84 protein-coding genes, 1 tRNA gene and 3 rRNA genes (2 of these 88 cut by a window edge) are annotated in these 115,343 nt (G+C 44.6%); 9 read left to right on the forward strand and 79 right to left on the reverse strand.

Annotated elements, in window-relative coordinates:
* The 10 genes from radA to NST33_RS27770 form a co-directional block, all read right to left on the reverse strand.
* Positions 1–1,077: the 5' portion of a DNA repair protein RadA gene (radA, locus tag NST33_RS27725; protein WP_036671578.1), read on the reverse strand. Its footprint begins 291 nt before the window's first position; the window shows 1,077 of its 1,368 coding nt (coding positions 1–1,077); its start codon is at positions 1,075–1,077; its stop codon lies off the left edge, out of view.
* 272 nt (positions 1,078–1,349) lie between these two features.
* Complete coding sequence (locus NST33_RS27730) at positions 1,350–3,812, reverse strand: ATP-dependent Clp protease ATP-binding subunit (RefSeq protein WP_221825270.1); 2,463 nt, start codon at positions 3,810–3,812, stop codon at positions 1,350–1,352.
* A 186-nt stretch (positions 3,813–3,998) separates the two neighbouring features.
* On the reverse strand, positions 3,999–5,069 hold the full coding sequence (locus NST33_RS27735; RefSeq protein WP_221825261.1) for a protein arginine kinase: 1,071 nt from the start codon (positions 5,067–5,069) through the stop codon (positions 3,999–4,001).
* Positions 5,070–5,097: 28 nt separating this feature from the next.
* Complete coding sequence (locus tag NST33_RS27740; RefSeq protein WP_237178603.1) at positions 5,098–5,622, reverse strand: UvrB/UvrC motif-containing protein; 525 nt, start codon at positions 5,620–5,622, stop codon at positions 5,098–5,100.
* Positions 5,623–5,653: 31 nt separating this feature from the next.
* Positions 5,654–6,115, reverse strand: coding sequence for a CtsR family transcriptional regulator (locus NST33_RS27745; protein WP_036607135.1), 462 nt, complete (start codon positions 6,113–6,115; stop codon positions 5,654–5,656).
* Positions 6,116–6,576: 461 nt separating this feature from the next.
* Positions 6,577–7,752 carry a GNAT family N-acetyltransferase gene (locus NST33_RS27750; RefSeq protein ID WP_339305788.1) on the reverse strand — a complete coding sequence of 392 codons (1,176 nt, stop codon included), beginning with the start codon at positions 7,750–7,752 and terminating at the stop codon, positions 6,577–6,579.
* A gap of 179 nt (positions 7,753–7,931) precedes the next feature.
* Positions 7,932–8,048, reverse strand: a 5S ribosomal RNA gene (rrf, locus tag NST33_RS27755).
* Between the two features lie 143 nt (positions 8,049–8,191).
* Positions 8,192–11,119 (reverse strand): 23S ribosomal RNA (locus NST33_RS27760).
* A gap of 210 nt (positions 11,120–11,329) precedes the next feature.
* Positions 11,330–11,405: transfer RNA gene (locus NST33_RS27765), tRNA-Ala, on the reverse strand.
* 108 nt (positions 11,406–11,513) lie between these two features.
* Positions 11,514–13,066 (reverse strand): 16S ribosomal RNA (locus NST33_RS27770).
* Together the 16S, 23S and 5S rRNA genes with 1 tRNA gene alongside form the textbook arrangement of a ribosomal RNA operon.
* A 711-nt stretch (positions 13,067–13,777) precedes the next feature.
* Between NST33_RS27770 and NST33_RS27775 the strand changes: the two genes are divergently transcribed.
* The gene (locus tag NST33_RS27775; protein WP_339305790.1) at positions 13,778–15,157 is read left to right on the forward strand and encodes a molybdopterin-dependent oxidoreductase; all 1,380 of its coding nucleotides are present in this window, start codon (positions 13,778–13,780) and stop codon (positions 15,155–15,157) included.
* A gap of 135 nt (positions 15,158–15,292) precedes the next feature.
* On the opposite strand, the gene ligA is transcribed toward NST33_RS27775, so the two are convergent.
* From ligA to NST33_RS27895, 24 genes are all read right to left on the reverse strand, one after another.
* A complete protein-coding gene (gene ligA / locus NST33_RS27780; protein ID WP_339308783.1) occupies positions 15,293–17,308 on the reverse strand; it encodes an NAD-dependent DNA ligase LigA in 2,016 nt (671 codons plus the stop codon).
* A gap of 289 nt (positions 17,309–17,597) precedes the next feature.
* On the reverse strand, positions 17,598–19,952 hold the full coding sequence (pcrA, locus tag NST33_RS27785) for a DNA helicase PcrA (protein ID WP_339305792.1): 2,355 nt from the start codon (positions 19,950–19,952) through the stop codon (positions 17,598–17,600).
* A 357-nt stretch (positions 19,953–20,309) separates the two neighbouring features.
* Positions 20,310–21,005: a heptaprenylglyceryl phosphate synthase gene (locus NST33_RS27790; protein ID WP_339305794.1), complete on the reverse strand. Its 696-nt coding sequence runs from the start codon at positions 21,003–21,005 to the stop codon at positions 20,310–20,312.
* Positions 21,006–21,183: 178 nt separating this feature from the next.
* Positions 21,184–22,059, reverse strand: a complete 876-nt coding sequence (locus NST33_RS27795; protein ID WP_339305796.1) for a phosphatidylinositol-specific phospholipase C/glycerophosphodiester phosphodiesterase family protein — start codon at positions 22,057–22,059, stop codon at positions 21,184–21,186.
* Positions 22,060–22,189: 130 nt separating this feature from the next.
* Positions 22,190–23,590 carry an undecaprenyl-phosphate glucose phosphotransferase gene (locus tag NST33_RS27800; RefSeq protein WP_339305798.1) on the reverse strand — a complete coding sequence of 467 codons (1,401 nt, stop codon included), beginning with the start codon at positions 23,588–23,590 and terminating at the stop codon, positions 22,190–22,192.
* Entirely contained in the window at positions 23,587–24,576 is a 990-nt protein-coding gene (locus NST33_RS27805) for a glycosyltransferase family 2 protein (protein WP_339305800.1), read from the reverse strand. The genes NST33_RS27800 and NST33_RS27805 overlap by 4 nt, the downstream gene beginning before the upstream one ends.
* 93 nt (positions 24,577–24,669) lie before the next feature.
* Positions 24,670–25,614 (reverse strand): glycosyltransferase family 2 protein, encoded by a 945-nt coding sequence (locus NST33_RS27810; protein ID WP_339305802.1) that lies wholly within the window; start codon positions 25,612–25,614, stop codon positions 24,670–24,672.
* Positions 25,615–25,717: 103 nt separating this feature from the next.
* Positions 25,718–26,578, reverse strand: a complete 861-nt coding sequence (gene rfbD / locus NST33_RS27815; RefSeq protein WP_339305804.1) for a dTDP-4-dehydrorhamnose reductase — start codon at positions 26,576–26,578, stop codon at positions 25,718–25,720.
* The gene (gene rfbB, locus NST33_RS27820; protein ID WP_339305806.1) at positions 26,575–27,600 is read right to left on the reverse strand and encodes a dTDP-glucose 4,6-dehydratase; all 1,026 of its coding nucleotides are present in this window, start codon (positions 27,598–27,600) and stop codon (positions 26,575–26,577) included. Before rfbB ends, rfbD begins: the two co-directional genes overlap by 4 nt.
* A gap of 17 nt (positions 27,601–27,617) precedes the next feature.
* Positions 27,618–28,178 (reverse strand): dTDP-4-dehydrorhamnose 3,5-epimerase, encoded by a 561-nt coding sequence (rfbC, locus tag NST33_RS27825; RefSeq protein WP_339308784.1) that lies wholly within the window; start codon positions 28,176–28,178, stop codon positions 27,618–27,620.
* A 22-nt stretch (positions 28,179–28,200) separates the two neighbouring features.
* Positions 28,201–28,944 (reverse strand): sugar phosphate nucleotidyltransferase, encoded by a 744-nt coding sequence (locus NST33_RS27830; protein WP_339305808.1) that lies wholly within the window; start codon positions 28,942–28,944, stop codon positions 28,201–28,203.
* A gap of 96 nt (positions 28,945–29,040) precedes the next feature.
* A complete protein-coding gene (locus tag NST33_RS27835; protein WP_339305810.1) occupies positions 29,041–29,904 on the reverse strand; it encodes a glycosyltransferase in 864 nt (287 codons plus the stop codon).
* A complete protein-coding gene (locus tag NST33_RS27840) occupies positions 29,871–31,127 on the reverse strand; it encodes a glycosyltransferase family 4 protein (RefSeq protein WP_339305812.1) in 1,257 nt (418 codons plus the stop codon). Before NST33_RS27840 ends, NST33_RS27835 begins: the two co-directional genes overlap by 34 nt.
* 12 nt (positions 31,128–31,139) lie before the next feature.
* Entirely contained in the window at positions 31,140–31,481 is a 342-nt protein-coding gene (locus NST33_RS27845; RefSeq protein ID WP_339305814.1) for a hypothetical protein, read from the reverse strand.
* Positions 31,481–32,788 (reverse strand): glycosyltransferase, encoded by a 1,308-nt coding sequence (locus NST33_RS27850; RefSeq protein ID WP_339305816.1) that lies wholly within the window; start codon positions 32,786–32,788, stop codon positions 31,481–31,483. The genes NST33_RS27845 and NST33_RS27850 overlap by 1 nt, the downstream gene beginning before the upstream one ends.
* 203 nt (positions 32,789–32,991) lie before the next feature.
* The gene (locus NST33_RS27855; RefSeq protein WP_339305818.1) at positions 32,992–35,088 is read right to left on the reverse strand and encodes a methyltransferase domain-containing protein; all 2,097 of its coding nucleotides are present in this window, start codon (positions 35,086–35,088) and stop codon (positions 32,992–32,994) included.
* 45 nt (positions 35,089–35,133) lie between these two features.
* Entirely contained in the window at positions 35,134–37,008 is a 1,875-nt protein-coding gene (locus NST33_RS27860; protein WP_339305820.1) for a glycosyltransferase, read from the reverse strand.
* Positions 37,009–37,031: 23 nt separating this feature from the next.
* Positions 37,032–37,712, reverse strand: a complete 681-nt coding sequence (locus NST33_RS27865; protein ID WP_339305822.1) for an NTP transferase domain-containing protein — start codon at positions 37,710–37,712, stop codon at positions 37,032–37,034.
* Complete coding sequence (locus NST33_RS27870) at positions 37,709–39,064, reverse strand: ABC transporter ATP-binding protein (RefSeq protein ID WP_339305825.1); 1,356 nt, start codon at positions 39,062–39,064, stop codon at positions 37,709–37,711. The genes NST33_RS27865 and NST33_RS27870 overlap by 4 nt, the downstream gene beginning before the upstream one ends.
* 117 nt (positions 39,065–39,181) lie before the next feature.
* Positions 39,182–39,976, reverse strand: a complete 795-nt coding sequence (locus tag NST33_RS27875; RefSeq protein ID WP_339308786.1) for an ABC transporter permease — start codon at positions 39,974–39,976, stop codon at positions 39,182–39,184.
* A 61-nt stretch (positions 39,977–40,037) separates the two neighbouring features.
* Complete coding sequence (locus NST33_RS27880; protein ID WP_339305827.1) at positions 40,038–40,979, reverse strand: GDP-mannose 4,6-dehydratase; 942 nt, start codon at positions 40,977–40,979, stop codon at positions 40,038–40,040.
* Positions 40,979–41,962, reverse strand: coding sequence for a GDP-mannose 4,6-dehydratase (gene gmd, locus NST33_RS27885; protein ID WP_339305829.1), 984 nt, complete (start codon positions 41,960–41,962; stop codon positions 40,979–40,981). The genes NST33_RS27880 and gmd overlap by 1 nt, the downstream gene beginning before the upstream one ends.
* Before the next feature lie 53 nt (positions 41,963–42,015).
* A complete protein-coding gene (locus NST33_RS27890; protein WP_339305831.1) occupies positions 42,016–43,092 on the reverse strand; it encodes a mannose-1-phosphate guanylyltransferase in 1,077 nt (358 codons plus the stop codon).
* Position 43,093: 1 nt separating this feature from the next.
* Positions 43,094–44,377 carry a glycosyltransferase gene (locus NST33_RS27895; RefSeq protein ID WP_339305832.1) on the reverse strand — a complete coding sequence of 428 codons (1,284 nt, stop codon included), beginning with the start codon at positions 44,375–44,377 and terminating at the stop codon, positions 43,094–43,096.
* 129 nt (positions 44,378–44,506) lie between these two features.
* Between NST33_RS27895 and NST33_RS27900 the strand changes: the two genes are divergently transcribed.
* On the forward strand, positions 44,507–46,972 hold the full coding sequence (locus NST33_RS27900) for an O-antigen ligase family protein (protein WP_339305834.1): 2,466 nt from the start codon (positions 44,507–44,509) through the stop codon (positions 46,970–46,972).
* Between the two features lie 91 nt (positions 46,973–47,063).
* Here NST33_RS27900 and NST33_RS27905 read toward each other — a convergent pair.
* From NST33_RS27905 to uvrB, 9 genes are all read right to left on the reverse strand, one after another.
* Positions 47,064–48,397 (reverse strand): IS3 family transposase gene (locus tag NST33_RS27905; protein WP_339183318.1). Its coding sequence is split into 2 segments (ribosomal slippage): positions 47,064–47,995 and positions 47,995–48,397, totalling 1,335 coding nucleotides; the frame shifts between segments, so codons are not numbered across the junction.
* Between the two features lie 141 nt (positions 48,398–48,538).
* Positions 48,539–49,417, reverse strand: a complete 879-nt coding sequence (galU, locus tag NST33_RS27910; protein WP_339305837.1) for a UTP--glucose-1-phosphate uridylyltransferase GalU — start codon at positions 49,415–49,417, stop codon at positions 48,539–48,541.
* Positions 49,418–49,492: 75 nt separating this feature from the next.
* On the reverse strand, positions 49,493–53,143 hold the full coding sequence (locus tag NST33_RS27915; protein WP_339305839.1) for a DEAD/DEAH box helicase: 3,651 nt from the start codon (positions 53,141–53,143) through the stop codon (positions 49,493–49,495).
* A gap of 110 nt (positions 53,144–53,253) precedes the next feature.
* Positions 53,254–55,767 (reverse strand): U32 family peptidase, encoded by a 2,514-nt coding sequence (locus tag NST33_RS27920; RefSeq protein ID WP_237177474.1) that lies wholly within the window; start codon positions 55,765–55,767, stop codon positions 53,254–53,256.
* A 327-nt stretch (positions 55,768–56,094) separates the two neighbouring features.
* On the reverse strand, positions 56,095–57,990 hold the full coding sequence (locus tag NST33_RS27925) for a stalk domain-containing protein (protein ID WP_339305841.1): 1,896 nt from the start codon (positions 57,988–57,990) through the stop codon (positions 56,095–56,097).
* Positions 57,991–58,033: 43 nt separating this feature from the next.
* Complete coding sequence (locus NST33_RS27930) at positions 58,034–59,203, reverse strand: trypsin-like peptidase domain-containing protein (protein WP_339305843.1); 1,170 nt, start codon at positions 59,201–59,203, stop codon at positions 58,034–58,036.
* Positions 59,204–59,480: 277 nt separating this feature from the next.
* Complete coding sequence (locus NST33_RS27935; RefSeq protein ID WP_017692026.1) at positions 59,481–59,693, reverse strand: hypothetical protein; 213 nt, start codon at positions 59,691–59,693, stop codon at positions 59,481–59,483.
* A gap of 338 nt (positions 59,694–60,031) precedes the next feature.
* Positions 60,032–62,890, reverse strand: coding sequence for an excinuclease ABC subunit UvrA (gene uvrA, locus NST33_RS27940; RefSeq protein ID WP_339305845.1), 2,859 nt, complete (start codon positions 62,888–62,890; stop codon positions 60,032–60,034).
* 880 nt (positions 62,891–63,770) lie between these two features.
* Positions 63,771–65,762, reverse strand: a complete 1,992-nt coding sequence (uvrB, locus tag NST33_RS27945) for an excinuclease ABC subunit UvrB (protein ID WP_091013102.1) — start codon at positions 65,760–65,762, stop codon at positions 63,771–63,773.
* Between the two features lie 169 nt (positions 65,763–65,931).
* Between uvrB and NST33_RS27950 the strand changes: the two genes are divergently transcribed.
* The gene (locus NST33_RS27950; protein ID WP_017692023.1) at positions 65,932–66,729 is read left to right on the forward strand and encodes a flagellar motor protein; all 798 of its coding nucleotides are present in this window, start codon (positions 65,932–65,934) and stop codon (positions 66,727–66,729) included.
* Positions 66,713–67,537: a flagellar motor protein MotB gene (locus tag NST33_RS27955; protein ID WP_221824030.1), complete on the forward strand. Its 825-nt coding sequence runs from the start codon at positions 66,713–66,715 to the stop codon at positions 67,535–67,537. Before NST33_RS27950 ends, NST33_RS27955 begins: the two co-directional genes overlap by 17 nt.
* Before the next feature lie 105 nt (positions 67,538–67,642).
* Here the strand turns inward: NST33_RS27955 and NST33_RS27960 are convergent, their stop codons facing one another.
* From NST33_RS27960 to NST33_RS27970, 3 genes are read right to left on the reverse strand one after another with little or no spacing between them, the layout of a single operon-like run.
* Positions 67,643–68,821, reverse strand: coding sequence for an ABC transporter permease (locus tag NST33_RS27960; RefSeq protein WP_221824028.1), 1,179 nt, complete (start codon positions 68,819–68,821; stop codon positions 67,643–67,645).
* Positions 68,814–70,010: an ABC transporter permease gene (locus NST33_RS27965; RefSeq protein WP_221824027.1), complete on the reverse strand. Its 1,197-nt coding sequence runs from the start codon at positions 70,008–70,010 to the stop codon at positions 68,814–68,816. Before NST33_RS27965 ends, NST33_RS27960 begins: the two co-directional genes overlap by 8 nt.
* A 12-nt stretch (positions 70,011–70,022) precedes the next feature.
* Positions 70,023–70,958 carry an ABC transporter ATP-binding protein gene (locus NST33_RS27970; protein ID WP_036667718.1) on the reverse strand — a complete coding sequence of 312 codons (936 nt, stop codon included), beginning with the start codon at positions 70,956–70,958 and terminating at the stop codon, positions 70,023–70,025.
* 211 nt (positions 70,959–71,169) lie between these two features.
* Between NST33_RS27970 and NST33_RS27975 the strand changes: the two genes are divergently transcribed.
* The gene (locus NST33_RS27975) at positions 71,170–72,381 is read left to right on the forward strand and encodes a sensor histidine kinase (protein WP_339305849.1); all 1,212 of its coding nucleotides are present in this window, start codon (positions 71,170–71,172) and stop codon (positions 72,379–72,381) included.
* A gap of 21 nt (positions 72,382–72,402) precedes the next feature.
* The gene (locus NST33_RS27980; protein WP_339305851.1) at positions 72,403–73,092 is read left to right on the forward strand and encodes a response regulator transcription factor; all 690 of its coding nucleotides are present in this window, start codon (positions 72,403–72,405) and stop codon (positions 73,090–73,092) included.
* Positions 73,093–73,184: 92 nt separating this feature from the next.
* Here NST33_RS27980 and NST33_RS27985 read toward each other — a convergent pair whose 3' ends face one another.
* From NST33_RS27985 to ftsE, 5 genes are all read right to left on the reverse strand, one after another.
* The gene (locus tag NST33_RS27985) at positions 73,185–74,513 is read right to left on the reverse strand and encodes a PDZ domain-containing protein (protein WP_339305853.1); all 1,329 of its coding nucleotides are present in this window, start codon (positions 74,511–74,513) and stop codon (positions 73,185–73,187) included.
* A gap of 64 nt (positions 74,514–74,577) precedes the next feature.
* Positions 74,578–76,050 carry a S41 family peptidase gene (locus tag NST33_RS27990; protein WP_237177463.1) on the reverse strand — a complete coding sequence of 491 codons (1,473 nt, stop codon included), beginning with the start codon at positions 76,048–76,050 and terminating at the stop codon, positions 74,578–74,580.
* Positions 76,051–76,185: 135 nt separating this feature from the next.
* The gene (locus NST33_RS27995) at positions 76,186–77,466 is read right to left on the reverse strand and encodes a M23 family metallopeptidase (RefSeq protein WP_221824019.1); all 1,281 of its coding nucleotides are present in this window, start codon (positions 77,464–77,466) and stop codon (positions 76,186–76,188) included.
* 187 nt (positions 77,467–77,653) lie between these two features.
* The gene (ftsX, locus tag NST33_RS28000) at positions 77,654–78,571 is read right to left on the reverse strand and encodes a permease-like cell division protein FtsX (RefSeq protein WP_339305855.1); all 918 of its coding nucleotides are present in this window, start codon (positions 78,569–78,571) and stop codon (positions 77,654–77,656) included.
* Complete coding sequence (gene ftsE / locus NST33_RS28005; protein WP_076209894.1) at positions 78,561–79,247, reverse strand: cell division ATP-binding protein FtsE; 687 nt, start codon at positions 79,245–79,247, stop codon at positions 78,561–78,563. Before ftsE ends, ftsX begins: the two co-directional genes overlap by 11 nt.
* Before the next feature lie 254 nt (positions 79,248–79,501).
* Here ftsE and NST33_RS28010 point away from each other — a divergent pair, with 254 nt between their 5' ends.
* Positions 79,502–80,935 carry a VanW family protein gene (locus NST33_RS28010; RefSeq protein ID WP_339305857.1) on the forward strand — a complete coding sequence of 478 codons (1,434 nt, stop codon included), beginning with the start codon at positions 79,502–79,504 and terminating at the stop codon, positions 80,933–80,935.
* Positions 80,936–81,148: 213 nt separating this feature from the next.
* Here the strand turns inward: NST33_RS28010 and NST33_RS28015 are convergent, their stop codons facing one another.
* The 4 genes from NST33_RS28015 to NST33_RS28030 form a co-directional block, all read right to left on the reverse strand.
* Positions 81,149–82,702, reverse strand: a complete 1,554-nt coding sequence (locus NST33_RS28015) for an MDR family MFS transporter (RefSeq protein ID WP_339305859.1) — start codon at positions 82,700–82,702, stop codon at positions 81,149–81,151.
* Positions 82,703–82,774: 72 nt separating this feature from the next.
* Positions 82,775–83,458: a hypothetical protein gene (locus NST33_RS28020; RefSeq protein WP_237177457.1), complete on the reverse strand. Its 684-nt coding sequence runs from the start codon at positions 83,456–83,458 to the stop codon at positions 82,775–82,777.
* Between the two features lie 34 nt (positions 83,459–83,492).
* Positions 83,493–84,221: a polymer-forming cytoskeletal protein gene (locus NST33_RS28025; protein WP_339305862.1), complete on the reverse strand. Its 729-nt coding sequence runs from the start codon at positions 84,219–84,221 to the stop codon at positions 83,493–83,495.
* A gap of 14 nt (positions 84,222–84,235) precedes the next feature.
* The gene (locus NST33_RS28030; protein ID WP_074096600.1) at positions 84,236–84,859 is read right to left on the reverse strand and encodes a YhbD family protein; all 624 of its coding nucleotides are present in this window, start codon (positions 84,857–84,859) and stop codon (positions 84,236–84,238) included.
* Between the two features lie 273 nt (positions 84,860–85,132).
* On the opposite strand from NST33_RS28030, the gene NST33_RS28035 reads away from it, so the two are divergent.
* The gene (locus tag NST33_RS28035) at positions 85,133–85,921 is read left to right on the forward strand and encodes an alpha/beta hydrolase family protein (protein ID WP_221824006.1); all 789 of its coding nucleotides are present in this window, start codon (positions 85,133–85,135) and stop codon (positions 85,919–85,921) included.
* Positions 85,922–86,127: 206 nt separating this feature from the next.
* Here NST33_RS28035 and argH read toward each other — a convergent pair whose 3' ends face one another.
* The 7 genes from argH to argC form a co-directional block, all read right to left on the reverse strand.
* Positions 86,128–87,531, reverse strand: coding sequence for an argininosuccinate lyase (argH, locus tag NST33_RS28040; protein ID WP_036612430.1), 1,404 nt, complete (start codon positions 87,529–87,531; stop codon positions 86,128–86,130).
* Positions 87,532–87,641: 110 nt separating this feature from the next.
* Positions 87,642–88,877, reverse strand: a complete 1,236-nt coding sequence (locus NST33_RS28045) for an argininosuccinate synthase (protein WP_017692004.1) — start codon at positions 88,875–88,877, stop codon at positions 87,642–87,644.
* Between the two features lie 93 nt (positions 88,878–88,970).
* Complete coding sequence (argF, locus tag NST33_RS28050; RefSeq protein ID WP_221824004.1) at positions 88,971–89,936, reverse strand: ornithine carbamoyltransferase; 966 nt, start codon at positions 89,934–89,936, stop codon at positions 88,971–88,973.
* Between the two features lie 197 nt (positions 89,937–90,133).
* Complete coding sequence (locus NST33_RS28055) at positions 90,134–91,387, reverse strand: aspartate aminotransferase family protein (RefSeq protein WP_169479733.1); 1,254 nt, start codon at positions 91,385–91,387, stop codon at positions 90,134–90,136.
* Positions 91,388–91,741: 354 nt separating this feature from the next.
* On the reverse strand, positions 91,742–92,581 hold the full coding sequence (gene argB / locus NST33_RS28060; protein WP_221824002.1) for an acetylglutamate kinase: 840 nt from the start codon (positions 92,579–92,581) through the stop codon (positions 91,742–91,744).
* A gap of 336 nt (positions 92,582–92,917) precedes the next feature.
* Positions 92,918–94,156, reverse strand: coding sequence for a bifunctional glutamate N-acetyltransferase/amino-acid acetyltransferase ArgJ (gene argJ, locus NST33_RS28065; RefSeq protein ID WP_339305865.1), 1,239 nt, complete (start codon positions 94,154–94,156; stop codon positions 92,918–92,920).
* Between the two features lie 131 nt (positions 94,157–94,287).
* Positions 94,288–95,337: an N-acetyl-gamma-glutamyl-phosphate reductase gene (gene argC, locus NST33_RS28070; protein ID WP_339305866.1), complete on the reverse strand. Its 1,050-nt coding sequence runs from the start codon at positions 95,335–95,337 to the stop codon at positions 94,288–94,290.
* A gap of 331 nt (positions 95,338–95,668) precedes the next feature.
* On the opposite strand from argC, the gene cls reads away from it, so the two are divergent.
* Complete coding sequence (gene cls / locus NST33_RS28075) at positions 95,669–97,117, forward strand: cardiolipin synthase (RefSeq protein ID WP_047840656.1); 1,449 nt, start codon at positions 95,669–95,671, stop codon at positions 97,115–97,117.
* A 280-nt stretch (positions 97,118–97,397) separates the two neighbouring features.
* Here the strand turns inward: cls and NST33_RS28080 are convergent, their stop codons facing one another.
* From NST33_RS28080 to NST33_RS28160, 17 genes are all read right to left on the reverse strand, one after another.
* A complete protein-coding gene (locus tag NST33_RS28080; RefSeq protein WP_076209832.1) occupies positions 97,398–98,306 on the reverse strand; it encodes a YitT family protein in 909 nt (302 codons plus the stop codon).
* A gap of 132 nt (positions 98,307–98,438) precedes the next feature.
* Positions 98,439–99,552, reverse strand: a protein-coding gene (gene prfB / locus NST33_RS28085; RefSeq protein ID WP_101313559.1) for a peptide chain release factor 2 whose coding sequence is annotated in 2 segments (ribosomal slippage) — positions 98,439–99,479 and positions 99,481–99,552 — 1,113 coding nt in all. Because the reading frame shifts where the segments join, the coding sequence is not laid out codon by codon here.
* 442 nt (positions 99,553–99,994) lie between these two features.
* On the reverse strand, positions 99,995–102,499 hold the full coding sequence (gene secA / locus NST33_RS28090) for a preprotein translocase subunit SecA (protein ID WP_036667733.1): 2,505 nt from the start codon (positions 102,497–102,499) through the stop codon (positions 99,995–99,997).
* Positions 102,500–103,287: 788 nt separating this feature from the next.
* Positions 103,288–103,851 carry a ribosome-associated translation inhibitor RaiA gene (raiA, locus tag NST33_RS28095; RefSeq protein WP_047840659.1) on the reverse strand — a complete coding sequence of 188 codons (564 nt, stop codon included), beginning with the start codon at positions 103,849–103,851 and terminating at the stop codon, positions 103,288–103,290.
* 421 nt (positions 103,852–104,272) lie between these two features.
* Complete coding sequence (locus tag NST33_RS28100; RefSeq protein ID WP_024631599.1) at positions 104,273–104,470, reverse strand: cold shock domain-containing protein; 198 nt, start codon at positions 104,468–104,470, stop codon at positions 104,273–104,275.
* Positions 104,471–104,761: 291 nt separating this feature from the next.
* On the reverse strand, positions 104,762–105,121 hold the full coding sequence (locus tag NST33_RS28105) for a hypothetical protein (protein ID WP_221823992.1): 360 nt from the start codon (positions 105,119–105,121) through the stop codon (positions 104,762–104,764).
* The gene (gene fliS / locus NST33_RS28110; RefSeq protein WP_221823990.1) at positions 105,114–105,500 is read right to left on the reverse strand and encodes a flagellar export chaperone FliS; all 387 of its coding nucleotides are present in this window, start codon (positions 105,498–105,500) and stop codon (positions 105,114–105,116) included. The genes NST33_RS28105 and fliS overlap by 8 nt, the downstream gene beginning before the upstream one ends.
* Positions 105,501–105,523: 23 nt before the next feature.
* Positions 105,524–107,005, reverse strand: a complete 1,482-nt coding sequence (fliD, locus tag NST33_RS28115) for a flagellar filament capping protein FliD (RefSeq protein ID WP_243391393.1) — start codon at positions 107,003–107,005, stop codon at positions 105,524–105,526.
* Positions 107,006–107,019: 14 nt separating this feature from the next.
* On the reverse strand, positions 107,020–107,409 hold the full coding sequence (locus tag NST33_RS28120) for a flagellar protein FlaG (protein WP_221823988.1): 390 nt from the start codon (positions 107,407–107,409) through the stop codon (positions 107,020–107,022).
* 130 nt (positions 107,410–107,539) lie between these two features.
* Complete coding sequence (locus NST33_RS28125; protein WP_221823986.1) at positions 107,540–108,733, reverse strand: class I SAM-dependent methyltransferase; 1,194 nt, start codon at positions 108,731–108,733, stop codon at positions 107,540–107,542.
* A complete protein-coding gene (locus NST33_RS28130) occupies positions 108,733–109,656 on the reverse strand; it encodes an NAD(P)-dependent oxidoreductase (protein WP_221823984.1) in 924 nt (307 codons plus the stop codon). The genes NST33_RS28125 and NST33_RS28130 overlap by 1 nt, the downstream gene beginning before the upstream one ends.
* The gene (gene rfbC / locus NST33_RS28135) at positions 109,653–110,186 is read right to left on the reverse strand and encodes a dTDP-4-dehydrorhamnose 3,5-epimerase (RefSeq protein WP_339305870.1); all 534 of its coding nucleotides are present in this window, start codon (positions 110,184–110,186) and stop codon (positions 109,653–109,655) included. Before rfbC (NST33_RS28135) ends, NST33_RS28130 begins: the two co-directional genes overlap by 4 nt.
* A gap of 25 nt (positions 110,187–110,211) precedes the next feature.
* Entirely contained in the window at positions 110,212–110,946 is a 735-nt protein-coding gene (locus tag NST33_RS28140) for a CmcI family methyltransferase (RefSeq protein ID WP_221823979.1), read from the reverse strand.
* 20 nt (positions 110,947–110,966) lie between these two features.
* Positions 110,967–112,196, reverse strand: a complete 1,230-nt coding sequence (locus NST33_RS28145) for a class I SAM-dependent methyltransferase (RefSeq protein ID WP_221823977.1) — start codon at positions 112,194–112,196, stop codon at positions 110,967–110,969.
* Positions 112,197–112,215: 19 nt separating this feature from the next.
* Positions 112,216–113,292 (reverse strand): CDP-glucose 4,6-dehydratase, encoded by a 1,077-nt coding sequence (gene rfbG / locus NST33_RS28150; protein WP_221823975.1) that lies wholly within the window; start codon positions 113,290–113,292, stop codon positions 112,216–112,218.
* Positions 113,293–114,066, reverse strand: a complete 774-nt coding sequence (gene rfbF, locus NST33_RS28155; protein ID WP_100528430.1) for a glucose-1-phosphate cytidylyltransferase — start codon at positions 114,064–114,066, stop codon at positions 113,293–113,295.
* 45 nt (positions 114,067–114,111) lie between these two features.
* On the reverse strand, positions 114,112–115,343 hold the 3' portion of the coding sequence (locus tag NST33_RS28160; RefSeq protein ID WP_221823973.1) for a glycosyltransferase. 2,086 nt of this gene lie beyond the right edge of the window; only the last 1,232 of its 3,318 coding nucleotides appear in the window; its start codon lies beyond the right edge, outside the window; it ends in the stop codon at positions 114,112–114,114.

The raw sequence follows: 115,343 nt of genomic DNA on the forward strand, positions 1-115,343 counted from the left end.
ACCAGCCACATTCAGATACGCATCCTGGGTCTGTAAAAACATCCCCATTCGTTTCTCCAGCACTGCAATGATCAGATTTAATCGATGCAGATCTACCCCTGTTGCCATACGGCGGGGAGAAGGGAAATGTGTGGTCGAGATCAACGCCTGCAATTCCACGAGCAGAGGGCGTGTACCCTCCATACTGGCAACTACCGTTGAACCTGCTACACCCAGTGGACGTTCCGACAAAAAGAGTTCGGACGGATTGCCCACCTCACGAAGTCCATCCTCGCCCATTTCAAAAATGCCAATCTCATTGGTTGAACCAAAACGGTTCTTCACCGCACGCAGCAGGCGATACGTATGATGCCGTTCTCCTTCAAAATAAAGGACGCAATCCACCATATGTTCTAACATACGTGGACCGGCAATGGCACCTTCTTTGGTAACATGCCCCACAAGAACAGTTGCAATGCCTCTGCCTTTGGCAATCCGCATGAACCTTGACGTACATTCCCTTACCTGCGCTACACTACCTGGCGCACTGGTAACTTCGGGAAGATATACCGTCTGAATGGAGTCGATGACAAGAAAATGCGGCTGGATCTGATCCACCGCTTCCTCTACACGTTCCATATTGGTTTCACACAGTACATACAACTCGGCAGAGAGTGCCCCGAGGCGGTCTGCCCTCAATTTGGTTTGCTTGACTGATTCCTCACCGGAAACATATAACACACGCAAACCCGAATGCGTCAAAGCATGGGACGTCTGCAACATCAACGTTGATTTACCGATACCCGGATCTCCGCCCACCAGAACGAGTGAACCCGGAACGATTCCGCCACCCAATACTCGGTTCAACTCTCCGATTCCAGTCTGTACACGCGGTTCCTGACCGCTATCTATATCTATGATAGGAAGCGGTTTATCTTTACTGTCAAACAGAGGAGAATTTCTCCCCTGTGTTTTGACCACCGTCTCTGTTTCTTCCACCATTGAATTCCATGACTGACAACCCGGACACTTACCGTACCACTTGGGGGCTTCATAGCCGCATTCCGTACATTGAAACTTGGTTTTAACTTTGGCCACTTCAGCACTCCTATAATTTAGTTTTATAACAGCATTTTGCATTATTCGACGAATTTCACCCAAACTCCCTGACGTGCAGGGTTACTAAAAGTTTACCATTGTTTGAGATTTTTCGTAAAGGATTATCGCAAACTTTACACATGTTCCTGACATAATCATGTCCGTCTTCTGTCCAAAGTGCAAAAAATCCTCCCCGGCCGAAGCCGAGAAGGATTTGATTAAGGATTATGGATCAATACAAGCTGAAGTTTAACTCCAAAGCTTGCTAAATATTATTTAGTTTCGATTTCCTCATTGGACGAAACGACTACGTCTTTTTTCGTAACAGACAGTGCACCGTTCTCTTCGTCGATGAGCAATGAATCCCCTTTGGTTACGTTACCTGTGAGCAACTCTTCGGACAATTTGTCCTCGATATGCTTCTGGATCGCCCGACGAAGCGGACGCGCACCGTAAGCTGGATCAAAGCCTGACTTCGCAAGGAAAGACTTGGCATTATCAGTGAGTTCGAAATCGACCTCATGTTCGAGCAGTCGTTTACGAAGTTCTTCACTCATAAGCGTAACAATTTCAGCGATGTGTTTTTCTTCAAGTGAGTGGAACACGATAATTTCATCAATCCGGTTAAGGAACTCTGGACGGAAGCTTTTCTTCAGCTCATCCATCACTTTCCCCTTCATGTTGTCATAATCTGCTCCTGCATCTACAACTGCAGTGAAGCCCAGTGTAGAGTTACGTTTGATCGCTTCGGCACCCACGTTGGATGTCAAGATAATCAGCGTATTGCGGAAGTCAACGACGCGACCTTTGGAATCCGTCAGTCGACCATCCTCAAGCACTTGTAACAAGATATTGAATACTTCTGGATGTGCTTTCTCGATTTCATCGAGCAGGACTACGGAATATGGTTTGCGACGAACTTTCTCTGTCAGCTGGCCACCTTCTTCGTACCCAACATATCCTGGAGGCGCTCCGACAAGTCGGGAAGTCGAGTGCTTCTCACCATACTCGGACATATCAATCCGGATTACTGCATTTTCATCGCCGAACATCGCTTCAGCCAGAGCACGAGCAAGTTCTGTTTTACCTACCCCTGTAGGGCCGAGGAAAATGAATGAACCCATCGGACGTTTTGGATCTTTAAGTCCCGCACGAGCACGACGAACCGCACGGCTGACAGACTTCACTGCCTCATCCTGACCGATGACACGTTCATGTAGAATAGACTCCAGATTCATCAGACGCTGTGTCTCTTCTTCTTTCAGTTGGTTCACAGGGATTCCTGTCCAGCTGGCTACCACTTGTGCGATATCCTCAGGAGTAACCTCAGAATCGGTGCGACCTTGTTTCTCTTTCCACTGGTTCTTCGTTACATCCAGCTCTTCACGGATTTTTTGTTCCGTATCACGCAGAGCTGCTGCTTTTTCGAACTCCTGACTTTGAACTGCAGCGTCTTTTTCCTTACGGATATCTTCCAGACGGCTTTCCAGTTGTTTCAGGTTTGGTGGGATCGTGTAAGAGTTCAATCTTACTTTGGAACCCGCTTCATCAATCAGGTCAATCGCTTTGTCTGGCAGGAAACGGTCTGTAATGTAACGGTCAGACAGTTTAACCGCCTGCACAATTGCTTCGTCCGTAATTTTCACGCGGTGATGCGCCTCATAACGGTCACGCAAACCGTGCAAGATTTGAATCGCTTCTTCCGGAGAAGGCTGATCTACAGTAATCGGTTGGAAACGACGCTCAAGCGCTGCATCCTTCTCGATGTATTTACGATATTCATCCAGTGTTGTCGCACCGATACATTGCAATTCTCCACGGGCCAGAGCCGGTTTCAAAATGTTAGAAGCATCGATGGCGCCTTCAGCTCCGCCTGCGCCAATCAAGGTATGCAATTCGTCGATAAACAGGACAATGTTACCTGCTTGGCGGATCTCATCCATGATTTTTTTCAGACGATCTTCAAACTCACCACGATATTTGGTTCCAGCGACTACAGAACCCATATCCAGGGTCATTACACGTTTGTCGCGTAATGTTTCCGGAATCTCATTTGCGATGATTTTTTGTGCAAGGCCTTCAGCAATCGCTGTTTTACCTACACCTGGCTCACCGATCAATACTGGGTTGTTCTTCGTACGACGGCTGAGTACCTGGATGACACGTTCAATTTCTTTACTACGCCCAATGACGGGGTCCAGGTTGTTCTCTCTCGCATAAGCCGTGAGGTCACGTGCCAGACTGTCCAGCGTTGGTGTGCTTACATTGGCAGGTGTTCCATTATGACTGGATACAGCTTCACTGCTGCCAAGCAATTGCAGCACTTGTTGGCGTGCTTTGTTCAGGCTAATACCCAGGTTATTGAGCACACGTGCTGCAACACCCTCGCCTTCACGAATCAATCCGAGCAGGATATGCTCTGTGCCTACATAAGTGTGGCCCAATTTACGAGCTTCATCCATAGACAGTTCAATTACTTTTTTCGCACGTGGCGTATATGCAATGTTGGTAGGTTGCTCTTGGCCACGGCCAATCAGCGTTTCTACTTCATCCTGAATTTTTTCCAATCCGAGTCCCAGGCCGATCAGTGCTTTGGCTGCGATGCCTTCGCCTTCACGAATGAGGCCGAGCAAAATATGCTCAGTACCGATGTTATTATGACCGAGACGGACAGCTTCTTCCTGCGCGAGTGCGAGCACCTTTTGGGCCCGTTCCGTAAATCTTCCAAACATCATATCTCCTGCACCTCCATGGTTTTGGATAAAACGAGGGTCATGTAATGAAATAACCGTCGTATTCTTCATATCATTTTTGTTTGCAGCCGTGCTGCGAATAAAGTCATTCGGCAATTCGTACATGCCTTATTATATAAAAGCCGCAATGCGGCATGAAACCATAATTCAATACTATATCAGGCTAAACTAGGACTGCTTCGCTGCATTGATCGTATCACGAATCAACTGAGCACGGTAGATGTCACGCTCATCTGTGCGCATATCTTCCCCGAACGTTTTCTGCAAGAATCCCGGCTGTGTCATCACATTCAACTCATTCATTACCGTAATGGACAGTCCATCCAACAAACCGAGATCCACGCCAAGGCGTACATCCGATAAGCGCTGTGCAGCTTCCTTGGAATCAACAATAGCTGCATGAGACAATATGCCGTAAGAGCGCATGACACGATCCGTAATCCGAAGTCTGGAGTCGGTAATTAACCGTTCTCTAGCTGTACGCTCATGACCTATCATCTGTAATACAACACCATGCAGGTTCTCGATGACTTCCTGTTCGGTCTGTCCCAAAGTAATCTGGTTCGAGATCTGGAACAGGTTACCCATCGCCTCACTGCCTTCACCGTATATTCCTCTTACCGTCAATCCCACTTGGGAAACTGCGGTTAGAATACGGCCTATCTGTTGTGTCATCACCAGGGCAGGCAAGTGCATCATAACCGATGCTCTAACACCTGTACCTACATTAGTAGGACAGCTGGTTAAGTATCCTCTGCGATCATCAAAAGCATAATCCACGTGCGCTTCAAAAGCATCATCTATTGCGGAAGCTTTCTCCCAGGCTTCTTTCACCTGGAACCCCGGATAGAGGCACTGGATACGAAGATGATCCTCTTCGTTAATCATAATACTGACAGACTCATCCTCACTGAGAATAACCGCACCATTCCTGGATTCATTCGCAAGACTTGGACTGATGAGATGTTTCTCCACCAGCACCCGTTTGTCGAGTTCGTCAATATCGATCAGATCCAACGTATGAAAATCCCCAAAGGCATGAACGTCATCGTATTGAAGTACTTCGCTCAGCTTATTCAGCACCTCTTCCGATTGCTCATTGGAAGCCAGCATCGGAAACGGAATATGCTGAAGGTTGCGTGCAATCCGGACACGGCTGCTAATGACAATTTCGGAATCAGCCGCATCACTGCGCATCCAGTCGCTGAGCGCCTTCTCTGTAAAGCGCAGATTAGGCATTACACATCCCTCCTACTCATGACAAACTTTACTCCTGAGCTATTCCTTTTTCAAGTCCTCTGATCTGGTCACGGATCTGAGCCGCCTCTTCAAATTCCTCTTGCGCGATGCTCTCCTGGAGCTCACGCTTCAGATCAGCGATTTGCCGTTTCACCTTGATGCGACCACCAGCTCGTGCAGGCACTTTGCCTACATGGGACGTATTACCATGAACTCGCTTGAACAAAGGATCCAGACGGCTGTCAAAATATTTATAACATGAACTGCAGCCGAACCGGCCTATCTTGCTAAATTGTGAGTACGTCATACCACACTCTTCACATTGAAGTGCTTTTGCAGGGGGTGTTCCTGCCGATCCACTTTTGCTGGCTGGATCAAAATCAAGCAATCCGGACAATAAGTTGTGAATGGAAAACCCACCTGCTGTTCCAGGGATCATTTCCCCTTTTTCACGGGCACATGACTCACAAATATGGAATTCCGTCTTCTCTCCATTTACGATCTTCGTAAAATGAAGTGTCGCCGGACGTTTATTGCATTCTTGGCACAGCATATTGATGTACCTCCTTTGACCCCGATAGTTTTCATTTACCGAGCAAAGATATTAACATCGCCTTCAACATTCTGGCACGAATTTGATCCCGGTAAGGAAGTTTGACTAATATAACCTCTCTAGATACAGCAGCTCGCATCAACCCGGCTTCCCGCTTGCTCAAGAAGCGTGCTTCTTCCAATTGATAGATCAATCCTTCGGCAGCTGTCTGCCCGATCTCTTCACCAATACTATGGTGCAAATGATTATGCAGAGCTGATTGGGCCGGTAATTCAATGCGCTGTATGCGAACATAACCACCACCGCCGCGTTTACTCTCTACCAGGTATCCCTTCTCGAGTGTAAAACGTGTGCTGATGACATAATTGATCTGGGAAGGTACACATGAGAATTGATCTGCCAGATCATTACGCTGAATTTCAACCATTCCTTCGGGACTTTCATGCAAAATACTCTTCAGATATCGTTCGATAATATCAGAGATATTACGCATCCAATCATCCTCCACTGTCTGAAACGTTAAGTCAATAAGGACCCACACGCCCCCACAGAGTACACCTTCTCTACCCATTTAACCAATCAGGGAAACAGCGAATCTTGCTTCCACAGGTGTTAACAGGAGAGCGAAGGAAGCACGAAGGTCCTTTAATATTCCCTTGATCCTCCGATGAAATGAATCCCGTATATTGGCGATCATGCATCAGATTGTAGAAAGAAAGCTACTTAAGTATTAAACCTTTAGTTGACTTTGACTTTCTTTGACTTTATAACCATTATAGCATATTTTGTGGTTTTGCCAAGTGGGGTCACTATTCATTTTTTACGATTTTACACGAAATATTCCCCAGACACAAAAAAACCTCCCCAAAATTGCTGGAGAAGTCCATTTGTCTTTCAATCACGCCGTATTTCTATATAAGCTAATCAAGTTAAATGGAACAGTGGGCATAGTCATCAGAAGAAATCGAGCAAATAGGTTTCCCGTTCAGGAATCGCTTGTTCCAAAGCCTTGATTGCTGTGTTCGGTCCGTGAATTCTTCCGATTCGTGCCATTTCCGTTGGTCTGCGATATCCCATCAGCACCGCGGTAAGGGATTGAATATCCACCTTAATGGTCTGATCATCATTAATTGCCTCCGAAGTTTTCCATATGGACGCTGTTCCGTTCATTGCCACGTTTAATTGCCATACCCCTTCATTCCACGGAGCGTAGGTATCCTCTACCTGTAGAACAATCTGCACCGGTGAGTCCTGGCTTGCAAATGGATACTGAGATATAAACTGCTCTACACTAACGATACGCGCCATAAAATAAGGTACAATCTCCTGCTGAATCCGTGGGTTATCCAGTTGGAAGGCAAGCGTATCACTGGCAGGCGCCTGCAACGTAACTTCCTGGATCATGGAATCATGGTTAGCAATGAAGGTCCACAGCCCTTGCCTCGCCTCTTCATTCAGATAGATGATCTCTTTAATGGTAAATTTATTTTCCTTAACCTCATATAAAAGATAACCTTGTGCTGCATCAGCTTCATCGTAATATACAGCCTTCTGGCTGGTCCCATTAACAAGAACTGAATTCTCCCACCTTGCATCATCCCGAACCAGAGTTCCGTTATAACGCTCAGCATAAGCACTGTATACTTCCTTTAGTATGCTGAGGCCCGGATCCCCACGCCGAATCGTTCCAGGTGTCGCTTTTTTCGAAGGCAAATGAGCTGTAGGCACTTTATAACGTTTAAATTCAACATAAGTCTCCCATCCATACTTCCGATAGAAACCAAAGGAGAATGGATGCAAGAATGATATACTTTGTTTGTTACGATTCATTTCTTCCAACGCATGGTTCAGCAGACCCGCTACCCAGCCTTTGCGTCTATACTCTGGCCAGGTGGCAACACCCGCAATACCGCCCATCTCGAACGATCTGCCATGAATATAGGTTTGAAAAGGAATGATATGAAGTTTGGCTCCTAGCTGCCCATCCTCATATACACCCCATATATCCTGTGACGAAAATTGACTCCGCCGTTTTTCTTTTTGTTCTTCACTCATTACTACTTGAAAAGCATATTCGGAGAGTGCCATCGCTGGTTCAAAATCATCTACCGTCAATTTCTGAATTTCCATGTCGTCCTACACCCCATTCGCTAGAGTTATTATCAATCCAAATCATGGCCTGATATCTGATATATGTACTCTTTAGAGTGTGTCAGAGGATTCTTACAAAGTCAAATAAGAGATGCTTTCGCATCCCTTTAAATAAACAAATAAAAACCACCACCGAATAACATCGGCAGTGGTTCTTCGCTTGGCGGCGTCCTACTCTCCCAGGACCCTGCGGTCCAAGTACCATCGGCGCTAGAGGGCTTAACGGTCGTGTTCGGGATGGGTACGTGTGGAACCCCTCCGCCATCGCCACCAAACGCGATTTGTCGAAGCATAGCTTCTTAAAATCAGATATGGAAATGAAAATCATACACACGTTCTGTGATGTACCGATTTTCATTTCAGAGATCATTCTCTGAAAACTAGATTCGAAACGAAACACGCGAATTATCACTTGCTATTGGATAAGCCCTCGACCGATTAGTACTGGTCAGCTCCATGCATTGCTGCACTTCCACCCCCAGCCTATCTACCTCGTCGTCTTCAAGGGGTCTTACATACTGGGAAATCTCATCTTGAGGGGGGCTTCACGCTTAGATGCTTTCAGCGTTTATCCCGTCCGTACATAGCTACCCAGCGGTGCTCCTGGCGGAACAACTGGTACACCAGCGGTACGTCCATCCCGGTCCTCTCGTACTAAGGACAGCTCCTCTCAAATTTCCTACGCCCACGACAGATAGGGACCGAACTGTCTCACGACGTTCTGAACCCAGCTCGCGTACCGCTTTAATGGGCGAACAGCCCAACCCTTGGGACCTACTTCAGCCCCAGGATGCGATGAGCCGACATCGAGGTGCCAAACCTCCCCGTCGATGTGGACTCTTGGGGGAGATAAGCCTGTTATCCCCAGGGTAGCTTTTATCCGTTGAGCGATGGCCCTTCCATGCGGTACCACCGGATCACTAAGCCCGACTTTCGTCCCTGCTCGACTTGTAGGTCTCGCAGTCAAGCTCCCTTATGCCTTTGCACTCTTCGAATGATTTCCAACCATTCTGAGGGAACCTTTGGGCGCCTCCGTTACTCTTTAGGAGGCGACCGCCCCAGTCAAACTGCCCACCTGACACTGTCCCCGCACCGGATTACGGTACCAGGTTAGAACCTAGATACGATCAGGGTGGTATCCCAACGTTGCCTCCACACAAGCTGGCGCTCATGCTTCAAAGGCTCCCACCTATCCTGTACAGATCGTACCCAAATTCAATATCAAGCTGCAGTAAAGCTCCATGGGGTCTTTCCGTCTTGTCGCGGGTAACCTGCATCTTCACAGGTATTAAAATTTCACCGGATCTCTCGTTGAGACAGCGCCCAAGTCGTTACGCCATTCGTGCGGGTCAGAATTTACCTGACAAGGAATTTCGCTACCTTAGGACCGTTATAGTTACGGCCGCCGTTTACTGGGGCTTCGGTTCACAGCTTCGGGATTACTCCCTAACCACTCCCCTTAACCTTCCAGCACCGGGCAGGCGTCAGCCCGTATACTTCGCCTTACGGCTTCGCACAGACCTGTGTTTTTGCTAAACAGTCGCTTGGGCCTTTTCACTGCGGCCCCCTCGTGCTATTCACACTACCGGGGCACCCCTTCTCCCGAAGTTACGGGGTCATTTTGCCGAGTTCCTTAACGAGAGTTCTTCCGCGCGCCTTAGAATACTCTTCTCGCCTACCTGTGTCGGTTTGCGGTACGGGCACCATCACCTGGCTAGAGGCTTTTCTTGGCAGTGTGAGATCATGACCTTCGCTACTACAATTTTCGCTCCCCATCACAGCTCAGCCTTACAATGTGCGGATTTGCCTACACATCAGCCTCACTGCTTAGACGGACATCCATCAGTCCGCGTCACTACCCTACTGCGTCCCCCCATTGCTCATAACGGCTTACGGTGGTACAGGAATTTCGACCTGTTGTCCTTCGACTACGCCTTTCGGCCTCGCCTTAGGTCCCGACTTACCCTGAGCGGACGAGCCTTCCTCAGGAACCCTTAGGCTTTCGGCGGATCAGATTCTCACTGATCTTTTCGTTACTCATACCGGCATTCTCACTTGTATAATGTCCAGCGCTCCTTACGGTACACCTTCAACCCTTATACAACGCTCCCCTACCCCTGATGCAAAGCATCAAGCCATAGCTTCGGTGGTGTGTTTAGCCCCGTTACATTTTCGGCGCAGAGTCACTCGACCAGTGAGCTATTACGCACTCTTTCAATGGTGGCTGCTTCTAAGCCAACATCCTGGTTGTCTGTGCAACTCCACATCCTTTCCCACTTAACACACACTTGGGGACCTTAGCTGATGGTCTGGGCTGTTTCCCTTTTGACAATGGATCTTAGCACTCACTGTCTGACTCCCGGAAGTAAGTCTATGGCATTCGGAGTTTGACTGAGCTTGGTAACCCTTGCGGGCCCCGCACCCAATCAGTGCTCTACCTCCACGACTCTGTTTTCCGAGGCTAGCCCTAAAGCTATTTCGGGGAGAACCAGCTATCTCCGAGTTCGATTGGAATTTCTCCGCTACCCCCACCTCATCCCCGCATTTTTCAACATGCGTGGGTTCGGGCCTCCAGTGCGTGTTACCGCACCTTCACCCTGGACAGGGGTAGATCACCCGGTTTCGGGTCTACGTCCACGTACTATGTCGCCCTATTCAGACTCGCTTTCGCTGCGGCTCCGGCTCTTCACCTTAACCTTGCACGGGAACGTAACTCGCCGGTTCATTCTACAAAAGGCACGCCATCACCCCTAAAACGGGCTCTGACTTTTTGTAAGCACACGGTTTCAGGTTCTATTTCACTCCCCTTCCGGGGTGCTTTTCACCTTTCCCTCACGGTACTGCTTCACTATCGGTCGCTAGGAAGTATTTAGCCTTGGCAGATGGTCCTGCCGGATTCATACGGGGTTTCACGTGCCCCGCACTACTCGGGATCCGTCTCGGAGGGAACAGACTTTCAACTACAGGGCTTTTACCTTCTTTGGCGGGCCTTTCCAGACCTCTTCGCTTAACCGGTTCCTTTGTAACTCCATGTGAGACGTCCCACAACCCCAAAGAGCAAGCTCTCTGGTTTGGGCTTCTCCGCGTTCGCTCGCCGCTACTGACGGAATCACTATTGTTTTCTCTTCCTCAGGGTACTTAGATGTTTCAGTTCCCCTGGTATGCCTCTACACAACCTATGTATTCAGTTGTGAGTAACTGGAAATTACCCCAGCTGGGTTTCCCCATTCGGACACCCCCGGATCAAAGCTTGCTTACAGCTCCCCGAGGCAGTTTCGTTGTTCGCCACGTCCTTCATCGGCTCCTAGCGCCTAGGCATCCTCCGTGTGCTCTTAGTAGCTTAACCATTTTGTTCCGGTTTCGGTCGTTCGCTTCCCTTGTTTTGCTTGCGCAAAGCCAAAAGTCGCTCTCACCCGATACCATCACAAAAGCAATTCAACTACCTTTATACACTTGACTTGTTTACACAAGATCAGCTTAAAGGAATGTTCTAATTCGCGTTTGTTTCGTTTCGATATCTAGTTTTCAAAGAACAAGCCAAATAGATGAAATTGTTTGGTGGAGCCAAGCGGGATCGAACCGCTGACCTCCTGCTTGCAAGGCAGGCGCTCTCCCAGCTGAGCTATGGCCCCTCAAATTCCATCAAAACTGAACAAATGGATAAGTAACTGTGTTGCTGTTGCAGGTTCTATGAACCTGCGTATTTGAATGTTTCCGTTGCAGGAAACGATTCTCCATAGAAAGGAGGTGATCCAGCCGCACCTTCCGATACGGCTACCTTGTTACGACTTCACCCCAATCATCTATCCCACCTTCGGCGGCTGGCTCCTTGCGGTTACCCCACCGACTTCGGGTGTTATAAACTCTCGTGGTGTGACGGGCGGTGTGTACAAGACCCGGGAACGTATTCACCGCGGCATGCTGATCCGCGATTACTAGCAATTCCGACTTCATGCAGGCGAGTTGCAGCCTGCAATCCGAACTGAGACCGGCTTTGTTGGGATTGGCTCCATCTCGCGATTTCGCAGCCCGTTGTACCGGCCATTGTAGTACGTGTGTAGCCCAGGTCATAAGGGGCATGATGATTTGACGTCATCCCCACCTTCCTCCGGTTTGTCACCGGCAGTCTATCTAGAGTGCCCACCCGAAGTGCTGGCAACTAAATATAAGGGTTGCGCTCGTTGCGGGACTTAACCCAACATCTCACGACACGAGCTGACGACAACCATGCACCACCTGTCTCCTCTGTCCCGAAGGAAAGATACATCTCTGTATCGATCAGAGGGATGTCAAGACCTGGTAAGGTTCTTCGCGTTGCTTCGAATTAAACCACATACTCCACTGCTTGTGCGGGTCCCCGTCAATTCCTTTGAGTTTCAGTCTTGCGACCGTACTCCCCAGGCGGAGTGCTTAATGTGTTAACTTCGGCACCAAGGGTATCGAAACCCCTAACACCTAGCACTCATCGTTTACGGCGTGGACTACCAGGGTATCTAATCCTGTTTGCTCCCCACGCTTTCGCGCCTCAGCGTCAGTTACAGCCCAGAGAGTCGCCTTCGCCACTGGTGTTCCTCCACATATCTACGCATTTCACCGCTACACGTGGAATTCCACTCTCCTCTTCTGCACTCAAGTCACCCAGTTTCCAGTGCGATCCGGGGTTGAGCCCCGGGATTAAACACCAGACTTAAATGACCGCCTGCGCGCGCTTTACGCCCAATAATTCCGGACAACGCTTGCCCCCTACGTATTACCGCGGCTGCTGGCACGTAGTTAGCCGGGGCTTTCTTCTCAGGTACCGTCACCTTGAGAGCAGTTACTCTCCCAAGCGTTCTTCCCTGGCAACAGAGCTTTACGATCCGAAAACCTTCATCACTCACGCGGCATTGCTCCGTCAGGCTTTCGCCCATTGCGGAAGATTCCCTACTGCTGCCTCCCGTAGGAGTCTGGGCCGTGTCTCAGTCCCAGTGTGGCCGATCACCCTCTCAGGTCGGCTACGCATCGTCGCCTTGGTGAGCCGTTACCCCACCAACTAGCTAATGCGCCGCAGGCCCATCCCCAAGTGACAGATTGCTCCGTCTTTCCAGTTTCCTTCAGGCGAAGAAAACAACTATTCGGTATTAGCTACCGTTTCCGGTAGTTGTCCCAAACTTGAGGGCAGGTTGCCTACGTGTTACTCACCCGTCCGCCGCTAACTATCAGAGAAGCAAGCTTCTCTTCAAGTCCGCTCGACTTGCATGTATTAGGCATGCCGCCAGCGTTCGTCCTGAGCCAGGATCAAACTCTCCAATAAAGTATTGAAAAGAGCGATAAGCTCATTTTGAATCTGACGATTCATTTTGAATCAAAAGTTACTATCCATTTGTTCAGTTTTCAAGGAACTTGTATGTCCGTTTATGTTGATGTTTGTCAACCGGACAGGAATCTCATCATATCATGTTAACTAACTTACTGTCAACACTTTGTTTTCGTCATCTTTCAAATGATTATGACAATCATTCGTTTGAAGCGACAAGAAATAATATATCACGTAGTGATTTATTTAGCAAGCATTTTTAATCACCCTTTTGATATCATGATATTTTCATCTACGGTGTCTTGCCTCCAACCTGTATTCGACAGATTAGCACATACTCTGAACAAGTGAAATGCTACCCTAAAAGTGTATTACATATAAAAGAAATAACTCATTTCTATATTACTGCCTTCTATAACCACAAGTAATAATGATCTAGATGAGTTCTAGTTAGAGTAATGATCGTGATAACGATCCTTGCCCTTCTGTTCGTTTGAAGAAAGTGATCCAAAAACTCTATAATAAGGTATATAGATATAGAGATAAGGTTAAGCAGTCAAGTGTACTACTTTCATAAGTAGCCTATGAACAGTCGTATATCCATCTTGCATTGCACCTTTACACAGATCACGCACTCCATTCACAGCTAGCTATTACATATCAAAGTTCTGAATAAACTCATTACTAACCTATATGGGGTGATCGCACTTGAAACAATGGTTGAAGAACAGACGCAAAGGTTACGGCAAAAAGTTAGTTTCCATCCATGCTTGGAATGCCTGGATTGTTGTGATCCTTGCTGTAACAGGTCTTATGCTGGTAGGCGGCTTTTGGCGCGAGATACTCGGAATTGGACGTGTCTGGTTAAAATGGCTACATATCATCATTGGGCTAGCTATGCTGGCACCCGTAGTATATTACTTGATTTTGGCCGGAAAGCACTGGAAACAGCTTCGAAATAGGCCATTGCAAAGGGTGAACACCATCTTTGTTCTTGCGCTGCTGATAGGCTGGCTACTCTCGGGTATTGTATTATGGCAGTTCAAGCTAGCTGGACCTCGATGGTCGAATGCTGCACTTCTGATCCATGACCTGCTGACTTGGGTGGGCTTACCTTATATTATCTATCACTCCATCACTCGGACCAAATGGTTAAAGGACCCTGCACGTCGTGCGGTTAAAACCACTACACCTACAACTTCAACACGAACTCAAAATTCAGCTGATCCATCTGATTCAATATCGGATGAAAAAGAAACTCCGGCTGCTATATCTTCTTCCCAGTTTGATCGCAGTTCCGAGAGAGATCCCCTCAAATCAGAGGAGCGACCTCAGCCGTTGTATACACGACGAGCTTTCATCCGTTCTGCTGTGGGGGTTGGTCTCGCCGTGACTCTTGGTCCTACTTTTATATCCTGGGTAGGACGAAATCTCAAGATCGATAACAGTATTGATAGCATGCTGGAGAACGACCCTAACCGTATGGTTCCTCTGCCACAACCGCTGTCTGCCTCTTCACCTCCCATTGGAGGCGGAGCTGAAGGTCATTTCCGCGTATATACGGTTACGCCTATACCGTCCTTCTCCAATGCTAACTGGTCTTTCCGAATTGATGGACTGGTTGAACGGGCACAGGTTTGGAATTGGGAACAATTCGTGAAGCTGACGCGCACCGTACAGGTTAGTGATTTTCACTGTGTAACGGGCTGGTCTGTATATAAGAATACCTGGGAAGGCATTTCTCTTGCACAGCTTTTGAAACAAGCCGGGGTCAAACCGGAAGCTCACAGTGTGAAATTTTATTCCGGTGATGGTGTGTATACGGATGCCATTACGATGGATCAAGCGCAAATGGAGGATATTATGGTCGCTGTCATGCATGATGGCAAACCCATCCCGGCTGATCTTGGCGGTCCGGTACGGCTTGTCATTCCTCAAATGTATGCCTATAAATCAGTAAAATGGTTGAATCGCATTGAACTCATCGACAGTGAACATATCGGTTACTGGGAAGAACGAGGATATGACAAGGATGCATGGCTTACAGGCGCATCTCAGCGCATCCCTAACAACATTAGTGGATCCTGATCAGTTAAGATTGGTGAATGTGCACTCGTTGTGAAAATAATCTAGATAACTAGCAAAAGCCCCCGATCACATATTCGTGTCTTCGGGGGCTTTTTTCTTTTTTCTCATTATGAACTCTCTGATTACATTTTAACCCTAGGGATTCAAAAGACGTACCAGTTCGTCCTCATCCTCAATCGTAGGAATGCCCAGATCATGGGCTTTGGTTAGTTTACTACCTGCCTTCTCTCCGGCAATAACCAAATCTGTCTTTTTCGACACACTGCCAGTTACCTTCGCTCCGAGTGCTTCCAGTCTTTGCGTCGCCTCTTCCCGCGTCAATTGGTGCAGCGTTCCGGTCAAGACGACCGTTTTCCCACTGAAGAAGGAATCTTCCACAACAGCAACGGCTGGTGCCTCAGGTGCCTGAGCTTTCACGCCCAAGTTGAGCATTTTCTCAATCGCAGCCTGTGTAAACGGATCTGCAAAAAAGTTTACGATGCTCTCAGCCACGATACCACCCACGTCGGGTAACTCAACCAGTTCTTCCACGGTTGCATTCATAATGGCGTGCAGATCCCGGTAATGATCAGCGAGCATGCGCGTGGTGGACTTACCTGTGTTCGGAATACCCAGTGAGTATAAGAAGGAAGCCAGATCACGATCCTTACTGAGTTCCAGCGCAGCGATAAGGTTGTTCGCTTTCTTTTCCCCAAACCGCTCCAGCTTCACCAGATCATCAAACTGTAACGTATACAGGTCGGCAGGCTCACGTACGTTCAATTCATCATACAACTGAATTGCCGTTTTCTCACTGAATGTCTCGATGTCCATGGCATCACGGGAAGCAAAATGGGAAATTCGTGCCACCGTTTGCGGTTTACACGCAAGTCTGTTGTTACAGAATAGATGCGCTCCGCGTTGCTCCAGTGGGAATCCACATGCAGGACACTGCTCAGGGAAGACGATCTCCTCGCCATCACTCTCCTCAGTCACTTTACCCAGAATCTCAGGAATGACGTCATTGGAGCGACGGATAAAGACCCGTGTGCCCAGAGCGAACTTCAGATTTTTGCGCTCAATATCGCCGACATTGTTAAGAGTACAGTTCTGAACCGTTACCCCGGCAAGTTCAACCGGTTCTACCCGTGCCAGCGGAGTCACTTTGCCGGTACGACCTACATTCCATACCACAGCGTTAAGAACCGTCGTGGTCTCTTCTGCCTCGAATTTATATGCCACCGCCCAGCGAGGGAACTTATCGGTATAACCCAGCACCTCGCGTGTGCGCATGTCCGTAATTTTGATAACAGCTCCATCAATCAGATAGTCCAGTTGACCCCGGTTCTCCTGAATGGCGGCCAGTTGCTCCATTACATCATCAAACTCATGGAAATACGTGATGGATGGATTCACTTTGAAGCGGTTCTCACGCAGGAAATCCATCATCTGCTGATGATTGGCAAACTGAATCTCATCCGAATAACCTACGTTATAAAAATAAGCATTCAGCCTACGCTCAGCCGTCGCCTTAGGATTCAAGTTGCGTAGCGCTCCCGCTGCTGCATTCCGTGCATTCTTGAGCGGCTCGGCCGCCGTCTCATTGTATCGGTCCAAGACAGACAGATTCATGATGCCTTCACCCTGTACTTCAATCGTACCGCTTGTGTAAGGAATTTTGAGCGGAACGGATCGGATCGTTCTAACCTGTGCCAAAATCCCTTCGCCCACCGTACCGTTACCACGCGTAGAGGCTTGTACCAACTCACCGTTGGTGTAGGTCAGGTTCAACGTCAATCCGTCAAACTTCAACTCGATGACATAACCCGGTTCCGGTAACGGCGTATCCGGATTTTTACTGTTATAGTCATTAATCAGTTTCAGTACACGGGTATTCCAGCTCCGTAGCTGCTCAATATTCTGCGCTTTGTCCAGACTCCACAATGAGGATAAATGGCGATGTGGGGTAAACCCCTTGAGCAATTCGCCACCCACACGCTGGGTTGGAGAATCAGGCAGAACCATGCCGCTTTCCTGTTCCAGCGTAACCAGTTCATCGTACAGAAGGTCATACTCCTTATCGCTGATCTGTGGCTGATCCATCGTGTAGTACTGATAATTATGCTGATTCAGCTCGGTAACGAGTTGCTCCATCCGGTGCATCGGGTCCATACAGGGCCATCCCTCCGTTAATTTGATCATATATGTAGAACGAACACTCCTATTGCAATTGAACTCGGAGAACAGAATAACTTTCCATCGTTGGTATCACTACATAATTTCAATAATGAATATCCACACTAACACTCCGATAACAGAATAACTTTCCGATCGCTGTTATCCCCAGATTCTTTTAATTCATTTTAGAAGGTAGAAATCCTGGGATAAAGGCGAACGCTTTGCTTCTTCAAGTTATTTCTGTTCTCTCCGCTATCATGCAAAAGGAAGTTTCGTCCAGAAATTATTCTACTTTGGTAATTGGGGCAAAACCGGCAAGCAGACGTTTCACGCCAACCGGAGCCGGGAATGCAATCTGCAGCTCGGTATCATTCCCTGTACCTTTGACCGCAACAATCGTGCCTGTTCCCCATTTGCCATGCTGCACTTTGTCTCCTGCCTTAAACCCTGCTTCACCATTAGAAGCTACAGGCTTGGAAGCTGATGATGGCGTAGCATATGTTGGGCGGGAGACACTTGTAGTCACACGCGAAGTTGGCGTGGATGAAGTAGCAGATGAACCGCTCTTGCTCTGGTGATCAAACAGCTTGGTGCCACCACCAAAGTTACTTCCCCCACTGGAACCCAGTCCACGTCCACCATACGAGCCACCTCCGCTACTGCCACGGCGGTAACGATCACGAGCCATCGAGGTGTCTTCCTTTAGCTCGTCCGGAATTTCATCCAGGAAGCGGGAAGGCGGGTTCGCCGTTGTACGTCCAAACAACGTCCGCATCTGGGCACAAGACAGGAAGAGTTGCTCTTCCGCACGGGTGATCCCTACATAAGCAAGTCGTCGTTCTTCTTCCAACTCTTCATTGTCCATAAAGGCACGGCTATGCGGGAAGACCCCTTCTTCCATACCCACGATAAAGACAACCGGGAACTCCAGACCTTTGGCACTGTGCATGGTCATCAGGGTAACAGCGTCGCTCTGGTCCTCTTCATCATCGTTCATACTGTCGATGTCAGCAATCAATGCAAGATCGGTGAGGAACGATACGAGCGTTTTGTCTTCATTATTTTTCTCAAATTCCATGGTTACCGACAGGAACTCATCAATGTTCTCCAGCCGTGCACGAGATTCGAGTGTGTTTTCATTTTGCATCTCAAGACGGTATTGACTCATCTCAAGGATCTTCTCTGTCAATTCAGTTACAGACAGATACTCTACCATCTGATGCAACGCAGCGATCATGTCATAGAACTCCACCAGCGCATTCCGCGTACGGCCTGCAAATCCAAGATCGTCCACAACCTGAAGTACTCGGTAAATGGAAATCCCACGCTCTCCTGCCGCAGCCGCGAGCTTCGCTACCGTTGTATCACCGATACTACGCTTAGGAACATTAATGATCCGGGTGAGACTGATGTCATCGTCTGGATTGGATAACAGGCGCAGATACGCCAGAATGTCCTTGATCTCTTTACGATCATAGAACTTGATGCCGCCGACAATCTGATACGGAATATCAGACTTGATCAGAATTTCCTCTATAACCCGGGACTGGGCGTTAGTACGGTACAAAATGGCATGGTTCTGATAGGATTTGCCGTTCTTCACATTTTTACTAATCTCGGAGGTAACAAAATACCCCTCATCATGTTCGGAATCCGCACGGTACACCTTGATCTTCGAACCACCCTCTTTGTCCGTCCACAGTTTCTTCGGTTTACGCCCTGTATTCAGGCCGATCACTTCATTCGCTGCATTCAGGATATTGGAAGTAGAACGATAGTTCTGCTCCAGCAAAATCGTGTTTGCTTCAGGGTAATCTTTCTCAAAGTTCAGGATATTACTGATATCCGCCCCGCGCCAGCGATAGATCGACTGGTCGCTATCCCCTACAACGCAGATGTGGTGGTGGCTGTCAGCGAGCATGCGGCACAACATGTACTGTGCACGGTTCGTATCCTGGTATTCATCGACGTGAATGTACTGGAATTTCTTTTGATAAAAGTCGAGGACCTCAGGCACTTCTTTGAACAGTTGAATGGTCTGCATAATGAGATCGTCGAAATCAAGCGAGTTGTTGGCTCTTAACCGTTTCTGGTACATCTTATATACCTTCGCCACAATTCCTTCGAAATAGTCTCCCGCCTGCTTCTCATATTGCTCCGGACTGATCAGTTCATTCTTGGCCGTGCTCATCATGGATTGAACTGCTTTGGGCTCAAATTTCTTGGTATCAATATTCTGATCTTTCATACAGCTGCGAATTACAGATAATTGGTCCGATGAGTCCAAGATACTGAAGTTGGAGGTAAAACCAATACGTTCAATGTCACGGCGCAAAATACGCACGCACATGGAGTGGAACGTGGATACCCAGATGTCGCGTCCTTGGGAGCCACCAACGAGTTGGGATACCCGGTCTTGCATCTCACGGGCGGCTTTGTTCGTAAATGTAATCGCTAAAATGCCCCACGGGGGTGCCTTCCGTGTTGCAATAAGGTAGGCAATCCGGTGTGTCAGCACCCGGGTCTTGCCGGAGCCCGCTCCGGCCATAATCAGCAGCGGGCCATCCGTCGCCTCGACGGCTTGCCGTTGAGGGGTGTTAAGTCGTGCAACGGCATCATGTATATTTACAGGTTGCATGCATGCATGCTCCTTTCGTTGGTTGGTCTATAAAGCAAAATTAATAGGTTACACTCGCCACTCCGATGACAGAATAATCTTCCGATCGCTGTTATTCCCGGATTTTTCGATCTACTTTTTCAAAGGTGAAAATCCGGTAATAAAGGCGAACGCTCCGCTTCTCCAGCTTATTTCTGTCCTCTTCGTTCTCGCGTAAAAATTAGTTTAGCTTATATTTAAAGGTAGTAAAAATACAAGAGAGAACACTTCGTTTCTGTGTAAACCTAACTCTTGTATACGAATCGCTTAATTAGTAAGGGCAAAGTTCTATTTTAACAGATCATAAGGGGAAAATGGGGGAATGGTAAACTAAACCGATTAAATGGTTCCTTTCACAGCCAACACCGTCTCAAGTGCCTTAGCCAAATCGCTGTACACAATGTTACCTACCACGACGGTATCTGCAACCTGGGCAGCCTGCGAGGCTTTCTCCGGATCATCAATTCCACCGCCGTAGATTAGGTGTGCCCGATCCAGTTGTCTGTACGTCTCACCAACAAGCTCCATATCTCCGAACGTTCCGCTGTACTCCATATATACAATGGGAAGATTGAGCAGACGTTCCGCAGCCTGGGCATATGCCACTGCAGCTCCTGTTGTCAATTCCGTATCTGCACCAGTCAACCGCGCTACCGTGGAGTTTGCATTAAGCACAATGTAACCCTCGGCAATAAGCAGATCCCATGGAATGAGATAACCGTAACGCTCTATGGCTTGCTGGTGTTGCCCAATCATCCACTTGCTGTCCGTTGCATTCAGGACCATAGGGATCAGATATCCATCAAAGCCGGGAACAACAGCCTCCAGATCAGATACTTCAAGCACACATGGCAACTCATAACGACGCACACGGGACATCAGGTCTACCGTGTTATCATAAGTAATTCCGGAAGATCCACCGACGATGATTGCATCGGTCCCCGACATGCAGACCAGATCAAGTTCTTCGTCCGTAATCTCCCGGTCCGGGTCAAGCTTAAATACATGTCTCCACTGCTTAATCATGTCTATCAACGAACATTCCTCCAGAGGTTCTTCTGCATCCTAGAAAGCTTGTAAACTAAGTCTAAGTCAGCAGACAGTGAGTGTCAATGTTCGTATAAAAAGGGGAACAGAAAATCACAGGCATTTCCCTCTTCTGGTATGGAAAAGCCTGTGATTTGGATTCTGTAATGATTATAATTAAGACATTTTACGGTTTCCAGGCAAAACGTGTATTCATCTCATCCAGTTCCTGCTCCGTCAGCACGTCCGAGTAGACCCCGTACACGCCCCATTTCTCATAGTTAGCCACCTGTTCAGTGTCATTGATGGTATGCACGTAGGTGACTGAGCCTGCACTATTCAGCTTGGCGACGAAATTCTGGTTTACTTTATATTCCGGCATAGTCACGGCATCAATATCATTCTTTTGTACAAAATCAACAACCTGATCTTCTGTATCCTGTGTGGCATATAACGTATAGATAATGGAAGGGAATGCATAGACTTCTTTCACCGTTTCAAGCATCGGTTCGTTATAGATCTGTACAACCACTCGATCCAGCACGGATGGATCATGTTCTTTGGCAGCATCTACGAGGGACCTTAACACCTGCTGAATATCCTCATCCTTCTGTTCCTTGGTGTCGGTTACGATATACATATCTGGGTACTGAGCCAGTACATCTATAATGCCAGCGGCATCCATGGGTTGATACATGCCCAAGATTGGCGTATCCATGAATTCATCATGTGTCAACGCCCCGGCCTGTTTATCCTCCGGAAGCTCTTCTTCTTGTCCTAGCATTTTACTCATATTAGCGGTCCATTCATGTCTGGCTACGGCTTTGCGATCCGATGTCAACATAAAGTCGATCTCAAATACACGTGTGCCTTTCTCGTAATTGGCAATCATCGCTTCATAGGCGTTGGTATATGGTTGATCACGAATGCTGCCCATCGCATGGGCGATTAATCTATAGGCGGTAAATCCGTCCCGTTGTTCCTCACTCTCGCTTTCATAGGCGAAAAAGAGTGTGCCCACGGTAACGATCAGTAGTATTAACACGGCGGCAATGCGTTTCATATAGCATTCACATCCTCAGTACCTTTTTGATAGCTAACTACCCGAATTGAGGAGGTGCAAAACAAAATAGCCGCCCGAGGCGGCTGTTAAATGGTGGTATGAAATTGTAAATCAATACCGTCAAGTAATCCTAATATGCATTCTTGAGACCATTTCGAATGGTTTCCCATATGATTTTGATATCGAATAATAAAGACCAGTTTTCAATATAAAAGATATCTTGTTCAATTCGATCCTCAATCGAGGTATCTCCTCGTAATCCCTTGCTCTGTGCCAATCCTGTTATTCCCGGGCGAACGTGATGTTTGATCATATATTTTGGGATTTCATCCCTGAATTGGTTGACGTAGTAAGGTCGTTCTGGCCGAGGACCAACAACACTCATATGACCCAACAGCACATTAAAAAATTGCGGCAATTCATCTAGACTTGTGCGTCTAATGAATGTGCCAAATGTCGTTCGGCGCGGATCATTCTTGGTGGACCAGCCTGTATCTTCCAAACCTTCAGGCATCGCCTTCATAGAACGGAACTTATACATCATGAAATTACGTCTGTTAAGTCCCACCCGCTCCTGTTTGAAAATAATCGGCCCTGGGGATGTTAGACGGACACCTAACGCCACGCCGAGCATAACAGGAGATGTAACGATGATTGCTGCGAGCGAAAACACAATATCAAACGCACGTTTCATCAGACGATTAATGGTAATGTCCAGCGGAATGTCACGCACATTAATCATCGGCATACCTGCAAAGTTATCAAAGTGAGGTCTTGCTGGCAAATAATCGAAGAAATCCGGAATAATCAGTGTACGCACTCCCGCCTTCTCACACAAATTGATAATGTCTGAATACTTATCATGTGCATCCAGCGGCAAAGCCAGAATAACCTCGTCTACATAGTGCGTAGACAAAAATTCTTCCAGTTCGTCGATTTTCCCTAGAATCGGGCTGTATCTCTTTTGTTCAACTTGATCCCAGTGGCGATAGTCATCTAAAAATCCCGTCACTTCATACCCCAGTTCAGGATAACTTCTGAGGTTGTCATAGAATCGTTTACCAAGGGAACCTGCTCCAAGGATTAATACAAATTGGCGGTTAAATCCTTTCTTGCGCAAGTGTTTTAGTTGTAACTTCACCATATAACGATAGATCAACGTGAAGGACATGTTACCGATCATATACATCGCGAGATATGCGCGCGAGATATTTACTTCCTTGAAAAAGAACATCAGACTCAGCAGCATGAAGAAGGCTATGCCATGAGATTGGATAATTTTCCAAAGTTCATCAACAAAACGCTTTTTGCGTTTAGGTACATAAAGTGAAGATAACAGACCTGCTAATATAGCAAGCACTGCATAGACCAAGCTCCACATCAAATACTTCTCTATAGGCAACGGGCTATGATTCGTTAACAGCTCACTTTCAAATTTTAACCACCATGCCAGCAAAAACGACAGCTGAATAACACCAAAGTCCGATGCGATATACAATTGAGTTAAAAACCGTTGATTACGCCGAATCATGATTTCACCTCGGATGATACTTCGTTTTCCGTTCTCGTCGGTGTAACAGTTCTCTTCGAACGAGAAGGCAGAGATACCCAGTTACGCAGGAGGGATAACGTAAACTTTAAAGATATGCCCATCCATACGGCTCCGTTCATCAATGGATTATGCTTTTTTGCGTAGTGCTTGCGGTGGAACACCCACATTGCTCTATGAAACTCATACGTAATTTTCAAAGGTTTGCGACGGGCACTACCACCCTTATAATGCACAATATATGTACGCGGATAGTAATAAATGCCACACCCTGCCTCTTTAATACGATAACACCAGTCGATATCTTCACCATACATAAAAAACGTCTCGTCCAATCCACCAATCTGCTCAATGGTCTCACGACGTACCAACATAAACGCACCAACCAGACAATCTACAGGATATTCATCATCTGGACTAAGATGCCCCAATTGGTATTGATTAAATTTCGGCCGATCCGGAAAAAGCCGGGAAAACCCAAACGCGTAATAGAATGACGCAGATGGCGTTGGAAACCCTCTCTTGCAGGCTTTATCCAGTGAGCCGTCTGGAAGAATGACCTTACAACCGGAAGCCCCCATTTCGGGGTGGCGATCCATAAAATAGACCATCGTATGCAACGTATCTGGCTGAACAACCGTATCGGAATTAAGAAGCAGAATATAACGTCCGCTGGCAATGTCCATTCCTTGATTGTTGGCTACGGCAAAGCCGGTGTTGGTAGAGTTAGCGATCATTCGCACATTCGGATAAGCTTGTTGAATGGCTTGAACTGAATCATCTCGCGAAGCGTTATCTACGACAATAATCTCATATTGGTAAGAGGTCTGAGACGCATAAACTGATGCCAGACAATCCAAGGTTAGTTGGCGTGTATTGTAGTTAACGATGATAATGCTAACGTCAACCTTATCATTATTATTTATATGTGACACTTCAGTTAGTGAAGTATCCGTTGTATGAATCATTTTGATAACTCCTGACTTCGTCTCATGTTTAACTATTGAAAGTATAGCATATGTTGGCATCAGAAGGGACTTAAAGTATATTCAATCACAACTTCAAACCTTCTTCATTACATATATAAGTTTGAGAACAAGGTTATCCAGCGAGGCTTGACGGTAGAATGGCATATTCAGGGCATAACTGATTCTATTATGCAAACTACGATCTCTCTGATACAAAAAATGTTGTATGTCTTCTTGCTGTTGTGTAGATAACTGATCTTTATATATCTCAAAAAATGCACTTGCTTGTTTACTTAAAATAAAATGATTCTTCCCATTCATAAAACGATTCCATCTGTTCTTCCATTTTGTAAAAAGTTTATCATTGCTACCACCAAGTACATTTCCTTGATGCTGTCGATACAATATCATTGGCTCCTTATCGAAGATTACTTCACCAAAAGAGGCAACGACAAGATATATCCACCAATCATGCATAATGATGCTTTTGTGATCGGAGGGAAGATTCATTCTGAGATGCTCAAATGTAACTGAATTTAGAACCATGGTACAACCCACACAACAATTTTCGACTAAAGCATTGCACATACTGAGTGGTTTCGGAGGAAGCTGAGGCCACATGTTTAAAGGATTCAACTCTTGATCCACCATTTGGGTAGAAGAACAATACATCAACGGAATTTTGGATGGCCTTGATTGAAGTTGTTCCACAGCCCTGCTAAGTTTGTCCGACTTCCACACATCATCCTGATCACAAAAGGCGTAAAAATCATATTTGAGCTGTGTTAAACGCATCAGTTCAAAAAAACTCCCGATCACGCCTAGATTCTCACCTTCAAAAAGGTAAATTTTGATCTGATCAGAAAAAGATTTAGCATATTTGCGAACCTTCTGGACAGTTTCATCGGAAGACCCATCATCCCGGATATAAATATCCATCTCGACGTGGCGCTGTGCGAGTAGACTTTCAAGTTGTTCCTCAATATACTTTGCACCGTTATATGTAGAAAGCATGACACATACTTTAGATTGGTTCATACTGCACCTCGAAATTTAAACTTTTCTCTTTATTATATACGAAAACTCCCGCCCGGAAATACAAGAGCGAGAGTTCATTAATGTTGTATTAGATTTGTTTTGATTATGACATAGAACGGATAAAATCACGTAAACCTTCCCGCCACGGGCGGAGATCCGTTAGACCGTTAATTCGAATGGACATGTGATCCATTACTGAATTAACAGGTCTAGGAGCTGGCCTCGGAAACTGCTCCGTTGTGCAAGGTTCCAATTCTGCTTGAATGGAAACTCCAACAGAAGTTTGAGCCTCCTCAAATATAGCTTGGGTAAACTCGTACCAGGTACAATCTCCACGATTAGAAGCATGATATATCCCATACATCTCTGTGCCCATTAGTTCAATAAGGAATAACGCCAAGTCCACGGTATATGTGGGCGACCCTTTTTGATCATGAACAACCTGAAGTTTTGGTTTCTCCTGACCCAGCTTCAATATGGTTTTGACAAAATTATTACCGTGAAGGCCATACACCCATGATGTTCGTACAACAAACCATTTTGTGCACAATGATTGCACCAGCCACTCTCCAGCTCGTTTGGATTTGCCATACACACTTTGAGGATTCGTATCATCGTATTCCTGATAAGAATTCGTCGACTGACCATCGAAGACATAATCTGTACTGATGTAAATCAGCTTGGCTCCGACTTTCTCTGCAGCTACAGCAACGTTGCGTGTGCCTACTGAGTTCACCTTATATGCACCATCCGTATCAGTCTCTGCTGCATCTACGGCAGTATATGCCGCACAATGTATAATGACCTCTGGATGATATGAAGATACAACCTCATTACATTGGGCTTGATTAGTAATATCCATCTGGTCCCGATCACAAGCAAGAACATCATGCCCCTCTTTTTCTAAAAGAAGCACAACATCTCGTCCAAGCTGGCCGCTTGCACCCGTTACGAGAACCTTCATTCCTTATCGTCTCCTAAGCGAGCCCCGTACTGTTTCTCATAGTACTCCTGATAGGCACCAGATTGAATACGTATCCACCAATCCTTGTTATCCAAGTACCACTGAATCGTTTCCTTAATTCCTGTCTCAAAGTTATGCTTAGGCTTCCAGCCAAGTTCGGTCATCGTTTTGGTTGGGTCGATACCATAACGCCGGTCATGTCCCAGACGGTCCTGTACATATTGGATTAGAGACTCAGGTTTTCCCAGCTGCTCCAAGATGGTATTCACAATGTGTATGTTCGTCCGTTCGTTGTTACCGCCAATATTATATACTTCACCGTTACGCCCCTTGTGAATAACAAGATCAATCGCACTGCAATGATCCTCTACATAGAGCCAATCCCGAATGTTCAAGCCATCTCCGTATACAGGCAGACCTTCATCATTCAACGCACGTGAGATCATAAGGGGAATAAGCTTCTCAGGAAATTGAAGTGGGCCGTAGTTGTTAGAGCAACGCGTAATGTTTACAGGCAGACCAAAGGTTTCGTGATAAGCACGCACCAGCATATCTCCTCCTGCTTTGGAGGCAGAGTAAGGGCTATTAGGTTGAAGAGGAGTATCCTCTGTAAAAAGGCCTGTTGGACCTAGAGAACCGTACACCTCATCCGTCGATACTTGAACGAACTTGGTGATATTGTGTTTTTTAGCCGCTTCAAGCAGCGCCTGGGTTCCATTCACATTCGTACGCACGAAAACATCCGGTTCCAGTATGCTGCGATCCACGTGTGATTCTGCTGCAAAATTAACCACTACATCTACACCCTGGCAAATCAAATGATCCATCTTAACAGCATCCGTAATATCTGCTTTGATAAAGGTATGCCGCTTGTTACCCTCAAGAGATTTTAAATTTTCCAAATTACCCGCATAGGTAAGCGCATCTACATTGACGATCTCATAGTCCGGGTACTGCTCCAACATATACATAACAAAATTACTTCCAATAAATCCGGCGCCGCCGGTAACGAGCAATTTCATGAATGGGAACCTCCTAATTACTTCACTTCAAAATTAAAATTGATCTCCGCGTCCTTCAGCAATGGGTGCCTCTGATCCTTGTCGGACAAGATCGGATTGGACGTAGGCCAATCGATTCCAAGTGCCGGATCACTCCATAATATGCCGCGATCATGCTCGGGGGAATAGAATTCGTCTACTTTGTACAAGACCTGGGTGTCAGGAACCAACGTACAAAAACCGTGAGCAAATCCTTTTGGAACAAGCAGTTGGCGGTGGTTGTGATCGCTGAGAATAAAACCTTGCCATTGACCAAAGGTCGGAGAACCTTTTCGAATGTCGACAATAACATCGTAGATCGCGCCGGAAAGAACACGGATTAACTTGGTTTGAGCTTTAGGATTAAGTTGAAAATGCAACCCACGAAGTACACCGGGTTGAGCAGACAAAGATTGATTATCTTGGATAAACTCATAGGGAAGCCCGTTTTGTTTCATGACGTTATCGTTATAACTTTCCATGAAAAACCCACGGTGATCACCATGAACTACGGGTTCAATTAATAAAGCACCGTTTAATTTGGAAGGAGTGATATTCAGATCGTTCGCCATCCCTTCTAATTTATATCTTTAACTTTCCAAACTCATCACCAAAAGTAAGTTCATGCGCTAATTCATTGGCTCGAGCCAATGATGCATGTGTGCCTGCGTCAGTCCACCATCCCTTAAGTATGTCATAGGTCAGATTTCCTCGTTCAATATATGCATTATTAACATCTGTAATCTCCAGTTCACCTCGGGTGGAGGGCTTCAGAGTTTTGATAATGTCAAATACATTGCTATCAAACATATATATGCCTGTAACCGCATAATTGCTTTTAGGATTCTGTGGCTTTTCCTCTATAGATACAATGTGTGTGCTATCCAATTCAGGCACTCCAAATCGTTGAGGGTCAGGAACAGCTTGGATTAATATTTTCGCTCCGGACTTCTGGTTATTGAAATTCTCAACATATTCTTTGATAGTGTCTTCAAATACGTTATCTCCCAAAATAACAACCATCTGCTCATCTCCTACGAATTGTTCTGCCAACCCAAGAGCCTGAGCTATGCCACCTGCTTCATCTTGAACCCGATATGTCAATGAAACACCAATATCACTTCCGCTACCTAGAAGATTCACTACATCACCCATATGTTCCTTACCAGTGATGACCATAATATCAGTAAGCCCTGCCTCTTTAAACTTGTATACAGAATGAAAAATCATAGGATACTTGCCTACGGGAAGCAGGTGTTTATTAGTTACTTTGGTTAAAGGAAAAAGGCGGGAGCCCGTCCCACCTGCTAGAATAACTGCTTTCATTTTGATTCCCCTACCTTTTTTTATTATAATAGCAGGAAACTTTATTCAATTAATTCTTGATATATTTGAAAGTGAGCCATTGTAAAAAAATTATACCTATATAACTGAATTTTTGATAAATGGAAATATTCTGAACAAGGGTACGTAACCTAAATCAATCGAATTATGTTGCAGTAATTTATGAAGAAGCTCCTTATTTACATGATGTCTCTCAAAACCGCTCAAAAAATTCTCCCAAAATTTCGAATTTGTAATATAGTGCTTTTCCTTAATAAATAATTCCAAATATTTTTCAGGATGCTTATGGAAAAGTAGAGCATCATGTACAAAAAAATGATTCCTGTTCGTTTCCTCTCTATATCTTTCTGACGGATGTAGTACTTTTACATCTTCAGAAAATAGAATTTCACCATACCTCTGTAATCTCCAGCCAAAATCAGTATCTTCACGAAAATGTGGGTTGTTAAACCTTTCATCAAATCCCCCCACCCTATGAAAATACTCTCTTTTTAGAAATAAGTTCGCAGTCATGAAGCCGAAGTTCTCAAGTCCCCGGTTTGACACCACTCGATATTTTTTAGGATTAGTTTTATACTTTGGGGCATATATACGCCCTTCTATCCCGATAATATCCTTTTCAAGAAATAATTCAGACGCTTTACTTAGCCAATTTTTGGAGGGAATACAGTCATCATCCGTAAAAGCTATAATTGCACCTGTAGCAATTTTGGCGCCAAAATTTCGAGCTAGTCCCGCACCACGAAATGAAACGTGGTGATACTGCATATTCAATCTATCTAAAAATCTATCTACATTGGTTGGTTGTTCCGACTGATCAATTATTATTACATCAAAATGTTTATAGCGACTTTGACAAAGACGACGTAAAAGTCTTAGAAGATAACTTGAACGTTCATACGTCGGAATTATAACTGAAATCTTGACTTCATAACCTGACATACCCTCTCTGATATCTCCTTCCAACTATAGTGCGACTTAACCATCTTTTGCCCCTGAGCAGCGATTTCAATTCGTCGGTTTTCATCATTAAGCACATCTTTCAACTTGTCTACAAACACTTCCAATTCAGCAATAACTATGGCTTCTTTGCCCTCATAAAATCCTTTATCAAGAACATCTATTCCTCTTGCACCAAACGGTGTAGATACAACCGTTAAGCCTGCCTCCATATAAGTAAACACTTTAATATTGCTTCCGGATCCAATTTCAATGGGATTTAATCCAACATCTGATATATCGTATACTTCCTTCAATTTTTTCTCATTTAACAGGCCTAACAAATGAACATTTTCAGATAAATCTTTTGACTTTATGACATCATTTAAATCACCAGTAACGAGAAAATCTATTTCTGGACATAAACTTGCTATTTTATTGATATATTTTAAAGCCCTAACATTAGGGCCAAAATAGCTACCTGAGAACACTGCATTATACTTTCTTTTCAATCCCCATTTTTTCTTCATTCTTTTCTTGTTTGTAGCAGAGATATGATCCGTTGATTTTTTTACAGAAACTCCATTAGGGGTCAACAATAACTTGTCTTGCTTAACTCCGTATATAGTTATAAATTGATCAAAATCTCGTTTGGAACAAGTCAAAATCAAATCAGCATCCTGTAATAATTCATTCTCAATCTCAATGATTTCTCTCAATAACTGAGATCCTAATCTCTTATACTGCTGACTTAATAAATCTTCAGCCCTCAAAAAGGATTCCACATTTTGCGAATCATATACTATAGTTTGTTTACTGGTATCAATAAATGGTTTCAGAACCCTGTAGCTCCATGGATGAGAGAAAATAACTATATCTGCATCTTTCATATAACTCACTGATTCTAAGATATATTGATCAGATAAATGAACAAATCGATGAAAAGCTATATCAAATAAATTAAGACTCGGGAATGAGGCGTTTTCCAATAATAATTTTGAGAAATGCTCATCGCTACAAGGAACTAGAATTTCAGTTGAATTTGAGCCAAACTTCTTAATCGTCTTCTTTTGTTTTGCGTTATCAAAGGTTCCTACATAGTCTAGTTGAAAACCATCAGGTATATTTCCCCATATCCCCGCTAGACGTAAACGTCCTCCAGCAATAGAAGGCAAAATAGGTTGTATATCGGATACAAAAATACGAATTGGTGGTACTTTTACCACATTCCCCCCTCCCTATTCATTCTCCGCTTTTGATTTTAAATCTTCAATAATGACATTCTGCAAATATAACAAATTAATTAGCGTAGCATGAAATTGATTATGATACTGTATATAAGGAGATGCGCCTATTCTCCAAAACTTGCGATATATTTTTAAAATCTTTTTTTTAAAAGTCTTAGCATCTTGTGCTTCATAGTCTAAAGAAAAATCCCGCATTAAATATAAAGACTTGTATAGTCGATTATATAGTTCCTGAATCTCTGGGTCTGAGTTCAATTTACCCTCTTGGTTCAAAATATTTAATAAGTTTTCTTCAACAGCCTTACTATCAAAACCATTTTCACTTTTATTCACTATTTATGTTCCCTCCAGTTTCTTATTACATTTGCTGTAGATTCAAAAACTTCGTTATCGCCCAGAATCTCAATTTTCATTTTGGAAACAAATCGTCCATACCTTCTCAATAAATCTTCAATACTAAAACCAGATCTAAAATCATATAATTCAAGTAAAGTGAAATCAAAATCCACATGTTTTTCTGCAGGGAATTGTCTCAAGTGTGAGATGAAAATAACCTTATTGTTATTTTGTATATATTCTTTTACTTTCTGCCAAGCAGCAGAATCAACATGTAGCTGATTTTCAGAAAAGATTACAATTAAGTTATTAACATTACGAACATTAAATTCAATTTCAGCTCTCTTTTCCCTTCCAAACAAATATCCGGAGTACATTTGATCAGTGATCGGAATTGAATCTGGTGCATAAATTCCTTGTCTCATTTTGACTTGCCTTACATAATAACCTGAGTCTCCCATATGGTTCTCACCTGCGCCAACACCATAAGAATAAAACTTCTTTAAGCAATCTTCCCAGGTTCTGGGGATATCCCAGTATACAAAGGCAGCTTTGTTAAATACCCAACGGGTACTAATGTTTCTATAAAATATATCAAAAAGAGCATCTTCTCCAGTAAAACTTAAAAACTCTGGAAATCCACCCATAGAAAGAAATATAGATCTACGCACAGCCATTGTTTTTCCTGCTGGTAAATAATTTTGCCAATCACCGAAACCGTCCCAACCATATATAAAATGATCTGCAAACTTCTCATCTACTGCATAAAATATAGAACCTACCAGCTCGGCATCAGGAAATTCCATTAATGTGCCAACCATGTTTTTAGTATAGTTCTCATCTAATATATTTCCCGCATCAGCCATTACGATCAATTCATTCTGAGCCTCTTTAATGGCTAAATTACGTTGTTCGGAGATACTCTTACTATTGATCTCGATAACTTTAAATTTCACTTTACTGTTCATAGCAAAATCCCGAATAATTGAGGGAGTACCGTCATTAGAGCCACCATCAACTATGATCACTTCGTCAGGTAGTAATTTTTGATTTTCAATGCTATTCAAATAAAGAATTATATCGTCAGCTTCATTTTTGACCGGTGTAATTAGTGAAAATGATTCTTGATTAATGACTTCGTAATCCTTATCAATAAGCGTAACTTTAATATCTTTTAATAGCTTCATACCTTCATACGGATTGTAGTACCCTTCATTTAGGGCTATTTGCATAGGTGAATCCTCTTTAGTAACCTTATATAAAGCTCTTTTTACAATACTTTTAATTTTCTTTATCGTGCTCATGAATAATCAGTCCCTTATATAAAGTAAAATATCTTCATAGTAACATTACAGAAAAGTCTATAAAATTATAATCGTCCAAATCACTCCTCCTAAAGATAAAGTGATTTGGACGATTTCAAAAGTGATATTCAGAGAATCGATTCGAATCAAAAAGAAATATAACAGTGATATTTCAATAGTTTTTATAATACTCTTTGGACAAACTATTTTTTAGTTTTAGAGATCAAAGCTCTAATCTCTTCGCTCAGTTCATTAATTCGTGTATCCTTCTCCACGTGAAGTTGATTAAACTCACTCACAACTTGGCTAAGTTCAATGATGCGAGTGTCTTTTTCACTTTGAAGTTGCACATGCATACTAACCTCTTCACTTAACTCCTGTATACGTTTATCTTTATCCTTATGAAGTTGACTCAATGCTCTAAGTTCTTCACTTAGCTCATTTATACGGCTATCTTTTTGCGAGAGAACTTCGTAAAGCGAGTTGAGCTGTTGACTCAAATCCCTAACACGGTTTTTATTATCATCTAGAAGTGATAGTATTCCTTCCTTCTGAGAAGTGAAGGATTCCTCCATTTTTTCTATTAACACTTGTTTGTTTTCTAACATACTTTCCAATCTATTCATATATGAAGATTTCTTTCTATTGATCTTCAAAGCCCAGAAATCCACGTTATTTGCTAACAAATCCTGAATAAAATTATAATAATTATCAATAACATCATCAACTAAAACAGGAAATATTTGTTCGCGCAAATTATTAACCATCTCACCATAATGTTCATAATTATCTTTTATGGCATCCACTTTGAAGATATCCTCTTCCGAATGTATGGTTGTTATTTGCCCTTTTCCTACTAAATCATCTTCCAAAGAGATCGGATTAGATTGTACGACTTGAGAAATTCCCTTTAAAATCAAAACAGGCAAACCATATTGAATAGAGTCAAATATAGAACCTGAGGTATCTGTTATGACTAAGTCAACTGAACTAAAAATATCACTAAGGTAATCTTTGTGAGTAAGAATATCTTCTTCTTTGAAAAACTCTCTAATCATAGCCACTCGCTCAGGTTCATAGTACATTGTCATATGATGTAGTTTTATTTTTATTCTATACTTTTTAGCAAGTAACTTAATGATATTGAATCTCTCATCTAGTGAGCTTAAATCACCATAAGTTGGCATGTATAGTATAGTGAAGTTATCTGATGCTACACTTTTAGCGGTAGTTAGAAACTTAGGGTTACCCAGAAGCTTGACCTGCGTATAATTACTGAGGGCCTTATAGTCATAATTTGATTGACAAAGTATAAAGTCAAAATTCATACTCCACATATCAAAATTATATTCTGCCTTACCTATGCCGTACTGATAACGAACAATATAATCACTCTCTACAGAAAAAAAGAAAGGAAGAAAAGGGAAAAATACTACTTTGTAACGTATATAAGGATCTTCAATGCCCAGCTGAACATTAGAAAACTCTTTTTTTATAAAATTTGCAGTATCCTCAAACATCAGTTGTGCATTCTCGTCTGTTGATGAAACAGGCACAATTATATCGAAAGAAATGTCATTCTCTTTCAACTTGAATAGCACATTTCTCATAGACTCATAGGTCACCAAATTATGAAATACAAATGCTAATGGATGTTTAGTTATTGTTTTAGGGGGTTCTACAAATTGATCTCCTGTTTTAGGCGAGAATATATGAGCCAGTTTCTCTCCTGTATCCAAATCGCTCGTCTTTTCCAGTTGAAAACGTAGCTCTGGTAATTCTGCCGAAGCCCCCCAAGCAAACCAGGTGCCCTTAAAAGATTTTTTTATTGAAAATCCACATTGGACAAATAATTTTTCCCACATTAATTGGGATAAGACTGAATAATGATCGGGATAAGAATCTGCCCATTCATTATTTTCAGGAACTGCTACAATGAGTTGTCCGCCTAGAGACAATACACGATTCAACTCTTGAATTGCAATAAATGGGGCCACACAATGTTCAAGAATATGCCTTGCATAGACTGCATCAAAATAACTGTCTTCAAAGGGGAGTTTGTGTGCATCACCATATACAATCTGTAGCTCTGCATCACTGTTTTCGGTTGCTTCTGTTTCGTTAGCAGTTAGACCGTAAATCTGCGAACTAGGTAGGACCTCTTGAAGTATGCGTGTTGTCTTACCGTCACCACAACCTAAATCCAAAATCCGCTTCGCTCCAGGATCAATTAATTGCATTAACTGTATCTGCGCAACATTATTAAAGGAGTTAGCCGAATATTTTTGTTGTCCTTCCATAATTTCACCCCTAACTTTAATATGAAAGTACTATATCACTATCCATTATTTCAATGAGATTCTATCATAAATTCTACGCTTCATAAATAATGCTCTAGATATGCTATGGTTCTCATCAATATACTGCATAGAATTTCTTCTGAGTTTCTCGATCAACTCATGATCATTAGATAACCTTACTATGGAATCAGCATATCTTTTCGGATCATCTTCAATCAGAATGTTGTTCTCATGCACTACTTCAATACCTTGAGCACCACGTGTTGTGGCAACAACAGCCAAGCCTTTACTCATTGACTCTAGTATTTTAATTCGTACACCACTCCCAGATAGAATAGGAGAAATCAAAATATGTGATTGATCAAAGAATGGCTCTAGGTCATCAACTCGTCCCATAACTTCAAAACGCCCAGGGCTGTTTAGTTTAAGCAATTCTTCGAAAGGAGAGCCTCCAATGATATGGAATACAATATTTTCGTTATCTTTTAGATAAGGATATACTTCTGAAATAAACCATCGCATACCTTCTTCATTAGGGTACCATCCAAACCCACCTAACCATAAAACATGTAACTTACCATCATACTGCTTCTCCTTGAAGGAAGACGTTTCAAAAGCGATAGGAATAAATTCAGAATAATTTTTAATATCATTCACTCGAGCCATATCATCTTTGGACATAAATATTTTCGATTCTATGTTATATAAATTCCCGATTTCAATATCAAATGTATTTTTCCTGCTTATGTTAGCTATCCTTCTCCACATAAACTTTTTATATTTTGAATTTGTAGCAGGCTCCCAAAACGGAAATAGGTCACCCTCTATATTCTGATTTATTAGAACCATTGGTATTTTTGAAAAAGCCTTTTTGGTATAGGCACAATGTAAATTGTGTGTTTCAATAATATCTATTCCTTGTTCACGATTTAACTTTTTAAGTGCTCGTAACAGGTCTTTGCTATAAAAACTAATGTCCATTAATGGTAGCCTATTCAAAATATGGTTGATAATAAATTTTACTTTTTCCCATTTTTTCAACTCAAACAACATTTTTGGCTTAGGTACCAGAGTTACAGATTTAAACAATTTATCGTAAACATCTTTATTTTCTTCGTAAGAGTTATCACCTGGAATTTTAAAAGAGAACAGATGATAATCATATTCTTCTGTCAGTGGAAGAATAGTATTCGCAGTTGCAAGCTTTCCTCCAGAATCAATAGGCAAGAAAGGAGCTAGCGTTACAAGAGCTATTTTCTTCTTTTTCCCACTATTCTTTTTTTCTGATCCCTTGCTATTTCTATAGAATTTGCTGTCATCCGCAATATCAGTATCCAATAACGGCTTAAATGTATTTGTATATACTAAATCATTATTTCTTTTCGTAATAAAACGAGCTGGTACACCTCCAACAACCGTATATGGATCGACATTTCGGGATACAACAGCCCCTGCAGCCACTACAGCACCTTCACCTAGTGTAACTCCAGGCAAAATTGTTGCATTAGCGCCTATCCAAACATAGTCATGGATAATGATTGATTTACCTTCACAGGCAAAAGTAGCTGAATTATAATCATGTTGTAGCGTAATTAGTGTAGTACCAAAAGAGATGTTAACATTATTACCAATTGTAATTCCAGCACGCCCATCAATATAGCAATTTCTATTAATTATTGTATTATTGCCAACTCGTAGACTAACCCCATTGTGGTATCCTGTTATAGTTTGCCCACTGCCGATATAAGCGGTTTTACTCACTTTGACACGAAAGAAAATTCTTAAATAAGCTACTCTAGCTCTATGAATAGGCAAATATGTTAGAATATTATTATAAAAACTAAATAAAAATGCTATCATCCAATAATAGAATGAGTATTTCTCCAATTTACTTCTGATTTTTTTCAGAACTGCTTTCACTGGTTCACCTCTAATAAAATCAATTAATTCTCCAAATGGTTTCTGACCATTTCAAGATCTTCAGGAAAATCAATTTCTTTAACAAATCGATCATTCACATTTAGAGGAGACATTTTCAACTCTCCTCTACGAATCAGATTTTCGATTGCTTTCTCGAAATAGTCCATATCACTTACCGCTGAAAGTTCTTCTCTTACTTTTTGAAGATCCTCAGCCTTCAGGAAATTAATCCCAACTGCTTCACCTTGAGCATCCACTACTTCTTTTGATAATTCAGAAATATATCCTTCGATATCCAGTTTATATTTAACTTCCTCATCCGAAGTTGCCTCTGTATTTGTCATAATAGAACTTCTGCCACATTGTCCTATATCTTGAGCAGTTTGTTGATCAAAGAAGGTGTCTCCGTTTATAAAAATCACATCCTCACCCTCTATACCTTCCAATCCAAGCAATAAACTTTTTGCTGTATTTGTTTTGTCATATCGGGAATTAAATACATATGTCAGATCTCGATGACGATACATAATATCCTCTTTTTTAAAGCCTACAACAATAATAATATTGTTAATCCCCACAATATCACGGAAATTTTCAATCTGTTGATCTAAAATGGTTCTATTGGATTGGATCTCAACTAAAGCTTTGGGTATTCCAGCCCCTAATCGGCTCCCCACACCCGCTGCTAAAATAATAAGTTTCATGCTTTCCCTCCTACTGAGGTTAAATTGTAACTTTGTTCAATATAAACAAGACCCGGCACCCAATTTTGCTGTTCAAGTAAAGGAACATCAAAAATTGTAGCTGAATAAATGCTATCCATGAATGTAGTGTGGTGTAGCTTGGACTTTAACCCTACACCAACAACATAGCCTTCTCCTGGAGCAAGTATGTTTCGGAATGATATAGTGGCTACTTTAACTTCTCCTGCTTTTAAATCGGGAAGCAGTTCAATTTTATTGTAGGAGTTTAATCCAAATATATCTACGCCATTCCTATTCCGAATTGTATAACCAACTGTCCCACCTTCAGTAATATCTTCAATACATCTAAAATAGAGCTTCAAAGTTATTTTTGAACCAAATGGAGCTATGTTGGTAGGTTTACCGTCCACATATAGATCGGTTCTTATAAATCGAACCTCCCCTGTACCGGCTCTTAAACTCTCAACTCTCCTTTCAAACTCTTCATCAAAGAGTTCAACTTGACTCTCGATATCTTCGTTTACATTGGAATTGCTGAGTTTTATCATCCGATCTAAAGACAACGACTTGTCCAAGGTGGCCAAACGTTGATTATTATCCTTTTCATATTGTTGAGTAACACTTCTTACATCCCCATCCATAAAAACCGTTCCATCTTTGATGTAAATAACTCGTTTACAAAAACTACGTATCACATCCATAGTATGAGATACAAAAATAACAGTCTTATCTTTGATTAATTCTTTCATTTTCGCAATCGATTTTGCCTGGAAATAGGCATCCCCTACAGAGAGCGCTTCATCAACGATTAAAATATCAGGATCCACACTTACTGCTGTTGCAAACGCTACTCGAGCTATCATCCCACTAGAATAACTTTTAACTGGTTGATAGATGTAATCTCCAATGTCAGCAAACTCGCAGATTGATTTGATCTTTAACTCTATTTCCTCGTTAGTTAACCCCATCAACATACAACTATATTGAATATTTTCCAGACCGCTCTTTTCAGGATTAAATCCTGCACCCAATTCAAGTATAGCGGATACTCTTCCATTAATATCCATACTCCCACTAGTGGGTCTTAGAATACCTGTTAATATTTTTAACAGCGTGGATTTCCCTGCTCCATTGGAACCGATAATCCCGACAGCTTCCCGTTTATATATATCTAATGAAATATTATTCAAAGCTTTTTTAGTTGTGTGTAGATTTTTCTTCGAAAAGATCTCTTTAAAGCGATCATTAGGATTAGCATATAGCTTATATTCTTTATTCACATTCGATAGACTAATGACTTTATCTAAATCATCTTTTAAAACACTATCATTGTCATAATTTTGTTTATGCATATCATCTTCTCCTAAATCACTACTATTCTAATTGATGAGATTGCCAACAACTTTTACACGTATAAATTCTAATACATATCTGACAATACCATAGTCATCGTTTTGGCTTGCACTCTATCAAAGCGAGTCTGCAAATGAACCCTCCAAATGATTATAAATACGTATTGATATTACCAACAGAATTGACATTGCACCGAACATGATCCAAAATCCTGGATTATCACTTAAAAAATTTTGTTGGTATAAAAAAATGGATCGATATCCTTCAACTAGATAGTACAATGGATTTAACATGAATAACCACTTGATCTTTTCAGGAACAATTGCCATATCCCATATAATAGGGGTAACCCAAAAAGCGAATTGTAGTACAATAGAAATAATTTGGGGGAAGTCACGAAAAAACGGAACCAAGGCTGCGTTAAAATACGATATTGCCGTTATTGTGATGTAACAATAAGGTATGATTACCAGAAATTGAAACCAATACACAGTTGGCCAATAACCATATGAAAATACTAATACCATGCTAAGAATAAGAAAAATAATATGAACAAAGGATGATGATATAACTTTGATCAATGGAATAAATTTAAGATTAAATACTATTTTCTTTACTATATAGTTATATTCTAATAAAGAATTACTCGCTCCGGATATAGAATCTGAGTAAAATAACCAAGGAACCATCCCGATAACCATCCATAATACAAAAGGAATTTGATCTGCTCTACCCCCAGATCTCAAGCCGAATTCAAAGACAAACCAGTAAATAACGATCGTGATCAGTGGCGCGATAAATCCCCAAACTACTCCTAGTGCTGACCCTAGAAAACGTGACTTAAAGTCACTCTTCGACATACTAAGAAGCATTTTCCTCTGTCTTACAATATCTCTAGCAAAACTCACCATTAAGTTCAAACGATTTCACCTTTTTCAATTTAAAATACAAGCAACAGTTCATCTTTTCGATTCAGACCTCATCCATCCAATAGTTATAAATATCTCTCAAACTATTATCCAATGAGATTTCAGGTGACCAGCCGGTGAGACTTCGTAATTTACCATTGTCTCCATAGTACTCTTTAATGCTAACAGGCCTTAATTTCCCACTATTTATCACAACATCGACTTCTTTGGAAGAAAATGAAAGTAGAATGTCAAGTATGTTTTGAATCGATACTGACCTTCCTGAACAGATATTATATGCTTCACCGCTAATTCCATATTCGCTAACCAAACGATAACCCTTCACAATATCTCTTACATCAGTAAAGTCTCGTCTAGCTGTTAAATCCCCAACTTCAATTAATGGAGGGATAAGTTCTTTCTCAATATCTGTGATCTGCTTCGCAAAGTCACTTGTAACAAAACCAAGATTTTGACCTGGCCCAATATGATTAAAGGGCCTAACATGAACTATCTTTATGTTGTGTAATTGATGGTAAAATAACAGTATTTTTTCCGTAGTCGCTTTTGATAAACCATATGGATTGGATGGGTTAAGAGCCGTATCCTCCGTAATAGGCTGTTTAGATACATTCCCATATTCCTCCGAAGATCCTATGGAAACAAATGTAACATCATTCTGTATCTCGGAACAACGAATCGCCTCCATTAATTCAATGGTTCGCATAAGATTAGCCTCAAACGTTTTTTCTATATCTTCCCAGGATCTTGCTACAGAACTTTGCGCAGAAAGATGAAAAATCACTGTTGGCTTGATACGATTTAAATCTTCTACTATTTTTTGTTTATTTCCCTGATCTATCGATATTAAATTCTCCAATTTGTGAGGGTCCATTGACTTCATATCTCGTGTCCCACCCCAAACTTCGTAACCGTTATTAGTTAATTCTTCAGCTAAATACTTACCTACAAATCCACTAATCCCTGTAATAAGAGCCTTTTTCATCACACTATTCTCTTGGACTTTTCAAAAGATAGTTTTTCCAGGTCACTATCTACCATCATTTGAACCAACTGTTCAAAACCCACTTCAAGTTTCCACCCCAAGTTTTGTTTAGCCTTTTCACAATCTCCTAATAAAAGATCAACTTCTGCTGGACGAACAAACCTCGGATCAATTACTACATAGTCTCTCCAATTTAGACCAGCATGATTAAACGCGATTTGTACAAGTTCTTCAACTGTATGAGTTTCTCCAGTCGATATAACGTAGTCATCAGGTTTATCCTGTTGCAACATCAGCCACATGGCCTTAACATAGTCACCAGCAAAGCCCCAATCACGTTTAGCATCTAAGTTTCCCATTCGAAGTTCACTTTGAAGTCCTAGTTTAATACGCGCAACTGCATCCGTCACTTTACGAGTAACGAACTCTACTCCACGTCGCGGGGACTCATGATTAAACAAAATTCCTGAACATGCATACATGTCAAAGCTCTCACGATAGTTAACAGTGATCCAGTGTCCATAAACTTTAGCAACCCCATATGGGCTTCTCGGATAAAAAGGAGTTGTTTCTCTTTGTGGCGTCTCCATTACTTTTCCAAACATCTCACTGCTGGAAGCTTGATAAAACTTTGCTTCCGGTTTTATATAACGGACAGCTTCAAGCATATTAGTAACCCCTACACCTGTAGCTTGTCCAGTTATACCAGGTTGATCCCAAGAAGTAGCTACAAAAGACTGGGCAGCTAAGTTATAAACCTCATCCGGGTTGGATTTTTTGACTGCTTGTACTAAGGACCCTTGATCTAACAAATCACCATCAATAAACTCAATCTCATTTTTGATATGTTCAATATTCTCCATAATAGGAGTACTCGTTCTACGACGAAGTCCAAATACCTTGTATCCTTTTTCAAGAAGTAACTCTGCTAAATAAGATCCATCTTGTCCTGTTATTCCTGTAATCAATGCACTTTTAGTCATTTATTAGTCTCCTCATACACATAAATTAATTTTTTTATTTTCTTCTCGCAATTTTAAAGATACTCTTCCATCTTTTGCATTCTTAATTCTTTAAGAAGCAACTTTACTTCTTGCGCCTTTTCCTTAGTACAAATCAACGTCACGTCTTCAGTCTCCACTATAATTAAATCTTCTATCCCCAAAGTAGCAATCAATTTCCCATTGCTTTCGATAATACAACGCTTGGTATCGAGATTTAGGATATTCCCACGAATGACATTTCCGTTTTCATCCAAATCATTAATGCGTTCAAGAGCTGTCCAACTGCCTACATCATCCCAGCCGAAAACACAAGGAATTACATAGATGTCACTTACTTTCTCCATTATTCCATAATCAATAGATTGATCTGGCATCTTCAAAAATTCAGAACGTAACAATTGATCACGATTTTCTAAATGAAGTACCGTCTTCATAGTTTCCAAGATATCATGCATTTCTGGCATTAGCTCTTGGATGTAGTATCTAATAGTATTAGCTTTCCACACAAAAATGCCACTATTCCATAGGAAATTTCCCGCTTCTAGGTAAGTTTGTGCTGTGGCGAAATCCGGTTTCTCCACAAACTGGCTAACCTTATGGACGGAGAGTCCGTTAACTTCTTGGGTTTGGTTACTATTTTGGATGTAGCCATAACCTGTTTCAGGATATGTAGGTTGGATTCCAAGTGTAACTAAATTTTTATTATCCTGAGCCACTTGAACAGCTGTGTTCAGAATTTTTATAAATCCCTCTTCATTTTCTATAATATGATCTGAAGGAATTACGATCATTGTACTGTCTGGAAAACGATCCTCAATAATTACAGATGCCAAACCTATGCAGGGAGCAGTATTTCGACCTACAGGTTCAATGATGATATTACTTGCAGGTAAAGTAGGAATTTGAACTTTAATTAACTCGGCATACAGTTCATTAGTCACAATGAATATCCGAGATATGTCCATCATTTTTTCCAACCGTGAGATCGATTGCTGAATCATAGATTTATTACCTGATATATTTAAAAATTGTTTTGGAAGGTTAGTTCTACTTTTGGGCCAAAAACGCTCACCTTTTCCCCCAGCCATGATTACACTTGTAATATTCATTTCATCCTCCAAACTTCCACATAGAGATGTACTCTAATCTTTTCTGTATTAGTCTACCAATAATATGTGGAGAGTAGTTCTGTTTAATATATTCTTCTCCTCTTAGTGACACCTGTTCATAATAGGATTTATCTTCCCTCAGTTTACGCATATAGTAGGCTGCATGCTCTATATCAGGATCTGCCCAATATTGGTAGGCTTTATAGGGACCGAAGTCTCGCTTCAAATCTACTAATGTATATCTCACGATACATGAGTTATCATGTTTCATGAAATCTAGATTGGAGGACCATCCTGTTCCCACTGCAGGTTTGCCAAGATACATCGCCTCAGCAAGCCCTAAGCCAAAGCCTTCGCTTCGATGAAGAGAAATATAACTATCTGTTACAAAAATCAGTGCATTAGTATCGTTTCTTGTAAGGGTACCTTCAATCACATAGATGTTCTTGTATTCGCCTATGAGATCATATAGCTCTTCTAGATCTTCTTTCGCATACCCAACTCCATTCACTTTTACTACAAGACCAACAGACTCATCTTCGGGTAAGAAGGCGGTCTGAAATGCTCTTATTGAAGCCATCGGGTTTTTTCTCTCCTGAAAGCTCTTTAGGTCATACATTGTAAGGAATAAAAAAACATCCTGAGGTAGATTAAAATATGATCTTTCTCTCATATCCCTGACTGAAACTTCGATACTGTGAGGGATTTTCACTACAGGAACTGGGCTTTTTTGAGCTATAGAATCCGCGACAAACGTGGAAGGCACCCAAATTTCATCAACCAAGTTAAAACTCTCTTTCCAGTCATCTGGAAAATCAGGCAGTTCCCAATGCCAATATCCTATATTATAACGCTTTTCAAAAATAGAATTTCCATAATGGGAATAAATTTCCATCATCTGCTCAGCATTGATATGAAAGAGATTAACATTATATGTGGGTTTAGTAGTCTCTTTATGTACCCAAGTCATATCATTCATTCTGGCTGAATTAGTTCCTTTAAAATTAATAATCCCAAAGTTAATTTGGCCAGTGGCATCGATGCTTCGTGCAGCTATCCTACATGATTCTCCAATTCCCATTTCGGCACGTGAATACCCGACAAGATTTATCCCCGATTCACCTTCGAAAACATGATTGGATTTATTTTTTCTTTCCAAGGGGAAAGCTTTGCTAAGTAGAAGATATTTCATCTTTCTCCTGAATTTCAAAGGAAAAATTTTTACAGCCAAAGGTTTTAAATGGACAGCAATCTTGTAAAAAATTTTAAAAAAGTTCGATTTCATCTTTACCATTTGATATTTAATCGTCCTTTATTACTTTTTTATAATACTTCCTTTTAAATCATAGATAGAACAACTTGCATAATCTATGCTAAAATATTGTCGTATCTACAAGAAAAGGAGAATCAAACCTTGTCGAATCCAGTATACGGGAAACAAATGAAAACGTCGAGTAAGGCTACAGCCAATTCGACATCGACGCTCCTATGGTCATTGTCCATAGGGCTTATCTTATTTTTACTCTGGTCCGCGTTCCAAGTTGCGCTATTTAATGGTCAATTGCTACAATTCGAGGCACCCATTTATTGGGCTGTTGCCATTACGACCCTCCTGTTTATCCTTTGGGTGGCTATCTACTTTAAGCAGATGAAGTTAGAAACACAACAAGATTGGCTCAAAGTAGCTGTTATATTTCTCCCTCTTACCTATGTACTATCACTAATTAATGCAGCATCAGAATACTTGGCCAATAATATGATTCTCATCCAATGTATTTATGCCATGATTTTTGTGATGACGATGTACCTGCTTCAAAACAACAAAATCAATCATATCATACAATCTTCCTTAATAGGAATTGCATATGTTATTGTCGGATTTGGTTTGTTGAACTGGCTTGGGGCTTCCAATTTGGCAGGTAGGCTAGTTGGATGGTTCTCTTCAGGTGTTGTTAACGGGATATACAATCAAACGATTTGGAACGATGCCAATGGTCCACGGCTTGCATCTGTATTCCAGTACCCGAATACATACGCAGCATTCCTGATGGCATTTTTATTTATTGCTATTTTCAGCATGATCCGCTCCCAAAAAGTGTACACACAGCTATTGCATGGATCCATGCTTGTTCCCATCTTACTCTCCCTGTTGCTTACACTTTCGCGGACAGGTCTTGTGATGATGCCAATTGTGTTCGTGATTATCCTGTTGTTGCTCAAACCAGCAAAACAGATTTTATGGTTCATTTATCTTGTCATTTCAGGAATAGGAACAATTGCGATCTTAAATCCAGTCAATACTGCTGGACTAGAACTGCAGCAACAGTTCACTGCTGGAGTTGCAGCCAAAGGTTGGATCTATCTGGTTGCAGCATCCATCGTTGTCGCAATCATCATCTGGGCTATTCAACGTTGGATCGCTCCCAAGCTGGAAACAAAGCTCCATACCTGGGGTAAACGTAAAGGTTCAAGCCTGTGGATCCCGCTCGGCTCAGCGCTGCTCGCCATTATCGCAGCAGTGTTGCTGTTGGGTACCAGCGTTCGCAACATTTTGCCTGATAGTATCAGTACGCGTCTGGAAAACATCAACTTCCAGCAGCACAGTGTTCTTGAACGAATCACCTTCTATAAAGATGCCGCAAAGGTCATTGCAGATTACCCATTGATTGGTGCAGGTGGTGGGGCTTGGACTGCGCTGTACGAGAAGTATCAGAACAATCCATATGTTAGTGCGCAGGCGCATAACTTCTTCATGCAATACTTGGTGGAAGTCGGAATTATTGGATTTATCATTTTCATGTCATTTATTCTGTATATCTTCTATCAATACGTTCGCAGCTACTTGCGAAGAGACGAAAGCGAAAGAGAGTCACATTTTGTATTTTTCATTTTGTCCATGACTATTCTGGTATTGAGTCTTCTCGATTTCAATATGAGTTATGTCTTCATCGGCATGCTGGTGTTTATCGGGTTTGGCGGTATGGCAGCAGCGATCGAACCACGACCGGTTCAGCGCTTCAAAGTAAGCCCTTCTACATCACGAGGAATCTATATTACGATTGCAGGACTCTCTATAATACTACTCTTGATTGTATCAGTACGCTTTTTGCAAGCAAATCAATATGCTGAACTAGCCAAAGAGGTCGCTCAGAGTAGCCAGGATTTCCAAGAGATAAAAGCTCCATTAGAAAAAGATCTATCGATTCGTACAACACATATTGATTCATTGCTGACACTCTCTTCCTTGTATCAACAAGGATATGAGCAAACTAAGGACGATCAGTTTTATAACACTTCTCTTGAAATACTTCAAAGAGGTAATGCAGCCGAACCTTATAATAAGAGCATAGTAACGCAAATGATACATCTCTATGATCTAAGAGCAGATTATGATGCAGCCTATGCTCTCCAAAAAGAGTACGCCGCTAACTACATCTGGAATATGGAATGGTATGAGCAGTTAATCACCCGTTCGTTCGATCTTGGATATCAAGCGCTCGGACAAGGCGATACAGCTAAGAAGGAATCTTATTTCACTTCAGGTCTGGAAGCCTATCAGCATGTTGTTGATGGAGTAGAGCATCTAAAGACCCTCCCTGAAGGACAACTTCAAGGACAGCCGTTCGAGCTGACTCCAACAATGATTCTGAACGCGGGGAAAATAAAATATATGTTAAATGATTCAGCTGGATCTGCTGCTATCCTTAAGGGTGGAATCGCAGAGGATCTGACCGATGCTACCAACCGTGAAATTGCTCGTTGGTACCTTGCCGCTCTAACTAAGGATGGGCAACAGGATCAAGCTATATATGATAACCTTATCGCTGTCGCACCTAATGAAGCAGACGAGATTAAACAGATAGCAGAACTGAATTTCTAATAAAATGCACTACTAGTCCTCTATAACTCCATACAAAAAAGGTTTGCCCTCTTTAAACTGTACCCTATGTAAAGGACATTTCTAAAAAAAACTATATGGCTTCAAGAAGATGATCTCTGTATTGTACAGGGGTCATCCTTTTTAGGTTCCACTGGTATCTATAGTGATTATAGTAGGTCATATAGGCTTTAACTTCACGTTTGACTTCGTCTAACGTGGCATAGCTCTTTAAGGAAGTTTCATCCTTAAAATGACCAAAAAACGACTCCTGCGGTGCGTTATCCCAACAATTTCCTCGTCTTGACATGGATTGTCCAAGCCCCATCCGTTTCACTTTCTTCTGAAAATCCGGATGAGTGTAATGCGTACCTTGATCGGAATGAATGAAGGCATTACGACTCTTCTTGAATTTGCGATTTTTCTGTAAGTGAAGCAACGTGTTTGTCGCCAGATCCATCGTCATTCGCTCCGACACATGATAAGCCAAAATTTCATTGGTGGAACTATCCTTAATGGTGGACAGATAGGCGCGTTTCCCTTGGCCGTAACTTAAGTATGTAATATCTGTTAGAAGTACTTTGCCCGGGATGCCTTGTTTGAAGTTGCGTTGTAACAGGTTAGGCATGGTTCGATGTTCATGGGTTGCCTTCATCATTCGTTTGTAGGGATTAGCTCGTCGATGAGGGCATACAATATCGTATTTTTTCATGATTCTTCGGATGCGCTTGAGATTCCAAATGATCTGAAATTGTCCTTGCAGCGTCATCTTAATGGAACGAGCGCCCTTGTTACGTTTCTTAAACTGGAAGGCTTGACGAATGTACACACCTATTTCCTCATCAACCTGTTCCTTCTTCGTGCGTCTGTGAATGGCTGAAGTGCTCCAGTATCGGTAATATCCGCTTTTGGAGACCCCAGCAGTCTCACACAGAACACTTACCATTCGCTGAAGATGGTATTTCTCAATCACGGTTCGGATTAACCTGTATCGAAGGCTAGGCGTTAGTTTTACTCGTGGTTCCACCCCCGTTCGGCCAGGCGAATCTTTTTTAAGAGTTCATTCTCTGCTTGGAGCAGGTGAATCTGCGCTTCGAGTTTCGCGTTCTTTTCTGCCAAGGTTAACTCTCGTTTTAGAGACTCTCCTGAATGTTTGCCTCGTGTATCTTGTAAGCCTATAGCCCCTTGCTCGTTGTAACTGGCTCTCCATCGGTCGGCTGCGGCTTTGACCCGAGTCATTCCAATGATCTGAACGTCAAATCCACAAGTCTCAAAGATCTCTCTAGGCAGCCTTTCTTGCTGATTTAATGTAATAAAGAGTTGTTTGAACTCGTCCGTATAAGTGATTCCCTTGGTCGAAACAGACTTCACATAGGGATTTGTAGCAAGTTGCTCTAGTTCGCTTGTTGTAAATGTTTTCTTACTCATTAATCGTTCTCCGTCCTTGTCTCGTACATGGTATATAACAAAAATACCCCATAGAGAGACTTTTTTAAAGTATCTACTCTATAGGGTACAGTTTACTTCAAAGGGCAAACCTTTTTTGTGATCTTATTCATTAGAAATATATTAGTTCGACGCCACTATCTTCTTCAGGTACGCCAACAAATCCTCCCGCAAATCCGGGTGCTGCAACGCATAATGAATCGATGTCTCAATAAAACCCAACTTCTCACCAACATCATGACGCAGTCCGTCAAAATGATATGCGATAATCTGCCGCTGTTCATTCAATCGGGACAAGGCATCCGTAAGCTGGATTTCTCCCCCGACACCAGCAGATTGTTGACCTAGTATCTCAAAAATATCCGGTGTAAGAATATAACGTCCCATAATAGCAAGATTCGAAGGGGAATCTTCGGTCTTTGGTTTCTCAATTAAGCGCCTAGCGCGAAAAACACGATCATCGGTAGGGGTAAGCAAATCTCCGTCCACAATTCCGTAGCGGGATACCTCGCTCCAATCAACAGGCTGTACACCAACAATCGGAGATTGCAGTTCATCGTAAACATCGATCATCTGCTTCAGGCAGGGATGTTCCGCTTCTACAATGTCGTCCCCTAACAGGACGGCAAAAGGTTCGTTGCCGATAAACTTGCGTGCACACCAGATGGCGTGACCAAGTCCCTTCGGTTCCTTTTGACGGATATAATGAATGTCTGCCATCTCGGAAGGTTTGCGTACTTCGTTGAGTAGGTCCCATTTCTGTTTGCCCGCCAAATTCTGCTCCAGCTCAAAAGAATAGTCGAAGTGATCTTCAATGGCCCGTTTCCCTTTACCCGTCACAATAATGATATCTTCAATGCCAGAAGCTACGGCTTCTTCAATAATGTACTGGATCGTCGGCTTGTCCACGATGGGTAACATTTCTTTCGGCATCGCCTTGGTGGCAGGCAAAAAACGGGTACCCAGCCCTGCGGCTGGAATAATTGCTTTACGAATACGCACACGAACCCACTCCTTTTGCTAGATACATATTTTAATATATTTAATGATTCTTATTGCTACGTTGCTTGGACTCCATTATACCATCAACAATTCGCGAATATCCTGTTCTGATAAAGTCGTCGATCCCCCGTCTCCCGGTTCGATCACTTCGGCAATCAAGTCCTTCTTGCGCTGCTGGAGCTCCAAAATCTTCTCCTCGATCGTACCTTCGGTAACCAGACGGATGACTTGCACCACTTGTTTCTGTCCCATACGATGGGCTCGCCCAATAGCCTGTTCTTCCACCGCAGGATTCCACCATAGATCATATAATATAACGGTATCTGCACCTGTTAAGTTTAGTCCTGTCCCTCCAGCCTTAAGAGAAATCAGAAACAATTCTGCTTCGCCCTCATTAAATCTGCGGCACATCTCGACACGGCTCTGTGCAGGGGTCTGACCATCGAGATAGAACAGATTTCTTCCCTGTGCCGTGAGCGTCTGACGAATCAGGTTCAACATGCTCGCGAATTGGGAGAAAATAAGAATACGTTTGCCTACGGCCAAACAATCCTCGACCGTTTCAAGCAACTGTTCCATTTTCCCGGAATCGCCTTGATAGCCTTCAACAAAGAGGGCCGGGTGACAACACAACTGACGCAAGCGCGTGATGCCAGCCAGAATTTTGATACGATTCTTCTGGAATCCGTTATCCTCCATGTCCTTCGATGCTTCATCCTGAAGCTGGGAAAGGTATGCGGCGTACAGTTTCTTCTGTTCAACCGTAAGCTCTGACCGCTGTACCGTTTCAATTCGATCAGGCAATTCTTCCAACACATCCTTCTTCAGGCGGCGCAGAATAAACGGACGCACCATTCGCGAGATCCGTTCCGGAGGAAGGTCGCGGAATCTTCTGTAACTTGGAAACAACCCAGGGAATACGGCTTCAAAAATGGACCATAATTCATCCAGCGAATTCTCTACAGGTGTTCCTGTGAGTGCAAAACGACGCGGGGCCTGAATTTGTTTGACTGCCTGCGCGGTCTGAGAAGAAGCATTTTTGATTGCCTGAGCTTCATCCAGAATGAGCGTATGGAAGGTTCGGCCCAGGTAGGTGTCCAAATCCCGTCGCAACAGAGGATACGACGTCACAATTACATCTGCCTCATCCATGCCAGAAAGCATATTGGCTCGCTCTTCTTTCTGACCGGCTGCGATCAGGACGTTCAGATGCGGGGCGAACCGCGCAAACTCATTAGCCCAGTTGTAGGTCAGCGAGGCAGGCGCCACGACAAGTACCGGGGGATGAATGACCCTCGTTCGAATTGTCAGTCCATCCTGCTGCATCGTAGACCATAAGCCATCCGTATTAACTGAAGCCATCTTATCCAATGGAAGCCCAGTTTTGGGATCGATGTCGGAAGTCGCCAACGTTTCACCGCCCCGTAATGATCCGCTCTCCCGGTATTTATCACCGCCCGTATTGTCCATATTGTACTTGGGCTTCTCCTGGAGTACCGCTGTGATATAGGCGATGCTTTGCAACGTTTTGCCAAGTCCCATATCATCCGCGAGAATGCCGCCAAAACGATAATAAGCGAGGGTACGCAGCCACTGGTATCCGCTGTTCTGATAATCCCGCAGGATGGGGGTCAGAGATCCCGGTAGTGCAAAATCCATCCGCTCAGGATCTCGGAGATCATCGAGGAAACGTTTCAGAGAACCTCCCCACTTCACATGACCGGAAACTTCATCCCTGCCCGGCAATTGTAACGCCCGAACCGCTGGCAGCCGGATATGGCTGCTCTTAATATCATCCGCTCCCAGTCCGAGTGAATCGGCCATATGAGCGAAGCTATCTGCACCTTCATTTTCAAGCGAGAGAAAGACACCGCTCTTGAGACGGAAATATGGTTTCTTTTCCACAATGCGACGCATGAGTTCCTGAAGTTCCTGCTCGTTCACACCTTCCATCTCAAATGAAATTTCCAGCCAGTCCAGTCCTCTTCCCAAATCTGCTCGTACTTTCGGCGGTGTTGGATAGGATTGCACCATCGCCTTCACGGCGTTTGGCATATAGATATCTACCTGTTTTTCAAGTTCAGGCAACAAATGATACATAACATCATAGATCGCATCTTCCCGTTCACTCGCCCAGACACTACCATCACGTTCCAGAAAAGAACGATCGAGCCGTTCAATTAGATTCCGCTCTTTGTATCGATCACGCACCAAAATAACCTTTTTCTCTTCTTCATCTATCAAATACTCTGCAAGCGGATTAATAACCATGACCTCATAGTCGAATTCCAGACGTGCTGTAATACGCTCACGATAGAAGTCGATGTACAACTTGGGTGAAAGTTCCGGTTCCGCGATCTGTTCACGCACCTGTGAATCAATGGACAGATGTCCAAGCGTACGCAGTTCTGGCACGACATGCTGTACAAACTCATCCACCTGCTGGGTCGAAATATCGATGCTTTCCTTGATTCCATATGAAGTGAGTGCTCCACTCAAGTCCTCCAGACTTCGCATCTGCATCGGCTCCAACATATGCAACTGTCCTTCCACCACAGCGGCATCATAAGCAGGGAGAAGAATCAGCTCACGCAGTCCGGAAATTTCAAGCTGATATCCTTCATTCGCTCCCTGGGCAATCCGGTAAAACAAAGGCAATACGCCCTCACCGAGCGTGAGTGGTCCATTGGCAAATCCCGTGCCCTCCATCCGGCTGTCAGCCTGTAGCAGCAATTCCAGCAATGGCTTCCATACGAGCGGAGCAATCAGTATATCCCGTCCGTCCGAAGCTCCCAGATAACCGGAGATGGATTGGCGATAGGCCTCCTCACTCTGCCTCATTCGAATAAGCATCGAGAGAATCGCCTGATCCTGCGGAGTGAACACATGCATTAATGGATCATAGTGGAACAGCTTGGTAAATGACATGGGCTCGCCCTTCTCGATGCAGTTCAGGAATTGCTTCACTTTCTGCACCACATACAGCCGTTTGTTACCCACTTTCAGTTCAAGAGCAAGTTTCCCCCCACCCTTATGAACCTGTGTCAGCTTACATATAAACTGAACCTGCAATTCTTCCCGCAGGGAGGAACGGCTGACAGGGGCAGTGTACTTACGATCATTTCCATGTAGCGGTCTCCGATCTTTGGCAAACATGGACAGAATCTGATCCGCCGTACGGTAAGAAGGTTTATCTGCCGAGCGGCCCCAACCCGAAGCTGAGCTTGGCCGACCTGTTTGGGCAAAGTGAACGGGCGGACGCTCTGGAGCATCATTCAGTTGCTCTCGTTGTGAAGCAGACTGTGGTCGCTCCCATATGCTTTCTTCGACCAACGTTCCAACCCTGGACTTGGAACCTGAACTGGAACTGGTATTGGCTCCTTGGCCTGTAGCAGGTTGAGGAGGCTTCCCAGAAGCAATCGTGGCATTACGCTCCTGCTGCTCGCCCCATTCGTGAATAGCCAACAGGACAGCAGCGACATGTTTGCAATAGTCGTAATGCCTGCCGTCACCCGGACAACTGCAACCTGCCACAATCTCACCTGATCCATCTATATCCACCGTAACCTGATAACGCTCCGATCCACGTACCTGTGCTTCATAATGAAGCTGATCCTCACCGACCACCAGATTGGTCACCCTGCCAGATTGGTTATAATCTTCTCCGCGCTTGAATGCCGTGACCCCGCACAGCAATTTGATATCCATAATTGTGAATGGCGCCACGCTTCTTCGCCTCCTGTGTCATGATGTAAAAAAACCCCAAGAGCTCCGTAAAGCAGAGATTGGGGTTGCTTCATGCTTGATTGTAAATGTTGATGTAAAATACAATCTGTTTATTTCACCAATTGACCACGTGTCACGCCCAGTTGGTTCGTTGCTTTGAGTGTTTTCCAAACTTGTGTACCACTGATCTCGCCGCGCAGTGCACGGTTGTACAGATCGATAACTTCGCGTACCTGCTCCGGTGTCTCTTCCAGGAATTCCACACGGTAACGGGATACACCCAGATCCATAAAGTTGGTCAGATACTCGGCACCCGACTGCTCCACTGCGTTGTATACCGTATTACGGCAGCCTTCATCCACACGTACGGGGTGTGACATGCCGATTCGGTCTTGCAGTGATGCACGCTGTTCCTCACAAGGACGGCCACAGTTCGTGAAGTCCGTTCCCTCACTCATGAACGTACAATATACACAGTGCTCGGTGTGGAACATCGGCAGATGCTGATGGATAACCACTTCGGTCTGACTTGTGCGGGAGTGGCCCAGCAAATCAACCATTTGTTGAATGTTCAGGTCATAGGATGGCGTAATCCAGTCACAGCCTGCTTCCAGGAACAATTCAACTGCTTTGTGATTGGCGATGTTCAATGAGAAGTCGCCGATCAGTTCCGGGTGCTTCGCATCCGGGTTTTCCATCCGGTGGCGCAGGTAGAAGTACAGTGCGCCTGTATTACGAACCAATACCGCATCTGGCTTCAGACGCAGGATGTTGTTATGATATCCGTTCTCCCCAGGCATATGAATACGCGGTGTTGCCAGCGCGATCTTGCGACCAGCGGCATGCACAGCTTCCACGGCTGCCGGGAACTGCTTGATGAACTCGAAGTCGGCATAGATCATGCCGATCCCTGCTTCAATCGCTGCCTCCACTTGTGGCAAGCTGCGGCAGAGCGCGGTCAGTTCTGCTTGACCGCGAGCGACTGGCGATGCCGGTTTAACCGAATCGCCGTACACATCTACCGCTCGTTTCACGTAGACGGGCGGTTTAGGACGCTCGCCCGCGAGTTGTTCTACCGCCTGACGGCGAATGTTGTTCAACTCGCGCATTGGGATGATAACGTCACCGTGCAGATTGACGTCCATTCCTTCCAACTGGAAGACGGTGCCTCCCAGACGTCCGAACTGCTCTTCGAGCAATTCATGTGTCATTGGACGCTTCTGAGCGATGTCAAGTTCCATCTCGGAATCAATCCGGACGGTCGTGCCCTTCTGCACGTCTGTCCACCACGTGCTAAGTGGCTGCCCCGGGCTGCCGATGACTTTCACCTTCACCGGGAATACGCGGTATGGCTTCTCGGTCTCGAAGCTTTGACGCAGACGTTTGTCCAGCGCCGGGTCATTCGTTTTCCACACTTTGTCGCCAACCTTCACGCGTCGCAGATCCACGTCACTGCGGCCTGGCACGACATCAACGATCCAACCCTCTTCTGCTTCGCCTTCGAGTTTTACGCCTTTGCGACGTACATCGTATACACGTCCGCCCTCTTCCTTCTGAGTCGGGTCTCCGGCGTCAAATACGATCCCATCTCCACGTTTCACGGGTGCATCCAGTTTCAGGACCACACCATCGCGCAACACTTGATCTACACGACCGAGGTAGACACCACGGCTTTTCGGGAACGTTCCATCCACCAGTTCTTTGTTATTTGTACCGCTCAGGAAACCATGTGTGAAGCCACGGGAGAAGCTTTGCTGCAATTCGCGAACTTCTTCCTTGCTTGGCGGTGTGTTATCTCCATCAAAATAACGGTCAATCGCTTTACGATATTTGCTTACTACGTTTGCTACGTATTCCGGCGTTTTGAGACGTCCTTCAATTTTGAAAGAAGTTACTCCTGCTTCGATCAATTCAGGCATCAGATCAATCGCTGCCAGATCCTTTGGAGACAACAGATAAGCCACATCACCCATCGGCTTGTGCTCTCCATCCACCATCAGGTCGTATGGAAGACGACAAGCTTGTGCGCACTCCCCACGGTTTGCCGAACGTCCTCCCCACATTTCGGAAGTGAGACATTGACCCGAGTAAGATACACACAGCGCACCATGAACAAATACTTCCATTGGAAGTTTTGCCTGCTCACCGATCTTCTGGATCTGCTTCAGGTTGTTCTCCCGTCCCAGAACGACACGTTCCATATCAAACGGCTTCGTAAACTCGACCGCTTCCGGGGACGTAATCGTCATCTGTGTTGAACCGTGAATCGGGAAATCCGGCGAGATCTCGCGGATCATCTTCACCAAACCCAAGTCCTGAACAATTACTGCGTCCACACCTGCATCGACACATGCATCAATCAGTTCTTTGGCATCCGTCAATTCATTTTCAAAAATCAATATATTAAAGGTCAAAAAACCTTTTACGCCATAACTGTGTAAAAACGCCATAATCTCCGGCAGCTCGTCCATGCGGAAATTGTTGGCCCGTGCCCGTGCATTAAACTTTTCGACTCCGAAGAAAATTGCATCTGCGCCATTAGCTACCGCCGAACGCATACAATCCCAGTCACCAGCAGGCGCCAGAAGTTCAACGTCTTCTCTTCGTATTGTTGCTGTTTTCATGTAGATCCTCCCCATAACCGGCTATCCGCCGGATTTCATCCCTATATCCTTAAACGCCTGAACATACCAAGCCTAAGACTGCACCTTATCGGGTACACCTGCATTGTCACGGTAATACAATATCTATCTATTATGTCTGTATTGCCTGAACTCCAAGCTTACAGTCATTCATATTCATCGGATCAGCAGTCATAACTCCTGAACTAGTATATTGTAACACTTCTGCACCGACTCTTCTACGGTTTCCTGAAAAAATCGTTTACCATTTTCATTTCCAGTACAACGAAAAAAACCGAAAGGTCTTTTGACCCTCCGGCTCCACTACAATTATTTAATAAAAGTAAATGAGTTCACTGCTTTTTCCAAGGCTGCCGCCTGAACTTCTGTTTTGTTGGCATCATTCAGCCCACTTGTAATCGTATAGGTTGTTCCGTCCTTCTCAAACACGATCTGGCGACCCGCATATGGCACGCCTTTGTCCAGTTCATGATACGTAAAGGAAAATGCAGGCACACCCGCAAACGTCAGCTCCTCACTGCCAAGCAACTTGAAGTTCTTACGGGTTTTGGTGGCTTCGGCATAAGCTTCTCTCAATTGGCTGACCGTCATCTCGATTGACTTATCTTCGCTAGCCGCAATGGAGAATTCTCCGCCCGTAAAGGTGTACACCACAGGTGAATATTCGAATCGGTCACTATACGGTGTCCAGTAACGCGGAATATCTACACTGTATTTATAACGTTTGGACGTACGTGTAAGTGTCTTCGTTTTGTCTGTCAAATAAGGATCTTCATCCAGCTGACCGAAATTATCGGCAACCGTATCAAAATCAATCTCAACACTCTTCATAATCCGTTCAAACCATGCCCGATCTGCACTTTGCTCCTCAGGGAACGTATACTCTGCATAATATCGATACCCATTCTTCTGTAAAAGAACATCAAACTCGGTCTGCCAGCCCCCGCCAAAGTTATAACGGAATTCATTTACCTCGGCAGTCTCTCCTGAGATATCCATCGTATATGAGCCAATTGGCTCGTAACTCTCTGGTGTAAAGGTCTCCCGCATCCACTTATCCAGTTGACCACTCCAATCTTTTACCGTTGTACCTGCCTTCGCAGATGTGACACGCCATTGCAGATACGCACCATCCTTGGCTTCGTAGATCATCTGATTGTTATCCATCGACCAGCCGGCAGGAATCTTCAATTCAATACCATAGTCATCGTTCCACGCGGAGCGCATGCCATTATCTACGGTGGACAGATCCTTGATCGTTCGATCCGATTCCGCATAGGTTGGCTGGAATGAATTGAGCAGCGCTGCACGTTTACCCAGATCTTTATAATTCAAGGCTTCGTAATCCGCGAGGTACACATCATATTGACGACCTTCGCTCAGATACTGACGCATCTCCCATAACATGCCGTCTGCATCTTTTACAATAATCCGTGCATATGGCGTTTTGCCTTTTGACACTGCTTCACGATCCAGCACGGTATCTCCCGATTGTTTGGCTTCCTGGACGAGTTGCTGCAACAAATCATCTGCATCCAGAGCTACATCCTGATCGCTGACATACACTTCAAGATAATAACTGTTGTCCGCAGCCCCGAAAGTCATCATTCGCTCCTGCTCACCGGTCTGGAAAACCATAAGGTCTGCCGGGTAGTTAATGGACCAACCGTAAAAACTGTTGCCAATTCTGGTTTTGCCTTCGTCCGGATGAATGCCATCCTCGTCATCCACCGAATCATCGGTTTGCAACAGACGAATGACCATTTCTCCGGAGCTGGTTGGAGCTAGCGTCGCTCCGATACCGGCAGCAACCGGACGAAGTGGGACCATAAGTACACCATTCACCATCTTGGGAGCGGCACCCATCTCATGTTTTACACCATCCACCCAGGCAATGGAACTGCCAATCGTTAGGGTGACCGTGTGTGGACCTTCCTTGATTTTGACAACATCATTTTTCTCCAACCGGATTTCACTGCCAAATGCTTTCTTGAACACTCCAACAGGCACCATCGTTACACCCTTGACCTTGTACGGTTTGGTTATGGCCTGCTTATCGCCGTTAATGTAGGCGCTCGTGCTCCCAGCTTTGACACGTAGTTCACTTGTCGTCAGATCAGATGCCCATACAGGCAATGACGCACCAATGGTCAGCATCCCGGTTAATACACCTGTGCTTAGCACACGTATCCATGACTTTTTCATTCCGTTCTTTCGTCCTCTCTCCATCCGGGCTGATCGCCGGGCTTTATTGTTCTTCATCTGCAAGGAACGCTTCATCTTCCTCGTCTACGATGTCTGCGCGATCAGCAAGCACCAACGTGCGGGTGACGATATCGCCATCCGATTGCATCAACAGCTTTACCTTTTGCCCAGGCAGATACTTTTTGAGCAACTCATTGATATCCACTACTGAAGAGACACGTGTGCCAGCCACACTGTAAAGGACATCGCCCTCTTTGATTTTGGCTTTCTTGGCTTCAGGAGACAGTACGCCCGTAATCGTTAAGGGATCATCTGTAGGCAGGCCCACAATCGCAGACCAACTTTCTTCCAGCTGTAGTCCCAGACTTGCACGTTTTATTTTTCCATATTTAAAAAACTGATCAATGATATATTGAACAGTATCCACCGGAATCGAAAATCCCAAGCTCTCTACGCCGACCGCAGAAAATTTCATGGAATTGATACCAACCACTTCACCCTTCAGGTTGACCAGCGGTCCTCCGCTATTTCCTGGGTTAATGGCCGTGTCGGTCTGAATCAACCGGTAGGTCGCCTCAACACCACGATTCAAGCCGCTAATTACCCCTACCGTTGCCGAGTTGCGCAAAGAAAAGGAAATCGGCGTACCCAAGGCAATCACCGTTTCTCCAACAGTAGTTTGTGAAGCTTTGGCAAAGCTCGCCGGTTTGAGTGATTTGGCATTGATTTTGATTAGCGCCAGATCACTGAGTGCATCACTGTATGTTTTCGTAATTTTGTATGTATTGCCATCCGTCGTTACGACCACAGGGTTCAATAATCCGTCGACCACGTGAGCATTCGTTACAATCCATCCGTTCGACCGGATAATGACACCTGTACCATGTGAAAGATTATAACGGTCGTCTGATGTTGCACCGTCCTGCACTTCGGTAGATTTCCCAATAATGCCTACAACCGAAGGAGATACCTTTTCGATCACTTTGGGAATGGCTTCACTTCCCTTGTACGTGTACGTTCCGGATTTGGCATCATATTGTCCACTTCCACCAACTGCCTTGAGCAGATCCTTGGTGTTCACATAGACTTGACCGTCTACCACTTTCGCTTGCATCGCCGCTTTGGATTCAGCTGCACCGGCCGTTGCCGCTACACTAATCGAGAGTACAGCAGCCATCAGTATGGCTATCCCCTTTTTACCCAACACGCTCATATTCTCACCTGACCCTCTCTATACATCCTTCTTGCGCGACTCGACATCGGATCCATCGCTGAATCTATTCTCTTTTTCTCTCATCTGCAATTCCGGTATCCCTCAATGTATCATACAGAATCTGGATATACAATTGTTTTAAGTCCTATTTTAGTAGAGAAGGTATAATCTTGTTCAATCGCTCGATATAAACGAAAAAAAACACCCTCCATGTCTCCCGTGGAAAGTGTTCCTTCATACTCTTTTGGCTTAAATTCCATTCACTTCAGTGGCATTCCTACTGAGCAAACCAACCTGTTATCATCGCATAGTCTGTCATCAGAAATACCAGTAGGCTGACTACTGCAAATCCGATTGCAAACAGATTCTTCTTCGGTGCCCGAAGAAGCCGAACAACTCCGATGAAAATCAGGATCGTAAATAAGATGACAAAAATATCAAATGCATTAAAATTCGATGTACTCGCCGTGGCAGCTTCTGCAAACAGCATGGATAGACAGACCTCCTTACCATAGTTGAACAGCTAACGCATACCCTAATATCTTCCTCTATGTTATCTGTACCCTGCTTGTAATGCAAGCCCTATCATCCATAAAAATGAAAAAAAGCCAATTTGGCCGAATATTCCTGTAATGCTCGTCATAATGCATATGTAAACACTTTCACGAAATAACCTTAGTCCAAAGGAAACACTGTTCCTACTCAAAATGAAAAGCCCTTCTTTCTCGGAAGGAGAGCACATCAGATCGTAATCCAACGTCTCAACCTTTTCGAAAAGAAGGGCCATTACTGCTACTTCATATTGATATAACTACTGGGTAGAGAACCTTAGTCCACCAATTGCAGCGCCTTACTCCGCTCGGTATCCCGCTCCAGAACTGGCTTCAAGTACTTGCCGGTATAAGAAGCTTCCACTTTAACGATATCCTCAGGTGTTCCAGTTGCAACAATGGTTCCTCCACCGCTACCGCCTTCTGGACCCAGATCAACAACATAGTCTGCCGTTTTGATCACATCCAGGTTATGCTCGATCACTAGCACCGATTCCCCGGAATCAACCAGACGGTGCAACACGTTCAGCAAACGATCGATATCATCGACATGCAAACCGGTAGTCGGCTCATCGAGGATATAGATGGTTTTCCCGGTACTGCGGCGATACAGCTCGGAAGCAAGCTTCACACGCTGGGCTTCACCACCAGACAATGTGGTTGCAGGTTGTCCCAGATTGATATAACCCAGACCCACATCCATCAGTGTCTGCATTTTGCGATGGATCTTCGGAATGTTCTCGAAGAATTGGGTTGCATCTTCAACCGTCATTTCCAGCACATCGGAAATATTTCTGTTTTTATATTTCACTTCAAGCGTTTCCCGGTTGTATCGTTTGCCTTTGCAGACTTCACAAGGAACATAAACGTCTGGCAAGAAGTGCATCTCAATCTTGATAATGCCGTCTCCACGGCAGGCTTCACACCGTCCACCTTTGATATTAAAGCTGAACCGGCCTTTCTTGTATCCACGTACCTTGGCTTCGTTCGTCTGAGCAAACAGATCCCGGATATCATCAAAGACACCTGTATACGTAGCCGGGTTGGAACGTGGTGTCCGCCCGATTGGCGACTGGTCAATATCGATAACTTTATCGATATGCTCCAGACCACGAATTTCTTTATGTTGACCCGGGCGTACCCGAGCACGGTTCAGATCACGTGCCAGCGTTTTGTAGAGAATCTCATTAATCAATGTGGATTTACCTGAGCCAGACACGCCCGTTACCGCAGTAAATACGCCCACTGGGATCTTCACGTTCAGATTCTTCAGGTTATTTTCTTTGGCTCCACGTACTTCCAACCAACGGTCTCCTACACTTCTACGTTCTGTACGAATCGGAATGAACTTGCGTCCACTCAGATATTGACCGGTTAAGGAGTTCTCATCGTTCATGATCTCCTCCGGTGTACCCTGTGACATGATGGTACCACCGTGGATACCTGCACCTGGGCCAATATCAATAATATAATCGGCAGCCATCATCGTATCCTCATCATGTTCAACCACGATCAACGTGTTACCAATGTCTCGCATATGCGCAAGTGTTGAGATCAGACGGTCATTATCCCGTTGATGCAGACCGATACTTGGCTCATCGAGAATATACAGTACACCCATCAGGCTGGAACCAATCTGTGTAGCCAGTCTGATCCGCTGCGCTTCCCCACCGGACAATGTTCCGGCAGCACGACTCAGTGTAAGATAATCCAGACCAACATTCACCAGGAAGCCGAGACGGCTGTTGATTTCTTTCAAGATCAGTTTGGCAATCGTCTGCTCCTTCTCCGTCAATTCCAATGTATCGAAGAATCGGCCAGCTTCACCAATGGACAAACTAGTCACATAGGCCATGTTGTGATCATTGATCGTAACCGCAAGACTCTCGCGTTTCAGACGCTGACCTTTACATGTACCACAAGGCTTCGCACTCATGTAACCCTCAATAAATTCACGGATTCCTTCCGATGCTGTATCACGATATCTACGCTCTAAGTTATTCACAATACCTTCAAAGGTAACCAGTGCTTCCTTGCGTTGTCCAAAATCATTCTCATAACGGAAACGAATTTTCTCCGTACCTGTACCCTGCAACAACTTGTTCATCTGCTCAGCTGGCAGATCTTCGACAGGTACATTTTGCGGAATGTTGAAGTGCTCACATACTGACTTCAGGAACTGCGGATAATAGGTAGATGTACCACCTGTCCAAGCATCAAAAGCTCCATCTTCGATGGTCTTAGTCCGATCTGGTACCAGCAGATCAGGGTCAACGATCATTTTGACACCTAACCCATCACAATCCGGGCAAGCCCCGAAGGGACTGTTAAATGAGAACATCCGTGGTGCAAGCTCTTCAATACTGAATCCACACACCGGGCAGGCAAAGTTGGAACTGAAGCGCAGCTCTTCTTCGCCCATAATGTCCACCAGGAGTTGTCCTCCGGACAAATTAAGTGCTGTTTCAATAGAGTCGGCCAGACGCGCCTGTACATCATCTTTAACAACGATCCGGTCAACAACGACTTCAATCGTATGCTTTTTGTTTTTCTCCAATTGAATATCTTCTGACAGGTCACGTAGTTCCCCGTTCACTCGCACACGGACAAAGCCCTGCTTGGACACATCGGCAAACACACTTTTATGCTCGCCCTTACGACCAGAGATAATGGGTGCCAATATTTGTAGCCGGGTACGCTCCGGGTATTGCATAATACGGTCAACCATTTGTTCTACGGTTTGGGAGCTGATCTCCACACCATGGTCCGGACAATGCGGATGTCCCACACGTGCAAATAACAGACGCAGATAATCGTAGATTTCGGTCACCGTTCCTACTGTGGAACGTGGGTTACGGCTTGTTGTTTTCTGATCTATTGAAATGGCAGGAGATAATCCTTCGATGGAATCCACATCCGGTTTCTCCATCTGTCCCAGAAACTGCCGTGCGTAAGCTGACAATGATTCTACATAACGCCGCTGTCCTTCGGCATAGATCGTGTCAAAAGCCAGCGAGGACTTGCCTGAGCCACTCAGGCCGGTCAATACAACAAAGCGGTCACGCGGGATGGTAATGTCGATATTTTTCAGGTTATGCGCTCGTGCGCCTTTAATGACAATGTTATCGCTCGCCAATAGTATTCATCCTCTCAGTGTGTTAATCCAAACCTTTAAAGGCTTTTCGATCCCTCCCAAACCCTCCCTTCCAAGGGAGGGCCCCAGAGGGCGCAGCCCTCTGGACACCCGAAACAAGCGGTGCAACGGTGAGGGGTCGGGTCTTGCTATGTGAAGGGTGGTCGTATGCCCGCGGCTCCGTATAAGGTTCCGGCTCATTGCCGGAACCTTATACGGCCGCTCTACTGCGAGGTGGCGCTCTCAGCTTTGCCTTGGTCGCGGCATGGTCGCCATTGCCTTCGGCTCGGCTCCAAGGTCAACACCGGAACGCTCTCGGCTTCGCCACGTTCGCGACAGGTCGCCATTGCCTTCGGCTCGGCTCCAAGGTCAACACCGGTGCGCTCTCGGCTTCGCCTTGGTCGCGGCAAGGTCGCCATTGCCTTCGGCTCGGCTCCGAGGTCAACACTGGGGCGCTCTCGGCTTCGCCACGTTCGCGACAAGTCGCCATTGCCTTCGGCTCGGCTCCTAGGTCAACACCGAGACTCTCTCGGCTTCGCCACGTTCGCGACAGGTCGCCATTGCCTTCGGCTCGGCTCCTAGGTCAAGAGCGGGACGCTCCCGGCTTCGCCTTGATCGCGACAGGTCGCCATTGCCTTCGGCTCGGCTCCAAGGTCAAGAGCGGGACGCTCTCGGCTCTCAGGGGAACACGACTCCCAATTGCTTTCCTATAAACCTTTTAACCAATTTCAACATTTCTATCAGTATAGACCTGATTTCAAGATTTCAACATCTCTAATTATCGGTAGATATCAATGATTTCCTTACTCAACAAGAGAACGGCCAATTGGCCGTTCTCTTGTTACAGATCCATCTTTACCTGAGCATATGAATGAGCTGTATCTTATTCAGCGCGAAGTTCCAGCAACGCATCGCGAAGCTCGGCAGCACGCTCAAACTGCAGGTTTTTGGCTGCATCTTTCATCTCTACCTCTAGGCGCTGAATAAGCGCTTGGCGATCTTTCTTCGACATCTTCTCGGCTGCGCCTGTGAGATAGTCTTTCTTGGATTCGGCAACTTTGGTTGCCTCAATCACATCACGCACTTTTTTTCGAATTGTCTGTGGTGTAATTCCATGTTTCTCGTTGTACTCGATCTGGATTGCACGACGACGCTCTGTTTCCTTTATCGCTTTATCCATCGAATCTGTCACTTTGTCACCGTATAGAATAACGCGACCCTCGCTGTTCCGTGCTGCACGACCAATCGTTTGGATCAGTGAGCGTTCGGAACGCAGGAATCCTTCCTTATCAGCATCCAATATAGCGACGAGGGAAACTTCGGGCAGATCAAGACCTTCCCGGAGCAAGTTGATTCCGATCAGGACATGGAACACGCCCAACCTTAAATCACGTAAAATCGCCATCCGTTCCAATGTTTTAATCTCGGAGTGCAGATAACGAACCTTGATTCCAACTTCCTTCAGATAATCCGTCAGGTCCTCGGACATCTTCTTCGTTAATGTTGTAATCAACACACGCTCGTCTTTGGCAATCCGGTCGTTAATCTCACCAATCAAGTCATCGATCTGTCCCTTCGTTGGACGCAGTTCAATGATTGGATCGAGCAGTCCGGTTGGACGGATAATCTGTTGCACCATCGTATCGGTGTGCTCAATCTCATACGGGCCTGGTGTTGCTGATACATAAATAATCTGATCCATCTTGCCTTCGAACTCTTCGAATTTGAGTGGACGATTATCCAATGCTGACGGCAGACGGAAACCATGTTCAACCAATACTGTCTTCCGCGCCTGGTCACCATTGTACATCGCACGGATCTGCGGCAGAGTCACGTGAGACTCATCAACCACAATCAACATGTCATCCGGGAAGTAATCCATCAATGTGTATGGGGTATCGCCGCGTTCGCGGAAAGTCAGTGGACCGGAATAGTTCTCAATCCCCGAACAGAAGCCAACTTCCTTCATCATCTCGATATCATACCGTGTGCGCTGCTCCAGTCGCTGAGCCTCCAGCAACTTCCCTTGTTCACGCAACACTTCAAGACGTTCTTCCAGTTCACGCTCAATGTTCACTAGCGCAACCTTCATCGTCTCTTCTTGCGTTACGAAGTGAGACGCCGGGAAGATGGCAATATGTTCACGTTCGCCAATCAGTTCTCCGGTTAACACATCAATCTCCGTAATTTTCTCGATCTCATCACCAAACAATTCAACCCGAATTGCATGTTCGCCCTTGGAGGCAGGGAAGATCTCTACGACATCCCCACGGACACGGAATGTACCCCGTACAAAGTTAATATCATTCCGTTGATACTGAATCTCTACCAGACGGGACAAAATCTGATTGCGCGGTTTCTCCATGCCTACCCGGAGTGACAGCAACATGCTTGAATACGAGTGCGGTGAGCCCAAACCATAAATACAGGATACACTCGCTACAATGATGACATCCCTGCGCTCAAACAACGAACTGGTCGCTGCGTGACGAAGTTTGTCGATCTCTTCATTAATACTTGAATCCTTCTCGATATACGTATCGGAGGACGGGATATATGCTTCTGGCTGAAAATAATCGTAATAACTGACAAAATACTCAACCATGTTGTTAGGAAAAAAATCTTTGAACTCACTTGCAAGCTGCGCTGCCAATGTTTTGTTGTGTGCAATAATCAGCGTCGGACGTTGCAGTTGGGCTATCGTCTGGGCTATCGTAAACGTCTTACCCGTACCCGTTGCACCCAGCAGTGTCTGGTACCTCTTCCCCTCCTGAACACCCTTCACCAATTCTTTAATGGCTGCAGGCTGATCACCTTGGGGAGAAAACTCTGACTCGATTTCGAACGTTTTGTCGCTCATTATAATATCGCTCATTGCCGTATCTCACCCTATCGTCTAAAATAATAGTCACTATATATTGTCGAAGTTCCCCGAATTTTCATATGGGAAAACTTATAGTAATAGGAATATTTGTTCCCGTTTAATTATACCTCGTTCGTTTTAGTGATGCAAACGTGAAATGAAGATAGGAGTGGGTTAATTTATGGATATTGCGACACTTATCGGTATTATTGCCGGAATTGCCGCAGTCATTAGCGGTTTTTTGTGGGAAGGTGGCCAATTGTCCGGTCTCCTGCAAAAAACGGCTGCTTTAATTGTATTCGGTGGAACGATTGCTGCTGTGGTTGCCAGTTTTCCGGCGCATCGCCTTCGTACGATTCCAGCTGCCCTGCGTATGGCTTTTGGACGTAACAATAATGAATCCGGAATATGGGTTGAAGAGTTGGTCGAAATGTCTTCAATCGCACGCCGCTCAGGTGTGCTTGCATTGGAACGCAAAGTTATGGATCATCCGCATCCATTTTTGCAAGACGGTATTCAGATGGTTGTTGATGGTACCGATCAGGATGTGGTTCGCCAGATCCTGGAGATGGAGATTGACTCAATTGAACAAAAACATGAGGGTTATGCCAAAATATTTGAATCCGCTGGTGGGTATGCTCCAACCATGGGGATCATCGGAACCGTGATGGGACTTATTCAGGTACTTGGCAGTTTGACCGATCCCACAGGACTCGGACCTGCCATTGCTGTTGCCTTTACCGCAACCCTGTATGGGGTCGCCAGTGCCAATCTTATCTTTTTGCCCATTGCCTCCAAGATCAAATCCAGAGGTGCCGATGAAGTGCAGACCATGGAAATGCTTCTCGAAGGTGTACTTGCCATTCAGAACGGTGAAAATCCCCAGCTTGTACGCAAAAGACTGGAGTCCTTCACCCTCACGCATCGTCAGCATATACGCCCCCTAGCAAAGGAGGGATTGGATGAGTCGGCGCAGTAAACGGCGCGGAAAACGTGAAACTATCGATCATCGGGATCGCTGGATGATTACTTATGCCGATCTCATAACTCTGCTTTTGATCTTTTTTGTCATCATGTATGCCATGAGCAATCTGGATTCAGGTAAATATGACGTCGTTACTCAATCGTTACAAAATACATTCAATGCGTCCGACTCTATCCTTGAGCTTGGTGAGGGACTCGGTGAGAAGCCCGGACAGACGATTACAGAGACTCCGCCATCCGAGGTGCAGGGTGAAGACCCTTCAGAAGGTGAAGAAACTGCAACACCAGATGATGACAACAAACCCCTCACAGAACGGGAAGAACAGTTCAGGTCACAGGAGCAGGAATTGCAAAATCTGTTCAATGTGATTACCCAATATATTGAGGATAATAAACTGGAAAATCAGATTTTTGTTGCGGACAAGCCACAGGGCCTATCCATTACACTTAGTGACCGCTTCCTGTTTGATCAGGGACAGGCCGCTCTAAAGGATGGTGCAGCACCAACGCTCAGTAAACTTGCCAGCCTGTTCCGTGATCTAAATACCGTTGTCAGCATTGAGGGTCACACCGATAACATTCCTGTGGGAGCAAACTCCGCCTATACCGATAACTGGCAGCTTTCAGGAGAACGTGCACTGTCTGTATTGCGATTCTTTCTGGATACAGAGAAGCTTAACCCGGACAGCTTCCAGTATGCCGGATATGCGGATACTCGCCCAACGGGTGACAACACCACAGCCGCCGGAAGACAAAAGAACCGTCGGGTTGAAATAACGGTCCTGCGTCAGCTCCAGCCTTAATCATCCATATCTCACATAATGCAACATTACTCATGCAAAGAAAGCACGCTCTAACTGAATTCAATTCAGCAGAGCGTGCTTTCTTTTATGTCGTATAAACCTTATTTATGCCTCTACTCCTGGCTGGCTAGGGCGTAGAATCGCAGAGCCTACAGTCAGCAAAATGGCAGCCATGCCAAACAAAATCAATAACGGCATTGTAATATCCGACAATGTACCGCCAGCAGAGATCGTCTCCACCGCCTGAATCGCCCATTTCTGTGGAACAAAGTTAGCGAGCTTCTGCATATAATCCGGCATCAACGAGATCGGCCAGAAACAACCACCTATCATGCAGGTTGGCATAATAACAAGTGAATTCAGCATATTCGCATTTTTGGGATTACGGATTAATCCTGCCACGGTACTTGCAATCCCCATGGAGACCAGCATGAATGCGGCCAAGATAACGAAATGAATGCCAAAAGGAATACCGGCATCATAATGCAGCAGCCATCTGCTGACTCCTAGAACCATCACAATCTGAATCATGCCAATGACAAAGCTACCCAGGAAATTGCCAAGCGCAATCTCATATGCACGGACGGGTGCCGTATATACTCTGGCCATCGTACGTTTCCTGCGATCTTCCATTATCACAGCCACTGCACTGGTCAGCAGCCCCATCATAAACATAATCGTAAATCCAGTCACATTGTTCAGGCCTGGTTTGGGATAGATCTGCAGATCGGTAACTTCACCGGCGACTTGATGTTTTCCTATCTCCTGTAAAAGCTGTTCAAATGGCTTCTGTGTGCTCTCCAGTACGTCCATCTCACTTGAGACTCGGCCTGCCGCCACCGTAACAGCTGAAGCAGATTGTTGCAGGCCGCTCGTCAAACCTTCAACTGCTGCTCGCAGTGTATAAGAACCTTCGCTTATACGCAGTTCCACCAGTTGGATTTCGGTTGCCTTACCTTGTAACAGATCCTCCGTATAATGTGCCGGAATGATGATGCCAGAGCTTCCTTTTTGCTGAGCGATGGCTTCCTTCACTTCTGCTTCGTTTGTCATCGGCTTGAGCAGATATTCCTCTTTGTCAGCAAGTTCATGAATCATCCATGTCCCTGCCACCCCTCCATCCTCATTGACATAGGGAATAACAGTACGTGTACTCTGCTCGCTTCCAAATAGAGCAACCGCTCCTGTAACCACCAGGCAAGGCAGAAGCAGAAACGTAATGAAGCCCATTTTGCGGCCAAGTGTACGTTTGATCATCAACCAGGCGATGTGCAGACTATTCATATCGATATCCTGCCTTTCTATAGATCAATCCTGAGATAGCCAGTAAAACAGCGCATACCACGCCTAGCATCAGTATGTTATATACTATCTCTCCTACAGGTGCATCCAGCATCATTCTCAGAAAACTTTGGAGCGCCCAGTGATTAACCGTAAATTCGCTAAGACGTTGCACCAAATCAACCGGAATGGGCCTGAACCCACCACTGATGAATGTCATGACAATAATGATGCCTTGTAAGGTTGCACCGGCCGATGCCGTGCTTTTGCATACCAGGGATACAATAATGCCGAGGGTCATAGATGCCAAAGTGATGAGAACACAAGTTAGCACAATATACCCAGGATACGTTCCCCAATCTACGCCGTAGAACCAATATGTCATAAGGATGATCGTCGTTGCCTGTAAAAAAGCGAGCAGACTATTGCCGGCAATTTTCCCGGCAAAGATCACTCCGTTACCTATCGGCGCAGCCTGAAGGCGGATCAGCGTTCGGTTATCCCGCTCTCCAAAAAGGCTGGTACTTGTTGTCATACCCGAGTACAACATGAACATCGCCAGCATGGATGCTGCATAGTATTGGGAGGCGCTGTAGGACGTACCTGTTTTTCCGGGATTAATGACAGTAATGGAAGTCGAGTTCGCTCCATTAGACTCCAAGCCAGAGGTCATGGCAGCAGTCACTTCCGGACCCAGCACTTTGGTAATCGCCATCTGTCGATTCCATTCATCCGTAAAACGTGTGAACAAAGTTTCACCCAAGGTATTAAGTGTGTTGTCCTTTCCTCGTATCCACTGTAACCTGGCCTCTTTCCCCATCATCACGTTTTGCTCAAAATCCGAAGGAATCATTACAGCAAAGTCCAGCTTGCCGGTACGCAGCGAATGAACGGCCTCTTCTTCAGTCGTAAAGTTCTGCACCTTGATCATCTCAGCCACTTCCGGGGATTTAACGAATGTATCCAGCGCTTGATTAAGCGTACTTGATCCTCCGCCAGATTCAGTACTCAAATGAATGATTCCCACACGTACAGTATCCGGAATAACATCCGCCGCCGTACCCATCGTACTGGAAAGTGCCGTACCCAATATAAAAATCAGTAACAACGGCAAAATAAACAGGTTTAACACCACAGATCGAATCTTAAGAATACGTTTCAATTCAAAGATGCAAATATGCCATATATTCATTTCTTGCTCCCCCTAGTCCCGAAGCGTACGCCCGGTCAGATTGAGGAACAACGTTTCCAGATCCGGCTCTTCTACCTTGAGCGACTGAATGGATACTTCATGTTTGCTGCAAATGAAGAGCAAATCCTGGAGATCCTGCTGTGCCGAAGGCAGCGTAATGGTCAGTGTATTCTCTGAAACGTCTACCATCCGCACACGGGGGTGAAGTTTCAGTTCTTCCACGACGTCGGGACCGATACCGGAAGTGGAGAGCACTACTTTTTCCTCCGATGCTACCCGTTCTCTCAGTTCTGCTTCAGTGCCACAGGCAATGATTCGCCCCTGATCCATAATTGCAACCCGGTGACTAATCGCAGCCACTTCCTCCATGTAATGACTTGTATATATGATCGTTGAACCCATCTTGTTAAGTGTGCGTACCGATTCAAGGATATGATTCCGAGATTGCGGATCAATGCCCACTGTCGGTTCATCCATAATAATGAGATCCGGGCGATGTGTAATCGCACATGCGATGTTTAACCTGCGTTTCATACCGCCAGAGAATGTCGAGGGGGCATCCTTTGCTTTATCTTGTAACCCTACAAATTCAAGGGACTCCTGCACTCTTTCCTTAAGCAATTTTCCACGCAGTCCATACAGTCGGGCAAAAAAGGTCACATTCTCCGCAGCAGACATCGTTTCGTATAACGCCAGATCCTGCGGAACCAGTCCAATCTTGCGCTTTACTTCTAGCGGTCGCTCCTTGACCGATATACCATCTAATCTGATTTCACCCTGATCCATATTCAGGAGCCCTGCAATCATGCTGATGGTGGTACTTTTTCCTGCTCCATTGGGACCAAGCAATCCAAAAATCTCGCCTTTACCAACACTAAGGTTCAAATGATCCACGGACAGCTTGCTGCCGTATCGTTTTACTACATGATCTACTTCAAGTATGCCCATCCCTTTTACGCCCCTTTTCCGTTTCGGCCTTCGCCGCTGGATTTCATAATTTTATTGTAACGGATCGTAATCTGTAGCGAAGGTACAGAAAGTCATGAATCGAAGGTGACTTAAGTCATCTCCTGATTCGAATGCTGCTTATGGTATAATCAAGGGCGCATTACCAAGAGATTTTCTACTCCACTTTTTATATAAAGGATGTCATTTACATATGCCGATGCGGCTTCTGCAATACGGATTAATTATCGTTCCAGCAGTACTGTACCTGTTGATGCTGCCCTTGGAAAATGAAGCCGTCTACACCCTGTATATCATCATCGCGCTTGGACTCTCCGTGTGGAAAGATTTCAACCGTTCAAGTACACAGCAGTGGCTGTTGCTTCTGGCCGAAATACTCTGGGGCTGCTGGCTGATTGCAATATATGGACCATTTATGTTTTTTCTCTCTCTATCCGTGCTCTACGTGTATATATACAGACTGGAGGGAAGTCGGAGATGGTTGATGTTTGCAATTCAGCTTGTCGCTAACAATGTGGCTTTGCATTGGTATTATTCTGACCCACAGGCATCGCAGCCAGGGTTAACCTCACTAAATACAACCGCCACTACATTACTCTCCACAGAGACAATTGCGATGGTTCTTGGCAACCTGCTTCTGCTCATCACAGCGGCTCTGTCCTGGCAGGGATCAAGAACGGCGAACAGCCGCGGACAACTGGAACAAGTCTATGACGAACTTCGCAGCAAACATTACGAGCTACAAGAAGCGCGTGCGCAGCTGCTGTTATTTACAAAGCAACTTGAAGGAGTGGCTCAGGCAGAGGAACGTACCCGTATCTCCAGACAGCTTCATGACGATATCGGGCATCGACTGATTCGCACCAAAATGATGTCGGAAGCCGCCCTGCTGACCCTCCCCCTGAATATGGAACAAGGAACGGAAATGGTGAGACAGATTCGCGATCAATTGGCTGATAGTATGGATGATATGCGCAGCACATTACACAAACTGCAACCTAATTCCTATGCATCCAAAGCCTACGCCCTGGATCGTCTCCTAGAGGAAGTGGGCAGAGATACCGGCGTGAAGACAAATTATGAAGTTCATGGCCCATCCCATGTGCTGTATCCCAGCATACAGATTGTTTTATACAAAAATGCCAAAGAAGCCTTGACCAATGCCCTGCGACACGGAAATGCTTCTTCAATCACAGTGGAGTTGGTATTCGGGGATCAGGAAGTGTGTATGAGTATAAGTAATGATGGCAAAATCAATCCTCATTCTTCCAAGCGAAACGGCATAGGACAGGAAGGCATGCTTCTGCGCACACAAATGGTGGGAGGAGTCCTGGAGATTCAATCAGCTTATCCGTATACAGTGATTACACGCATTCCATTAACGAACCAGATGGATATACTCTGAAAAAAGGAAGTGAATGTTCTCATGTCCGAACGGAATGATGTGAACAACAAGAATGATTCAGGCCAGCCCCCACTTATTCAGCTGATTCTCGCCGACGATGATTACTTCATTCGTGAGAGCCTGAAAGTGCTGCTCGGACTGGACTCCGGCATTCGCGTTACAGGCACAGCCTCAAATGGACAGGAAGCGTTGGAATTGCTTGAAGCAGGAACGCCTGCGGACGTGGTTTTAATGGATATTCGGATGCCGGAATGTGACGGAGTTGAAGGTACCAAACACATCAAGGCACGCTTTCCTGAAATCCAGGTGCTTATGCTGACTACGTTTGACGACGACGAGTATATCATTCAGGCATTACAGAATGGAGCAAGCGGTTATTTACTCAAGAATGTTCCACCTGAACGAATTGTTCAAGGTATCAAGACAGTACATAACGGCGATATGTTAATCCATCCGGATATTGCCCGCAAATTGGCAGGCCTTCTCCGTCCCTCTGCGATTCCCCTGACACAGAACCCAATCGAAGCCTATGGACTGACACGTATGGAGCTGGCGGTTGCCGAGGCCATATCGGAGGGGTTGTCCAATAAGGAAATTGCCGCCAAACTGTTCCTCAGTGAAGGCACGGTCAAAAACTACGTCACAGATATTCTCGGCAAGCTGAGCTTGCGCGATCGGACCCAAATCGCCATCTTTATGCTAAAACAATAACAAAAAAGGTATTTCCCTTGCCCGTGACGGCGCTCGGAAATACCTTTTTTCATTGCTTGATTTATGCAAACATACTTCATCACGTATGTTAGTTACATCTCCACGGACCCTTTATCACTGGCCACAGGGGCTGGCGGTAACGCCAAGGGAGCTTCGTCCCTTTGTGGTTTTTTCAGACGGGCAAACAATTTGAGGTTGATGACATGGAACAACGTCAGTGGACGTAACCGAATCGCCCAAACCTCGTGATTGTCCGGTGCCATAATGACCCCAAGCTGATGATGCTCCCCTTCATAGATCGCTCGTTGCATGAACTTGCTTTCTCCCTGATGATTTCGTACCTCAAGTTTGCAAAAAGCCGGGTTCATCCGCAGAGCACGATGCAACTCTTCTGGTGAATGAACCAACTTACCATTCACCTTGTACAAGGTCTCTCCTGCTTCAATCCCCAAATCTGCAGCAGGACTCTCCGGAATAACAGCCAGTACCTTCAATCCATGCTGCGGATGGACAAATACTGGACTGCGGTTTTGCTCTTCAAACGCACTGTACCATACCAGAAATTCATGTCCAATAAATGCGATTAGTGCAGCAACCACCATGAGTGGAGACCACCATACAGCAAGCAAACTGAACACGAGCAAAGTTGCCCCATATATCATCAACCGTTTTGATGAGATCTGTACCTTTTGTCCGGGAAGCATACTCTGCGTTATCTCACCAAATCCGAGCATAATCGGCAATGCAATCAGCATGTAACTATGTCCTGCATTCATCAGTGGATTCCAAGCCAGTTCCGCGCCACTGCCTGTGACAGGGACAAGAATCAGTAGAGGAATGGCCCAGAACTGTTGCAGTTGATATCCACCAACCAGTTTCCCGCGTTTTCCCTCGAAGAGAAGTGGTGATGCCATCGATACCCCCTGCATGCGTACCAACAGGGCTTCACCCATATGTAGAAGCGCCGCCAGGACAAGCAGTGCAGGCATATCCAGGGTACGTAGCGTTTCCGTTACACTACCCATCCAACCTGATGGTTGCCAGCCTGAAGCCAGATTCAAACCAAATTGCAGCACACCCAGTAACCCGGCTGCGTAAGCAAAACACAGATACCGGATACGGAACAAGGATAGAATTAATGTTGCACCCCATATGCATATCAGGCTTCCCAGTGTAAGATGTGCACCGAGGAATAAGGACACGATCGAGACAATGGTACCGATGAGTATACCTCCAAGCACCGCACGAATCGTCTGTGTTATCGAGCTTTGCAATCGGACATGAAATAATTTACGCTCCTGCAGTAACTGACGATGATAGATCAGCGCAATCAGGATCACCGCAATATAATAAAACGGCTGAATAAACAACTGCAACAAAGCTTCCCCTAATGTAGTTAACCACGGCCATACCCATTCCATTGTGGTCGGTCACCCCTCTCTTTCAGCCGGTTCAGAAAAAAAGAAGGCTGAAAATCAGCCTTCTTTATGGCTTCGACACAGCGGACGAAATATCCTTCGAGACATTTTCGATCGCGCGTTTCAGCTGTGCATCATATTGAGGATTGGCAATACGTTCAATCAGAGCCGCTTCCAGTGATTCAGCGGTTTTCTCGTCAATCTGGCCTGTAGCCTGAATGCCTTTTTGCTTCTGGAATGCCTTGACCGCTTCTTCCGTCTTCTGGTCGTAGTATCCATCCACACGATCCGGTTTGAAATCGAGTCCTCTCAGCATCGTCTGCGCACTTTTCACATCCGAGCTATTGCTGTCATATTTCAGTGGTAACTTCTCTTTGTTAATCGGTGCCACCGAGAAATAATCCGGCTGGTCTACCGCAATATCCGGTTTGATTCCTTTTTCATGAATCCAGTCTCCGTTCGGAGTGAGCCACTTGGCAATAGTGATTTTCAGCAAGCTGCCATCACCCATCTGCTTGTCATAACTCGTCTGGACGGTTCCTTTACCAAAGGAGTTTTCACCAATCAACTTAGCACCTGCTGACTGTTGTAATGCACCGGCCAAAATCTCCGACGCACTCGCACTGCCTTTGTTCATCAGGACTGTGACTGGATAAGCTTTGGCTGATCCATTGGACTTACTTTGTTCCTTTTTGCCGTTCTTGTCTTCCACTTGCACAATAACCTTGCCTTTAGGAACAAACTGCTCAGCGATATCAATAACAACTTGCAACACACCGCCTGGGTCATTCCGTACGTCGATGACCAGACCTTTCATGTTCTGCTTCTCAAGCTTCGCCAATTCTTCCTTAAAGCGATCGCCCGTATTCAAAGAGAATTGAGTAATGGCAATAACGCCAATTCCGCCATCCTCCATGTGCGCATATACGGTCTCCAGATCAATGTCATCCCGTACAATCACAAATTCAATCAGCTCGGAAGATCCGGCACGTTTGACCTGTACCTTCGCTTCACTGCCCTTGGGACCTCTGATTTTGTTAACAGCCTTGTTCAGTTCCAAACCTTGCAGGGATTCGCCGTTGACCGACATAATCATGTCTTTTGCACGAATACCCGCTTTCTCGGCAGGAGATCCTTTGATTGGGGAAACAACAACAACGTTTCCATCCTGAGAGGATACCTCTGCGCCAATACCGGTAAATGAACCTTCGATCGACTCTTCAAACTGAGCAGCCGTTTCCTGCCCCATATAGTTGGAGTACGGATCACCAAGCGATTCCATCATGCCGTTGATCGCACCGTCAATCAATTTGGTCTGATCCACGTCTTTATAATAGTTGCTGGAGATCAAATCCATCGCAGTTTCAATCTTTTTCAAATCGTTCTTCTGCTGTGTATTGCCGGTTACACTAGCCAGCAAACCTTCGCCCGCTGTGGTTTGGTTTGCTATTCCCGGGTAAGTCATTAGTACCAGGGTTAGCAAACTACCACCCAGGAGACCCACAATGACAAGCAGTAGCGCCGATCTTTTCTTCATCATCCGTTTGTCACCGCCTTTAGTTTTGAAGCGTGTCCGATTCCATTCTTGCCAGAATCCATTCCCTGAACATGCCAGCTTATTATATGTCTAGCTTGTACGGAATATGTTTTTTCCATTCGAACGATGGAGCAATAATCACAAATAGTTCATCGGATTTACAGCGGTACCGTTATCTCTCACTTCAAAGTGCAAGTGAGGTCCAGTAGAGTTCCCTGTATTTCCTGACTCAGCGATGGTATCCCCTTTGCTTACTGTGTCTCCCTTGCTGACTTTGAATCCACCTTCGCGCAAGTGACCATATAACGTCCATAGTCCACCGCCGTGGTCCACAATAACCGTATAACCATAACCGCTATACCATTCAGCCATGATCACGATTCCGCCAGAGGCAGCGTGAACCGAAGTTCCCACAGGAACAGCGAAATCAACACCGGCATGCATCTTACCCACTACACCCGTAATTGGATGGGTACGGGGACCGAATGGAGAAGAAATGCGACCTCCAGATACCGGTCTTGAGAAGATACCATTACCGGATGAGTACGTTACCTCACTGCTGCTATCCGAACTCACTCTGGTTGGTGTCTTGGCTGCAGCTTTCGCCCGAGCGGCGGCTGCGGCTTTTGCTTTGGCTGCGGCGGCTGCCTGTTGTTCACGCAATTTATTTTTCTCTTGAAGAAGTGCCGAACGTTTGCTGGCAATCTGCATTAATACATCTTCCTGCTCTTGTGTCAGCTCTTCTGACTCTTCAATTTTAGCATCATATGAAGCGAGAAGCACTTGCTTTTCCGCTTCTTTTTCATTCAATTGGGACTTGCGCTGTTTCTTCTGTGCATACAGACTCTTGGCTTCCGCATATTGCACATCCAGTTCTGCCTTTTTGTCCACAACCAGTTGCTTGTCCGCTTTGTGCTCATCCAGCAGATGCTGATCCTGATCCACAATCGTTTTGAGTGAATCCGCACGGGTCAGGAAGTCAGTGAAGCTAGTAGAGGACAACAATACATCCAGATAGGATACAGCACCGTCCGTATACATCAGGCGTACGCGTGACTCCAACAATTTTTCCCTTGCAACAATGCGTTCTTCTGCCGCTTGCAGATCTTTTTTTGTTGTACGGAGATCTTCCTCCGTGTTCTCGATCTGCAAGGATACACTCGCCAGTTCATCACTAACGACATTGATCTGTTCCATGACAACCTTCAGATAAGCGTTGGTTTTGTTCTTGTAATGCTGTGCTTCCTTTTTGTTGGAAGCAGCTTTTTTTTGCTCCTGCTTGGCAGAAGCCGCCTTGCTCTCCAGTTGCTGAATCTGTTGGTCAATATCGCTGATGCTACTCTTGGCATATCCGTCAGAAGGTTGAAGCGTCAAACTGGCCAATAACGTAAAGGCCAGCAGCGAAGCGGTTTTTTTCAAAATGATGATCCCCCATCCTATGATTTCACAAGAAAGCAACCTGCACAGGTGGTGAACAGCATGTTCTTTGCTTTCTTCAATCTTAAAAGACTCCGTCTTTCCTACATATCGTCAAACAGCGTCCATTAATGAACCTGCTTTGCCATTCTTATCGACATATTCTGCAATTCGATCGTTGAAAACAAAATTAAACGTTGAGTGATTTCCGAATGGACAGTGTACTTCCCAAAATACCTACCAGCACGCCGAGTCCGATCAACAGTGTTCCAAACAGCAACCAGATTTCGCCCAGCGGAATCAAGTTAAGCATCTGCATGAAGACATCCTGACCAATCGTCTTCATCAACTGGCTGTATCCAACAAACAGCACACCAACCGTAATGACCGAGCCAATAAATCCAATGAGTGCACCTTCAATAAAGAAAGGCCAGCGAATAAAGGTATTGGTTGCGCCAACCAGCTTCATAATTCCGATCTCCCGGCGACGTGCCAGAATCGTTACGCGAATCGTATTCGAGATCAGGAACATGGACATCAGACCCAGTCCCCCGACAAAAATAAATCCGATGTTACGAACAAGTTTCGTAAATTTGAATAACACTTCCACCGTTTCCTTGCCGTAGTTCACTTTCATGATCGGCTTCTCCGGGTGTTTTTCGTTCAAAGCTTCGATTTTTTGCGCCACAAAAGCGACGGTTTCCGGTTCAATGACCTCAACTTCAATGGTCTCCGGCAGTGGGTTGTTATCCACATCGAAACCGCTAAGCACGTTATCTGCACCCTCTCCAAGACGTTCACGGAACTCCTTGAGCCCTTCTTCCTTGGACACAAAACGAATCTCACTTACTTCAGGCATCGCGCTGATTTCTTGCTCCAGTGTATTACGCAGGTTCTCGTCCACATTCAGTTCGAGGAACGTGCTGATCTCCACCTGGCTATCAACCTGGTTCGCCATGGAATTCACATTGAGCACCAGCAGCATAAACACACCAAGAATCAGCAGTGACACAATGATCGACATAATGGAGGCTACAGACATCCAACCGTTGCGGAATACGTTTTTGAATCCCTCCCGCAGATGGCGCAAGAGAGTACTAAAATTCATAACCGTATTCCCCTCTCATCTGATCCCGTACAATCTGTCCACGTTCAATGGCGATAACCCGTTTACGCATCGTATTCACGATATCTTTGTTATGAGTCGCCATAACAATGGTTGTTCCCCGGAAATTAATCTCATCCAGCAGTTGCATAATGCCCCACGACGTCTCCGGATCGAGGTTACCTGTAGGTTCATCCGCGATAATAACCGATGGGTTATTGACGATAGCCCGTGCAATGGCAATACGTTGCTGTTCTCCACCAGAGAGCTGTGAAGGTTCACGACCCGCCTTGCTGCGCAGTCCCACCAGATCAAGCACTTCCATCACTCGTTTCTTGATATGACGCTTCGGTGCTTCAATAACTTCCATCGCAAATGCCACATTCTCAAATGCTGTCATCCGTGGCAGCAGACGAAAATCCTGGAACACAACGCCGATGTTACGACGCACATAAGGAATCTTTCTTGGCTTCAACTTACCAATATTAAATCCGTTAATGGATATTTGTCCTTTGGTCGGAACTTCTTCTCTGTACATCAATTTCATAAATGTTGATTTACCTGCGCCGGACGGACCGACGATATAGACAAATTCATTGCGGTCGATCTTCACCGACACCCCTTGTAATGCGTGGGTCCCATTGGCGTAGGTCTTCCACACGTCCTGCATTTCTATCACATCATCACTTCCTGCTCGCATAGTTAGCCATTATCATTTCGACACAATCCCGGCATTTCCTTTAAAAAGACCTGAATTTCATCAGGAAAAAATCCACTTCGTTCCTGTTTCAATGGTGAAGCATGGATTCATATGAAGTTTATTGTAACAAATTTGTTACCTATTGAGTACCCGAAAGTTTTCCTGCATTGGATCATATATATAGAAAGTGTTACAAAGTCGGGAACAACCGAAGTATAAAGGAGCGTACGGTTATGAAAAAAATACATTTGACGGTCATTGTTCTATTCTCTATCCTCTTGATCGGCTCCGCGTCTTATGGATTGCTGTATATGTACGTGAATCAACCTGCCCTGCCCAAGGACGTTCATGTTGGCGGCATACTGGTGGAGGAGAAGAATCGCAAGAACGTATTGCATGAATTGGATGAACAGATCCAAAAGCTGGAGGACTGGCCTGTCACCTTTGAAGTGACTGAACCCAACCCCCAGACGGTGTCGTATACCGCAGCTCAGGTGGGGGTGAGTTACAACGTTAACAGCTTGGAGGCCGCGATACAGCAGCTGGAGGAAGGTAACCTGTGGGAACGCGCTTATGCACGTTATCATTTTCCGAAAGAGTTCTCTCTCGATATGACCTACAGCTCAAGACCACTCCAAGAACATCTCAGCCCTGCCTGGGAAAAAGAAACCTTCGGTACACCTGCGGACGCTGTTCGCCGCATTACCACAAGTGACAAAGTCCAGTATATCCCGGAAAAGGGCGTCCGCCGGATTGATTGGGATACACTCACAAATCTCATACAGACGAAGCTGCACAGGGATTTCAGTGTACTCAACCCGGATGAGAAACCCGCCCCATTGCTGATCCAGGTACCACTTTATACGCTGAAGCCTGAAGTAACCCTTGATTCGCTGCGCCAGGAAGGCATTGACCGAAAGATCATCCAGTTCTCCACGGGTCTGGGCAATAGTAGTGAAGGCCGGATACATAATGTCAGCGCAGCGGCGGAAGCGATTAACGGCATGATTTTGCCACCGGATGCCACATTCGATTATGAGAAGGTCATCCGTAAAGCTGAAAAGGAGTATGGGTTTCGTGAGGCACCGGTCATTGTTAATGGAAGACTAACCCCCGGAATTGGCGGGGGAATCTGCCAGGTATCCAGTACGGTGTATAACGCAGCGCTATTGACGGGTCTTGATATTATTGAGCGTCGCAACCATTCCCTGCCGGTCAAATATTTGCCGAAAGGACTGGATGCCACCTTTGCCTCGGGAGCCATCAATTTTCGCTTCAAGAATAATACCGGAAAATCCTTACTCATTCATGCAGAGGTGAAGAACCACCAATTGATGGTGAAATTTTTCGGCACATTCCCGGAGAATGTCAGCTATGCACTTGAATCTCGTACCATTGAAACATTAAGTGTTCCAGTAAAATATGTGTCCAGTACTGTACTACCTGATGGTGTACAGCAGGTGTTGCAAGACGGACAGCCTGGATATATTGTGGAGACGGTAAGAACCAAGAGGCTGGACGGCAAAGTGGTCGAATCCAAAACGATTACACGGGACACGTACAAAGCTCAGAATCGCCTGATTGCCCGCTCCGGTCATAGTAGCCTGCCTGATCCACAAGGGCCATCTGTGGTCGAGGACGGGATTAGCGATACGAAGCAACCTTAGGCTCCTTTTCTGAAGCATCCAAAAGAGTTCAATCCGTAATTCATGCATTCTAGGATAAACTGATCCTACGAAAACAAAAAGACACACTTCCCGTCCCTTTTAAGGATACGCGAGAAGTGTGTCTTTTCATGGTTTAAGATATGTTCTTCGAGTTTTACCAAGCTACGATCAGCTGTACTACCTTAACTTATAGTTAGTTTACTGCATAACGGTTTAGTGACCGCCGGTGTATTCGCCTTGCTCTTCGCCTATAACCATCTTCTCTTTTCCCATGAAGAAGGAAGCGACCAACGCGAGTGCAGCCGGAATCACAGCCCAGGCAAATAACTGCACGATGGAAGAAGACAGGGCATGTGTGATGGTATCCAGCACCTGAGGCGGAATCGCCTGTCTGAGTTCTGGTGAGAGCAACGCATGTGGATCGGTCAGATCCACTCCCTGAGGCACGCCACCCGCTGAAGCACCGCCTGCTTCCGCAGCTGAACCAGCGAGAGCATCGTTCATTTTACGCATAAAAACCTGGCTCTGTACGATACCAAAGATCGTAATGCCCATCGTCATACCGAGGGACCGCAAAAAGTTAAGTGTGGAGCTTGCTGCTCCACGTCTTTGCGGTTCAAACGCATTCATGGCTGCATTGCTAAGTACGGAGAACGAAGCACCGACACCCAGACCAACCATCACCATGTAGATACGTATCGTCCAAAGGGATGAATTCTCATCCAGTGTAGTCAACAATCCAAGTCCAATGACAAGTAAAGCCAACGTAGGAATCATGATATTACGATACTTGATTTTGGTCATCAGCACCCCGCCCAAGGACGCCGTCACAACGGACCCAAGCATCATCGGTAGCAACACAAGACCGGAGTTGGTCGCTTTACCACCAAGTACCCCCTGTATGAAGATCGGAATGTACACGGATGCTGTAATGAACGCCGCACCACTGAACATCCCAATAACGTTACTGGACCAGTAGACCCGGTTGCGGAACATGCTGAAGGAGATGATTGGTTCTTTGGCTTTGGTTTCTGCAAAAAGGAAGAGCAGCGCTAATGCTACAAATCCGGCAAACAAGCCAAGAATCTGCCACGAACCCCAGGCAAATGTTTTGCCGCCCAGTTCCAGACCAAAGATCAGGCACACAACAGCACCGATCAGCGTTACGGCACCCAGCCAGTCGATCTGTTGAGATTGATGCTGATGAGACTCCTTGTAGAAGAACGCAATAAACACAAATGCAATCAAGCCTAGCGGCAGGTTGATATAGAATACCCATTCCCATGTCGCATATTGGGTAATGTAAGCACCGAGCAGAGGTCCGAATACGCTGGACAGGCCAAAGACGGCTCCAAACAATCCACCCAATTTACCACGAGATTCTGGTGCAACGACATCAAACATGATCGTAAAGGCAATCGGGACCAGGGCCCCCGCACCAATACCTTGAATCGCTCTGTACATCGTCAATTCCACAATAGACGTTGCCGTTCCGCACAGCGCTGAGCCAAGCATAAACACAATAATACCAAATACAAAAAACTTCTTCCGTCCATACATATCGGATAGCTTACCAAAGATCGGCATCCCTGCCATCTCAGCCACCATGTACGCGGAGGTAACCCAGACGAACTTGTCGAGCCCACCCAGCTTCCCGACAATGTCCCCCATAGCTGTTGCCACGATGGTGTTATCCATCGAAGCCATTAGTATGCTGAGCAGTAACCCTGCCAGCACCAATCCAATACTGTTTTTACGTGCAACCATTGTACTCAATCTCTCCATTCACGCTCTATTCATATGACTGCATTAGTATATCCGAAAAGAAGTTTTCGTTAATCAGTCCAAGGACCGATTGCTTTGCAGCAAAACTTCCGATTGCGGATGAATTTGCAGAGATGAACGGTATTCCACTGTACCAATCCGGCAGCCAGGACCGATTTTTATTTTATCGCCACGGACAATCTCGGCCTCCGTATTCTCTAATTCAATGTCATCACCTTCGATAATCTGTGCCTTGAGAATTGATTTATTCCCTGTAAACAAGTCATTCAACCGACCGCTCTTCACCGAAATGATGGAACCACCCATTTCCTTGACCTCGGATGGACCCATGATTTTGAGCGTCATGTGTTCAGCGCTGAGCATCCCCGCTATCGTCAAACGCCCGTTCAGCTTGATATTTTCCGCCTGACAATCCCCTGACAGATGAAGTTCACCGACCACTTTTATATGCTCAGCTTTGGCATGCAGGCCAGATGCCTGGATTCCATCATCACCATCGTTGCTGGCCTCTCGCTCTGTCAGAGTAAGGGTTCCGGTAATTTTAATATCTGTGGATTCAAGCGATCCGTATATGACCGACGTACCCGTGCATTTGAAACGATCACAAGATAGATTGTCGTTAAAGGACGCGTCCCCTACAACCTTGATCTTGCCGTACACGCCCCCAGAAGAACTGCCATCACCAACGATGCTGATATCCATTTTTTTGTCCAATGAACGCCCAGGATTGTTATTCATGTCCATCCCATCCCTTTCTCTCCATATCCAAACTTTATATTCGCTGACTGCTGCCCACCTTGGCATCCTGATCTACTTCAAGTTCACCTGAATACTCGACCAGCCTGATGTTACAGCCGCGACCGATAAAAATGTTACTCCCCCGAACAATGTCAGCTTCGGTATCTTCCAGCACAATCTCATCACCTTCAATTAAGGATGTCTTAAATGAAGGTGTCCCGCCCAGACCAATACTTTTCCAAAAGCCATTCTGTTGTTCCTTGCGACGAATATCGATGCGCTCTCCGCCAATCTCTTTAGCTGAAGAAGATGTGTGCAGCCTGATCTCCACTGTTCCCGCATTCAGTAAACCGCTGATCTTAATATTGCCCCGTACATTCAGGGACTCACATTGGACATCCCCTTCAATATCGATCACACCGCCAATATCAATTCGTTCCCCATCCACTCTTCCACGTACAGTACACTTTCCGTTCACCTCAAGCTCAGGGCTATGGAGATCTCCGTTAATCGTCGTCATGCCATCTACACGAACACGAGAACTGGTAAGAGGTCCATTCAACGTACACATGCCGTTAATCGTTGCACTCTCGGAGGTCAAAGCGCCGTGCATCTTCAATGTTCCATTCACTTCCATAGAGGTGCAGTCCAGGTTACCGTTCACCTTAGCCATGCCATCAATAGATACACGGTGAAAATTCCCGCCTGCCGTTTGACTTATGCCCGCCACATTCAGATCATTCCGCTTATTCCGCTCTTCCATAGATGATCCTCTCCTTATCCCAATTTGAGTTTTAATTCTTCCATAAATGTTCCCATCGGCTGTCTAAGAACCACTTTCACACCATTGTCAAAATAAAACTCCGTTCCTGCTGTTACCAGCATGAATGAAGGAACACCCATCTTACGAATAAGCACGAGTTCGCTGGGTTTGCCTGTAAAACGGTAATAATGTTCGGACATCACTTCGATCAGCAAAGCACCCTCTTGCCGAGTAATATCTCCGCTCATTAACAGCTTATCAAGGACGTAGAGCATCATAATCTGCTCCAAAGCATACAGCGATTGCTCTCGACCTGCTTCTTTCAATAGATCCAGGGATATTTGTGAAACAATGTTTCGCTCTAATAGTTGCTCTGCAGACATCTCCACTTCACCCAACGTAGGTGAGAACACGTCTGCCAGCTCATCCAGCGATAATCCGTCTTTCATATTGAGAATCTTGTCAATGCGCAGTAAAATCTGTTGTTTGGGAAAAAAGGTTTCTTGTCCGGTGTAGGAAGACTTCCGAATGAACCATTCTTCCGGAATGAGATTTTTCCGCTTCCAGCGGTATAACTGACCGTATGAGATTCCTGTCAGGTCCAACAATTCTTTCTTGGAGATCAAATCATCCGTCATATATGGTCCCCCTTTTTATTGAAACGAGCGTAACATAACATTGTTACGTTGTAAAGTGTGTTAAAGATCGATGATCAGATTACAGATTTCCACTTTAACCACTGGTGTGAAATTCTTTGTTTTCTACTGTAGATCTTGTTATTGCAATGGGAGAGTAATGCGTATAACCTGTTACATATAAACACTTTGGAGGCTTAGGCATCCGACTTCCATCCCATCGTCTCATGTCAGAACACGTGGTTAACGAACTTATGAAAGGGGTTTCTTATACTCATGGCACTTATTAAATGTGATTTTTACTCGGATACACTCGGGCTTAGCACCAGCATGCATGTCATTCTGCCGCAACAAACCCACAATCAGATCGGTATGGAGAATGTGACTGGCAAAGGGCTGCACCCAACTCTGTACCTGCTGCACGGTCTGTCTGATGATGATTCCATCTGGCTGCGCCGGACTTCCATCGAACGTTATGTGGCCAACCTCGGGATCGCCGTTGTTATGCCACAGGTACACCGCAGCTTCTATACAGATATGGTAGAAGGCGGACGTTACTGGAGCTTTATCAGTGAAGAACTGCCGGCACTTGCTCGTTCTTTCTTCCCGCTGTCAGATCAACGGAAGGACAATTTCGTTGCCGGATTATCCATGGGTGGCTATGGGGCTTTCAAGCTGGCCCTTCGTAAACCAGATCAATATGCGGCTGCTGCCAGTTTGTCTGGAGCACTCGATATGTCTGCACATATGGATAGAAATGCATCCTCAGCATTACAACAGACGGAGTTACAGCGGATTTTCGGACCCGAGGTCGCAGGTACAGAGAACGATCTGATCCATCTACTTAAAGAGAGTCAAGCCAGCCAAGGGCCACAGCCCCTGCTCTATCAGTGCTGCGGAACGGAAGATTTCCTGTATGAGGATAATCAAACCTTCCGTCAAGCCTGTGAACAGACGAACTTCGAACTGACGTACGAGGAAGGGCCTGGTGAACATGAGTGGGGCTACTGGGATGCCAAGATTCAGGATGTATTGAAATGGTTGCCTTTACAAAAGCGCGATTAGTGGAGAATTGCAATGGAGCTACCGCGAGTAACTAAACTGGTACTCCGATAGTAGAACAACCTAACATCCGTTCGCGGTTGAGTAGAATGTATCTAGAGCACATTGCTGTAAAACACAAAGAAGCAGGCCGCTGAGAACAAAGTTCTCTGGCCTGCTTCTTTGTTGTACTGTTGTATCTGTAAGGGTACCTTATAGTAGCGGTGGTATTAACCGCGGTTCGTAATCCATTGCTCGGTGATCTCCAGTACCTTCTCACTGCGTCCAATCGCTTCAGCAACTTGACCCGAAGCTGTCCCGCCGTAAACATTACGAGCGTTCACAACCGCTTCCGGTTGCAGTACATCATAGATCCGGTCATCAAACAGTGGTGAGAACTGACGGAATTCATCAATCGTCAGATCCAGCAAATACTTGCTGTTCTGGATGCAGTACAGCACCGTTTTACCAATCACTTCATGCGCCTGACGGAAAGGCAAGCCTTCGCCTACGAGGAAGTCGGCAATATCCGTAGCATTGGAGAAATCCTGGTTGACCGCTTGACGCATCCGATCCTTGTTCACTGTCATCGTCGCGATCATTGGAGCAAACAGTTGAAGCGCACCTTCCAGCGTCGCTACAGTATCAAACATGCCTTCTTTGTCTTCCTGCATGTCTTTGTTGTATGCCAGTGGAAGAGATTTCAGTACTGTCAGCAAGCCGATCAGGTTGCCGTACACACGTCCTGTTTTACCACGAACGAGTTCAGGAACGTCCGGATTTTTCTTCTGTGGCATGATGCTGCTGCCTGTGCAGAACGCATCGTCCAGTTCAACGAATCCAAACTCCGTGCTGCTCCATAGTACCAGCTCTTCACTCAGACGGGACAAGTGAGTCATGATCAGCGAAGCTGCCGCCAGGAACTCAACGATGAAGTCACGGTCGCTTACTGCGTCCAGACTGTTCTCGTACACGCCATCGAAGCCCAGTTGTTCCGCCACAAAATGACGGTCAATCGGGAAAGTTGTGCCCGCGAGTGCACCTGCGCCCAGTGGCAGGATGTTAATACGTTTGTAGCTGTCCATCAGACGCTCCGCATCCCGTTGGAACATGGAGACATATGCCATCAGGTGATGTGCGAACAGAATTGGCTGTGCCCGTTGAAGATGCGTATAACCCGGTACAATGGTATCGAGGTTATCTTTCGCTTGTCCAATCAGTGCTTCCTGCAAGGAATGCAGCATGCCTACAAATCCAACCACGCGCTCACGCAGGTATAAGTGCATATCTGTTGCAACTTGATCGTTCCGGCTACGGCCTGTATGTAATTTCCCGCCTACAGGACCAATCGTCTCGATCAGGTTTTTCTCAATATTCATGTGGATGTCTTCGTCCGATACGGAGAATTCCACTTCGCCCGCACGGATTTTGTGCAGAACGGTGATCAATCCTTCTTTGATCGTCTCTACATCTTCCGCCGGAAGAATACCGCATTTGCCCAGCATTGTCACATGGGCCAGACTGCCCTGAATATCTTCCTCAGCCAAAGCCTTGTCAAAATTGATCGATGCCGTATATTCCTCAACCAAATGATTGGTTTGTTTTGTAAAACGTCCTCCCCACAGCTTGCTCACGGTGAGTACTCCCCTTTCGCTCATGGACAAAGCCGCTCCTGCCAGATGTGCAAGAACGGCCTGCCTTGTCATTTATATTGATATAGCTGCTCTATAGATGCAGGTTGAAATTAGTTTTTGTTTTGCTCCACGCCGGAGTTTACTTTCAAACGCAGTGCATTCAGGCGGATAAAGCCTGTTGCATCACCTTGATCGTAGGCTTGCGTTGGATCAGCTTCCATTGTAGCGATGTCCGGATTGTAGAGGCTGACAGGGCTTTTCACGCCTGCGCCGATAATGTTACCTTTGTACAGTTTCACACGAACCGTACCTGTTACATTTTTTTGGCTTTCAGTCACCAGCGCTTGCAATGCAAGACGCTCTGGTGCGAACCAGAAACCGTTGTATACCAGTGTGCTATAACGTGTGATCAGGCTATCACGCAGGTTCATCACTTCACGGTCCATCGTGATGGACTCCATTTTGCGATGTGCGGTGAACAGGATTGTTCCACCTGGTGTTTCGTATACGCCACGGCTCTTCATACCAACAAAACGGTTCTCAACCATATCTACACGGCCAATACCATGTTTGCCACCCAGCTCGTTCAGTTGCTCCATCACTTGCAGCGGGCTCAGGCGCTCACCGTTCAGTGCAACACAGTCACCTTGTTCGAATTCCAGTTCAACATATTCCGCTTGATCTGGTGCATCTTCAGGTGCACTGCTCAGCAGGAACATGTCTTTGTTCTCGTCCGCGCTTGGATCGAACCAAGGATCTTCGAGCACACCGCTCTCATAGCTGATATGCAGCAAGTTACGGTCTGTGGAGTATGGTTTAGCCGCAGATGCGGTTACCGGAATGCCATGTTTTTCAGCGTACGCGATCATCTCGGCACGTCCCGGGAACTGGTTACGGAATTCTTCCAGACGCCAAGGTGCAATTACGTTAATGTCTGGTGTCAGTGCAGCCGCGTTCAGCTCAAAACGAACTTGGTCATTTCCTTTACCTGTAGCGCCGTGAGCGATGGCTGTAGCACCTTCTGCACGAGCGATATCCACCATGCGTTTAGCGATCAGTGGACGAGCGATACTTGTACCGAGCAGGTATTGCCCTTCATAAAGGGCACCAGCTTGGAACATTGGATAGATGAAATCTTTTGCGAATTCATCGCGTAGATCGTCGATGTATACTTTGGAAGCGCCTGTTGCCAGTGCTTTTTCCTCCAAACCGTCCAATTCATCCTTTTGTCCAATATCCGCTGTGAAAGCGATAATCTCTGCATCATATGTTTCTTTTAACCATTTCAAAATTACAGATGTGTCCAACCCGCCTGAATATGCGAGTACAATTTTTTCCTTAGCCATGTTCGATGGTCCTCCCCAAGATCAGTTGCTATAAACTTTTATCTATCATCGCGAAATCTGCGCCTAAAATCAACCCATTCAATGAAATAGCAGCTATTCGCTCATTAAAGCAGCCATTAATGCTTTCTGTGCATGCAAGCGATTCTCCGCCTGATCAAAGATCAGGGAGTTCGGTCCGTCAATTACACCGGCACTCACTTCTTCGCCGCGGTGTGCTGGCAGACAATGCAAGAACATGTAGTCCGGCTTCGCGCCTTTCATCAGTTCCTCGTCCACTTGATATGCCGCAAATGCCTGCTCACGAATCTTCTGCTCTTCCTCAAAGCCCATGCTCGCCCATACATCCGTATACACGATATCTGCATTTTTCGCAGCTTCCTGTGCACTGTACGTTACAGTCACTTCAGAACCGCTCTCCTGTGCGATAATACGTGCCTGCTCCACAACCGCGCTATCCGGCTCATAGCCTTCTGGCGTTGCTACAGCAACATGCATACCCATCTTCGCTGCACCCAGCATCAGGGAGTGCGCCATGTTGTTGCCATCTCCGATGTAGGCCATTTTCAGACCTGCCAGCTTGCCTTTGTGCTCCAGTACCGTTTGGAAGTCTGCCAGTACCTGGCAAGGATGCGCTGCATCGCTCAGGCCATTAATGACCGGAACATCGGCATGCTCTGCCAGTTCAGTTACATTATGGTGTCCAAAGGTACGGATCATGATGCCGTCCAGGTAGCGGGACAATACTTTGGCTGTATCATGTGTTGTTTCCCCGCGACCCAGCTGGATATCATTTTTGCTCAGGAAGAGCGCATGTCCACCCAATTGGAACATGCCCACTTCAAAGGATACACGCGTACGTGTGGATGACTTTTCAAAAATAAGTCCGATCGTTTTGCCTTTCAACGGTTGAAAAGGTACACCGCTTTTTTGCTTGCCTTTAATCTCAATTGCGAGATCAAGCAGATAACGAATCTCCTCAGCTGTGTAGTCCGTGAATTCGATAAAATCCCGGCCTCTCAGATCAATCTTCTGAATCTTTTCCGTCTGTTGTGCTGTCATGTATAATGTCCTCCTTATTTCCGGTTCCCTGCACCCGCACGGGCAGAAGAGAGCACCGTTAACACTTTGTCTGGATGCTTCTCGGATTTATTCATTCCCGCCTTCTGCAATTTCACCGCGCGGCTACAGGGATTCATCATCTCATTCTGCTTCGAGGCCGGTAATGGCCCCGAGACAGAAAGGTTCTCATTTTTATGTTAGGCTTTCGCCGCTACGTGCTCTTCGATCAATGTGGCTACCAGCGATACTGCCTCGTCGATCTCTTCTTTGCTCACATACAGGTTCGGAAGCAAACGAATCACATTTGGTCCTGCAGAGACGAACAAAATCCCGCGTTTTTGCCCAGCAAGCACTATATCACCTACCGGCTCAGCACATTCAATACCGACTAACAATCCCAAGCCACGAACTTCCTTCACAAAGGAATTGCCTGCCAAACGATTCCGCAGGGAGCTCATCAGGTATTCACCCATCTCCGCTGCACGCTCTGGCAAGCGATCTTCCAGCATCGTTTCGATTGTTGCAATTACAACGGATGAAGCAAGTGGTGTTCCGCCAAATGTTGTCGCATGGCTACCTGGCGTGAACGCATCCCGCAGGAAACCTTTACCCAGCATTGCGCCTACAGGGAAACCACTGCCGATACCTTTGGCAACGGTGAACACGTCTGGCTCAATGCCATAATGTTCGTGTGCAAACAGTTTACCCGTACGTCCCATTCCCGTTTGAACTTCATCAACAATGAGCAACAATCCATGCTCGTCACACAATTTCCGTACATGTTTGACGAATTCCGGCTCAACCGGATATACACCACCCTCGGCCTGAACCATTTCCAGCATAATAGCTGCTGTGTTGGGTCCAATTGCCGCTTCAAGCGCAGGGATATCATGCAAAGGTACGGTTACAAATCCGGCTGGCAATGGTAAAAATCCTTCTTTCACCTTATCCTGTCCGGTTGCTGTCAGTGTAGCGAGTGTCCGTCCATGGAAGGACTGGGCAAAGGTGATCACTTCATAGCGATCTGTGCCTTTCACCTTCTGGTGATAACGACGTGCAACTTTGATAGCCGCTTCGTTCGCTTCAGCGCCACTGTTACAGAAAAACACCGCGTCAGCGCATGTATTGGCTGTCAACAATGCTGCTGCTTTCTCCTGGCCCGGAATCTGGAACAGGTTGGATACATGCCACAGCTCATCAATCTGAGCTTTCAGCTTGGCTCCGACTTTCTCCGGTGCATGGCCCAGGCTAGTTACAGCGAGTCCGCACATGAAATCGAGATATCGATTTCCCTGGTCATCCCACAACCAGCTGCCTTTACCTTTGACCAGACTGATTGGATAACGTGCATACGTTTGGAAAAGCGAGCTTTCCGTCTGTGCCGCTGCACCTGTTGCTGTTGCGCCCGCTACCGCTGTGCCAGAACCTGGCTGTTCGTTGCCTTTTGCCATGACCATATCACTCCTTATTGGTTGGTACACGAGCAATTATATAAGAAACCTGATTTACACTAGACCACTCCGATTGCGGAACCATCTTCCGAACGTATGCATACTCCACTTCGATGACAGAACAACCTTCCGATCGCTGTTATCCCTGGATTTTTTTTATTCCCCTTCAATGGGGAAAATCCTGTGATAAAGGCGCACGCTCCGCTTCTTCAGGTTATTTCTGTCCTCTCCGTTATGCATTTTTATTCTTCAGATTGGTTCTGCACCCTACGTTATTGTGAGTGTAATATTAGATTTCTTATATAAAAAAGCCGTGCACATATTTTTTATCTTGTATAAGAACCCAAATGAACCTTATTGCATACGGATGATTCTTGTTCCGATGATTTCTCCGCTGAGCACTCGGCTCAGGATTTGAGGTTCGCTGCCGTCTACGATGACGACCTCACGTACTTGGCCATGAATACATGCAATTGCTGCACGCACTTTGGGAATCATGCCGCCATAGATTTCTCCGGTCTGGATCATGTCCTCAATCTCTTGTACAGATACGGATGGCAGTACTTTTTTCTCGCCGCCTACGTTCTTCATGATGCCAGGAACGTCAGTCACGACAATCATCCGACTTACGCCGAGATGAGACGCCACTGCACCTGCCGCTGTATCTGCGTTAATGTTGTAGCGTTGTCCAGTTGCATCTACGCCAACTGGTGCAATAACCGGCATGTAACCCATGTTCACGATGCCTTGGATAATCTCTGCGTTCACACCAGTGACATCGCCTACCCAACCGATCTCTGCGTGGTTTGTAACAGGTTTAGCCTGAATCAGACCCCCGTCCACGCCAGACAAGCCTAGTGCACGGCCGCCCACACGTTGAATCAAACGCACGATCTGTTTGTTGATACTGCCCGCAAGCACCATCTCCACTACGTCCAGCACAGGTTCAGTCGTTTTGCGCAGGCCATTAACGAATTCGGTTTCGATACCAAGCTTCGCAAGTTTATCTGAGATCGCAGGACCTCCACCATGCACGATTACCGGCTGCGTGTCCTGAGACTGCAAATCACGCAGATCCGCAAAGAAAGACTCAGGCAATGCTGCCAGCGTGCTGCCTCCACATTTCATGACAAACATCTGTTTCTCTGTGCTCGCTTCCGTTGCGGTACTCTTGTTTGGCATTGTTGAATTCATGAGGGCAAGCTCCTTCCATAGTAAAAATTACATTCAAAAAAATATAACACTTTTATAAGGTGACGAAGGCTGGTAGGAGTCCATTCCGAATTCGGATTGTTCTTTCGATCGCTGTTGTCTCCAGGTTTCTTGAATTATCCCTATATAGGGGAATACCCGGAGACTAAGGCGACCGCTCCGCTTCTGCAGAATCAATTCCGTCTTCTCCATTACTATCGCTATATGTTCAATACCAAACAACAAGTTTAAATTTTATTGATAATTTTTGAATCATCTCACGAAACAGCTTCACAATAGAAGACAGCTGTTTCGCAAAACCTTTATCCCAAAGACTTATTACGTGCGGTATGCTGCGTTAATTCGGACGTAGTCATACGTCAGGTCGCAGCCCCAGGCTGTTGCTGTTCCTTCGCCGTGGTGCAGATCCACCACAATGCGAACTGTATCAGTCTGCAAATACGCCAGTGCCACTTCTTCGTCGAATACGACTGGGCGGGACTGCGCAAGTACCGAGATATCTCCCAAACGGATATCTACCGTATCCGGGTTCACCGGCTGTCCTGCACGCCCTACGGCTGCAATAATCCGTCCCCAGTTGGCATCTGCGCCAAACATGGCTGATTTCACAAGACTCGAACCGATGACAGTTTTCGCGATTGCTTGCGCGGATTCATCACTTACCGCACCTGTAACTTCTACCTCAACCAGTTTGGTTGCTCCTTCACCATCGCGAGCAATGGCTTTGGCTAGCACTTGGCAAACATAGGTGAAGCCGGCTGCAAAAGCGTCCCAATCTGGATGCTCTGTGGTCAGCTCTTCATTGCCTGCATAACCACTGGACATAGCTACCAGCATGTCGTTTGTACTTGTATCCCCATCAACGGTAATCATGTTAAATGTATGATTGGTTGCCTGGCGCAGCAAGCGCTGCAACGCTTCTGCACCAATGACCGCGTCAGAGGTCATGAAAGCGAGCATCGTCGCCATATTCGGATGAATCATACCCGAGCCTTTGGCGGCTCCCGCGATCGTAACCGTCTTGCCGTTAACCAGAACGGAGACGCAGGCTTCCTTTTTCACCAAATCCGTTGTCAGAATCGCTTGTGAAAATTGTTCCGCCTCATTCAACTCCTTGCCCAGTTGTTCCGGAAGCGCCTTGATGCCTGAATGTACAGCATCCATCTTGAGCAATTCCCCAATGACACCTGTGGATGCCACAGCCACGTCCTCTTCCGCCACACCCAACTCACGCGCAGCAGCCGAACGCATCGCATAAGCATCTTCTTCCCCTTGTTGCCCTGTACATGCATTAGCATTACCACTGTTGACGATAACTGCTTGCAGGCGTCCATTGCTCAAGCTTTCGCGCGTCACTTTAAGTGGTGCAGCTTGAAACACGTTCGTTGTGTATACAGCAGCAGCTGTAGCTGGTACATCACATCGGATCGCTCCGATGTCATTGCGTGATGTCTTTTTTAATCCGCAGTGAAGTCCACCAGCAGTGAACCCCCCAGGGGTTACAATTGTTCCGTTCTCAACCACGGTAAAAGTCTGTTGCTCCACATTCGTTCCCATATCATATCCCCCGTATGCGTTCAGCTATATGCTGATGATCCGCCTGCTTAACCTGATCCGTTCTCCCTAAGTTGACTCCGAGAAAGCACTCTACACCGAATGTTCCAGTGCTCCTCCTGAATTCCAATCCCTTATGGATATACCGGTGTCATGTTCAGCCCGAGGTTCTCCTCCCATCCCATCATCAGGTTCATATTTTGAATCGCTTGCCCGGAAGCACCCTTCACCAGGTTGTCGATGACCGAAATAATCGTTAAACGCCCTGTGCGAGGATCCACCGCAAATCCGATATCACAATAGTTGGATCCGTACACTTCCTTGGTAGAAGGCCAGATGCCCGGTTCACGTACACGTACGAAAGGTCTGTTCTCATAATATTTACGGTACAAATCTACGATCTCCCGGTCACTGTGTTCCCCCACGAGGCTGGCATACATCGTACTCATGATTCCACGTGTCATTGGCACCAGATGTGTTGTGAAGGTAACCGTAACTGGCGTTCCCGTTATACTGCCAAGCACTTGTTCGATCTCGGGAATATGTTGATGTTTATTCAGTTTATAGGCTTTGAAATTCTCATTCATCTCTGCATAATGGTTTGTCAGACTTGTTCCGCGCCCCGCTCCGGATACGCCTGATTTGGCATCAATTATAATAGTAGAAGGATCAATCCAGCCTGCCTCTACAGCAGGGATCAGTCCAAGAAGTGTAGCCGTTGGATAACAGCCCGGGTTGGAAATAAAATTCTGTCCCTTCACTTCTTCGCCATACACCTCAGCCATGCCGTATACCGCTTGTTCCAGCAAAGCAGCTGGAGGAGCCGGATGTTTGTACCACTCTTCATACACCGTTCCATCCTTAAGTCTGAAATCGCCAGATAGGTCAATCACCTTAAGTCCTGCAGCCAGCAGGCTTGGTACGAGTTTAGCACTTACGCCGGACGGGGTCGCTGTGAATACCAGATCCGCACGACTCGCAATTTCAGCCGGATCTACACCGTCGAGTGGCCTGTGAATCACGCCCGTCAAATGCGGAAATCCATCTGCGATGGACTCACCACTGCTCGATGATGAGATCACCGATGTGATTTCAACCAGCGGATGGTTCTGGAAAAAACGAATCAGCTCCACCCCGCCGTAGCCGGTGGAACCGACGATTGCTACTTTTAATTTGTTATTCACTCTCGCTCCCCCAATCTCGATGTATGCGCTACTTGTGCTATGTCCTTGCCTGAAGGATACTTGAACACAGCAATTCCGTCGCTTATATGCATATTTGTGTATTATTATACGACTCTGGTTATATAAATACAACACTCTATCATCAATTTCACATGGATTTCCATCCAATCCGAACATATCTTTTTTTCTCATCCGGGACGAATAGGTATACATCTGTTAAAATACGTATTAGTAGGAAACATTACAATCAGGGTCTCATTCATAACTAACCTGCTAATCAAGGACATATGAATAGATTCATGATGGTCATTATGAGACGTGGGGGACTATAGTGCATATCGAATCCATTTTACTTATTGTACTCCTGGGCCTGAATATTATTTTTGCGGCAGCAGTCGTTTTCTTCGAACGGAAGGATGCCAGCGCTTCCTGGGCTTGGCTGCTCGTCTTGAACTTTATTCCGGTGTTTGGGTTTGTACTTTATCTTTTAACTGGTCAGAATCTGACCCGATACCGGCTTTTCCAGTGGAAGGAACGTAAGAAGCTCGGGCTAGAGGAACGTATTGAAGCCCAGCTCACGCAGTTGCACGATAATCGCACCCCTTTCCGCAACCAAGCAACCGAGACTAGCCAGGACATGATCTATATGAACCTGAAGCAGAACGGAGCTCTGGTGACGGAAGATAATGCGGTTGAGATCATTACGGACGGAACAGATAAGTTCCAACGGCTCTTGGATGACATCGAAGCGGCTCAGGATCACGTGCACGTACAATACTACATTTATAGAGGCGACCGTCTGGGCAAAAGAATTCGTGATGCACTGATCCGCAAAGCGCGTGAAGGCATCAAAGTCCGATTACTGTATGACGCGCTCGGATCACGGCGGGTTTCGAAACGCTTTTTCAAAGAATTGCGCGAAGCAGGCGGTTTGGTTGAAGTCTTTTTCCCCTCCAAATTCAGTCTGATCAACTTGCGCATGAACTACCGGAACCACCGTAAAATTGTCATCATCGATGGTAACTTGGGGTACACGGGCGGATTTAACGTTGGAGATGAGTATCTTGGCTTGAACTCGAAATTCGGTTACTGGCGTGACACACATCTGCGTATTCAGGGGAATGCCGTTCATGCTCTGCAGACCCGTTTCCTTCTGGATTGGAATGAAGCATCCAAACAACACGACACACCTTATGTTCCGGCGCATTTCCCTCATATCGAGGGTACAGGAAAGATTGCCATGCAGATTGTCTCCAGTGGACCGGATGCAGAGACCGAACATATTAAGAACAGTTATCTCAAGATGATTAATGGGGCCAAACAATCGATTCTGATTCAAACGCCTTATTTTATCCCGGATGCCAGTGTATTCGAAGCTATTCGTCTCGCGTGTCTGTCCGGTATAGATGTTCGCATCATGATTCCAAATAAACCAGACCATGCCTTTGTATATTGGGCTACGTTATCTTATATCGGTGAGTTGCTGAAGGTGGGCGCCAAAGTATTTATATATGATAATGGCTTCATTCATGCCAAAACACTTATCATTGACAGTTTGGTTGCATCCGTGGGAACCGCCAATATTGACTACCGCAGTTTCCGGTTGAACTTTGAGGTTAATGCTTTTATGTACGATGAAGCGATTGCGACAGCACTTGTACAAACCTTTGAACACGACCTGCATGTATCGCGAGAAATGACGCTCGATGAATACCAAAAACGTAGTCTCATTATCCGCTTCAAAGAAGCGATTTCCCGTCTGCTGTCTCCGATTCTGTAGTGGTGGCACTCCGATGACAGCACATCCTTCCGATCGCTGTTATCCCCAGATTTTTTTGATTCCCTATTCTAAAGGGGAAAATCCGGGGATAAAGGCGAACGTTCCACTTCTTCAGGATATTTCTGTCCTCTCCGTTATGTGAAATGTTAAGTTGAACTTTTAATAATAGAAAAGCAGGTACTCCCTCTCCGTTATCTCAGAGGAGGGCGTACCTGCTTTTTTTCTTAAATTTTCAAACTTATGAGCCTATATTGGCTCACTCATTATATTTTCAACCAGTTCACACATGCTCTCCCCGCTTAAAACCTTCACCAAGCACTTCATGCGCGTTACTGATAATGACAAATGCTCCCGGGTCCACAGACCGGATCAACGCTTTGAGTCTTGGTACCTCATTTTGTCCAACCACGACCATCAGTACTGTTCGTTGATCATCGGTGTAACCGCCTTTGGCTTCCAGCTTCGTTAATCCCCGATCCAAGTCATCCAGAATCACTTTGCTAATCGCTTCTGTTTGGTTGGAGATAATATACGCCACCTTGGAAAAGCCTAGGCCCATCTCAACGGCATCGATCACTTTACCGGTAACATACAACCCAATTAGTGCATAGAGAGACTGCTCCAATGACAACACAAATGCAGCCATAATAATAACGGTAGCATCCATGATTACGACACACAGAGAATAACTCAGTCCACTGTATTTCTGTACGATTCTGGCAAGAATGCTCATACCACCTGTTGATCCTCTACCTCGATACACAATTCCGATACCGAGACCAACGCCAATTCCTCCATACAGTGAACCAAGTAGCGGATTCGTTGTTGGAATGGCCCAATCCTTCGTGAGATAGACTAACAGTGGCAGGACAATACTGCCCAATACGGAGCGTACACCGTACTGCTTTCCAATAAGCAGAAAACCCGCAATCAAAAGTGGGATATTAATTGCCCACTGGGTATATGCCGGCTCCCAATTAAGCCATTCCTTGCCCAGAATTGATAACCCGGACACCCCACCCGAAGCGATCTGATTTGGTAATAAAAATAAATTAAAGGCCACTGCAATCAAAAACGAACCTAAAATGATAGATACCGTATCCACGACGTTTCTCCATGGACCATTGAGTGGAATGAGGCTAGTTATCCTCTTTTTGCGATTATTGTGAAGTTGTGATCGTTGTTGCATGTCATCGTGTTCTCCTTTTATGTGACTGATCAGTTGTTCGCTCATTTTTTCTATCCTATAAAATTATTCAAAAAAAAGCTCCCGTATACACCAGCATACGCCTACACGTATGGGTCCATACAGGAACTTATATTAATCGGTTTCTACTTTAATCTGGCTACGCAAATAACCATCGATGAATGCATCGAGGTCGCCGTCCATTACTGCTCCTGTATTTCCTGTCTCTACGCTTGTACGGTGATCCTTTACCATACTATAGGGATGGAACACATAGGAGCGAATCTGGCTACCCCATGAAATATCCGACTGATCTCCTCGGATTTCATCCAGCTGTTGTTTTTGCTCTTCAATTTTACGCTCATACAATTTCGAACGAAGCATCTTCATCGCCCGCTCACGGTTCTTGATCTGTGAACGTTCATTCTGACACGTTACAACTACACCTGTCGGAAGATGGGTAATCCGCACGGCTGAGTCGGTGGTATTGATATGCTGTCCACCCGCGCCACTCGCACGGTAGGTGTCAATCTTGAGATCCTCTGTTCGAATGTCCAATTCAATCGTATCATCAATCTCAGGAACCACATCACATGATACGAAGGAAGTATGCCTACGGCCCGATGAGTCAAAAGGAGAGATCCGCACCAGTCGGTGTACACCCTTCTCGGCTTTCAGATAACCATAAGCATTGTGCCCCTTGATCGATAGCGTGACGCTCTTGATCCCCGCCTCATCTCCTGGCAGATAATCCAGAACCTCAACCTTGAAGCCACGCTTCTCGGACCAACGTGTGTACATCCGGAGTAACATCTGTCCCCAGTCCTGTGACTCGGTACCACCTGCCCCTGGATGAAGCTCTAGAATGGCATCCATCTTATCATACGGCTGGTTCAGGAGCAGCTGAAGTTCGAACTCTGCCACCTTGCTCACGATCGCCGTGACGCTTCTACCGATCTCTGCAGCGAGGTCTTCGTCGCCTTCCTCGTCAGCCAGTTCTACCATCATCACCGCATCATCATAATCCTGTTGGAGTTTGGTGTATTGATCCACAGATCCCTTCACCGCATTTAGCTCAGCGATTACGGATTGCGCCTTGTCACTATCGTCCCAGAAATCGGGGGCAGACATCTTCACTTCGAAGTTGCCGATCATCTCTTGTTTCAGATCTAAGTCAAAGAGACCCCCTAAGGTTGGTTAGTTTCTTGCCTATTTCACGCAGGTCATGCTTCACGTTTGGATCGATCATGTGCAATTCCTCTTTTCATTAAGATAAGCTCCCCGCATCCAGGGCATTCCTCCAGATCAAGTTTCCGATGCGTCACCCTGGTGTTGAGACTACTGTTGTATCAGTATACCTCTTCCCCGTGATCATGGTCTTATTATTATAACTATGCACCATTAATCGGTTTTGCATCCTTCACTTCATCCTATGGAATACCCGGCTGCAAGGAGCCATTCATGTCATGCTATCTAAGTTGACCTCATTCATGTTACACCTGTTACTCCGATTGCAGTAGCATCTTCCGATCGCTCTTATCCCCAGATTTTCTTAATCCCCTTACAAAAGGGTAAAATCCGGGGATAAAGGCGAACGCTCCGCTTCTTCAGATTGCTTCTGCACTCTCCGTTATGGTGTAAAATCAAGGTTCAACTTATTACACTATAGAGTGTATATAAAAACCATTGTACTACTCTTGACCATGACAGTGTTTGAACTTCTTGCCACTACCGCATGGGCATGGATCGTTACGTCCGATTTGGTCAGAAACCTTCACAGGACGTTTCTCAGCAGGTTCACCGCTTGTCGAGATCTGACTTTCCTCAACAACCGCTTGACGCTCCTGATTGCTCTCGATCTGTGCTCTCATCACATAAGTCGCTACTTCTTCTTGAATCGAAGCGATCATTTGATGGAACATCTCGAAGCCTTCGAACTGGTATTCACGCAGTGGATCTGTACCACCGTAGGCACGAAGGTGGATACCTTGACGCAATTGATCCATTGCATCGATATGATCCATCCACTTGCTGTCTACTGCACGGAGCACAACCACTTTCTCGAACTCACGAACCATCTCTTCGCCAATTCGCTCTTCACGTGCATTGTACTTGTTCTGAACTTTCGTGAACAGGAACTCGATGATCTCTTCTGCTTCCTTACCCCACAGATCATCTTTTGTTATGGAACCATCGTCCAGCAATTTGCTGTTCATGTAATCAGCAACTTCCTGAAGCTCCCAGTTTTCCGGGATATCGTCACTACAATGTGCTTCAACGATACGTTCAATGGAAGGTTTGATCATATCCATAACGATTTGTTTGATATTTTCGGACTCCAGTACCTCGCGGCGCTGTTTATATATAATTTCACGTTGTTGGTTCATGACATCATCATATTGGAGAACGACTTTACGCACGTCAAAGTTGTTACCTTCAACACGCTTCTGCGCTGATTCTACTGCTCGGGTAATCATCCGGCTCTCGATCGGTTGGTCTTCTTCAAAACCAAGGCGCTCCATCATGTTCAATACATTATCTGCACCGAAACGTCTCATCAATTCATCACCCAGTGACAGGTAGAATTGTGTTGAACCCGGGTCACCTTGACGTCCCGCACGACCACGCAGCTGATTATCAATCCGGCGTGATTCGTGACGCTCTGTACCGATGATATGAAGGCCGCCTACTTCAGCTACACCATCACCCAAGATAATATCTGTACCCCGTCCTGCCATGTTGGTTGCAATCGTTACTGCACCCGCTTGACCAGCTCCTGAGATGATCTCTGCTTCTTCCGCGTGGTACTTGGCGTTCAGTACCTGGTGTTTGACACCACGGCGCTTAAGCATGTCAGACAGGCGTTCAGAGTTCTCAATGGACACTGTACCTACCAGAATCGGTTGATTCTTACTGTGGCGTGCCACGATCTCTTCTACGACGGCATTGAACTTGCCATCGATGCTCTTATACACGACATCTGCCATGTCATCCCGCTTGTTTGGGCGGTTGGTTGGAATTTGCAATACTTCGAGACCGTAGATTTTTTTAAACTCTTCTTCCTCGGTTTTCGCTGTACCCGTCATACCCGCAAGTTTACGGTACATCCGGAAATAGTTCTGGAAGGTAATCGTAGCAAGCGTCATGCTCTCGTTTTGTACTTCAATGCCTTCTTTGGCTTCAATCGCCTGGTGCAATCCATCACTGTAACGACGTCCGGACATCAGACGACCTGTGAATTCATCAACGATCATAACTTCCTCATCACTGACCACATAATCCACGTCACGACGCATGATTGCATTAGCTTTCAAGCCCTGTACAATGTGATGGTTGAGAGTTACATTGGCATGATCATACAAGTTCTCGATACCAAATGCTTTCTCTGCTTTTGCCACGCCCGCCTCAGTCAACGCTACGGATTTCACCTTAATGTCTACCGTAAAGTCTTCTTCCGGCACCAAACGTTTCACAAAACGATCTGCTGCATAGTACATATCCGTCGACTTCTGAGCTTGTCCAGAGATAATGAGTGGCGTACGCGCCTCATCGACCAGGATGGAGTCTACTTCATCAATGATACAGAAGAACAATGGACGTTGTACCATTTGCTCTTTGTACAGCACCATGTTGTCACGCAGATAGTCAAAACCAAACTCGTTGTTCGTTCCGTACGTAATATCACATGCATATGCATGTTGTTTCAAGGCATGATCCATCCCGCTCAGGTTAACCCCTACCGTCATGCCCATGAACTCATAGATTTGTCCCATTTCCTGGCTATCCCGCTGTGCCAAATAGTCATTGACCGTAACCACGTGTACACCTTTGGACATCAATGCGTTCAGATATACCGGAAGTGTTCCTACCAGCGTTTTACCTTCACCCGTTTTCATCTCGGAAATACGGCCTTCATGCAGAGCGATACCGCCCAGCATCTGTACATCGTAGTGACGTTTGCCCAGTACACGGCGTGATGCCTCACGTACGGTTGCAAATGCCTCTGGAAGAAGCTCATCTGTTGTTTCTCCCTTTTCAATACGAGCACGGTATTCGTCCGTTTTACCTTTCAGTTGTTCATCAGACAACGCCTGAAATTGTGGTTCCAGTTTATTGATCACATCGACCGTCTTCATCAGACGTTTAACATCACGTTCATTCATGTCGCCGAAGATCTTTTTGACAAGTCCTAGCATGGTATACCCCTTTCGTGCAAAACAGAATAGACCCCCTGTTGCCGCCACGCGACACCATCGGATGGATGTTGCATCCACTTGCCCGGGGGTGACAAACAATATAAAAAGTAATATGGATGAATCAACTCCAGGCTTGCCAAGGGTTTCTCATGAAGCTGATTCGGTATTCAAACGGATTCGGTTATTAAAGACTAGCCGAAGCCCGAGCCTTGCGAATCATGTTCATGGTGCTGTGCCTGTCATTGATTATGATTAGCGATCATTCGTTGACAATTCCTCATCAGGACAATGATTCTCTTTGCATAAATTGTAACAGTTTGTAAGGGCCGCCGCAACACGCCACGGCACACTTCTTTGAACTTCTGAGCCATATCAAATGGAGTTTAAGTGCAAAAAATCATAGTCGTTAGCGGAAGCGTTCGATTGTCATGTTTCGTTTTGCAGGATAGACAGCCCTGTCAACGAATTTTGATGGTAAATTTGGATGGAAATCTCAATATCCAGTTCTCGAATGTAGGCGTACGAATATTTCCGTAAGCATCGGAATCTGGTGGTAAAGTTGTACCGATTGTGATTCTTCATACTATCTATTAGACGCAGCAGCATAGGGAATAGTTTCACCATTTTATTTCCAAAGGTCATTTCCCAGCTCCTCTACGCACAAAAGAGCCCCATCCCCTAAGGGATGGAAGCTCTTGATAAATCTAATCCAGGAAACAATAGTCCCTGTCTTCATTATTATTAGATATTCATACGCATGTTTGTTCCGGTGATCCTGTACGTTAAGATTAACCTTGTTCGATCAATCCGTACTTACCATCGTTCCGTTTGTAAACAACGCTAACTTCTTCACTGTCAATGTTGGAGAATACGAAGAAATTGTGACCAACCATGTTCATTTGGAGGATGGCCTCTTCCACGTCCATTGGTTTCAACATAAAGCGTTTCGTCCGTACAACTTCCAGATCATCGTCATCCGTGTCCGCATCCAGTTCAGCTGTAGCTACAGTACCTGTTGGATCTTCAACGAAGAGTGTTTTCAGGCTGCCTTCCTGGCGGAACTTACGGTTAATTTTTGTTTTGTGTTTGCGGATCTGACGTTCCAGCTTGTCCACCACGGAGTCAATGGATGCGTACATATCGTCGCTCTCATCCTCAGCGCGGAGCACAATGCCTTTCAAAGGGATCGTCACCTCTACCGTATGCAAACCTCTCGTCGTGCTCAATGTAACAGCACCGTCAGAGTTAAGGGGTGCATCGAAATACTTCTCGAGTCTACTCAACTTTTTGTCGACATAATCCTTCAAAGCATCAGTAACCTCGATTTGTTGACCTCGAATACTTAAATTCATAGGGCACTCCTCCTTTTTCCTTTGCCACTTCATTATAACACGAATGTAAGCGCCATGTAAAAACTCCCGGTGACCGAATAATGACATCTGTTCAAGCCACATCTGCCAACGTAGGCATAACGCCATATTTCGCGATATTTCATCATATTCAGCCATAATCGAATATTTACTTGGTATGAATTATTAGGCGCTTGATGATGTAATTAACCCATTTTGAGCCTGCTCAATCTAATATGTAAAATGAACTTCAATCTATCTCTTTAATCTAACAGATTCATAGGAATAATGTACCTCGGATGCTCCTCAAATCTCGAATCTATTGAAACAAAAAAAGACCCCGGAAAGTACCGGAGTCTGATGCTAGCGATAATTCAATTTGGTAACCATCTAACCATATATGTAGGTCGGATTGTCCGGATGATTATAATTTGATTACGTTAGCTGCTTGCGGTCCACGCGCGCCTTCGACGATGTCGAATTCTACGGATTGACCTTCTTCCAAAGTTTTGAATCCTTCGGATTGAATTGCGGAGAAATGTACGAATACGTCGCCGCCATCTTCAGTCTCAATGAAACCGTAACCTTTTTCTGCGTTGAACCATTTTACTTTACCTTGCATGCACTAACATTCCCTTCGTCATCAAATGAAGTGAAGCTTTCGGCCTTAACCTCTGCCCACAATTCAGATAATACCATCCAAAGTTATCCATTGTCAATTGGAAAAGTAAATGTTTTCTTGGAATTTTTTGTAGATTAATTGGGGATTGTGTTGAAAGGTGGGATAACTTGAATATATCAGGTAATTGGAGGGTTGGTGAGTCTATTTTTGATGTGTTAAAGAATAGATACGTTAGGAGGTTTTATGAACGAAAAGACCCGTACTGAGTACAGGTCTTCAACTTTATTTCATCTACTTCCGTTTATCCATAAGATAACTTTCAGATACATACTTGGTTTCATATAAACTACGTTGTGTTTTTGCTAAATTTCGCTGTAGTAACCATTCTTGTGCTTCATTTTTGATCAATAATATACGTTCCTGTATCATGAGGTCATACGACAAAATACGCTTCAGTTCTTCTTTTTGCAAACTATTCATTTTTTGAACATCCATAATCCCCTGTAATTGTTGCACTAAATCCTGTCGTTCACTAACGAAATTTTCAATATCTTCAGAATCCTTAGTTTCCAATTCATCTGTAAAATTCAGCGTTATATTTAATAGTTGGTGGAGAAGCATATCCAACTCTGACTGAATTTCACTAATCATTTGGTATAGTTCCCGCCACTTGTTTACTAGCAGCTGCCCATGTTTCCCGCAGTTCCTGCAAGTACCCCAATACTTCTTCTCCATATTTGGAATCTTTTTTTATATTAGCTTGAATTAGTAAATAGTTCATGTATTCATAGAGCGAGAACAAAGTTTTAGCCACAGGATAGGATTGGTTTAAGGTAGACATCAACTCACTGATAATAGTTTGAGCTTTGCCAAGGTTTACATTCGCTTTGGAGTAGTCCCTTGCTTCAATACCTTCCAGACCCGTTTTCGTAAATCGAATCGCCCCATCATACAACATGATCACTAATTGACCAGGAGTAGAGGTTTGTACCGAGGACTGCTTATATTTCTCGTAAGGAGATGATATCATATTAATTTATTCCTCCTCATTAATTATTGAAAATAACTTGCCATACTAGAAGACTGCGATTGAAGTTGACTCATTGCTTTCTCCATAGCAGCAAACTGCTTATAATAGCGTGTTTCCCAAGTAGAAACTTTTCGTTCCATCTCGGATGCTCTCTTATTGTACTGCTTTAATTGCTCACCCATAATACTTTCTGTTTTCAGTGTCATACTAGCATTAGAATCCAATTTCGATGTACCCACTTTTTTTACGAGCATGTCTAACGTAGAATTAAGTTCACCACGCATCTCACTAAACAGAGGTTTACTGTTTACGTCTGAAACTGAACCACGAAATATATTGAGAACTTTGTCAGGGTTAGTCGTAAGAACATCCTTAAGTTTACTCTCATCAATCTGCAGCTTACCTTTTTCATAATACTGTCCAGTTGTAATTCCTACTTCACTTAACATTTTCAAGTTCCCTGTAACAACCGTCCTCATTGAGTTAACAGCCGCACTAAGAATAGAATCATTTTTTAAGAGCCCACTTTTGGCTTTTTCATCCCAATTTTTAATGTCATCTTCTTTCATATCTTTCTTTTGATCAGCTGTTAAAGGTTGAAAATCACGAAACTTTTGCTCTGAGATTTTTCCATTTAACAATCCAAGTAATTCATTGTATGTGTCCACGAAAGATTTTATAGTTTCTACAGCCTTGGTCGGGTCAGACTGCGTTGTAATTTTGGTAGGATTAGTTGCAGTCGTTTCTTCTAAAAACGTCAAGTTAATACCGTTTATTTTCAACTTATTATCAGTTAGGGTGTATTTTACAGAATCTGTACCGTTTGATATTGACACTTCACCAGCTTGAGGAGGCGCATACGTTAATCCTAGAGCAGTATTCAGTGAGCTAGATTGCTGAGCACCACCTGTCCCCGTATCTGTGATAGCTTTCCCATGTTCTTTTGAAGTTATTGAAAACTTCCCGCTAATTTCATCAAAACTTGCCGTTACCGTTGGTATACTTGAATTAATGCGTGCAATAACAACAGATAAAGAATCTGTACTAAGAAAAGTTATAGACTTATCATTAATATTCAAATCGTATGAGGGAGCGCCTGTCCCTGTCAAATCTGCTAAAGTTGTATCAAGCGTAACCTTCGCGGTGGGCTGATTAGCGATTTCCAGTTTAGAGTTATTTTGCATCTGAGCTTGCTTGGCCAGCTTAATCTCAGTAATTGAAAAAGGAATCGAGCTCGCCTCAGCTGTTGCTTCCGCTCTTACTGCTGTTGTATTACCACTTACTGTTGATTTTTGAGTATTTGTAGCATCAGAAAAACTCATTTTCTGCAGCTTATCACTTAACTGAACAATTTTGCTATTTATCTCTCGATAGCTATCACGTGTCCATTCAAGAATTTGTTTTTGTTGATTCAACTTATCCAGTGGAACTCTCTTCACTGTCATCATTGATTTAACCATACTGTCGATATCCATTCCTGAAAAACCATTAATACGCATGCTCATCTAATCCAACCTCCTTATACTTTTTCATCGACTATAATCCCCGCTATTTCCATCATCTTGGCTACCAAGTCAAGTGTTTTCTCTGGAGGAATTTCACGAATCAGTTCACCTGTCTCCTTATTGAGCACTTTGACTAAAATCTGGCGGCTCTTCTCATGGACGCTCATTTCCAGAGTTGTCGTAGGGCCTGCCAGAGCTTTAACTGCTCTGTCTATTGCTTTAATAAGTTGCTCGTCTCCAAATGGAATGTTAACACCTTGCCGTTCAAGCTTGGATAACTCTGTCCCGCTTCTAACAGCTTGTAACAGAGCGCTGTCATGTTTGCCACGGGATTCACCTTGAGAGCCATTTGTAACCGATGTGCTATTGGCAGTATTGGTAGAAAGTGAAAACTGTATATTCATCGTTCATCCCCCGATGGAATTATTTATTATATTTATCGGTTAGTGAGGATTCAAATTGAATACAGCAATCATTCTTTTTGACACTTTCTTATAGACAAATCATTTCTTATTGATACTGCATAAAAGCTATTTATTCTTGCTGAGTACACCACATTTCAAGATCAACAAGATTAATATCAAGTTTTTTAAATTCAACTATTGCTTTGATTTCATTCAGATAATTTGAATTCGTTATAATAATCGTTGCTAAATCTTTCCTCTTTAAACTTTCAATTCCAACTATTTCATGACCAGTTCCAGGTAAATACTTACCTACCTTGTTAGGGTTCACATCTATTACACAATCAATATACTTCATCTCTGGATCGATTAAATTCAAGAATGTTACTCCCTTAGCCCCTGCCCCCCAAATAGCAGTTCTCCCATATTCTGAGTACATAGAAATCTGTTCCATTGTTCTACGTTTCCACTCAAATTCATTTTCGGAAAACCCAATACTACTTGAATCAGCATAATGTACATATGACTTGTCTTTCGATTCTCCATCTAATTCTGTTGATTTTGCTTCTAACCACATATACTGACCATTAAATATACGATCTACACTTATAACCTCAAACCCCGCGAGCTCAAATGCTTTAGAAATAGATTTTTCATTAAAATATGAACAATGCTCATAGAAAAAATCAAACATAACTTTATTTTCAAAAATCCAATCAACACAAGGCGTTTCGAAAAACACTCTCGCTTGGGGAGAATGTACTAATGCTTTTTTGATCGATTTAAGTAACATAACAGGGTCAGGAATATGTTCAATAACATGTCGGCAAAGAACTACATCCGCTTTAATATCAACACTATCTTCATTGTAGAGCTTCTTTTCAAATCTCAATCTCCCACCGTAATCTACTTCTGGTCCAATATAACTTGGGTCAAACCCAAATCCGTAATTATTTCCAGCCTCAACTACTTTTCTTAAGAATCCGCCTTTTCCACACCCAACTTCTACTACATTGAGATTACTGACACCTTTTTGGTTCACAAGAGTATCTACCAAATCATCTAAATAACTATTAAAGTATGTCGAATAGGACTGTGTATTTTCGTAATCGCTACTATAAACAACTTTATTAGTATCAAAAACGCTATTATAAACAAAACCACATTCCATGCACTCCAAAATCTCCAAATCCCCCCTCGGAATTTGTCTTGCAGCCTCAAAACTATTAATTAGGATATTTTGGTACACTGGAATATTACTACGTTTTAGTATGTCACTTATATTAGATGACTGACATATCGGACAATGATTTTTTTTCAACATTACTTGCCTCCAAACAGACTAGATTTCCACCACTGAACAGTTTCAAATAACCCATCTTCCATCTTCGTGGAGGGAGTCCAATCAGTATTTTCTTTCAGCTTAGTTATATCGGCCAGAACAACCTTAGGTTCTTCAAGTGAGGTTGGAATTACCCCTAACCGAATTAATTCTCTATGTTGAAGGATATCAGCAATTTTATATATAATTTCAGATAAGCTTATCGGCTTGCCAGAACCAATATTAACGGGTCCATTACTTTCACTGCTTAGCAATTCCACTAACGCCCGGGCTGCATCTTTAACGTACAAATAATCGCGGATCTGTTGTCCATGGGAACATTTTGCTTCCTTTCCCTTCAGCAAAGATAAAATCACCGACGGAACCAACCGTAATTGATGTTCACGTGGACCATATAGATAGAAAATTCGTGCCCATGTACTCGAAATCTCATAGTGCTGTGAATATGTCATTAGCATATGGTGTAGTGAGTTTTTACTTGACCCATAGATTGTATTGTAGTTCAAGAGAGTCTCAGATTCCTTGCATAATCCTTGACTTAAATCATACTCTGCGCAAGAGCCAACTCCCACAATCCTTTTACCTCCAGCTACACGAAAACGGTCAAATAGAGAAAGACTTGCACTTACCCATTTGAAATTTGATGAGGAGTTCCAATAATGATTTGGTGTGGTGTCCCATGCCAAATGCAGAAGATGAGTGGGTGAACTTATGCGAGTGAATATTTCTTCGATTTGATTATCATCAAGTAAATTAGCTTTCAACCATGTAATATTACTAGTATTTACCTTGTCTTCAACTTTTGATGATATAGCATATATTTCACAATCTGTAATCGATAATTCATCCACTACATGTCTCCCGATAAATCCATTTGCTCCAGTCACAATTACTTTTTTCTTCATGAATAATACCTATCATAATTCTGGTCTTTTTCTGACATAATTCTCTTGTCTTCTTCAGGCCATTCTATATTAAAAGCAGGATCGTCCCACCTGATTCCACAAGCATAATCCGCTTTATAAAACTGGGTCATCTGATAAAAAACTTCCGTATGATCAGACAATGTTTGAAAACCATGTGCGAAGCCTTTAGGAATGTAGAGCATCTTATAATTTTCATCCGACAATTCAAAAGAAAGTGACTCTTTGTACGTTGGAGAATCTGGTCTCAGATCCACGATTACATCATGAATAGCTCCCTTCGTACAGCGAACTATTTTGACTTCTTCGAAGGGCGAAACCTGATAATGTAACCCTCGGAGAGTTCCCCTTTTCTCGTTATATGAGATATTGCACTGAACAAATGAACTCTCAAGTCCATGTAACTTAAACTCATCTTGACACCAAGCCCTAGCAAAATGTCCCCTCACATCTGTCAGTAGCTCTATTTCTATAAGATAAGCCCCTGGTAACATCGTCTCAATAAACCTCATCAAATAACCCTCCTTTGGATGCACACTAGTCAGCTATACATTTCAGATACCCCTCAGGAGCAACAGTTATTAAAAGTTTATCTTCTAGATCTTTATCGTTTATGAAGCGATTGTTCTCCCGTAAAAATTGCCTTACAGCACTTTTCGGGCTGTTTCCCGCTTTCCACGGGCGGTCTTTGAAAAAATGATCCGGCATATCTTCAACAATCGTATCCAACACTACTAGATAGCTTCCGTTGGAAACTAATGGAGAAAACATCTCTAGTTCTTTTAGCACATGGTCGTGAGTATGGTTAGAATCTAGTATGACCATTACAGATTTACGTTCTGAAATAATATCTTTTACTTGATCTATAACCTTATCACTAGTAGAATCACCTTCAATTAAATGGACACAATCCGAAAATGGATGTTTCTCTATAGCTTCTTTGTTATGAGATCTAATATCAATATCTATACCTATGACTATTCCGCCTTTGCCAATCAATCTTTGCATTGACGAATGGAAAATAATAGATCCCCCACGTGCAATACCTGTTTCAATTATTACATCTGGTTTTACTTTCCAAATTATTTCTTGCAGGGCTATAACATCTTGTGGAAATTGAATAATAGGTAATCCCATCCATGTGAAGTTGTAGGTATAGTTATGCGCTGTCTGCTGGAGAATAAAATCATGTGCAGTCCCCCTCAAACTTCTATCCGCAGCTTGCCGTTTAATATTCTCTTTTTTCTCAATTTCAAACTTTTCTCTCTCCAAATCCCACACGACCCTTCAATTTATTCAACAACGTGTATATTCGGTACAGGTACAATCCATTTCCCGCCCCATTCGCGAATAAATGAGGTTTGTTCCATAATTTCTTCCTTTAAATTCCAGGGTAAAATTAACACAAAATCTGGTTGAGTTAATTTTAGTTTGTCTGGTGAGAATACTGGGATTCGTGATCCAGGCAGAAAGGTACCTTGTTTATACTGACTTCGATCCACAGTGAAATCAATAATATCGCAATCAATACCACAGTAGTTGAGTAAAGTATTGCCTTTAGCTGGGGCACCGTAACCCGCTACAACTTTCCCTTGTTCTTTCAATTCGATAAGAAACTTTGTGATTTCACGTTTTAACTGGACGATTTTTGTTTGAAACCCTTTGTACATCTCAATATTTGTTATCCCAAGTTTAACTTCTTTAGCAAGCAGTTCGTGAATTGAGGGTTTAATAACGAAGTCTGGGTTATCTGAATGAGTTGCGTAGATACGAATAGATCCACCATGAGTACTCAATTGGTCAACATCATACACAGTTAAGTGATGGGCTTTAAAAAGTCGAATAACTGTAGTAAGTGAAAAATATGAATAATGTTCATGATATATCGTATCAAATTGATTATGCTTTATAAGTTGAAGTAGATGAGGAAATTCCATCGTAATGGTTCCTTGAGGTTTTAACATGATTTTCATCCCTGCAACAAAATCATTTAAATCAGGGACATGGGCAAGTACATTGTTACCCAGCAGTAAGTCCGCCATCTTTCCTTCTTGTTTTAATTCTGTTGCTAGAGCAGTTCCAAAAAAATTCACTGACGTCTCTATACCTTTTTTAACAGCGACTTTTGCTACGTTTTCTGCAGGTTCTATGCCTAGTACAGAAACCCCTTTTTCTTTGAAATATTGAAGTAAGTAACCATCATTGCTTGCAATTTCAACAACTTGTGTATCGATAGCAAATTTGAATCTATCCATAATCATTTCCACATAATTATGGCAATGAGTTAGCCAACTATCTGAAAAACTGCTGAAATAGGCATAGTCACTGAATATATGTTCTGGCGACTCAAATTCCTGAACTTGAACCAAAAAGCAACTCTCGCACACATAAGTACGTAAAGGATACATATGTTCCATTTCATTCCTTGACTTCACGTAAGAGTTAGCAAGGGGAGACACTCCCAAATCCAGAAAAACACTATTTAAATTTTTTCCACAGCAACGGCATACTTCATTTGACATTAAATTAATTCTCCTTAGACTAAGAAAATTGTACAGCTTTTAATTTTTCGAAATTCTTAATTTGCTGTAGTGATATATCAGCGATACTATTGTTCATAGACTCCAAATACCAGCCCATAGTCCATTCTATTGTCTGATGTATAGTTAATTGTGGTTTCCAATTTAGCAGTGTTTTGGCCTTATTAATATCAAGCACTAATCGTGAAGCTTCATGTACATGCGCCTCGGACTCAGAACTCCACCAGTTCAACTTATTTCCTAAGTGATGATTACATTCTTTAATTAACTGCTCCACTGACCATATTGATGAATCCTCAGGACCAAAATTCCATGCACCTATGAATTTTCCGCCTGATTCCCACATATTCTTAGCCAAAAGTAAATATCCGTTCAAACAATCCAGCACGTGTTGCCAAGGTCGAATCGCATGAGGATACCTAATTTTTAATTGCTGTTTATTAATCACTGAGCGGATGATGTCCGGAATGATACGATCATCTGCCCAGTCACCGCCACCAATAACATTCCCTGCTCGTACAGAAGAAAGTAACTTTCCACTATGGGAATAAAATGATTTCTCGTACGCGGAAGTAACTATTTCTGAACACGCCTTACTAGCACTGTAGGGATCATGGCCTCCCAAAGAGTTAGTTTCTTTGAATCCTTGGGCTGATTCCCCATTATTTTCATAACATTTATCTGTTGTTACATTGATGACAACTCGAACTGAGTCAACATGTCTTGCAGCCTCCAATAGAAATACGGTCCCCATAACATTCGTAGAAAATGTTCCTATTGGATCAGCATATGACTCACGCACCAAAGATTGGGCTGCGAGATGAAATATGATATCTGGCTGAATTCTCTTAATAACCTTCTCTAGTTTACTAGAATCCAAGATATCGCCACATATAGATTCCATGTTTTTTGACACCTGGGCGGTTTCATATAAATTAGGGTCGCTGACTGGAGACGAGCTACTGTAACCATACACGTCAGCCCCTAGATGCTGTAACCATAGTGATAACCAACTTCCTTTAAACCCAGTATGTCCTGTTATCAATACTTTTTTTGTTTTCCAAAAATCATATTCCATTTATCCCCACACCTTCCACGGTGCTTTTTTCGAGTTCCATAGTTCTTCCAATTTCACTTTATCTCTAAGTGTATCCATAGGTTGCCAAAAACCGTCATGTTTGAATGCGGACAACTGATTATTTCTTGCTAATTTCTCAAGAGGTACATGCTCCCACACTGTGGCATCATCTTCAATGAGATCAAAGACCTCAGGTTCTAGAACAAAATAACCCCCGTTCACCCAATTACCATCTCCATGAGGTTTTTCTTCAAAGCTTATTATTCTGTTATCTTTAACAATGTCCACCGCACCAAAACGCCCCGGTGGCTGGACAGCAGTTAACGTAGCTTTACCTCCACTGGATTGGTGAAAATTAATTATGTCAGTAATATTCACATTACTGACACCATCCCCGTAAGTAAAACAAAATGTTTCATCACCAACATACTTTTGTACTTTTTTCAAGCGTCCCCCTGTCATTGTTTCTAGTCCAGTGTCTACAAGTGTTACCCTCCATGGTTCGCTTGTATTATGATGAATTTCCGTATGGTTATCCCGCATGTTAAAAGTGATATCTGACATGTGCAAATAGTAGTTGGCAAAATACTCCTTAATTAAATACCCTTTATAGCCTAAGCATATAATAAAATCATTAATTCCATAATGCGAATAGCTTTTCATAATATGCCATAAAATTGGCATTCCACCAATTTCAATCATTGGCTTAGGTTTCAAGTGAGTTTCTTCACTAATTCGCGTACCGTAACCTCCCGCCAGAATGACAGCTTTCATCAATCTCACTTCCCATACTAATTATTTTCCAGAACTTCACTAAATCTACCAACCAGTAATACGGCTAAACATTATTGCTGCACCATAAACGTTAGTAATATTAAAGTCACTCAAATCAAGTATAAGATCGCCATTTGGGCTGAACCCTTTTTGATAAACTCTAGCTGACCTTTTAGCAACTTGTTCATAATAGTCATAATTTTCAATATAGTTTTCTGTGAACCACTGTTGGAGATGAGTATCATCAACTAAACTGTCATAAATTTTCTGCAAATAAATTGGAAGATTGGAACCAGAAGCTTTCAGTTCTTCAGCACATTGTTCCAACATCTTCTTTCTATTTAAATCATACTTTAGATTCTTTTCTCCAAATGAATTACGAGCTGTTAAACATGCCTCTGCAACAGCTACGGCAACACTAGGTACATCAGGGATTATACTATATCGATCTACTCCATTATTATTAAGAGTTAAAAAGTCCTGATGTATTTTTTTAGATTCATTATCGAGATTTGGTTTTACAAAAGATATCCCTGTACTTTTCCCTGAAGATCCTCCGATTGTAATGGGGGCATCTATATGAGTATATTCTTCCTGAATGGATGCCAGTGCAAATCCAGAGTAAACATCGGGTATTAGTCCATTGAAAACTTGACCAGTTAACTCTTTCAATTCCAATACTATATCTCTGTGTACAACCGCATTGCAGTATAGCATTGGCATAGCGTTGTAGGGTAATTGATAATCCCCAATATATTTAACAACTTCACTATATTTGATCGTACTTAAATTCACCCTCCCCGACGGTATGTTAGGAATATGAATTAAGTTTTCCTGCCCTTCCAACTTAACGTCAGGCCAGCAATAAAACACAGAATTCCAATGCAAAATATTAACATTTGTTGAGAATATTATATCATCCAGTGTCTTTAGGGCATGTTTTAGCATACCATCATCAGAACCAAGAACTAGAATGTATTCTCCTTCTGCATTACTAATCGCAAAGTTAAAACTGTCTGTCATTTTTAATTCACTTACTGTTTTATAATATCTAATTTTAGAACTGTCCAACTCTTCTACTAGCAATTTTGTCAAATTATCACTACTGTTATCCCCAACAATAATCTCATAATTATGGAAATCCTGATCTAAACAAGTCATTAATGTATGTTTTAATACATTGGGGCTGTTTCTTGTTGGTATAACTATACTAAATCTCGGACGTTCCTTTTCAGTCGAGAATTTAAATTGTTTTATATATTTAGAGATGAGCATTT

It is taken from the genome of Paenibacillus sp. FSL L8-0435 (assembly GCF_037965655.1).
Taxonomy (GTDB): Bacteria; Bacillota; Bacilli; order Paenibacillales; family Paenibacillaceae; genus Paenibacillus.

What these genes read in the sequence shown, in the direction of transcription:
- rfbB (WP_339305806.1), bottom strand. Translation starts at nt 27,600, where the DNA reads ATGAAATTGCTCGTTACCGGCGGCGCCGGATTTATTGGAAGTAATTTT.
- NST33_RS27730 (WP_221825270.1), bottom strand. Translation starts at nt 3,812, where the DNA reads ATGATGTTTGGAAGATTTACGGAACGGGCCCAAAAGGTGCTCGCACTC.
- argF (WP_221824004.1), bottom strand. Translation starts at nt 89,936, where the DNA reads ATGACAGCACAACAGACGGAAAAGATTCAGAAGATTGATCTGAGAGGC.
- NST33_RS27750 (WP_339305788.1), bottom strand. Translation starts at nt 7,752, where the DNA reads ATGGAAATTCAGAAATTGACGGTAGATGATTTTGAACCAGCGATGGCA.
- NST33_RS27960 (WP_221824028.1), bottom strand. Translation starts at nt 68,821, where the DNA reads ATGAATAGTCTGCACATCGCCTGGTTGATGATCAAACGTACACTTGGC.
- fliS (WP_221823990.1), bottom strand. Translation starts at nt 105,500, where the DNA reads ATGATATCATCTCCTTACGAGAAATATAAGCAGTCCTCGGTACAAACC.
- NST33_RS28130 (WP_221823984.1), bottom strand. Translation starts at nt 109,656, where the DNA reads ATGAAGAAAAAAGTAATTGTGACTGGAGCAAATGGATTTATCGGGAGA.
- ftsX (WP_339305855.1), bottom strand. Translation starts at nt 78,571, where the DNA reads ATGAATTTTAGTACTCTCTTGCGCCATCTGCGGGAGGGATTCAAAAAC.
- NST33_RS27990 (WP_237177463.1), bottom strand. Translation starts at nt 76,050, where the DNA reads ATGATGAAGAAAAGATCGGCGCTACTGCTTGTCATTGTGGGTCTCCTG.
- NST33_RS27805 (WP_339305800.1), bottom strand. Translation starts at nt 24,576, where the DNA reads ATGATTCATACAACGGATACTTCACTAACTGAAGTGTCACATATAAAT.
- NST33_RS27980 (WP_339305851.1), top strand. Translation starts at nt 72,403, where the DNA reads ATGTCCGAACGGAATGATGTGAACAACAAGAATGATTCAGGCCAGCCC.
- NST33_RS27745 (WP_036607135.1), bottom strand. Translation starts at nt 6,115, where the DNA reads ATGCGTAATATCTCTGATATTATCGAACGATATCTGAAGAGTATTTTG.
- NST33_RS27925 (WP_339305841.1), bottom strand. Translation starts at nt 57,990, where the DNA reads ATGAAAAAGTCATGGATACGTGTGCTAAGCACAGGTGTATTAACCGGG.
- NST33_RS27890 (WP_339305831.1), bottom strand. Translation starts at nt 43,092, where the DNA reads ATGAATATTACAAGTGTAATCATGGCTGGGGGAAAAGGTGAGCGTTTT.
- NST33_RS28120 (WP_221823988.1), bottom strand. Translation starts at nt 107,409, where the DNA reads ATGAATATACAGTTTTCACTTTCTACCAATACTGCCAATAGCACATCG.
- NST33_RS28080 (WP_076209832.1), bottom strand. Translation starts at nt 98,306, where the DNA reads ATGCAACAACGATCACAACTTCACAATAATCGCAAAAAGAGGATAACT.
- NST33_RS28055 (WP_169479733.1), bottom strand. Translation starts at nt 91,387, where the DNA reads ATGGCAAAAGGCAACGAACAGCCAGGTTCTGGCACAGCGGTAGCGGGC.
- rfbD (WP_339305804.1), bottom strand. Translation starts at nt 26,578, where the DNA reads ATGAAGGTTCTCGTAACGGGTGCAAGCGGCCAGCTTGGACGAGATGTT.
- NST33_RS27870 (WP_339305825.1), bottom strand. Translation starts at nt 39,064, where the DNA reads ATGCATAAACAAAATTATGACAATGATAGTGTTTTAAAAGATGATTTA.
- NST33_RS27935 (WP_017692026.1), bottom strand. Translation starts at nt 59,693, where the DNA reads ATGCTGTTTGCAGAAGCTGCCACGGCGAGTACATCGAATTTTAATGCA.
- NST33_RS27875 (WP_339308786.1), bottom strand. Translation starts at nt 39,976, where the DNA reads ATGGTGAGTTTTGCTAGAGATATTGTAAGACAGAGGAAAATGCTTCTT.
- NST33_RS27895 (WP_339305832.1), bottom strand. Translation starts at nt 44,377, where the DNA reads ATGAAATCGAACTTTTTTAAAATTTTTTACAAGATTGCTGTCCATTTA.
- NST33_RS28015 (WP_339305859.1), bottom strand. Translation starts at nt 82,702, where the DNA reads ATGGTTGCACGTAAAAACAGTATTGGATTGGTGCTGGCAGGGTTACTG.
- NST33_RS27795 (WP_339305796.1), bottom strand. Translation starts at nt 22,059, where the DNA reads ATGAAACGCATTGCCGCCGTGTTAATACTACTGATCGTTACCGTGGGC.
- NST33_RS28105 (WP_221823992.1), bottom strand. Translation starts at nt 105,121, where the DNA reads ATGATTAGTGAAATTCAGTCAGAGTTGGATATGCTTCTCCACCAACTA.
- NST33_RS27970 (WP_036667718.1), bottom strand. Translation starts at nt 70,958, where the DNA reads ATGGGCATACTTGAAGTAGATCATGTAGTAAAACGATACGGCAGCAAG.
- NST33_RS28025 (WP_339305862.1), bottom strand. Translation starts at nt 84,221, where the DNA reads ATGGAAGAGCGGAATAAGCGGAATGATCTGAATGTGGCGGGCATAAGT.
- argJ (WP_339305865.1), bottom strand. Translation starts at nt 94,156, where the DNA reads ATGGGAACGAATGTGGAGCAACAGACTTTTACCGTGGTTGAGAACGGA.
- gmd (WP_339305829.1), bottom strand. Translation starts at nt 41,962, where the DNA reads ATGACTAAAAGTGCATTGATTACAGGAATAACAGGACAAGATGGATCT.
- rfbG (WP_221823975.1), bottom strand. Translation starts at nt 113,292, where the DNA reads ATGGAATATGATTTTTGGAAAACAAAAAAAGTATTGATAACAGGACAT.
- NST33_RS27810 (WP_339305802.1), bottom strand. Translation starts at nt 25,614, where the DNA reads ATGAACCAATCTAAAGTATGTGTCATGCTTTCTACATATAACGGTGCA.
- NST33_RS27880 (WP_339305827.1), bottom strand. Translation starts at nt 40,979, where the DNA reads ATGAAAAAGGCTCTTATTACAGGGATTAGTGGATTTGTAGGTAAGTAT.
- NST33_RS28045 (WP_017692004.1), bottom strand. Translation starts at nt 88,877, where the DNA reads ATGGCTAAGGAAAAAATTGTACTCGCATATTCAGGCGGGTTGGACACA.
- NST33_RS27830 (WP_339305808.1), bottom strand. Translation starts at nt 28,944, where the DNA reads ATGAAAGCAGTTATTCTAGCAGGTGGGACGGGCTCCCGCCTTTTTCCT.
- NST33_RS28010 (WP_339305857.1), top strand. Translation starts at nt 79,502, where the DNA reads ATGAAAAAAATACATTTGACGGTCATTGTTCTATTCTCTATCCTCTTG.
- NST33_RS28030 (WP_074096600.1), bottom strand. Translation starts at nt 84,859, where the DNA reads ATGACGGATGATTTGATCTCCAAGAAAGAATTGTTGGACCTGACAGGA.
- NST33_RS28035 (WP_221824006.1), top strand. Translation starts at nt 85,133, where the DNA reads ATGGCACTTATTAAATGTGATTTTTACTCGGATACACTCGGGCTTAGC.
- NST33_RS27950 (WP_017692023.1), top strand. Translation starts at nt 65,932, where the DNA reads ATGGATATTGCGACACTTATCGGTATTATTGCCGGAATTGCCGCAGTC.
- uvrB (WP_091013102.1), bottom strand. Translation starts at nt 65,762, where the DNA reads ATGAGCGATATTATAATGAGCGACAAAACGTTCGAAATCGAGTCAGAG.
- pcrA (WP_339305792.1), bottom strand. Translation starts at nt 19,952, where the DNA reads ATGCAACCTGTAAATATACATGATGCCGTTGCACGACTTAACACCCCT.
- secA (WP_036667733.1), bottom strand. Translation starts at nt 102,499, where the DNA reads ATGCTAGGACTTGTCAAAAAGATCTTCGGCGACATGAATGAACGTGAT.
- rfbC (WP_339305870.1), bottom strand. Translation starts at nt 110,186, where the DNA reads ATGAGGTTTATTGAGACGATGTTACCAGGGGCTTATCTTATAGAAATA.
- NST33_RS27930 (WP_339305843.1), bottom strand. Translation starts at nt 59,203, where the DNA reads ATGAGCGTGTTGGGTAAAAAGGGGATAGCCATACTGATGGCTGCTGTA.
- NST33_RS27735 (WP_221825261.1), bottom strand. Translation starts at nt 5,069, where the DNA reads ATGCCTAATCTGCGCTTTACAGAGAAGGCGCTCAGCGACTGGATGCGC.
- NST33_RS27850 (WP_339305816.1), bottom strand. Translation starts at nt 32,788, where the DNA reads ATGAGCACGATAAAGAAAATTAAAAGTATTGTAAAAAGAGCTTTATAT.
- NST33_RS27975 (WP_339305849.1), top strand. Translation starts at nt 71,170, where the DNA reads ATGCCGATGCGGCTTCTGCAATACGGATTAATTATCGTTCCAGCAGTA.
- NST33_RS27865 (WP_339305822.1), bottom strand. Translation starts at nt 37,712, where the DNA reads ATGAAACTTATTATTTTAGCAGCGGGTGTGGGGAGCCGATTAGGGGCT.
- NST33_RS27740 (WP_237178603.1), bottom strand. Translation starts at nt 5,622, where the DNA reads ATGCTGTGCCAAGAATGCAATAAACGTCCGGCGACACTTCATTTTACG.
- NST33_RS28145 (WP_221823977.1), bottom strand. Translation starts at nt 112,196, where the DNA reads ATGTCAAATGAAGTATGCCGTTGCTGTGGAAAAAATTTAAATAGTGTT.
- NST33_RS27800 (WP_339305798.1), bottom strand. Translation starts at nt 23,590, where the DNA reads ATGATTCGGCGTAATCAACGGTTTTTAACTCAATTGTATATCGCATCG.
- NST33_RS27965 (WP_221824027.1), bottom strand. Translation starts at nt 70,010, where the DNA reads ATGAATATATGGCATATTTGCATCTTTGAATTGAAACGTATTCTTAAG.
- NST33_RS27955 (WP_221824030.1), top strand. Translation starts at nt 66,713, where the DNA reads ATGAGTCGGCGCAGTAAACGGCGCGGAAAACGTGAAACTATCGATCAT.
- rfbF (WP_100528430.1), bottom strand. Translation starts at nt 114,066, where the DNA reads ATGAAAGCTGTCATTCTGGCGGGAGGTTACGGTACGCGAATTAGTGAA.
- NST33_RS28125 (WP_221823986.1), bottom strand. Translation starts at nt 108,733, where the DNA reads ATGTTGAAAAAAAATCATTGTCCGATATGTCAGTCATCTAATATAAGT.
- NST33_RS28100 (WP_024631599.1), bottom strand. Translation starts at nt 104,470, where the DNA reads ATGCAAGGTAAAGTAAAATGGTTCAACGCAGAAAAAGGTTACGGTTTC.
- NST33_RS27855 (WP_339305818.1), bottom strand. Translation starts at nt 35,088, where the DNA reads ATGGAAGGACAACAAAAATATTCGGCTAACTCCTTTAATAATGTTGCG.
- NST33_RS28020 (WP_237177457.1), bottom strand. Translation starts at nt 83,458, where the DNA reads ATGAATAACAATCCTGGGCGTTCATTGGACAAAAAAATGGATATCAGC.
- NST33_RS27920 (WP_237177474.1), bottom strand. Translation starts at nt 55,767, where the DNA reads ATGAAAACAGCAACAATACGAAGAGAAGACGTTGAACTTCTGGCGCCT.
- NST33_RS27835 (WP_339305810.1), bottom strand. Translation starts at nt 29,904, where the DNA reads ATGTCAGGTTATGAAGTCAAGATTTCAGTTATAATTCCGACGTATGAA.
- NST33_RS27985 (WP_339305853.1), bottom strand. Translation starts at nt 74,513, where the DNA reads ATGGAATGGGTATGGCCGTGGTTAACTACATTAGGGGAAGCTTTGTTG.
- raiA (WP_047840659.1), bottom strand. Translation starts at nt 103,851, where the DNA reads ATGAATTTAAGTATTCGAGGTCAACAAATCGAGGTTACTGATGCTTTG.
- ligA (WP_339308783.1), bottom strand. Translation starts at nt 17,308, where the DNA reads ATGGACCCGATGCACCGGATGGAGCAACTCGTTACCGAGCTGAATCAG.
- fliD (WP_243391393.1), bottom strand. Translation starts at nt 107,005, where the DNA reads ATGAGCATGCGTATTAATGGTTTTTCAGGAATGGATATCGACAGTATG.
- argB (WP_221824002.1), bottom strand. Translation starts at nt 92,581, where the DNA reads ATGAATTCAACAATGCCAAACAAGAGTACCGCAACGGAAGCGAGCACA.